Annotated in this window: 106 protein-coding genes, 2 tRNA genes and 2 pseudogenes (1 of these 110 running past the window's edge); 43 read left to right on the forward strand and 67 right to left on the reverse strand. The window is 40.1% G+C overall.

The genetic code is table 11. From position 1 onward, the window contains the following. The 4 genes from BBP83_RS12425 to BBP83_RS12440 all read right to left on the reverse strand — a co-directional run. Positions 1 to 1,239 (reverse strand): DEAD/DEAH box helicase (locus BBP83_RS12425; RefSeq protein WP_068889038.1); only part of this gene is annotated, 1,239 nt, incomplete at its 3' end. A 543-nt stretch (positions 1,240 to 1,782) separates the two neighbouring features. Further along, entirely contained in the window at positions 1,783 to 2,613 is an 831-nt protein-coding gene (locus BBP83_RS12430; protein ID WP_068889040.1) for an inositol monophosphatase family protein, read from the reverse strand. Between the two features lie 115 nt (positions 2,614 to 2,728). Then, positions 2,729 to 4,636 carry a 1-deoxy-D-xylulose-5-phosphate synthase gene (dxs, locus tag BBP83_RS12435; RefSeq protein ID WP_068889042.1) on the reverse strand — a complete coding sequence of 636 codons (1,908 nt, stop codon included), beginning with the start codon at positions 4,634 to 4,636 and terminating at the stop codon, positions 2,729 to 2,731. 264 nt (positions 4,637 to 4,900) lie between these two features. After that, positions 4,901 to 5,536, reverse strand: coding sequence for a helix-turn-helix transcriptional regulator (locus BBP83_RS12440; RefSeq protein ID WP_068889044.1), 636 nt, complete (start codon positions 5,534 to 5,536; stop codon positions 4,901 to 4,903). Between the two features lie 193 nt (positions 5,537 to 5,729). Between BBP83_RS12440 and BBP83_RS12445 the strand changes: the two genes are divergently transcribed. Beyond that, the gene (locus BBP83_RS12445) at positions 5,730 to 6,242 is read left to right on the forward strand and encodes a hypothetical protein (RefSeq protein ID WP_068889046.1); all 513 of its coding nucleotides are present in this window, start codon (positions 5,730 to 5,732) and stop codon (positions 6,240 to 6,242) included. 144 nt (positions 6,243 to 6,386) lie between these two features. Beyond that, positions 6,387 to 6,989, forward strand: coding sequence for a GTP cyclohydrolase II (ribA, locus tag BBP83_RS12450; RefSeq protein WP_068889048.1), 603 nt, complete (start codon positions 6,387 to 6,389; stop codon positions 6,987 to 6,989). Between the two features lie 102 nt (positions 6,990 to 7,091). Here the strand turns inward: ribA and hemN are convergent, their stop codons facing one another. Beyond that, a complete protein-coding gene (hemN, locus tag BBP83_RS12455) occupies positions 7,092 to 8,462 on the reverse strand; it encodes an oxygen-independent coproporphyrinogen III oxidase (RefSeq protein WP_068889050.1) in 1,371 nt (456 codons plus the stop codon). 207 nt (positions 8,463 to 8,669) lie between these two features. Here hemN and hemF point away from each other — a divergent pair, with 207 nt between their 5' ends. The 3 genes from hemF (at position 8,670) to aroE (ending at position 10,980) form a co-directional block, all read left to right on the forward strand. After that, positions 8,670 to 9,617 carry an oxygen-dependent coproporphyrinogen oxidase gene (gene hemF, locus BBP83_RS12460; protein ID WP_068889052.1) on the forward strand — a complete coding sequence of 316 codons (948 nt, stop codon included), beginning with the start codon at positions 8,670 to 8,672 and terminating at the stop codon, positions 9,615 to 9,617. Between the two features lie 269 nt (positions 9,618 to 9,886). Then, positions 9,887 to 10,093 (forward strand): hypothetical protein, encoded by a 207-nt coding sequence (locus tag BBP83_RS12465; RefSeq protein ID WP_068889053.1) that lies wholly within the window; start codon positions 9,887 to 9,889, stop codon positions 10,091 to 10,093. Between the two features lie 98 nt (positions 10,094 to 10,191). Then, positions 10,192 to 10,980, forward strand: coding sequence for a shikimate dehydrogenase (gene aroE / locus BBP83_RS12470; protein ID WP_068889394.1), 789 nt, complete (start codon positions 10,192 to 10,194; stop codon positions 10,978 to 10,980). Between the two features lie 73 nt (positions 10,981 to 11,053). On the opposite strand, the gene BBP83_RS12475 is transcribed toward aroE, so the two are convergent. Continuing rightward, positions 11,054 to 13,492 carry a hypothetical protein gene (locus tag BBP83_RS12475; protein ID WP_068889055.1) on the reverse strand — a complete coding sequence of 813 codons (2,439 nt, stop codon included), beginning with the start codon at positions 13,490 to 13,492 and terminating at the stop codon, positions 11,054 to 11,056. Positions 13,493 to 13,721: 229 nt separating this feature from the next. On the opposite strand from BBP83_RS12475, the gene BBP83_RS12480 reads away from it, so the two are divergent. Continuing rightward, complete coding sequence (locus BBP83_RS12480; RefSeq protein ID WP_068889057.1) at positions 13,722 to 15,545, forward strand: acyl-CoA dehydrogenase C-terminal domain-containing protein; 1,824 nt, start codon at positions 13,722 to 13,724, stop codon at positions 15,543 to 15,545. A gap of 82 nt (positions 15,546 to 15,627) precedes the next feature. Here BBP83_RS12480 and BBP83_RS12485 read toward each other — a convergent pair whose 3' ends face one another. Together BBP83_RS12485 and hemW are read right to left on the reverse strand one after the other, a co-directional pair. Then, positions 15,628 to 15,846 (reverse strand): DUF6500 family protein, encoded by a 219-nt coding sequence (locus BBP83_RS12485; protein ID WP_068889060.1) that lies wholly within the window; start codon positions 15,844 to 15,846, stop codon positions 15,628 to 15,630. A gap of 176 nt (positions 15,847 to 16,022) precedes the next feature. Next, positions 16,023 to 17,177, reverse strand: a complete 1,155-nt coding sequence (hemW, locus tag BBP83_RS12490) for a radical SAM family heme chaperone HemW (RefSeq protein WP_068889062.1) — start codon at positions 17,175 to 17,177, stop codon at positions 16,023 to 16,025. A gap of 119 nt (positions 17,178 to 17,296) precedes the next feature. Here hemW and BBP83_RS12495 point away from each other — a divergent pair, with 119 nt between their 5' ends. Then, positions 17,297 to 17,758, forward strand: coding sequence for a DMT family transporter (locus BBP83_RS12495; protein ID WP_068889396.1), 462 nt, complete (start codon positions 17,297 to 17,299; stop codon positions 17,756 to 17,758). A 34-nt stretch (positions 17,759 to 17,792) separates the two neighbouring features. Further along, entirely contained in the window at positions 17,793 to 19,157 is a 1,365-nt protein-coding gene (locus BBP83_RS12500; RefSeq protein ID WP_078055448.1) for an MATE family efflux transporter, read from the forward strand. A 131-nt stretch (positions 19,158 to 19,288) separates the two neighbouring features. On the opposite strand, the gene BBP83_RS12505 is transcribed toward BBP83_RS12500, so the two are convergent. Next, positions 19,289 to 19,507, reverse strand: a complete 219-nt coding sequence (locus BBP83_RS12505) for a DUF1737 domain-containing protein (RefSeq protein WP_068889067.1) — start codon at positions 19,505 to 19,507, stop codon at positions 19,289 to 19,291. Between the two features lie 197 nt (positions 19,508 to 19,704). On the opposite strand from BBP83_RS12505, the gene BBP83_RS12510 reads away from it, so the two are divergent. Continuing rightward, positions 19,705 to 21,003, forward strand: a complete 1,299-nt coding sequence (locus tag BBP83_RS12510) for an ABC1 kinase family protein (RefSeq protein ID WP_068889069.1) — start codon at positions 19,705 to 19,707, stop codon at positions 21,001 to 21,003. A 505-nt stretch (positions 21,004 to 21,508) separates the two neighbouring features. Here the strand turns inward: BBP83_RS12510 and crcB are convergent. After that, the gene (gene crcB / locus BBP83_RS12515) at positions 21,509 to 21,886 is read right to left on the reverse strand and encodes a fluoride efflux transporter CrcB (protein ID WP_068889071.1); all 378 of its coding nucleotides are present in this window, start codon (positions 21,884 to 21,886) and stop codon (positions 21,509 to 21,511) included. Between the two features lie 138 nt (positions 21,887 to 22,024). Here crcB and BBP83_RS12520 point away from each other — a divergent pair, with 138 nt between their 5' ends. Together BBP83_RS12520 and BBP83_RS12525 are read left to right on the forward strand one after the other, a co-directional pair. Next, positions 22,025 to 22,768 carry an NYN domain-containing protein gene (locus BBP83_RS12520; RefSeq protein ID WP_068889073.1) on the forward strand — a complete coding sequence of 248 codons (744 nt, stop codon included), beginning with the start codon at positions 22,025 to 22,027 and terminating at the stop codon, positions 22,766 to 22,768. A 20-nt stretch (positions 22,769 to 22,788) separates the two neighbouring features. After that, entirely contained in the window at positions 22,789 to 23,121 is a 333-nt protein-coding gene (locus BBP83_RS12525) for a HopJ type III effector protein (RefSeq protein WP_068889075.1), read from the forward strand. Positions 23,122 to 23,325: 204 nt separating this feature from the next. On the opposite strand, the gene BBP83_RS12530 is transcribed toward BBP83_RS12525, so the two are convergent. Both BBP83_RS12530 and BBP83_RS12535 read right to left on the reverse strand, forming a co-directional pair. Next, the gene (locus tag BBP83_RS12530; RefSeq protein ID WP_068889077.1) at positions 23,326 to 23,733 is read right to left on the reverse strand and encodes a protease inhibitor I42 family protein; all 408 of its coding nucleotides are present in this window, start codon (positions 23,731 to 23,733) and stop codon (positions 23,326 to 23,328) included. A 31-nt stretch (positions 23,734 to 23,764) separates the two neighbouring features. Continuing rightward, complete coding sequence (locus BBP83_RS12535; RefSeq protein ID WP_415502417.1) at positions 23,765 to 24,286, reverse strand: hypothetical protein; 522 nt, start codon at positions 24,284 to 24,286, stop codon at positions 23,765 to 23,767. A gap of 308 nt (positions 24,287 to 24,594) precedes the next feature. Between BBP83_RS12535 and BBP83_RS12540 the strand changes: the two genes are divergently transcribed. Further along, positions 24,595 to 25,218, forward strand: a complete 624-nt coding sequence (locus BBP83_RS12540) for a class I SAM-dependent methyltransferase (RefSeq protein ID WP_068889082.1) — start codon at positions 24,595 to 24,597, stop codon at positions 25,216 to 25,218. Positions 25,219 to 25,228: 10 nt separating this feature from the next. Here BBP83_RS12540 and BBP83_RS12545 read toward each other — a convergent pair whose 3' ends face one another. Then, a complete protein-coding gene (locus tag BBP83_RS12545; RefSeq protein ID WP_068889084.1) occupies positions 25,229 to 25,825 on the reverse strand; it encodes a hypothetical protein in 597 nt (198 codons plus the stop codon). Positions 25,826 to 25,850: 25 nt separating this feature from the next. Further along, positions 25,851 to 26,318 carry a Holliday junction resolvase-like protein gene (locus BBP83_RS12550; RefSeq protein ID WP_068889086.1) on the reverse strand — a complete coding sequence of 156 codons (468 nt, stop codon included), beginning with the start codon at positions 26,316 to 26,318 and terminating at the stop codon, positions 25,851 to 25,853. 125 nt (positions 26,319 to 26,443) lie between these two features. On the opposite strand from BBP83_RS12550, the gene BBP83_RS12555 reads away from it, so the two are divergent. From BBP83_RS12555 to BBP83_RS12570, 4 genes are all read left to right on the forward strand, one after another. Next, the gene (locus BBP83_RS12555; RefSeq protein WP_068889088.1) at positions 26,444 to 27,088 is read left to right on the forward strand and encodes a ParA family protein; all 645 of its coding nucleotides are present in this window, start codon (positions 26,444 to 26,446) and stop codon (positions 27,086 to 27,088) included. A 115-nt stretch (positions 27,089 to 27,203) separates the two neighbouring features. After that, the gene (locus BBP83_RS12560; RefSeq protein ID WP_068889090.1) at positions 27,204 to 28,331 is read left to right on the forward strand and encodes an AI-2E family transporter; all 1,128 of its coding nucleotides are present in this window, start codon (positions 27,204 to 27,206) and stop codon (positions 28,329 to 28,331) included. Between the two features lie 123 nt (positions 28,332 to 28,454). Further along, positions 28,455 to 29,006, forward strand: coding sequence for a superoxide dismutase family protein (gene sodC / locus BBP83_RS12565; RefSeq protein ID WP_068889092.1), 552 nt, complete (start codon positions 28,455 to 28,457; stop codon positions 29,004 to 29,006). A gap of 423 nt (positions 29,007 to 29,429) precedes the next feature. Beyond that, complete coding sequence (locus BBP83_RS12570) at positions 29,430 to 29,729, forward strand: DUF3817 domain-containing protein (protein WP_068889398.1); 300 nt, start codon at positions 29,430 to 29,432, stop codon at positions 29,727 to 29,729. Positions 29,730 to 29,781: 52 nt separating this feature from the next. On the opposite strand, the gene craA is transcribed toward BBP83_RS12570, so the two are convergent. The 4 genes and pseudogenes from craA to BBP83_RS12585 form a co-directional block, all read right to left on the reverse strand. Beyond that, complete coding sequence (gene craA, locus BBP83_RS12575) at positions 29,782 to 31,011, reverse strand: chloramphenicol efflux MFS transporter CraA (RefSeq protein ID WP_068889094.1); 1,230 nt, start codon at positions 31,009 to 31,011, stop codon at positions 29,782 to 29,784. Between the two features lie 386 nt (positions 31,012 to 31,397). Continuing rightward, positions 31,398 to 31,469 (reverse strand): annotated as a pseudogene (locus tag BBP83_RS15065) (AbiH family protein); the annotation flags it as partial. Between the two features lie 92 nt (positions 31,470 to 31,561). Beyond that, on the reverse strand, positions 31,562 to 31,933 hold the full coding sequence (locus BBP83_RS12580) for a hypothetical protein (RefSeq protein ID WP_068889096.1): 372 nt from the start codon (positions 31,931 to 31,933) through the stop codon (positions 31,562 to 31,564). 137 nt (positions 31,934 to 32,070) lie between these two features. Further along, positions 32,071 to 33,480, reverse strand: a complete 1,410-nt coding sequence (locus BBP83_RS12585) for an FAD-binding oxidoreductase (RefSeq protein WP_068889400.1) — start codon at positions 33,478 to 33,480, stop codon at positions 32,071 to 32,073. Positions 33,481 to 33,831: 351 nt separating this feature from the next. Between BBP83_RS12585 and serA the strand changes: the two genes are divergently transcribed. Together serA and BBP83_RS12595 are read left to right on the forward strand one after the other, a co-directional pair. Beyond that, positions 33,832 to 35,064, forward strand: a complete 1,233-nt coding sequence (gene serA, locus BBP83_RS12590) for a phosphoglycerate dehydrogenase (RefSeq protein WP_068889098.1) — start codon at positions 33,832 to 33,834, stop codon at positions 35,062 to 35,064. A gap of 114 nt (positions 35,065 to 35,178) precedes the next feature. Further along, positions 35,179 to 36,045: an EamA family transporter gene (locus BBP83_RS12595; RefSeq protein WP_068889100.1), complete on the forward strand. Its 867-nt coding sequence runs from the start codon at positions 35,179 to 35,181 to the stop codon at positions 36,043 to 36,045. 284 nt (positions 36,046 to 36,329) lie between these two features. Here the strand turns inward: BBP83_RS12595 and BBP83_RS12600 are convergent, their stop codons facing one another. Further along, on the reverse strand, positions 36,330 to 36,908 hold the full coding sequence (locus BBP83_RS12600; protein ID WP_171258103.1) for a hypothetical protein: 579 nt from the start codon (positions 36,906 to 36,908) through the stop codon (positions 36,330 to 36,332). Positions 36,909 to 37,093: 185 nt separating this feature from the next. Here BBP83_RS12600 and BBP83_RS12605 point away from each other — a divergent pair, with 185 nt between their 5' ends. Then, positions 37,094 to 37,969 carry an EamA family transporter gene (locus tag BBP83_RS12605; protein WP_068889104.1) on the forward strand — a complete coding sequence of 292 codons (876 nt, stop codon included), beginning with the start codon at positions 37,094 to 37,096 and terminating at the stop codon, positions 37,967 to 37,969. Positions 37,970 to 38,255: 286 nt separating this feature from the next. Here BBP83_RS12605 and BBP83_RS12610 read toward each other — a convergent pair whose 3' ends face one another. Together BBP83_RS12610 and truB are read right to left on the reverse strand one after the other, a co-directional pair. Further along, a complete protein-coding gene (locus tag BBP83_RS12610; protein WP_068889106.1) occupies positions 38,256 to 39,026 on the reverse strand; it encodes a sulfite exporter TauE/SafE family protein in 771 nt (256 codons plus the stop codon). 34 nt (positions 39,027 to 39,060) lie between these two features. Further along, the gene (gene truB, locus BBP83_RS12615; RefSeq protein WP_068889108.1) at positions 39,061 to 39,966 is read right to left on the reverse strand and encodes a tRNA pseudouridine(55) synthase TruB; all 906 of its coding nucleotides are present in this window, start codon (positions 39,964 to 39,966) and stop codon (positions 39,061 to 39,063) included. Positions 39,967 to 40,107: 141 nt separating this feature from the next. Here truB and BBP83_RS12620 point away from each other — a divergent pair, with 141 nt between their 5' ends. Beyond that, a complete protein-coding gene (locus BBP83_RS12620; RefSeq protein WP_068889110.1) occupies positions 40,108 to 41,136 on the forward strand; it encodes a lipase secretion chaperone in 1,029 nt (342 codons plus the stop codon). A gap of 550 nt (positions 41,137 to 41,686) precedes the next feature. Continuing rightward, positions 41,687 to 42,655 (forward strand): esterase/lipase family protein, encoded by a 969-nt coding sequence (locus tag BBP83_RS12625; protein ID WP_068889112.1) that lies wholly within the window; start codon positions 41,687 to 41,689, stop codon positions 42,653 to 42,655. Between the two features lie 87 nt (positions 42,656 to 42,742). On the opposite strand, the gene rplS is transcribed toward BBP83_RS12625, so the two are convergent. The 12 genes from rplS to ispH all read right to left on the reverse strand — a co-directional run bounded on the left by rplS (position 42,743) and on the right by ispH (position 53,585). Next, positions 42,743 to 43,117: a 50S ribosomal protein L19 gene (gene rplS / locus BBP83_RS12630; RefSeq protein ID WP_068889114.1), complete on the reverse strand. Its 375-nt coding sequence runs from the start codon at positions 43,115 to 43,117 to the stop codon at positions 42,743 to 42,745. Between the two features lie 143 nt (positions 43,118 to 43,260). Next, the gene (gene trmD / locus BBP83_RS12635; RefSeq protein ID WP_068889116.1) at positions 43,261 to 44,001 is read right to left on the reverse strand and encodes a tRNA (guanosine(37)-N1)-methyltransferase TrmD; all 741 of its coding nucleotides are present in this window, start codon (positions 43,999 to 44,001) and stop codon (positions 43,261 to 43,263) included. A gap of 42 nt (positions 44,002 to 44,043) precedes the next feature. Beyond that, positions 44,044 to 44,592 (reverse strand): ribosome maturation factor RimM, encoded by a 549-nt coding sequence (rimM, locus tag BBP83_RS12640; RefSeq protein ID WP_068889118.1) that lies wholly within the window; start codon positions 44,590 to 44,592, stop codon positions 44,044 to 44,046. Between the two features lie 29 nt (positions 44,593 to 44,621). Beyond that, a complete protein-coding gene (gene rpsP / locus BBP83_RS12645) occupies positions 44,622 to 44,879 on the reverse strand; it encodes a 30S ribosomal protein S16 (protein ID WP_068889120.1) in 258 nt (85 codons plus the stop codon). Between the two features lie 145 nt (positions 44,880 to 45,024). Next, on the reverse strand, positions 45,025 to 45,483 hold the full coding sequence (locus BBP83_RS12650; RefSeq protein WP_068889128.1) for a type IV pilin protein: 459 nt from the start codon (positions 45,481 to 45,483) through the stop codon (positions 45,025 to 45,027). Further along, positions 45,484 to 45,957: a type IV pilin protein gene (locus BBP83_RS12655; RefSeq protein ID WP_068889129.1), complete on the reverse strand. Its 474-nt coding sequence runs from the start codon at positions 45,955 to 45,957 to the stop codon at positions 45,484 to 45,486. It abuts the gene before it with no gap. 12 nt (positions 45,958 to 45,969) lie between these two features. Beyond that, positions 45,970 to 49,872: a pilus assembly protein gene (locus BBP83_RS12660; RefSeq protein ID WP_068889131.1), complete on the reverse strand. Its 3,903-nt coding sequence runs from the start codon at positions 49,870 to 49,872 to the stop codon at positions 45,970 to 45,972. Positions 49,873 to 49,883: 11 nt separating this feature from the next. Continuing rightward, positions 49,884 to 50,606: a pilus assembly protein PilX gene (locus BBP83_RS12665; RefSeq protein ID WP_171258104.1), complete on the reverse strand. Its 723-nt coding sequence runs from the start codon at positions 50,604 to 50,606 to the stop codon at positions 49,884 to 49,886. Continuing rightward, positions 50,606 to 51,511, reverse strand: a complete 906-nt coding sequence (locus BBP83_RS12670; protein WP_068889133.1) for a prepilin-type N-terminal cleavage/methylation domain-containing protein — start codon at positions 51,509 to 51,511, stop codon at positions 50,606 to 50,608. Before BBP83_RS12670 ends, BBP83_RS12665 begins: the two co-directional genes overlap by 1 nt. Then, the gene (gene pilV, locus BBP83_RS12675; RefSeq protein WP_068889135.1) at positions 51,511 to 52,011 is read right to left on the reverse strand and encodes a type IV pilus modification protein PilV; all 501 of its coding nucleotides are present in this window, start codon (positions 52,009 to 52,011) and stop codon (positions 51,511 to 51,513) included. Before pilV ends, BBP83_RS12670 begins: the two co-directional genes overlap by 1 nt. Continuing rightward, the gene (locus BBP83_RS12680; RefSeq protein ID WP_068889137.1) at positions 52,008 to 52,469 is read right to left on the reverse strand and encodes a prepilin-type N-terminal cleavage/methylation domain-containing protein; all 462 of its coding nucleotides are present in this window, start codon (positions 52,467 to 52,469) and stop codon (positions 52,008 to 52,010) included. Before BBP83_RS12680 ends, pilV begins: the two co-directional genes overlap by 4 nt. 165 nt (positions 52,470 to 52,634) lie before the next feature. After that, entirely contained in the window at positions 52,635 to 53,585 is a 951-nt protein-coding gene (gene ispH / locus BBP83_RS12685) for a 4-hydroxy-3-methylbut-2-enyl diphosphate reductase (protein WP_068889139.1), read from the reverse strand. Between the two features lie 134 nt (positions 53,586 to 53,719). Between ispH and gmk the strand changes: the two genes are divergently transcribed. From gmk to bfr, 6 genes are all read left to right on the forward strand, one after another. Continuing rightward, positions 53,720 to 54,346 (forward strand): guanylate kinase, encoded by a 627-nt coding sequence (gmk, locus tag BBP83_RS12690; RefSeq protein WP_068889141.1) that lies wholly within the window; start codon positions 53,720 to 53,722, stop codon positions 54,344 to 54,346. A gap of 76 nt (positions 54,347 to 54,422) precedes the next feature. Then, complete coding sequence (gene rpoZ / locus BBP83_RS12695; RefSeq protein WP_005013174.1) at positions 54,423 to 54,704, forward strand: DNA-directed RNA polymerase subunit omega; 282 nt, start codon at positions 54,423 to 54,425, stop codon at positions 54,702 to 54,704. A gap of 216 nt (positions 54,705 to 54,920) precedes the next feature. Next, positions 54,921 to 57,026, forward strand: coding sequence for a RelA/SpoT family protein (locus BBP83_RS12700; protein WP_068889143.1), 2,106 nt, complete (start codon positions 54,921 to 54,923; stop codon positions 57,024 to 57,026). Positions 57,027 to 57,096: 70 nt separating this feature from the next. Next, positions 57,097 to 57,480: a RidA family protein gene (locus BBP83_RS12705; RefSeq protein WP_068889145.1), complete on the forward strand. Its 384-nt coding sequence runs from the start codon at positions 57,097 to 57,099 to the stop codon at positions 57,478 to 57,480. A gap of 221 nt (positions 57,481 to 57,701) precedes the next feature. Next, positions 57,702 to 57,896 carry a bacterioferritin-associated ferredoxin gene (locus BBP83_RS12710; RefSeq protein WP_068889147.1) on the forward strand — a complete coding sequence of 65 codons (195 nt, stop codon included), beginning with the start codon at positions 57,702 to 57,704 and terminating at the stop codon, positions 57,894 to 57,896. 234 nt (positions 57,897 to 58,130) lie between these two features. Then, complete coding sequence (gene bfr / locus BBP83_RS12715; RefSeq protein WP_068889149.1) at positions 58,131 to 58,595, forward strand: heteropolymeric bacterioferritin subunit Bfr; 465 nt, start codon at positions 58,131 to 58,133, stop codon at positions 58,593 to 58,595. A gap of 53 nt (positions 58,596 to 58,648) precedes the next feature. On the opposite strand, the gene BBP83_RS12720 is transcribed toward bfr, so the two are convergent. Together BBP83_RS12720 and BBP83_RS12725 are read right to left on the reverse strand one after the other, a co-directional pair. Then, a complete protein-coding gene (locus BBP83_RS12720; RefSeq protein ID WP_068889151.1) occupies positions 58,649 to 59,068 on the reverse strand; it encodes a pilin in 420 nt (139 codons plus the stop codon). Positions 59,069 to 59,267: 199 nt separating this feature from the next. Next, the gene (locus tag BBP83_RS12725; protein WP_228730804.1) at positions 59,268 to 59,414 is read right to left on the reverse strand and encodes a hypothetical protein; all 147 of its coding nucleotides are present in this window, start codon (positions 59,412 to 59,414) and stop codon (positions 59,268 to 59,270) included. Positions 59,415 to 59,851: 437 nt separating this feature from the next. On the opposite strand from BBP83_RS12725, the gene BBP83_RS12730 reads away from it, so the two are divergent. From BBP83_RS12730 to BBP83_RS12745, 4 genes are all read left to right on the forward strand, one after another. Beyond that, complete coding sequence (locus tag BBP83_RS12730; RefSeq protein ID WP_068889152.1) at positions 59,852 to 60,265, forward strand: pilin; 414 nt, start codon at positions 59,852 to 59,854, stop codon at positions 60,263 to 60,265. A 74-nt stretch (positions 60,266 to 60,339) separates the two neighbouring features. Further along, positions 60,340 to 62,226 carry a hypothetical protein gene (locus tag BBP83_RS12735; RefSeq protein ID WP_068889154.1) on the forward strand — a complete coding sequence of 629 codons (1,887 nt, stop codon included), beginning with the start codon at positions 60,340 to 60,342 and terminating at the stop codon, positions 62,224 to 62,226. 37 nt (positions 62,227 to 62,263) lie between these two features. Further along, positions 62,264 to 63,115, forward strand: a complete 852-nt coding sequence (locus BBP83_RS12740; RefSeq protein ID WP_068889156.1) for a glycosyltransferase family 2 protein — start codon at positions 62,264 to 62,266, stop codon at positions 63,113 to 63,115. Positions 63,116 to 63,153: 38 nt separating this feature from the next. Then, on the forward strand, positions 63,154 to 64,062 hold the full coding sequence (locus tag BBP83_RS12745; protein ID WP_068889157.1) for a glycosyltransferase family 2 protein: 909 nt from the start codon (positions 63,154 to 63,156) through the stop codon (positions 64,060 to 64,062). A 117-nt stretch (positions 64,063 to 64,179) separates the two neighbouring features. On the opposite strand, the gene BBP83_RS12750 is transcribed toward BBP83_RS12745, so the two are convergent. The 21 genes from BBP83_RS12750 to BBP83_RS12850 form a co-directional block, all read right to left on the reverse strand. After that, on the reverse strand, positions 64,180 to 64,809 hold the full coding sequence (locus BBP83_RS12750) for a class I SAM-dependent methyltransferase (RefSeq protein WP_068889159.1): 630 nt from the start codon (positions 64,807 to 64,809) through the stop codon (positions 64,180 to 64,182). Further along, on the reverse strand, positions 64,793 to 66,115 hold the full coding sequence (locus BBP83_RS12755) for a lipopolysaccharide biosynthesis protein (protein WP_068889161.1): 1,323 nt from the start codon (positions 66,113 to 66,115) through the stop codon (positions 64,793 to 64,795). The genes BBP83_RS12750 and BBP83_RS12755 overlap by 17 nt, the downstream gene beginning before the upstream one ends. Further along, on the reverse strand, positions 66,105 to 67,274 hold the full coding sequence (locus BBP83_RS12760; RefSeq protein WP_068889163.1) for a nucleotide sugar dehydrogenase: 1,170 nt from the start codon (positions 67,272 to 67,274) through the stop codon (positions 66,105 to 66,107). Before BBP83_RS12760 ends, BBP83_RS12755 begins: the two co-directional genes overlap by 11 nt. Before the next feature lie 74 nt (positions 67,275 to 67,348). Continuing rightward, complete coding sequence (locus tag BBP83_RS12765; protein WP_068889165.1) at positions 67,349 to 68,335, reverse strand: glycosyltransferase family 2 protein; 987 nt, start codon at positions 68,333 to 68,335, stop codon at positions 67,349 to 67,351. Then, on the reverse strand, positions 68,325 to 69,464 hold the full coding sequence (locus BBP83_RS12770; RefSeq protein WP_068889167.1) for a glycosyltransferase family 4 protein: 1,140 nt from the start codon (positions 69,462 to 69,464) through the stop codon (positions 68,325 to 68,327). The genes BBP83_RS12765 and BBP83_RS12770 overlap by 11 nt, the downstream gene beginning before the upstream one ends. Positions 69,465 to 69,657: 193 nt before the next feature. Beyond that, positions 69,658 to 70,128 (reverse strand): DUF7151 family protein, encoded by a 471-nt coding sequence (locus BBP83_RS12775; RefSeq protein WP_068889168.1) that lies wholly within the window; start codon positions 70,126 to 70,128, stop codon positions 69,658 to 69,660. A gap of 117 nt (positions 70,129 to 70,245) precedes the next feature. Beyond that, complete coding sequence (locus BBP83_RS12780; protein ID WP_068889170.1) at positions 70,246 to 70,758, reverse strand: hypothetical protein; 513 nt, start codon at positions 70,756 to 70,758, stop codon at positions 70,246 to 70,248. A 312-nt stretch (positions 70,759 to 71,070) separates the two neighbouring features. Then, positions 71,071 to 71,631: a TPM domain-containing protein gene (locus BBP83_RS12785; RefSeq protein ID WP_068889172.1), complete on the reverse strand. Its 561-nt coding sequence runs from the start codon at positions 71,629 to 71,631 to the stop codon at positions 71,071 to 71,073. Continuing rightward, a complete protein-coding gene (locus BBP83_RS12790; RefSeq protein ID WP_078055450.1) occupies positions 71,625 to 72,710 on the reverse strand; it encodes a TPM domain-containing protein in 1,086 nt (361 codons plus the stop codon). The genes BBP83_RS12785 and BBP83_RS12790 overlap by 7 nt, the downstream gene beginning before the upstream one ends. Positions 72,711 to 72,735: 25 nt before the next feature. Beyond that, positions 72,736 to 73,326 (reverse strand): LemA family protein, encoded by a 591-nt coding sequence (locus BBP83_RS12795; protein ID WP_068889174.1) that lies wholly within the window; start codon positions 73,324 to 73,326, stop codon positions 72,736 to 72,738. Positions 73,327 to 73,476: 150 nt separating this feature from the next. After that, entirely contained in the window at positions 73,477 to 74,361 is an 885-nt protein-coding gene (locus BBP83_RS12800) for a metal-dependent hydrolase (protein ID WP_068889176.1), read from the reverse strand. Between the two features lie 231 nt (positions 74,362 to 74,592). Further along, positions 74,593 to 76,014, reverse strand: coding sequence for an FAD-dependent oxidoreductase (locus BBP83_RS12805; RefSeq protein ID WP_068889178.1), 1,422 nt, complete (start codon positions 76,012 to 76,014; stop codon positions 74,593 to 74,595). 73 nt (positions 76,015 to 76,087) lie between these two features. Continuing rightward, the gene (gltB, locus tag BBP83_RS12810; protein ID WP_171258105.1) at positions 76,088 to 80,563 is read right to left on the reverse strand and encodes a glutamate synthase large subunit; all 4,476 of its coding nucleotides are present in this window, start codon (positions 80,561 to 80,563) and stop codon (positions 76,088 to 76,090) included. A gap of 449 nt (positions 80,564 to 81,012) precedes the next feature. After that, a complete protein-coding gene (locus BBP83_RS12815; RefSeq protein ID WP_171258108.1) occupies positions 81,013 to 81,855 on the reverse strand; it encodes a hypothetical protein in 843 nt (280 codons plus the stop codon). A gap of 12 nt (positions 81,856 to 81,867) precedes the next feature. Continuing rightward, a complete protein-coding gene (gene aroB / locus BBP83_RS12820; RefSeq protein WP_068889184.1) occupies positions 81,868 to 82,947 on the reverse strand; it encodes a 3-dehydroquinate synthase in 1,080 nt (359 codons plus the stop codon). Positions 82,948 to 82,962: 15 nt separating this feature from the next. Continuing rightward, on the reverse strand, positions 82,963 to 83,508 hold the full coding sequence (gene aroK / locus BBP83_RS15540; RefSeq protein ID WP_068889186.1) for a shikimate kinase AroK: 546 nt from the start codon (positions 83,506 to 83,508) through the stop codon (positions 82,963 to 82,965). 36 nt (positions 83,509 to 83,544) lie between these two features. Continuing rightward, positions 83,545 to 85,644 (reverse strand): type IV pilus secretin PilQ, encoded by a 2,100-nt coding sequence (locus tag BBP83_RS12830; protein WP_068889187.1) that lies wholly within the window; start codon positions 85,642 to 85,644, stop codon positions 83,545 to 83,547. Positions 85,645 to 85,660: 16 nt separating this feature from the next. Next, the gene (locus BBP83_RS12835; RefSeq protein ID WP_068889189.1) at positions 85,661 to 86,188 is read right to left on the reverse strand and encodes a pilus assembly protein PilP; all 528 of its coding nucleotides are present in this window, start codon (positions 86,186 to 86,188) and stop codon (positions 85,661 to 85,663) included. Then, positions 86,188 to 86,892 carry a type IV pilus inner membrane component PilO gene (locus BBP83_RS12840; protein ID WP_068889191.1) on the reverse strand — a complete coding sequence of 235 codons (705 nt, stop codon included), beginning with the start codon at positions 86,890 to 86,892 and terminating at the stop codon, positions 86,188 to 86,190. Before BBP83_RS12840 ends, BBP83_RS12835 begins: the two co-directional genes overlap by 1 nt. Continuing rightward, positions 86,889 to 87,545, reverse strand: a complete 657-nt coding sequence (locus BBP83_RS12845) for a PilN domain-containing protein (protein WP_068889193.1) — start codon at positions 87,543 to 87,545, stop codon at positions 86,889 to 86,891. Before BBP83_RS12845 ends, BBP83_RS12840 begins: the two co-directional genes overlap by 4 nt. After that, positions 87,545 to 88,603, reverse strand: a complete 1,059-nt coding sequence (locus BBP83_RS12850) for a pilus assembly protein PilM (RefSeq protein WP_068889195.1) — start codon at positions 88,601 to 88,603, stop codon at positions 87,545 to 87,547. The genes BBP83_RS12845 and BBP83_RS12850 overlap by 1 nt, the downstream gene beginning before the upstream one ends. A 165-nt stretch (positions 88,604 to 88,768) precedes the next feature. Between BBP83_RS12850 and ponA the strand changes: the two genes are divergently transcribed. Further along, a complete protein-coding gene (ponA, locus tag BBP83_RS12855) occupies positions 88,769 to 91,303 on the forward strand; it encodes a penicillin-binding protein PBP1a (protein ID WP_068889197.1) in 2,535 nt (844 codons plus the stop codon). Positions 91,304 to 91,312: 9 nt separating this feature from the next. Here the strand turns inward: ponA and BBP83_RS12860 are convergent. From BBP83_RS12860 to BBP83_RS12900, 9 genes and pseudogenes are all read right to left on the reverse strand, one after another. Next, a pseudogene (locus tag BBP83_RS12860) lies at positions 91,313 to 92,380 on the reverse strand (RNA-guided endonuclease InsQ/TnpB family protein). A gap of 176 nt (positions 92,381 to 92,556) precedes the next feature. After that, positions 92,557 to 93,360, reverse strand: a complete 804-nt coding sequence (locus BBP83_RS12865) for a putative RNA methyltransferase (protein ID WP_068889199.1) — start codon at positions 93,358 to 93,360, stop codon at positions 92,557 to 92,559. A 67-nt stretch (positions 93,361 to 93,427) separates the two neighbouring features. Further along, complete coding sequence (gene mraY / locus BBP83_RS12870) at positions 93,428 to 94,546, reverse strand: phospho-N-acetylmuramoyl-pentapeptide-transferase (protein WP_068889201.1); 1,119 nt, start codon at positions 94,544 to 94,546, stop codon at positions 93,428 to 93,430. Continuing rightward, positions 94,547 to 95,956 carry a UDP-N-acetylmuramoyl-tripeptide--D-alanyl-D-alanine ligase gene (locus BBP83_RS12875; protein WP_068889203.1) on the reverse strand — a complete coding sequence of 470 codons (1,410 nt, stop codon included), beginning with the start codon at positions 95,954 to 95,956 and terminating at the stop codon, positions 94,547 to 94,549. It lies immediately after the preceding gene. An 8-nt stretch (positions 95,957 to 95,964) separates the two neighbouring features. After that, positions 95,965 to 97,461 (reverse strand): UDP-N-acetylmuramoyl-L-alanyl-D-glutamate--2,6-diaminopimelate ligase, encoded by a 1,497-nt coding sequence (locus BBP83_RS12880; protein ID WP_068889205.1) that lies wholly within the window; start codon positions 97,459 to 97,461, stop codon positions 95,965 to 95,967. Positions 97,462 to 97,468: 7 nt separating this feature from the next. Then, the gene (gene ftsI / locus BBP83_RS12885) at positions 97,469 to 99,298 is read right to left on the reverse strand and encodes a penicillin-binding protein PBP3 (protein ID WP_068889207.1); all 1,830 of its coding nucleotides are present in this window, start codon (positions 99,296 to 99,298) and stop codon (positions 97,469 to 97,471) included. Positions 99,299 to 99,311: 13 nt separating this feature from the next. Continuing rightward, positions 99,312 to 99,644 carry a cell division protein FtsL gene (gene ftsL / locus BBP83_RS12890; RefSeq protein WP_068889209.1) on the reverse strand — a complete coding sequence of 111 codons (333 nt, stop codon included), beginning with the start codon at positions 99,642 to 99,644 and terminating at the stop codon, positions 99,312 to 99,314. Positions 99,645 to 99,654: 10 nt separating this feature from the next. Beyond that, complete coding sequence (gene rsmH / locus BBP83_RS12895; RefSeq protein ID WP_068889211.1) at positions 99,655 to 100,566, reverse strand: 16S rRNA (cytosine(1402)-N(4))-methyltransferase RsmH; 912 nt, start codon at positions 100,564 to 100,566, stop codon at positions 99,655 to 99,657. Between the two features lie 399 nt (positions 100,567 to 100,965). Further along, entirely contained in the window at positions 100,966 to 101,985 is a 1,020-nt protein-coding gene (locus tag BBP83_RS12900) for a sulfate ABC transporter substrate-binding protein (RefSeq protein WP_068889213.1), read from the reverse strand. Between the two features lie 813 nt (positions 101,986 to 102,798). Here BBP83_RS12900 and BBP83_RS12905 point away from each other — a divergent pair. From BBP83_RS12905 to BBP83_RS12925, 5 genes are all read left to right on the forward strand, one after another. Next, entirely contained in the window at positions 102,799 to 103,095 is a 297-nt protein-coding gene (locus tag BBP83_RS12905) for a hypothetical protein (protein WP_068889215.1), read from the forward strand. A gap of 130 nt (positions 103,096 to 103,225) precedes the next feature. Continuing rightward, a complete protein-coding gene (gene gltX, locus BBP83_RS12910; protein ID WP_068889217.1) occupies positions 103,226 to 104,734 on the forward strand; it encodes a glutamate--tRNA ligase in 1,509 nt (502 codons plus the stop codon). A gap of 57 nt (positions 104,735 to 104,791) precedes the next feature. Further along, a tRNA-Ala gene (locus tag BBP83_RS12915) sits at positions 104,792 to 104,867 on the forward strand. Between the two features lie 30 nt (positions 104,868 to 104,897). After that, positions 104,898 to 104,973, forward strand: a tRNA-Glu gene (locus tag BBP83_RS12920). Positions 104,974 to 105,125: 152 nt separating this feature from the next. Next, a complete protein-coding gene (locus tag BBP83_RS12925; RefSeq protein ID WP_068889219.1) occupies positions 105,126 to 105,467 on the forward strand; it encodes a zinc-ribbon domain-containing protein in 342 nt (113 codons plus the stop codon). A 35-nt stretch (positions 105,468 to 105,502) separates the two neighbouring features. Here BBP83_RS12925 and BBP83_RS12930 read toward each other — a convergent pair whose 3' ends face one another. Next, positions 105,503 to 106,468: a cation diffusion facilitator family transporter gene (locus tag BBP83_RS12930; RefSeq protein WP_068889220.1), complete on the reverse strand. Its 966-nt coding sequence runs from the start codon at positions 106,466 to 106,468 to the stop codon at positions 105,503 to 105,505. Between the two features lie 431 nt (positions 106,469 to 106,899). On the opposite strand from BBP83_RS12930, the gene BBP83_RS12935 reads away from it, so the two are divergent. After that, positions 106,900 to 107,313 (forward strand): tetratricopeptide repeat protein, encoded by a 414-nt coding sequence (locus BBP83_RS12935; protein ID WP_068889222.1) that lies wholly within the window; start codon positions 106,900 to 106,902, stop codon positions 107,311 to 107,313. A gap of 61 nt (positions 107,314 to 107,374) precedes the next feature. Here BBP83_RS12935 and ettA read toward each other — a convergent pair whose 3' ends face one another. Continuing rightward, the gene (gene ettA, locus BBP83_RS12940; protein WP_068889224.1) at positions 107,375 to 109,036 is read right to left on the reverse strand and encodes an energy-dependent translational throttle protein EttA; all 1,662 of its coding nucleotides are present in this window, start codon (positions 109,034 to 109,036) and stop codon (positions 107,375 to 107,377) included. A gap of 310 nt (positions 109,037 to 109,346) precedes the next feature. Between ettA and BBP83_RS12945 the strand changes: the two genes are divergently transcribed. The 5 genes from BBP83_RS12945 to BBP83_RS12965 all read left to right on the forward strand — a co-directional run. Then, positions 109,347 to 110,624, forward strand: a complete 1,278-nt coding sequence (locus BBP83_RS12945; protein ID WP_068889226.1) for an O-acetylhomoserine aminocarboxypropyltransferase/cysteine synthase family protein — start codon at positions 109,347 to 109,349, stop codon at positions 110,622 to 110,624. A 304-nt stretch (positions 110,625 to 110,928) separates the two neighbouring features. Beyond that, positions 110,929 to 111,816: an SDR family NAD(P)-dependent oxidoreductase gene (locus BBP83_RS12950; protein WP_068889228.1), complete on the forward strand. Its 888-nt coding sequence runs from the start codon at positions 110,929 to 110,931 to the stop codon at positions 111,814 to 111,816. Between the two features lie 188 nt (positions 111,817 to 112,004). After that, positions 112,005 to 112,787, forward strand: coding sequence for a bifunctional phosphoribosyl-AMP cyclohydrolase/phosphoribosyl-ATP diphosphatase HisIE (gene hisIE, locus BBP83_RS12955; RefSeq protein WP_068889230.1), 783 nt, complete (start codon positions 112,005 to 112,007; stop codon positions 112,785 to 112,787). 20 nt (positions 112,788 to 112,807) lie between these two features. Next, positions 112,808 to 114,310 carry a UvrD-helicase domain-containing protein gene (locus BBP83_RS12960; protein WP_068889232.1) on the forward strand — a complete coding sequence of 501 codons (1,503 nt, stop codon included), beginning with the start codon at positions 112,808 to 112,810 and terminating at the stop codon, positions 114,308 to 114,310. A gap of 31 nt (positions 114,311 to 114,341) precedes the next feature. Further along, positions 114,342 to 115,343, forward strand: partial view of an ATP-binding protein gene (locus tag BBP83_RS12965; protein ID WP_068889234.1) — the 5' portion only. 399 nt of this gene lie beyond the right edge of the window; only the first 1,002 of its 1,401 coding nucleotides appear in the window; the start codon lies at positions 114,342 to 114,344; the stop codon falls past the right edge of the window.

Genomic DNA, 115,343 nt, shown 5'->3' on the forward strand with positions numbered 1-115,343 from the left:
CCCGCCACGACCACGACCACCGCCATCACGACCACGACCGCCGCCATCACGACTACCGCGTGCAGGAGGTGGAGATGGCTCAAGTCCTTCAATTTCAGATACTTCTAAACGAGCTTCTAAGTAATCTTCTAGCGCACGAATTTTACCGCGTTCACGGTAAGTCGCTAAAGTGATTGCTTTACCAGTACGACCTGCACGACCTGTACGGCCAATACGGTGTACATAGTCTTCGTTCTTCATAGGAAGACCGAAGTTAATTACGTGAGAAATAGTTGGTACGTCTAGACCACGTGCCGCAACGTCAGTTGCAACTAAGATTTTTGCACGACCTTCACGAATACTGCGTAAACGACGGTTACGTACAGTTTGTGGCATAGCACCATGAAGTGCGACAACAGAAAGACCCGCTTCAGCTAGCTCTTCAGCCAACATGTCCGTATCTTCTTGAGTTGAAGCAAATACAACTGCTTGATCTACATCTTCACCACTTAACCAATGTGTAAGCAATTTTTTCTTATGCTCAAAACCATCAGTCCAATGAAGCGTTTGCGCAACATCTGTATTTGTAGAATGTCCTGTTTCAATTGCAATACGCACAGGATCATTCATCATGCGTGAAGCAAGACTAATAATACGTGGAGCAAATGTTGCAGAGAACATTAATGTTTGTTTACGATTTGCAGCCAATTCACTAATTGCTTCTAGGTCATCAGAGAAACCTAGATCAAGCATACGGTCAGCTTCATCGACAATTAAAGCATCAACTAAATCTAGTTTAATTTGACGACGGTTTACAAGATCAAGTAAACGACCTGGAGTCGCTACAACAACTTGTGCACCTTTTAATTGTTGAATTTGCTTACCAAAAGGCATACCGCCCATAATCGCAGCAACACGTACACCTTTCATGTGACGTACTAATGCAATTGCATCTTGGCAAACTTGCTGTGCAAGTTCACGAGTCGGTGAAATAACCAAAATATTTGGTTGAGTCACAGCTTTCATACGGTCTTTAAAAGGAACTAAAGTATCGTCTTGACCCGCTAAAGCATTTAATGTTGGGAGTAAAAATGCAGCAGTTTTACCAGAACCAGTTTGGCTTGATACAAGAAGGTCTTTACCTTCCATAGCCGCAGGAATAGATTGTTCTTGCACAGGAGTCGGCGTAGTAAAACCAAGAGTCTCAAGTGCTTGTTGTAGAGAATCGTCTAAAGAAAAATCAGCAAAAGTTTTGCTCATAGAGTATGTCACCCTAATGTGGGTGCTCCATTAAAATAAAGTCAGATGGACATCGGCAAAAAGCGGCACAGCAATAAACGCTGAAAAATATTGAATCAGCGGCGATCCGAGAACGACGATGCGTATAACGCACACATGATTACAGCCGCAACCTGAAGGAATCGCTTAAGCGATTGGGTGGGGCGCGAAATAGTGTCCTCTCTTTGGACCGGACGCGCATACACAATATAGAAGAGAAATGTTCAGGTAATGAACGAAATTTAGTGCGTGGGCGGATTATAGCAGGATTTTTAACAATGTCACGTGGTTTTATTGTTTTTTCCTATTTTTGTGGTTTATTTTTTATAACCTATGAATTTCATGGTGTTTTTTATACAAAAATATTTATGTGTTTATGGTTCGTATAAAAATACTTGTTCTATTTCGGACATTTTTATCACTCAACAGCAGTTCCCTCTTTTTTGTTCTTAGATTCCCACCTATAACAGTAATAAAAAAACCCTCAAAATTTGAGGGTTTTCATTTCATCTACAAGCAAATCAATTATTTTGCTGCATCGCCCCAAGCAGGAACGACAGTTTTCATCAGTGGTTTAAGCATTTTCATAGAACATGCAATCACTTGACCATTGTCCATAGAGTTTGATCCACCACGTGCATCAACCACTGTACCACCCGCTTCTTTCACAAGTAGTTCACCCGCTGCGATATCCCATGGTTTTAAACCCAGTTCAAAATATGCATCATAACGACCTGCAGCCACATAAGCCAAGTCTAATGCTGCAGAACCTGAACGACGGAATTGTGCACCAGCTTCTGTTACGTTTAACAATGAGTCAAAATGGTTTTTTGCATAAGAAACCACTTCGCCATTACGTATTTTACGAAAAGCATGGCCCACACCCATAAAGGTATTTTCTAAGCTATCTTTTACATTTACACGAATACGACGTTGATTCATCATTGCACCGCGACCACGGCTTGCAGAGAATAATTCGTCTTTTACAGGATCGTAAATCACACCATGCTGCGTAACACCTTTGTGTTGCACTGCAAGTGAAATACAGAAATGTGGAACACCATGAATAAAGTTTAATGTGCCATCAAGTGGATCGATAATCCAACACCAGTCAGCATCGTGACCATTGCCTTCTTGTAGGCCAAACTCTTCACCAAGGAAGCTGTGATTCTTATAGCTTTTTTTAAGCGTTGCAATCGTTAATTCTTCTAAATAACGATCTACACGTGTCACAGGACCATCAATACCTTTTTCTTCAACTTGCAGATCGAGTTTATGACGATTTTGATGCGCTTTTAAAAGTTCTTGACCAACTAACTGAGCCGCACGCGCAGCCATAACCACCATAGGTTCCATTGAACACCCACTACAAATTTAAAGAAACTGATAAAGAATAATGCATAAAAGCCCGCACATTTTAGCAAATATGCAGGCTTTTAGGGAAAAAATGTTTCTAAATTTTATAAACAGCTTATGGTGCAATATTTATTACTTTCAACCATGCATGTTCAATTGAATTTTCAATACCTTGCGCATCTAAACCTGCTTGTTGCAACATTTGACCATGTGTCGCTTGGTGAAGGAAGTTATCTTCCAGACCCAAATTACAAATAGGTTTGACAATATGTGCTTTGGCTAAGTATTCATTTACTGCACTGCCCGCGCCCCCCATGATGGCGTGTTCTTCCACCGTCACAAACAAGGCGGTATTGTCCGCGATGGTATCAATGAGTTGCTCATCAAGCGGTTTAACATAACGCATATTGATAACACGCACTGCAACATCATGCTGTTTTGCAAATGATTGCGCTGCTTGTAATGAAGCATGTACCCGACTACCAAAAGCTAAAACAGAAATATAGTCATCGTATTGTTCATTATAAACGGCTAAAACTTCTGCTTGGCCAATGTGCATTTCAGTCAATTGACTGTGTACTTGTACACCTAAACCATTGCCACGCGGATAGCGCACAGCCGCTGGCCCATTATATAAATAAGCCGTATGTAACATTTGTCGGCATTCATTTTCGTCTTTAGGTGCCATAATGACCATGTTTGGAATAGTACGCATATAGGCATAATCATAAGCACCCGCATGCGTTGGGCCATCTTCACCCACAAGACCTGCACGATCTATGGCAAAAGTGACATCCAAATTTTGTAACGCAACATCATGCACCAATTGGTCATAACCACGTTGCAAAAATGTTGAGTAAATAGCAACCACTGGTTTTAAACCTTCGCAGGCCATACCTGCAGCCAAAGTCACTGCATGTTGTTCTGCAATAGCAACATCAAAAAAACGTTCAGGATACTGTTTGGCAAAAGTGACCATGCCCGAGCCTTCACACATTGCCGGTGTTACCGCCAACAAGCGTTCGTCTTGTGCCGCTTCATCACATAACCACTGCCCAAAAATATCTGAATATTTCGGTGCAATTTGCACAACAGCAGGTGCATTAATTTTAGTAATGGCGTGGTATTTAATTTGGTCGGCTTCTGCCGGCGCAAAGCCTTTGCCTTTTTTGGTATAAACATGAATAAGGCGTGGGCCAGAACGCTTTTTCAGCGCTTCAAATACATGTGCCAACTGATTGACATCATGACCATCAAATGGGCCAAAATAATCAAAACCAATGGCTTTAAAGACATTGTCAGCGGCATCAGTCGCAGATTGATGCAAGCGTGAGTTATACGTCCACTTTGGATGTGGCTGCACAAACGCTTCGCCATTTTTAGAAATACTAATGGATTCGCCACGTTCCCAAATAGCAGCCAAGTGTTTGGCAAAACCACCTGTGCTACATGAAATGGACATATCATTGTCATTTAGCACCACAATTAAGTCAGCATTGTGTGCCACAGCATCATTCATAGCTTCAAAAGCCATACCCGCTGTCATGGCGCCATCACCGACAATAGCCACGACTTCACAGGGCTGTTTTTGATAACGGCGTGCCAAGGACATACCAAGACCCGCAGAAATTGCCGTAGATGAATGTCCAACCCCAAATGTATCGAATTCTGATTCGTCACGGGCTGGAAACGCAGCAAGACCATCTTTAGCACGAATCGTAACTAACTGTTCACGGCGTCCAGTCAAAGCTTTATGTGGATAAGCCTGATGACCCACATCCCAAATTAAGCGGTCATGTGGTGTATTAAAACAATAATGTAATGCAACGGTCAGCTCAATCACACCTAAGTTTGCACCAAAGTGTCCACCACTTTGTCCCACCGCATATACAATGAATTGACGCAGTTCGTCCGCCACTTGCTCAAGCTGACTGTGTTGAAGCAAACGGAGTTGCTGTGGATGATCAATGGTATCCAGCAACGGTGTGTTCGGGCGGTGAGACGGTATTTCTGTATACAGCATAATGTGGCAAAGCCTTCTAAAGCCTGGCAAATCCTAAGCTAGGTCAAATGGAGATCCGATCATATCGTCGGATTGTATCACCTGCAATCGACCATATCTCTAGCGTTGCAATTTTAAACAGCACTCAAAATTAGGGATCTGTTGAATGGTGGAGATTATCCTGAATAATCTTACTATTTATCAACTATTATCGTTCGCTTTATACAAAAAAGAAAACTTCTTGATAAAAAACCCAAAATTCTTATCTTTTTTGCCGATTTCGCTTCATTTCTTCTTAAAACAAAATCGACAGACATTATCTCCTTTTTGGATACATTTTTCATGTAAAACCTCGCTCTCGGTTAAACTGGCGAGTAAGGCCAAGTCAAATTGACAAACTTGTGGATAATGTGCTGCTAAATCATGGTAAACACAATTCATCGCTTCAATTGCATCCGGCGTTTGTGACGGCAATGCTTCAACAATTTTTGCATCATAAGCCAAAGTATTCATAATATTCACCGTATGAATTAAACGCCGATGCATATTTTCATTGGTTGTTGTCGGTTTAAAATTCTGTGCAACTTGGGTTCCCAGTTGATATAACCAGTTGGATAAACCCTCCTCACCTTTTTCAGACACAATCGCCTTTAATAAAAACTCAGAAAATAACGAATATTGTTTGGGAAATAAATCGAAGCCTTTACTGCTCAGTCGATAAAACTGGCTTGGACGCCCACCAGATGACAAGCGCTGTCCTTTTTCAATAAAGCCTTGCTGTTTCAAAGTAGTCAGATGCTGACGCACAGCAGTTCTCGTAATAGTTAAAGTTTCAGCGAGTGCATCCATGGTTAAACCAAGCTTATGTGCTTGTAACGCATATAAAAGATTTTGCTGTGTCTTACCAAATGTTTCAATCACTTCAATTTTCTCCGCACCTGCAACACATCTTTTTTCACTATTTCAATAGATTGACCAAACGACAATTAAACACAATTCAGACATCCCGTTTCTGAATAATTTTAGCACAAAATTTAAACACACAACTTTTGACATATATATATTACTAAAGTAGCATTATTAGTACATACAAAATAATTCAGGAGTATAAAAAATGTCTTTTTCTCATACTTCAAGCTGGGCACAGCAGTCCAAAAAAAACTTCATTGCAGCACTGGTTACCAGTCAACTCGCTGGATTAATTATGGCTGTTGTTATCATGATCGTGTTTACTTTATTTTTGGGTAAAGGGCCGATTTATCCTGTACAAGTCATTGGTTCAACCGTCTTTGGTGAAAGCGCTTTACATGGGTTTCATCTTGGTGCATTTATTACTGGACTGGTTTTACATCAATCTGTTGCACTTGCATGGGGATTTGTCTTTGCAATATGCGCCAAAATTTTTAATCTTGAAACAGTAAAAGCGTCTATTGGGCTTGGACTTATCGTGGCTCTTGTTATTATGCTTGATACTTATTTATTTGTACCTGCTGTGATGAATGCATTACATGGTGTAGATATTTGGAATCGAGAAGTTCCTATTCTTTGGAATTGGGTTGCGCATGTCGTTTTTGGATTATCTTATGGTCTATTCCCTAAAGTCAGAGACTTACTCGCTATAAAATGATTTTCACCACATTAACTTATTCAGATTCAGGCCAAGCGTGTGTAGAATCATGCTTGACTCGACTGAATAGTTTTAGATTTAGAAAGCTAATTTCAAACTCACTACTTATCTCACTGATTTATTTTTTTCTTGGAGCAAATCATCGTGCCTATCCAATTTGTCGCAACTTCAAGATTACCCACTGCTTTTGGTGACTTTAAAATCACTGTATTTCAGGATCCCAAAACGGGTGAAGAGCATGTGGCTCTTTCTAAAGGTCTTGATACCCCACCGACGAAACCTGTATTGGTACGGATTCATTCTGAATGTTTAACAGGTGATGCCTTTGCTTCTTTGAAATGTGACTGTGGCCCACAATTGCAAGCCACACAAAAACTGATCAATGACGCTGGACAAGGGGTCATCCTCTATTTGCGCCAAGAAGGTCGTGGCATTGGCTTAACCAATAAAATTCGCGCCTACGCACTGCAAGACCAAGGCCATGACACCGTTGATGCCAACTTAATGTTGAATTTGCCCGCAGATGCACGTCGTTACGATATGTGCAATATCATGCTTGAGCATTTAAAAATTCAACATGTTCAATTAATTACCAATAATCCGACAAAAATTAAAGCATTAAAAGAACTTGGTATTGATGTGGTTGACCGCATTCCTCTTACGGTCGGTTTAAATCCCTTTAATGAGGAGTATTTAAAGACCAAACATGAACGTATGGCTCATTTGTACGAAAAAGATGATTTTTAACAATCCCTTCCAACCCTCCTTTAAAAAAGGGAGGTTTTTACCCTCTAATTAAATAACGAGATGCTCTTCCCCTTCTTTTTTCAAAGAGAGGGGGGGAGATTATTAAATGGTCATTGAAAAAATACGGTTTTCTGGTTTTTTCCGCTTTAAATGCAAATCGAAAGCCATACAAATATTGCGAACAAAAGGTTGACCCTGTTCTGTCACATGAATGCTCTGCTCAGTCATGTGCAATAAACCATCCTGTTGCATTTCTACAAGTTGCGCTAACACTTCAGGCAATTCAGCAAAATATTGTTCTGGTTCGTCCCAAGTGGTCTGAAACGTACACATTAAATTTAAAATATGCTGACGAATAGTTAAATCCTCGACTGACAACACATGACCACGATACACAGGAATTTCATTCTGCTCTAAACGTGCATAATAATCGTCTAGATTCTTTTCATTTTGCGCAAAGCTGTACCAACTGTCACTAATAGACGATACACCCAAACCAATCATTAGTTGGGTTTTAGACGCGGTATAGCCCATAAAGTTCCGATGTAACTGACCTTGCTGAAACGCCTGATGCATAGGGTCTGACGACAGCGCAAAATGATCCATGCCAATTTCGTGATAGCCCTGCGCCAAGAGTTTCTTTTTGCCTTCTTCATAACATTGGCGTTTCATAGCATCTTTCGGTACATTTGCATCTTTAAACCCACGCTGACCATTGCCTTTAATCCAAGGCACATGCGCATAACTATAAAAAGCCAAACGGTCAGGTAGCAACTGATTGGTCTGATCGATGGTATGCAGTACATCGTCTAGGCTTTGGAACGGTAAGCCAAACACCAAATCATGTGAAATAGAGCTATAACCAATGTCACGTGCCCACTGCGTTACACGTTGCACATTCTCATAAGGCTGAATGCGGTGAATGGCCTTTTGCACGGTTTCATTATAATCCTGTACACCATAACTCACACGGCGAAAACCCAAGTCATACAACGCTTGTAAGTGTGCTTTGCTTGTATTGTTCGGATGCCCCTCAAAACTAAATTCATGTTGCGGCGCAATTTCAGCTTTGGCCAAAATGCCTTGGAGCAGTTGGGTTAAATGTTCAGGCGAGAAAAACGTAGGTGTACCGCCCCCCAAATGAATTTCTTTAATGACAGGCGTGTCTTGCAACAGCGCGCAATATAGCTCCCACTCTTTTAAAACCGCCTGAATATACGGCTGTTCGACTTCATGGCGTTTGGTGACTTTTTTATGACAGCCACAGAAAGTGCATAAACTTTCACAAAAGGGCAAATGGATATACAGGCTAATGCCTTCGCTACGGTTCGACTCATCAAATGAGCGTTTTAACGTTTGCTTCCATGCGTCTAAGGAAAACGAAAGCTCGTCCCAATAAGGTACAGTCGGATAACTGGTATAGCGTGGCCCAGGCACGTTGTATTTTTGAATAAATGAATTTGCCTGTTGCATAAAGACAGCCCTAATCTAAATTAATCATTTCATCTACAGCCTATTCTGCTGAGCTTAAGGTTGAAATTCAACCTAGGCTTTTGGTCGGGATAATCTGGTTTGCATCGACCTCATGTCCCAATCTTGAGCATTGCTAAATATCCCTTAATCTTTTGAACATTTTATGTTTTGATGTAAGCAGTTTCTATTTCCCTCATGAAGGCCCAGATGCAGAATCCAACTTCAGCTGATATCCAGCGTGTCCGCGATTTTCTTGTCGATTTACAAACCCGCATTTGTACAGCGCTAGAACAACAAGAGCGTGCAGGTGGCGGTCAGGCAGAATTTATTATTGATGACTGGAAACGCCCTGAAGGTGGTGGTGGTCGATCTCGTGTGTTGCAAAACGGCACGGTGATTGAAAAAGGCGGTGTGATGTTCTCGCACATTAATATTTCCAAATTGCCGGCCTCTGCAACAGAACGACATCCGAATATTGCAGGTGCAAAAGCGCAGGCCATGGGCGTTTCACTGGTGATTCATCCGACCAATCCTAATGTGCCTACCTCACATGCCAATGTACGTTTATTCGTGGCTAAAAAAGAAGGCCAAGAGCCAATTTGGTGGTTTGGTGGTGGTTTTGACCTCACCCCTTTTTATCCCAATGATGAAGATGTTTTAACCTGGCACCAAACGGCACAAAATTTGTGTGCACCTTTTGGTGATGAAATCTATGCAGAACACAAAAAATGGTGTGATGATTATTTCTACCTCAAACACCGCGATGAACAACGTGGCGTGGGCGGTTTATTTTTTGATGATTTAAATCAATGGGACTTTGAAACCTGTTTTAAATACATACAAGCCGTTGGAAATGGTTATTTAGACGCGATTTTGCCAATTTTTCAACGCAATCAAAATAAGCCTTATAGCGAAGCACAACGTGAATTTCAGCTGTACCGTCGCGGACGCTATGTCGAATACAATTTAGTCTATGACCGTGGTACTTTATTTGGCTTACAAACGGGTGGCCGAATTGAATCAATTTTAGTCAGTATGCCACCATTGGCAGGCTGGTCTTATCGCCCTGAATGGGATGCAGACTCGGCAGAAAAAAAACTCACTGATTACTATTTAAAACCACAAAATTGGTTACAAAAACTAAATCAAGCTTAAATTTTATTCGTCGCAAAAAAGCCTTCAACCCCGAGGGCTTTTCTCTCTTTAATTCTTAAAAATTATATGCTTAAAAACTTTACTCTATATCAAACAACTGTAACTCATATGACAAAATGCAAAGTACTGTCACCCGTTTTATACAGCCAGATACCTTTATCTGCAAAACGACCTCAATAAAAAATCTAAAGTTCATGTAAGATGGCTCTCACCTTCTAATGACATTTTATATTCAGTACATTAGATTCTATATTGCTGAGCTAAAGTCTATGAATATTCTAAAAAACCGCTTTACCACCCTGCTCTTTTGGGGCTTTATCATTGCATTGCTTAGCGCCATTAGCACCAGTGTTTTTTCCGAAAGCTCATTTAACGACAACTTTGCCTTCAGCATTATGGCCTGTGCCTTTGTGGGTATTGTAGTGAGCGTTGCTCTCTTAATGGTCGATGCGATTTTAGAAATTTGCAATCCTTAAAGCGCCACGTTCTGTACCGTTAAAATTTCAGTTAAGGCTTTAGAGCACTCAAAATTTGCCGTATATTGATGCACATTTCTCCACATGGATTTTGTGCAATGAGCAAACAATTCGCTGTCATTGGTCATCCCATTGAACAATCTCGTTCACCTGAATTACATCATGCTTTTGCGACCAAAACGGGTATCGATTTAACTTACGTTAAACGTTTAGCCCCTCTTGATGGTTTTGTAGCCAGCATGGAAGAATTCTTTGCACAAGGTGGCACTGGCATGAATGTGACCGTACCATTTAAAGAGCAAGCTTTTGCACAATGCGCTGTTTTAACCGCACGTGCCCAAATTGCCAAAGCCGTGAATACGCTGTGGATGGAAAACGGACAATTACACGGCGACAATACCGATGGTCAAGGTCTGGTGAATGCTATTCAAGCACTGGATTGGAATTTAAAAAACACTCAACTGCTAATTATTGGCGCAGGTGGTGCTACCCGTGGCGTTGTCTATCCATTGGTACAAGCAGGCGCGAAAAAAATTGTCATTGCTAACCGCACTTTAGCGCGTGCCGAACAACTGATTAACGATTTAAAAGAAGCTGTACCGACGGCTGAATTATCTGCAATGAGCTTAGAACAATTGGCTGGAAATTTTGACATTGTAATTAATGCCACGTCTGCCAGCTTAAGTGGTGACGCTTTGGTGTTGCCTGAAGCATTACAATTTCAACATGCTTATGAAATGGCCTATGGCAAACCATCGAGCTTCCTCGATCAAGCCAAAACACGTGGTGTACCAACCTCTGAGGGTTTTGGCATGCTAGTCGGTCAAGCGATTGAATCTTTCCGTATTTGGAATACTGTTGAACCCAATTTAAAAGATTTTTTATAATTTTTTGAATGAATTAGAATTACTTATCGAAAAAAAGAACCTCAAAATTGAGGTTCTTTTTTTACTCTAAACTTTATTTTGCTAGATGTTGCACAATATCCACATAGACCGCGCGATAAATCTCATCATCAAACAAATCCATGTCTTCTACTTGCATATTTTTGATTGATTTTTCAGACAACTTGTTTTTTACATCATCGGCAAAAGCTTGTGCAAAAACCTGTGATGCCTGAGTTAATTGGCGCTTTTCTTCCGCACTCAGCTCATACTCTTGTTCAAAACGTTCGGCATAATCATGTGCAAAAACTGCTTGCTGAGTTTTGTACTGCTTGATCCGTTTTTGCCATTCTTGCTGTGCAAAATGTGCTTTGGTTGCCTCATTGACAATCTTATTCACTGAATAGCCAATCTCATCAAAACTATCAGGATTTTTAAGCTGATGTTTCTCTGCCAATTGATTCAAACGCGTTAGTGCTACGCCTTTGGGTTTTGGCCAGTCAGGGTTAAAATGATAAGCAGAAAGTTCAGCAATTTCATTCAACTCAGTTTTAGAGTAATGTTTGCTTAAATCGGACTGCTTAATGGTGGCATATAAACCAAAAACTGTTTGATACGTTATAAGCCCAGAGTTTGTACGTTTAAACGTATTCAGTGCAATCTGGTTTAAATACTCATCTGTGGTTTTTAAATCTGCTGTATTTTCTGATTTTTTATCTGAGGTCGTTGCCTGATCTGTGGCTAAAGAACCTAAGAAACCTTTCGATGCACGTTCTAACAATGACCCTTTCGATATTTCTTCTATCGACTTGGCATTTTTCAGTAGTTTACGGTCAATGGCTTTGGCGTGGCCATAATTTGAAATTTGATTGTGACTGATAAATTGGAACTGCCCCATTTTTTTATCTTTGATCTGCACATCATAATCAAAGGACTGCAAACGCCCACTCTGATCTAAGCCCACATCCATAGTAAATGCCGTTGCATCTGCCCGATCTTGTTTCAGCGCTTGCTGAATTTCAGCCTCATGCTTTTGCCAAAGTTGCTTAAAGCCTTGCACATTCATTAATTTTTCAGATTGGTAGACCACAAAAATAGGTTTTAATTGTTCTAAAGCGGTTAATTTTGATTGTTCAGATTCTACTGGCTTTTCTGCTTCCTGCGCCAAAGCTGGCTTAAAGACATTAACCCCATACCATTCACGACATAGTGTCACATAACCCGCTGGTACTTTTTTGGCATGACTTAAAGCTTCACAGGCTTGTTCAGACAAAGCAGAAGTATCATCTTGTGTCGTACTTTGTACAGATGAATGACTAGACGTCGCGCAAGCATCCTCAGATGTACAAGCAGCATCGACAACTGTAGCAGACTCATCGCTCTCCCCTGATGCCTCTTCATCAGCTTCTACGACTTCAATCGTATCTGCATCATCATGAGACTGTAGAGTATCGACTTTGGCTTGTAACAATTCAGCCACACGCGTCGCAGACGAATAAGCGGTCATTTCCAGCGAATTTTCTGCGGTCGCATCTTCAGCTTTAGTGGCTTTTATACTGTCTGTTGTTGCAACGGGAGCACCTTCATCTTGTTCAATCGCTTGCTCATGAGAACGCTTGTTTTGCCCTTTTACTTGTGCATTGTAATATGGCGTATTTACCCATTCGAATAAACTCATTTGCAATGCAATATTTTCCAACGTGCCTTGATAGCGAATTTTACTGCTAAGCCCTTGTTGTTTTTCTTGTGCGGTCAAATCTAGTCCCGTGACTTGATTCGGTGTGGACAAGGCATATGGCAATGCATTTAATTGCTTTAAATACAGTGCTAAATTTTTAATATTAATTTGATTAATATCATCTTTATATTTTGAAAAATCGATATAGGCATAAGACGCCTGACTGTCACGATTAACCATAAAAGGCATAAAAGCGAAGTAATTGGTATAAAGCTTGAAATCATTCAAATCGACAATAAGTGGCAATTGCGCCTGAATGGACAACGTCGGTTTTTGATATTTCAAGTTTAAATTCAAATTGGCCATTTTCTGGCGATAGTGCACCGAACCATCATAACTAAACTGTAAGTCATTTAATATATTCAGCAAACTATCTGCAACGCCTTGCTTAATGCCATCGCGCCCACCAGTCAGAAACCCATAAGGGTCTTGTTCTTTGGCAATCGCTTCGTATAACTGATTTTTTTGCTGTGCATTCAACTGAATGTTTTGCGCTTTAATAGCCAGATCTAATTGTTTTTTAAACTCAGGATCTAACCCAGATGGCTGCTGATGCGTTGATGCTGAGTCTTTAGATGTTGTTTTTTCCTTCAGTTGGCTTTGAATGGAAAATTGACCACTCACATCATAACTGCTGGTATCAAAAATAGCATTTATGCCGTTGCTTGCACGCTCACCCAACAATTGAGGCGTCGATGCAGTGGACTTAATGACATGTTGCGTACAGGCGCTTAAGCTCAGGCCTAACAAGCAAAGAGTTAAATATTTCAAACGCATAAAATTCTTCTAATAGCCCATTTATTTATACTTTAATCATCAAAATAGATCCAGAGATCCATCTATACTGTATCAGAAGCCTTTAAAAATGCAGATCGCTTTTTATATCAAATTAGCATTTCTGACATTTTGCTCAGTCTATGGCATCAATGTAATTTTATTATTATTGTGAATAATCAAATCATCGATCCAGATAATCCAAAACTATTTCTAAATTAGGATTAACACTATGCCTGCTTATAAAGCGCCTTTACACGACATTCGCTTTTTAATGAATGAAGTGCTTGACTATCCCGCACATTATCAAACTTTGTCTAACGGTGACATTGCGGATGCTGACACCATTGATATGATTCTTGAAGGTGCAGCTGATTTTTGCGAAAACATTTTATCTCCACTGAACCAAACTGGTGATGCTGAAGGTTGCCACTTTGAAAATGGTGAAGTGAAAACGCCAAAGGGTTTTAAAGAAGCGTATGACCAGTTTGTACAAGGTGGCTGGCAAGGTCTGTCTTTTCCAGAAGAATTTGGCGGTCAAAACCTGCCTCAGTCGCTCAACCTAATCAAATCAGAAATGATGGGAACAGCGAACTGGTCATTCCAAATGTATCCAGGTTTAAGCGTGGGTTGTATTAACACCATTCTTCAATACGGTACAGCTGAACAAAAAAATACTTATTTACCTAAACTTGTTGAAGGTACTTGGTCAGGCACCATGTGCTTAACTGAACCGCAGTGCGGGACAGATTTAGGCCAAGTTAAATCGAAAGCAGAGCCTTTGGCAGATGGTTCTTATGCTATTTCTGGAACTAAAATTTTCATCTCTGCGGGTGAACACGACTTAACTGAAAATATTGTCCATATTGTGCTTGCACGCCTTCCAGATGCACCCGCAGGCACCAAAGGAATTTCACTTTTTATTGTTCCTAAATTCAATGTTAATGCCGATGGTTCTATCGGTGAACGTAACCCTGTAACTTGTGGTTCAATTGAACACAAAATGGGAATTCGTGCATCCGCAACAGCCGTTTTAAACTTTGACAATGCTGTGGGCTATTTAATTGGTGAGCCAAATAAAGGCCTACAAGCCATGTTCACATTTATGAACACAGCACGTATTGGTACAGCTATTCAAGGTATTGCGCATGCCGAATTGGCATTCCAAGGTTCTTTACCGTATGCCAAAGACCGTATGTCTATGCGTGCCCTTTCAGGTAAAAAAGACCCAGATAAGGTTGCAGATGCGATTATTCATCATGCAGATGTGCGCCGTATGTTGTTGACGCAAAAAGCCATTGCTGAAGGCGGTCGCTCAATGATTTATTATGCCGCGCAGTTGGCAGATAAAATGTCAGATGCGTTAACCCGCGGCGACACAGCAGCCTTTGAAGCACATGACGACCATTTAGGTTTCTATACTCCAATTTTAAAAGGCTTCTTGACTGAATTGGGCTATGAAGCAGCCAACCACGGTATGCAAGTATACGGCGGTCATGGCTATATTAAAGAATGGGGCATGGAACAAATTGTTCGTGACTCACGTATTTCGACATTGTATGAAGGTACTACGGGTGTTCAAGCTTTAGACTTGATTGGCCGTAAAGTCTTGTTAAGCTCTAAAGGTAAGGTCATTCGTGACTATACCGCTGAAATTTTGAAGTTCTGTGGTCAACAAGCGCGGAACAAGTACATGCGTCGTTTTGCTTGGGACTTGACTAAGCTTTGTGCACAATGGAATGCATTAACCGTTCGTATTATGTTAGCGGCACGTAAAGACCGCAATATCGTGTCAAGTGCTTCAACAGATTTCTTGATGTTCTCTGGTTATGTAATGATGGCTTATTTCTGGGCGCAACAAGCTGCGGTTGCTTCTGCAAAGTTAGCATCTGGCGAAGGTCAAGAAACACCTGAATTTTATAAAGCGAAAATTAAAGTTGCTGACTTCTACTTCGAACGTATGTTGCCACGCACACAAGGTCATGCAGAGTCGATGGTCAATCCGTCAAAAACTATGACGTCTTTGCCTGTTGAACACTTTAGTTTTGATTACTAAGTTTTAAGGTTTTTAGAGCAAAAAAGAGCACTTCGGCGCTCTTTTTTTAATTTGTAATAAGTAATTTAAAATTAAATGGAGATTAGGATTCACTTAAAACAAGTCGTTTAATTTTAACTGCTTTTTCAAAATGATCTAGCTTATGTTGAATAATCCACCAATGCGCAGCTTCCATTAATAGTTCAGGATTATCATTTTTATTTTTGAAAAAAGCATAAAAAGATAGACCGACATTATCGCCTTTTTTCTCAATTTTCTGATTACATCCAGAAATAAAAATTTCTCTGAGTTCATCTCTCATATTTTGGCTAATCTAAACGATTCATAAAATTTTCAATTCACATCATACAAAAAATTCTTTTATTTTTAAAATCAAAATTTCACCCTAAAAAAGCCCCAAACATTACCGATTGGGGTTTTTCATGATGTTTTACGTTCCGCACTGATTATTTAGATTTTATCGCTTGAGTAACCATGCTAAAGAAACTCTTCCAACACTGAATTTAAAAACACATGTCCTTGCTCGGTACATGAAATTCGAGTTTGATCGTCAACCATCAGCTTTCGTGCACGTAAAGAACTTAAAAGTTCATTCAAATCATCTAAACTTAGACCTGTGCGCTCTGCATACAGTTTGGTATCTACACCTTGGTTTAAACGCAGTGCATTCATCATAAATTCAAACGGCATCTCTTCATCTTCAATGCGCTTAAACTGTAAATTTTCCGCAGGAACTTTGGCCAAATAATCTTTCGGTAAACGGGTCTTTTGAAAACGATACACACCATCGGGTTGGGTCACTTTGCCATGTGCCCCTGCCCCAATCGCTAAATAATCACCAAACTGCCAATAATTTAAATTATGTGTAGACGGCTTTTCTTTACGCCATGCCGACACTTCATAATTCACAAAACCATGGGCTGTTAAATACGCCTCACCCTGTGCTTGAATCTCTTCCAAAACATCATCCACAGGTAAAACAGGCTGAGTTCTAAAGAACACCGTATTAGGTTCAATAGTCAGTTGATACCACGACACATGCGTTGCACCATTTTCCACAGCCAGTTTTAAATCATACAACGCTTGCTCTAAAGTCTGTTCAGGCAAGCCATGCATCAAATCAACATTAATTCGCGTAAAACCTGCTTCCTTAGCCAAATGAATGGCATTAACAGCATCATCATTGCTATGAATACGCCCTAATTTTTTAAGATGGTCGGTATTAAAACTTTGCACCCCAATCGATAGACGATTAATCCCTGCATTCAAATAACCTGCAAAAGGATCATGTTCTACCGTACCCGGATTGGCCTCTAAAGTAATTTCGCAACCGGCTTCAAAAGGAATAATCTGTTTCAGTTGTGCAAACAACCACACATAACCTTTGGCAGAAATTAAAGACGGGGTGCCACCACCAATAAATACGCTATGAATGTGGCGACCTTGAGCAAAATCAATCTGTGTTTTAAAGTCTTCAACCAAAGCCTGTAAATATTCTTGCTCTAAATCTAAAGACAATTCCCCATCGGGCACAGCATGCGAATTAAAATCACAATAAGGACACTTACGCACGCACCACGGCATGTGAATATATAAAGACAAAGGAATATTTTGGGGATTTAAATCAACCAAGGAACAAGCTCAGAACAAAGGAATGGCTTATTTTAACATGAGTTAAAGCGTACAATTCACTCATCTCATGCAATAGCATGAGACTATTGTTAGTTAAAAAAGGTAAAGCTGAATTTCACATGATCAAAATATCCAGTCAATTACTGCTCTTTCTCGCCCTAGCCATGGGGATTGGCATTGTGATGACTTTTCAAACGGCGCTCAATTCACAATTACGTGAATATTTGCACTCCCCAATGCAAGCAGCCCTCATCTCCTTTTTTGTTGGTACAATAACGCTAGCCTTCGTGGTGTTCTTTCATTCTGCACCCAAACCAAGTCTGCATAGTCTCAGTCTAATTCCATGGTATCTCTGGATTGGCGGATGTTTAGGTGTGTATGCCATCAGTGTCAGTATTTTTACTGCGCCTAAACTGGGTTTTCTAACATTCTCTGGATTGGTCATTTTTGGACAAATTATGATGTCGATGATTTTAGATCAGTTCGGATGGCTTGGCGTTGAAAAAACCGCAATTTCATGGCAACGCCTTTTAGGTGCGATGGTTATTTTTTCAGGGGTTCTGTTAACCCTGCAACGCTAAATTTATATTGATAATTTCCCAAACGAGTACTTTTGTGTCAAATGTTCCGACGGTTACCACCACCCGCTTTGAGTTAAAACAGCTCTTCCATCTGATGATTCCAATTTTGATCACGCAATTTGCCCAAGCAGGTTTTGGTCTGATTGATACCATTATGGCGGGACATTTATCTGCACAAGACCTTGCTGCTATTGCGGTCGGTGTGGGTTTATGGATTCCAATCATGTTGCTATTTAGTGGCATCATGATTGCAACCACACCCTTAGTTGCCGCAGCCAATGGCGCACGCACCCCCGAAAAAATTGCCACCATTGCCCGTCAGTCTTTATGGGTTGCTTTTATTTTAGGGGTTATTGCGGGGCTGATTTTACAGCTCACGCCTTTACTACTGCCAGTTTTAGGTGTTCCTGAAAACTTATTGCCTAAAGCCAGTTTGTTTTTACATGCGATTGGTTTTGGTATGCCCGCGGTGACCATGTATGCGGCATTAAGAGGCTATTCTGAAGCTTTGGGTTATCCACGCCCAGTCACAGCAATCAGCTTAATTGCCCTTGTAGTATTAATACCGCTAAACTTTATTTTTATGTATGGCATTGGCCCTATTCCACATTTAGGCAGTGCAGGTTCTGGTTTTGCCACTGCAATTTTACAATGGTTGATGTTCATCACCCTTGCCCTCTATATTCTAAAAGCCAAGCGTTATCAAAAAACCCAGCCTTTTGCGCTATGGGAAAAATTAGATGCCTATTGGGTCAAACGTATTTTAACTCTCGGTTTACCGATTGGCTTGGCTATTTTCTTTGAAGTCAGTATTTTTAGCACCGCTGCCATTGTTTTAAGCCCTTTGGGTGACACGATTATTGCAGCTCATCAGATTGCCATTTCAGTGACTTCGCAACTGTTTATGATTCCGATGTCACTGGCGATTGCACTAACTATTCGAGTTGGAACTTATTATGGTGAACAGAACTGGCTTTCAATGCGTAAAGTACAGCATCTGGGTCTGGCGACTGGAACTATTTTTGCCTTCATCACCATGGCATTGATGTGGTTGTTCCGTGCGGAAATTGTGGCTATTTACACTTCAGATTATGACGTGGCTAAAGTGGCCATGTATCTCATTTTGTTTGCCATTGCCTATCAGTTGATGGATGCATGGCAAGTCAGTGCTGCAGGCTGTTTACGCGGTATGCAGGACACCAAAGGCCCAATGTGGATTACCATGTTCGCCTATTGGGTCATTGCCTTCCCCGTTGGCATTTATCTGGCGCGTTTTACCGAAATGGGTGCAGCAGGAGTATGGATTGGACTGATTGTCGGTTTAAGTATTGCTTGTGTGTTGTTGCTGACGCGTTTGTATATGAATAATCAGCACCTACAAAACAAACAGACCCCTTAAGCACAGCAGATTTATTTTCATAGAAATAAGATGAACCGTTGAAGATACCTCATTTCAAAAAAGTCTTTTAAGCTATTCATTGAAAGACTTTTTTGAAAAAATCATTTTGAAGCGTAGGTGGATCATCGGCATTACTTTGATGACAACTGTGCCATCGCCTGTTTTAACCCATCTGGAATTTCCGACTCATCGGCCACTTCTTTGGTCACAGATTGCCCGACAATCACATCAACCCCATTAAAAGTCATGGTCGGTGAACCATAAAGCGCATAGCCTTCATTCAGCGCTTGGGTAATACGGGCGCAAAAATTCACGTCATCTTTACCTGTTAAATATTTATAAATTTTCATCACACATCTACTTTACTGAATCTCTTCATCTTATTTTAAGGGAGCTTCAGCAAAATGTGTGCAGTTGATCCTCCAATTGAGAGTTTTATCTTAAAGAATCAAATAGAAACAAACGCTTAACATTTTAAAGTAGGCAGTTTCGTAATAAACGCCTATGATCGGAAGCATATTTAAAGAATAAACTTGAGGCATATCACATGGCAAAAACGGCAAGCACGCCTGGTCGCCGCTTTATGAAACTTGCCAGTATGACTGCAAGTATTGCAAGCAAAACCGTTTCAAATTCCATTCGAAATTTAACTGCCGATGAAGAGCAGAAAAATGCCTCGCGCAGTAAATTATTTCAAGACATTGGCCTGCAAATTGCGGACACCTTGGGAGAAATGAAGGGGGCTGTGATGAAAGTGGGGCAAATTGCCTCACAATACAAAGACATTTTCCCTCCTGAAGTTGCAAAAGCCATTGGCAAGTTACAACGTCAAGCACCGCCCATGCCCTTTGCAGAAATTAAAGCACAGGTCGAAAAAGAACTAGGAAAACCCCTGCTCAACATTTTTAAAAGTTTTGATGAAATTCCTTTTGCGGCAGCCTCGATTGGCCAAGTACATAAAGCGGTGTTACCCAATGGACAACAGGTCGTGGTCAAAGTGCAGTACCCTGGGGTAGATGAAGCTTGTGAAAGTGACTTAAAACAAGTCCGTTTGGCTTTACGTTTAATGGGCGTTTTAAAAGTTGACCGTAAACTACAAGACCGTTTATTTAAAGAAATACAAGAAAGTTTAGACAATGAATTGAACTATGAAGTTGAAGCACAAAATTTAGATGTTGCGCGCACCTTTCATGAAGCCTTAGATAATAAAATTATTATTCCCAAAGTCTTCCCTGAGTTTTCTTCACGTCATGTGCTTACCTTAAGTTTTGAGCACGGTGAAAGTATTGAAACTGCCAGCACATGGTCACAAGAAACACGTAACGAACTGGGTCGCAGACTTTTTCGTGCTATGGGACAGGAAATCTTTTTTCTTAAACGTTTTCATTGTGACCCGCATCCCGGCAACTTTGCTTTCCGTGAAGATGGTACGGTGATTATTTATGATTTTGGTGGAGTAAAAATTTTATCTAGTGAGATTGTGCATCATTTTAAACTGCTGATTCATACTGCACGCGAAGGCAATATTGCTGAAATGGAAGAGCAGTTAGATACACTGCATTCACTGGCTGAAAAGGGTAAATTCCCAGAAGCCCTATATCAACAATGGCTTGAAGTTTTAATGCGTCCCCTAACCACACATTATAATTTTGCTGAAAATTCGGCTCATCATGACGGCGTAGAATTGGTGAAAGCATCACTCAAATATTGGGATGTGTTTAAACCCTCTCCAGATACGTTAATGGTGAATCGTACCGTTTCAGGCCATTACTGGAACATGATTCATTTAAAAGTCCATGATGATCTAACAGATATTTTTGAAGAGTTAGTTCCACCGCGCAACTAACCTCTTTTTAAACCCAGTTACAGATTGCAACTGGGTCATATTTACATTGTATTGTGGCATCCTAATATTTCTTTATTAAAAGTCTGATAGAGCAATAAAATACCTTCCGCTATCTATTTTGCATATAAAGAAGTGCGCTCTCATAACGCCAATATTTTTTATCATTGCTCACACTTTAAATACTACGCAAATATTTGAATATAAAGGACAAAACCATTCCGATATTCCTTTGGATATTTCTAGCGCTTCACATCTGTTTTTATATGGATGAACAACGTAAATCTGCAATAATGAACGTCATATTGCCAACGTCAATAAACGCTTTGCACGTTTCAAATGCTCACAATAAGTTCAGCTTCACTTAAGGTTGCTCTTTTAAAGTAAAACCATGAAGAAGCCTAAGACCCCTCCTCCAGCTTAGGCTTCTTTTTTATGCTTTTTTAAATTTCTAGCATATGAAAAAACCACGCAGAATAGCTGTATTCAGAGAATAACTTCTTTTACTTTAGTTTTTTAATACCAGTTGCAACAAATAAAAACCGAGTGCTAAAACAATCACGCCAAGCATTAAACTAGAAAGTGCATAACTTAAGGCCAAACCATTTTGACCATGCCGAAGAAGCTGAAAGGTTTCTAAACCAAAGCTGGAAAATGTAGTGAACCCACCTAAAATACCCACCATTAAAAAAAGACGTGCTTCTTGTTGTAGCACTGGATATTTTTGTGTAAATGCAAAAAATACGCCTGCCAAAAAACAGCCGAACATGTTGACCCACCACGTGGTCCATGGGAAAAATCCGCTGGGCTTAACCAACCATACACTTGCGCTGTAGCGCAAACTTGCCCCAATTGCACCACCTAATGCGACCAACAGCCAATTCATGCCTTAAACCTATTTAATATCTAAGAGTAATACTAAAAATTAGTTTAACTCGATTTAATACTAAGAACGTATAGCCATATCATCACAATTATTTTAAATTAAATAAATACATTAAAAATAATGCATTAGGATTAAAAATTGGCTGATCATATTGAGAAAAAGAAAATCGTTGTACTGATTGATGCTGATAATGCCCAATTATCCAAACTTGAAGCCATATTGGAAGAAACTGCGGCACGCGGTCAAATCATTACAAAAAGGGCTTATGGTGATTGGTCAAAAGACACATTAAAAAATTGGAAAAATAGTTTAAATACTCTTGCAATACAGCCTATTCAGCAGTTCGCTTATACTTCTGGAAAAAATGCGACAGATTCTTCTATTATTATTGATGCAATGGACTTACTTTACGGACAAAGACATGACACTTTTGTCATTGTATCAAGCGATAGTGACTTTACCCGATTGGCATCTCGACTACGTGAATCAGAAATTTTTGTAATTGGTTTTGGCCAAAATAAAACACCATTGGCCTTTAGAAATGCTTGTGATGATTTTATATTTACTGAAAACCTGAACAATGACAGCGGTGATGAAAAAACCAATCAACCTCTGCAAATAGCAAAACCAAAGAAAGTGACCGAATTAGTTCCCTTATTGACTAAAGCATGGAGCCAATTCCGCGAAGAAGATGGATGGGCGAATTTATCATTTGTTGGTACATATATTAAACGTAGCCGACCCGATTTTGATCCGAGAACATATGGCTGTACTAAGCTTTCAGATATTATTCGTAAACTCGAAAAATACTTTAATCATAAAATGATTTCCGTTAATGGAAGTAAAGCCTCTATTATGGTTTATCAACTAAAAGCCTCTTAACTTTTCACAGGATACTGGATATGGCTCAAGAATTATTGGCGCAGTTACAAGCTGGTGAAGCAAAATTTGCAGATGTGATTGCATTTATTGAAGCGCGTTATACCCACACCCCAACAGCCTTTCAAAATGGTCAACAAGCCAATACGGCCAATGAAAACCAAGGCAGTGCAAAAGTATTTTCCTTTGCACAACTCAATCACTTGAATCAGGCACAAACCTTAAGCTTATTTGCAGAACATTATGCCTCTGTGTTGGCAACACCAGACGCGACAGATCATCAAAATATTCGTCAATTTATGCAAAAAGGTTGGGATGGTATTCAATTTGAAGGTCAGGCTTTAAGCGCAAAATAATCTATTTATTCGACCAGATGCTTTGACGCTCTTCATAAAATAGAGGCGTACAAGTCAGATGGATACCAATTTTTCTGATGATCCATTTTGGTATCATCAGAAAAACAACAGGCTTTTATTCTTTCGGACTTAAAAAATAATTCAATATTAATCAAAATAATAGAGCATCAAGTATTCTACCCTCGATTTAAGCCATTTAATCCATTAAGAAACTCTTACTCGACATTTCCATTCATCTATCGATGTTTTTTCCCAAGCTCGCGCATGTCTTAAATGAAGCACTTCGTCACCCGCTTGCATTGCGGTAAAACGATAGGTTTTTTTACCACCAACACCCACCATGGGTATATCAGACTTCTGTGGTGTGGTTTGATAAATTTCTTCTGCTTTAAACAACTTCGGATTTTCGGTTAAAGCCCAAACATAGCCTGTACTTGGGTTTTCATCCAAAATAACTTCTAGCGTTTGACCTCTGTCCATTTCCAATAAGGCAGGACAAGACTGCTGACTGGTAAAGACATGCGTCTTGCCATCAACTGTCGAGCTCATACTGGCGCACCCACTCAAACCTAAAGCTAAAATCAAAGCCAATCCAAGCGTTTTTACCTTCATCATTCAAACCTTTTATACTTCATTGCTGGTATTAACTTTTAACGCGTTCAATCCATTGAATTGAACTCACACGGAATACTTCGCATGCGCCATCCCCTGTATCGGTTGGGGTTAACGATGATGTCCAAACCAAATCTTTATCTTTAATTTCAACCAATTCGCCTTTTAAACGCACCAAATCACCCCGTTTTACAGTTTTAATCTGTTTGGCAATTTCAGGGTTCGACGGGATGATGTGCATATTGGATACCATCATCATGGCCTGCTTGGTCGGAACAGGGACTTTATCCATTTTCCAATTTAAATAGCGGTCATATTGGTTAACACTAATATGTCGGGCAATCTCAGGTTCAGCAAACATGCCCCAACTCACAGCATAGTCAATAGGAGAGAATTTTGCCTGTTCGTCATCGGTATATATTTTTGAGCCTAAAATACGAAAATCGCCATTAAACGGCTGTAATACCGAAATGGATTGTTCTTTAGATGCAGGCGCTAAACCTTTGGCAATATTATAGTCTGCCGATGCATGGACACCTGCATTTAACAGCATCACCGCGGTGACTGCGCTGAATAAAATACGTTTGATCATCGGCTTACCTCTTTCATGGTTCTGTTACATTCATCTTGACTGACACGACTGAACCTAAAAATTTAAAACTTTTAGTGAGTCTGCTTTTACAAGATTAAATCCATCTTAAATTGAGTATTTCATGCTTCGTTATAAGTCTATATTACGCAAGAAATCTGAAGTAACCTTAGTAACTTGGTAACAAAACGCTTTCATCTATCTAGCCCATGCTTAAATTTTGAAGCAACTTCAGCTAAGCTTGAAATAACAGCAAGAAGAATATTAATCTCATGATTTATAAATTTTATCAGCAACATATTTTCCCGCATGTACTAAATCAGGTTATGCAAACCCCAAGCCTGATGGATAAGCGCAGAGAATTACTCTTGCCTATTTCTGGTGATGTTTTAGAGATTGGTTTTGGAACAGGTTTAAATTTGCCGTTCTATCAACAGGTCAATACATTGTATGCGCTAGAGCCAAATCCTGATATTTATCATTTGGCAGTGCAACGTGTGCATGAAGCCCCTTTTGAAGTACAGCATATTCAAGCTCATGCAGAAAAACTGCCTTTTGCAGACCACAGCCTAGACCATATTGTCAGTACATGGACGCTGTGTAGCGTTGCAAATTTAGAAACAGCTTTAGATGAAATTTATCGGGTATTAAAAGTGGGTGGGACTTTTCACCTAGTTGAACATGTACTACATGATCAAAACCTCTATATTCAACGTCTGCAAAACCTACTTACGCCAATTCAAAAACGTCTGGCCGATGGCTGTCATTTAAATCGAAATATTCAACGTGCCTTAACCGATGCAACACTCGAACTTCGTGAATGCACTTATTTTAATGCTGTAGGTATACCGAAAATTGGCCAACGGATGTTATTGGCGCGGGCGCAAAAAACGTAGCAGTAAAAAATTAGGACATGTTCTGAAGTTGATCGACACGAAAAAGCCCGCAGACTTTGCCCTGTTTCACTGCATCGAAATTGCGATGATAAAGGTTTACGCCTTTAGAAGGAGTTTGTGCATTAACCCACTCGCCTTTTAAATAAATTTTCTGTCCAACTTTGACTTGTCTTAACTGATTTGCCACCTGTTCAGTCGAGGCAATGACCGACAGGTTTTTTAATTCAGGAATAAATGCTTCCTGTGTTTGCCCAGTATTATTGTTAGCCTTAAGTTGATAACAACGTTGCTCCTGCTGTATTTTAAATTCTGACTCTAATTGCTTTAAATTCAGCTGCTCAGTTGCAAGCAATAAATCGATATTACTCAGATAGGCTAAATCTGAAAAACTACCGACAATTGGGGATGCAGGATGAAGCACATGACGACGCGGGCTATAATAGTCTTTAGCAAGCACTGTAAATGTACCTGACATCGGGGTAATACTTTCAACTTGAAAGTTTTTCAAAACCCCTTTTTGCGCTAAATTTGGAATAGCGCGAAAGTATTCGGCCCAAATCCAAATGAGTAACAACAACGCTACACCTGCAATGGTCAGCTGTTTCATCCTGTTATCCTATGCTTTAAATGACTTAATCATCAAAATTAATTCGAATGGTTTCAAAGCGAATACGTCCTGCTGCAATGGCTTGAGCAATGGCTTGTTGCCCTTTGGTTAGACGTGCGCCCCCACTTTTAATATCAATCAACACCACTTCAATATCGTCAGGGTGACCATTGCCATCACGCAAGTCGGTATATCCATTAAAAACAATATAATCGACAGGATCACCTAAAAATTTGGCATCACTGGGTAAATACTGAAACTCGGGCAAAATAGGCGCCAGTTGCTCTGCCATCTTGCCTTTGAGCACCGCACGGCTAGTATTCACACTGCGTTTTTGCGCTTGAACCAACGCCTGTTGGTGTTCTAATTCTAACTCTGCAATGTATTGTTCATACTCTGCTTTCACTCGCCCATTACGGGTATTGCTTAAAATTAGTGTGGTTAATACCACGCCAATGCAAGCACCAATTAACATGGCCATCCAAATGGACATTCGTTCTTCCTAATTTTAAAAATGGCTTAAATTCAATTCATAGTGCGACTTTTGTCATGTGTCCTATTCATCGCATAAAAGAATGATATGCTAGGGCCGAGCAGAATAAAATCATTAATCGGGTTATGAAAACAATCTTAGTTGCGAATCAAAAAGGCGGTTGCGGAAAAACCATTACAGCCATCAATTTAGCTTCTGCTTTAGCGCAAAAGGGTTATAAAGTTGCTCTTGCCGATGCAGACAATCAAAAATCAGCACTACAATGGCTGAAACAGCGTCCTAGTACGGTAGCGCCTATTCAAAGTCTAGATTGGCGTCATGAAAAATCAATTGGTGATGCCCCTAAAAATGTAGAATATCTGATTATTGATGCGCCTGGTGCATTGTCAGGTGAACATGCTGAACAGCTCGTGAGTGAAGCACACGCCATTGTTACGCCCCTCCAGCCCTCATTTTTCGATATTGATTCTACCCGCCGTTTTCTTAAACATTTACAAGATATTAAACGTATTCGTAAAGGTAAAGTTCAAATTTTACTGTTGGCCAATCGGATGAAAGCCAATTCTGCCAGTTCAAAAAATATTCAAGATTTTTTCAATAAAATTGAACAACAGCCAACCACATGGATTTCAGAACGTAGTGCCTATGGTCAGTTGGCCATGCAAGGGCTGAGTGTTTTTGATAAAACCCAGAAAAATTATTTAAGCATACAAATGCAATGGCAACCGCTTTTAAATGCTATTATCGATGATCCAAGCAATTGGTTTTAATTTAAAATCAGTCGTTTGGAATATCACTAAGTAGAATTATTGAATACTTACCAAGCTCTCGTTTTCGAGTGCTTTTTTTTCAGTTAAGATGGGTTAACGCCCCTAGTCAGCGATCATGAATTCAGTGCCACAATACGCGCCTACATTACAAAAAATCTTATTGTTTGGGCTATTTTTCGCCCTGATCTTTCTGAGCTTTAGTGTTCTTAAATATTTTATTGTCCCTGTGGTTTGGGCAACTATTATTGCCTATATGACTTGGCCTCTTTATCAAAAAGTCCTTCGTCTTTGTAATAATCGCTCAACACTCAGTGCCACCTTAATGATTCTGCTGGTGGTTTTAGTGGTCGGTTTACCAGTCATTTTTGCTATTTTCCTGCTTCAGCATGAAGGCCGAAATTTATATTATGAACTGCAAAAACAGGTGTTCTCGGGTCATGTCAATGTCCCTGATTTCATCCGCCAATTACCGTTTATTGGCAAAGAAGTATCGCGTACTTTACGTGAATTAAATAACGATCCGAACAGTATTATTCAGTCTGTACAATTCTGGATTCAAGGGCATTTAAACTACGGTAAAATTTTGCTGAATGAAGTCAGTAAAAATATTTTTAAACTGTGTTTTGCCGTCATGTCTCTGTTTTTTTTCTACCGTGATGGCCCCACAATTTTAAGCCAAGTCAGTAAAGCACTCGAAAAAGTCATTGGCCCACGAATCCATCATTATCTTGCGACTATTTCAGACACCACCCGTGCAGTGGTCTATGGCGTTGGCCTAACCGCCATTGCACAAGCATTTTTGGCAGGAGTTAGTTATTTTGTAGCAGGTGTACCCAATCCCATGCTACTGACTATTATTACCTTTATTTTTGCCTTAATTCCGTTTGGCCCGCCGATCGCCTATACCGCAGTTTCTCTTTGGTTATTTTCACAAGGTCAAACCATTGAAGCCATTGGTGTGATGGTCTGGGGCGTGTGTATTGTCAGCACCGCAGACAATGTAATTCGCCCCTTGGTCATTTCTGGCGCGACACAAATTCCATTCTTACTGATTATGTTTGGGGTATTGGGTGGACTGGCAAGTTTTGGCATGGTTGGGCTATTTGTCGGCCCGGTGATTTTAGCGGTGCTGTTGGCTATTTGGCGTGAATGGCTTCATGAAACCCAAATTGAAGCCATCATGATGCCCGAGGCTTCAATGGTCCACGATTTAGATGATGAAGATCTGAAATCTAAAAAATAGTCTTGTTCACGGTCAACCTAAAACATTGACCGTTACAATCCCCACACTGAAATATCATGGCATTGCAATTTTGTGTCTGTTTCAATGGTTCAAACCCATAAAAACCAGATCGGATGCCATTTTATGCCTTCTTTATTAAAACTGAGCGCTGTTTGCGCCTTGACTTCAATTTTTGCTGTCGGATGCGCGACAACAACTCAACTGCCAACAATAAGCAATGAACAAGTCGTCAATATTCATGCCGTGAATGCTCAGGGTATAGGTGAAAAAATAGGAACGGTTTCATTGCGTGACAGCACAGCTGGACTTGTTATAACCACGAATTTAACCGCCTTGCCTGCTGGCCCACACGGTTTTCATATTCATGAAAAAGGTTCCTGTGACCCTGCCGAAAAAGAGGGAAAAATGGGCGCTGCTTTAGCCGCAGGTAGTCATTTCAATCCAAATCAAGCACCACATCACGGCAATCCACTCACAGGTCATTTGGGTGATTTACCTTTATTGAATGTGGCTACAGATGGTACAGCCAAAGTGACCTTACTCGCACCTCGCCTTCAATCTGCCGATATTCAAAACTTAGCCATAATGGTGCATGCAGGCAGTGATAATTACGCCGACTCCCCTAAACCTTTGGGCGGTGGCGGTGAGCGTATTGCTTGCGGTGTCATTAACTAAGCTCTTCAACCCTAATTTTTAGATGCTCTGTGGATAAGTTTTGAGTTATGCACAATTAAAAACAGCGGACTCATAATCCGCTGTTTTTAACTCACTGCACCAAATACCGAAGTGCTGAAATTTCAGGTTTTTTCTACTGTGCTAAATTGACAGTCCCCTTAAAACGTTCAGGCTATAGACCCACACTGGCAATTGGTATTAAAAAATCAGTCTATTGTTAGAAATTTTGCCTGAATTATTGACACGACCAACAGAATTATTACGACAAAAAATTAAATAAAAAACGCATTTATTGGGGAAATAACCAAGTAAGAAACTAGGTTATTTTTCATTGATTATTATGAATTTATAACAACATTTTCCAATCATTTCGCGACAAAGTTCGGTACACTCAAACCTCATTCTCATTGCATATCCATGACCATGAATATTCAAACCTTGCGCGCTGTTGGTTTCTTAGAAGGCATGTCCTTCTTACTTTTACTCTTTATTGCTATGCCTATGAAATACCTCATGGATAATCCCATTTTAGTTAAATATGTCGGGATGGGACACGGTGTACTCTTCATTGTATTTTTAGTGGTGCTTTTTGTCGTTTGCGAAAAACAAAAATGGGCTTTAAAAGTTTTTATATTGGGACTAATGGCTGCTGTTTTGCCCTTTGGCCCGTTCGTTTTTGACCGCAAGCTGAAACATTTAGAACAAGCTCCAACTGAAGCCTAAATACGCATTAAAAAATCCCCTTTGAAGGGGATTTTTTAATATAAGCGATGAATTAAAACTCACCTGCCTCTTTACGTTCTTGCAATACTTCTTTCAGCATCATTCTTGGGAAACTGTACCACAGTACAATTAATGCAAAGCACGACAAGCCATACGCCCAAAGATGGAAAGACTCATACAGCACCCGCACCAGTTCAATAACGAAGAAGAAACTAAACATCATCAGCACAGAAACGGCGGCAGCCACTGTACCTTTAGACACATTCGATGACATTAAAGCAAAGCGATACAACACAGAAAAACTGATGCCCTCACCAAAGCTAACCAAGGTCATACCCAAAATAGTACAGTGCAGAAAATACTGCGGGATGAATAGACCAATCACCACAATGACCGTACCTAACAGCATCAGGGGCAGACCCATCAATACCGTTTTACCCAAAGGCAATTTATCAATCATTTTGATCAGTACAATATTGCCTAAAATCAGCCCGCCTAGCACAGGAAACTGCGCCAAACCATATTGCATACTGCTTAAACCCAGCTCTTCTACCAACATCACTGGCGATAACGCAATCCACAGCATCAGTGGCATCGCAATCATAGGTAAACCAATGGTCAGACCTAAAAAGCGCTTATTTTTAAAGACCTGTTTAAAATCATCAACCATATGGCTAAATGGTTGTTTGGGAATACTCACTTTCTGTTCGGGCATTTTGGCTTTTAAACCAAACCAGCTGAAAAAGGAGAGCAACGCAATCGCAATAAAGCCCCAATGCCAAGACACATGATCAATTAAAAAAGCCCCCAACACAGGGCCAAGCAAGGGTGCAAGCAAAGAGACATTTGCCATTAAGGCCATGACTTTAATCGCATCACGCTCTTCAAAAGTCTCTTGAATAGCTGCATAGCCCACAGCTGAAATGACTGATAAGCCAAAACCTTGTAAAAAACGCAAGGTTAAAAAGCTTTCAATATTATCGGTAAATAAAATCAGTAAGCAGCAGACGGTAAAGAATGTCACGCCACCCAGTAATACTTTTTTGCGACCTAAACGGTCTGAAAGTGGCCCAAGTAACCACGCTACACAGGCACCGCCCAATAAATAAAAAGACATAGAAGATGGTGCCCACGAGCTACTTACCCCAAAGTCTTTGGTAATGGCAAGCATAGCAGGCTGGACTAAATCGTTGCCGATATAGACGGAAAATTCAAATAGCACCAAGGCCAGTGGGAACATTAAAGTCGCACGGCTAAGTGTGGTCGTTTGTACGTTTTGCATTGTTATCTACATTTATGATGCGTACAGGATTGGGGGGAAGGTCTATTTTCGGGGAGAGACACGTCAGCCCAATGACAAGCACTGTAAAAATAATTAAAAGTATAAGATTGCGAGATATTCGCTAGTGCTCACGCCGTATTCACAAGGCGTTTTAATAATATATATTGGGTGAAGTAAATGGACTTAAGACTGTACACCCACAGAATTAAGTCCTTCTATTTTAGCAGTGTTTATAAAAATTGTATTGTTGATTTTTTGATGTCAATTTCTTTAATAAATCCAATTAAAATTGGCTAAAAAATTCTATCTCATTAAAATTAGATCTCGTCTACATGCCAAATTTAATTTCAGGGTTTGGTTTAAAAACAAGCCATTGATTCTTCATCCATAAAATGGTCATACTTGGTCGGTAAATAATGCGACAAATCAAAACCATTCCCAACAATTAAAATATTCATTTTTATAAAGCCCCAAACGCAAAAAAGCGCATCCACCGATACGCTTTTTATGAGGCATTACAGCCTAAATTTCAACCACCAATCAAACCATACTATGGGCAATTCGCTGTTTGGAAAGTCTTGGTATTTTTCCCGCGTGCACACTGAAATTCTTTCTGTGTACTGGTACGCTCCCAATCGCCTTCTACATTTTTAAAACGGTAAACCGTACGAATTGACTTCACAGAATCGTCCATTAAGCCCGTTTCAGTCACTTTCACTTCTGCAGCCGTTGGTGACTCTACACGATTAAAATACTGACGAATTTCAACCGTCGATAATTCTTTACGTAAATCTGAACGCTCTTTTAATACTTGTGCAAGTGGCGTTTCTGAATTTCCAACTTTATGCACAATTTTTTGTGTGGTCGCACAACCCGAAAGAATCCCGACACACAAAACACATGTAGCCAATACTCGAAACATAACTCTGACCCCAACTTAAATTTTCCACGCTTATCATGCCGTTTTTATTTTAAAAATACTATTTTACAAATGTAAGCCATTTTATAGTCACAAAAAAAGCGCATCTTCCGATACGCTCTTTCGCTCAATCTTTTAAATTAAAGATCAAATAATTTACCTGGGTTCATAATCCCGTTTGGATCGAACACCAGTTTTAATGCTTTCATGTATTCAATTTCTTCAGCTGAACGTGTGTAATCAAGGTATGGCTTTTTGGTCATCCCCACACCGTGCTCGGCAGAAATTGAACCATCATATTTTTTCACGGTTTCAAAGACATATTTATTCACCACCTGACATTTAGCAAAAAAATCATCTTTGCTTAAATCCGCAGGTTTTAAAATATTTAAATGCAAGTTACCGTCACCAATATGGCCAAACCAGCAGATTTCAAAGTCAGGGTAATTGTCCGCTACAATGGCATCAATTTCTTTAATAAATACAGGTACATGCGTAATTAATACTGAAATATCATTTTTGTACGGCGTAAATGGCGCAATAGACTCTGAAATATCTTCACGTAAACGCCATAAGTTATGAACTTGTTCTAAGCTTTGGCTTAATACGCCATCCAATACCCAGCCTTGTTCCATGCAATGCTCAAAAATTTCCATCGCCGCATCCATAATGGGTTCATACGGTGCTTCAAATTCTAGCAAAACATAAAATGGGCATTCTGTTTCAAACGGACGCTGTACATGACCATGATCTAAAACTTTTTGCATAGCAAGTTCACCAAAGAACTCAAATGCCGTCAGGTCAATTTTTGCTTGGAATGCATGTAATACAGGCATAATCGCATCAAAGTCAGGTACACCCAGTACCATCACTTGCAGATCATGTGGTTGACGCTCTAGTTTAATTTCAGCTTCAGTCACTAAGCCTAAAGTGCCTTCACCACCAATAAACAAATGTTGCAGCGCATAGCCTGTCGCGTTCTTAATCATGCCTTTATTTAAACGTAGCACATCACCTTTACCTGTCACTACGGTTAAACCGAGCACCCAGTTGCGGGTCATGCCGTATTTAATGACCTTAATACCGCCTGCATTGGTGCCAATGTTGCCACCAATTTGCGATGAACCCGCAGAGGCAAAATCAACGGGGTAATACATGCCCTGCTGTTCTGCATAATTTTGTAATTGTTCAGTCACCACACCTGCTTGTACACGAACCATACGATCGGCTGGGAAAAATTCCAACACTTGGTTCATTTTATCCATGCTCACCACAATTTCGCCGTTGGCTGCCACCGCACCCGCGGATAAGCCTGTACGACCACCTGAAGGCGTAATCGCCACATTAAATTGATTGGCAAGTTTCACAATGGCTTGAACTTGTTCTGTTGACGATGGAAATACGATGACCGATGGGTTTGGGTCGAAGTGCTTGGTATGGTCACGTCCCCAATTTTCAAGACTGTCCGCATCAGTTTTAATGCGGTTTTCACCGACAATAGCGGTCAATTGGGTTAATAACTCTGGGGTTAAAGCGACTGGAGCATTCATCGTTTTCAGACCTTGCAAGAAGTAAAACAAGTTATAAATAGCCTGTAAATCATTCGTTTGTACTGTATGACAGTTGAACAAGTTGAGGCAGGCGTGAAGATAAAAGGCAGGAAAAATCATCGACCTTTTTCACGAAGGCATATTATAAGGCATTTTTTCGAAAAACCCGCAGAAAATCCTATTTTTGCAATGTCGCCTTTGAAATGACAGGCTTAGTTAGACCAACAGCGACAAGTTTTGACACAATATTCGCCCCAATACCGAATATTGCAGTCATAAAGGAAATGTATATCCCGCATTGTCCTATGCTATTATACCGCCACTAAATTTGGCCTTTGTAGCGGAGCCGTAATGAGCCAACATCTTTCTCTACCTAAAGATAAAATTCGTTTCTTGTTGTTAGAAGGCGTTCATCAAAACGCAATTGACGCATTAAATGCTGCCGGATACACCAACATCGATTATCGTAAAACAGCGCTTGAAGGTGAAGCACTGAAAGAAGCGGTAAAAGATGCTCACTTCATTGGGATTCGTTCACGTACTCAACTGACTGAAGAAGTTTTTGAAGTAGCGAATAAACTCATTGCTGTGGGTTGTTTCTGTATTGGTACTAACCAAGTGAACTTAAATGCTGCCATGATTCGTGGTATTCCAGTATTTAACGCACCATATTCAAATACACGTTCTGTGGCTGAATTGGTGCTTGCAGAAGCGATTCTCCTTCTTCGCCGTGTTCCTGAAAAATCAGCAGACACACACACAGGCGGTTGGAACAAATCTGCAGTCGGTTCATTTGAAACTCGTGGTAAAACGTTAGGTATCATTGGTTACGGCTCTATTGGCTCGCAACTTTCAGTGTTAGCTGAAGGTTTAGGCATGCACGTTATTTACTATGATGCTGTAACTAAATTACCTTTAGGTAATGCACGTCAAGTTGGCTCTATGAACGAACTTCTTGCCAATGCAGATGTAGTTTCTATTCACGTGCCAGATGTTCCATCTACACGCAACTTCATGGGCAAAGAACAATTTGCGCAAATGAAAGCGGGTTCAATCTTCATTAATGCCGCACGTGGTACTTGCGTTCTTATTGATGAACTTGCAGATGCGATCAAATCGGGTCACATTGCGGGCGCTGCGGTTGATGTGTTCCCGAAAGAACCAAAAGCCAATGGTGAAGAATTCGTTTCTGCCCTTCGCAACTTGCCTAACGTGATTTTAACGCCTCACGTTGGTGGTTCAACCATGGAAGCACAAGCGAATATTGGCCTTGAAGTGGCTGATAAATTTGTCGCTTACTCAGACAAAGGTATGACTTTATCTGCTGTGAACTTCCCTGAAATTGCGCTTCCATTGACTGAAGGTAAACACCGTTTACTACACATTCATAGAAACGTACCGGGTGTTTTATCTAAAATTAATAACTTGTTTGCTGAACATGGCATCAACATTTCTGGTCAGTCATTAATGACGAAAGGTGATGTCGGTTATCTTGTGATGGATGTAGACGCTACTGCATCTCAAGAAGCACTGGATACACTCCATGAAGTTGAAGGCACAATTCGCGTTCGCGTATTGTTCTAATTTAACGTTATTGAAAAACCACAGGCCTCGGTCTGTGGTTTTTTTATTGTTTAAAATTTTGTAATAAATCTCCTGCTCTTCGATGCATCAAACCAAATTTAGTAGATTGAATGCATGATTAATTTAAAAAACACTCCCCATATTCAAGCCCTGCTTTTGCTCCTGATTGCCATGATCAGCATACAAAGCAGTGGTTCTCTTGCCAAAATTCTGTTTCAGCAGTTCCCTATTTTAACGGTGTCGAGCCTACGCCTTTTGTTAGGCTCGATTATTTTGGCCGTTATATTTAAAATATGGAAAATCAATTTCAAACAGGTGCGCTGGAAAGCCATCGTGAGCTACGGCATTGCCTTAGCGGGTATGAACGCGCTGTTTTATTTATCCATCGACCGCTTACCGCTTGGTATTGCTGTTTCTTTTGAGTTTATTGGCCCCTTAAGTGTGGCGCTGTACTATGCACGACAGAAGTTTGATTTTGTGTGGGTCGGATTGGCTATCGTGGGTCTTGTACTGCTTTTCCCTTTTGATCAGGCCTCACAAAGTTTAGACCCTTTAGGGATTGCCTTTGCTTTAGGTGCAGGTGTCTTCTGGGCAATATATATTGTCGCAGGTCAAAAACCGTCTGGGGTCTCAGGCAATCATACGGTGTGTTTAGGCATGTTTGTCGGCATGCTCTGTCTATTGCCCATTGCACTCTTTACGGGTATGCCTGCGTCGGTATTTGAGCCCTCAAATCTCATCTATTTTATTGCCCTTGCAGTCTTGGCGAGTGCCTTGCCTTTTTCTTTAGAGATGATTGCACTACGGAATTTATCTGCTCTTAGCTTTGGCACACTGATGAGTGTCGAACCCGCAATTGCTGCACTGTCAGGCTTTGTGTTTTTGGGTGAACAATTGTTATGGACGCAATGGCTAGCGCTTACTGTCATTATTGTTGCCTCAATTGGTTGTACTGTCACCACGCAAAAAGCAAAAAAATAGAGCGAAGGTTAAAGCAATAAAAAAACCACACCGAAGTGTGGTTTTATCTATTAGCGAGGTATTTCGCAAAACTCTTCAGAATCCGATACAGAGGCCTGATACATAAAAATACTGAGCAATGGATTTTCGTCTGGCTTAGACCAGAACCATCTTTTAATTTAACTTTGGCCGCAATGCAACTGAAGCCGATATACACTGTACAAAGACCAAACCTGCATTTTCAAATTTAAAATCCCAGTTCCAAGTTGAAAAATGTGACTCTGTGGCATGTACAGCTAGCCCTGTTATAGATGAAAGTAAAGCAACCACTTGCCGTTGGCTGGCATAGCATTCAAATCACTACTTTGAATATCCCAAGGTGAAAATTCAACTGTCACGGCACCTGTTGCAGGTTGGCCATTTGGCAAGACAAAGGCATTTGCAGGAATCGTAATTTTTGCCTGACTATAAATAGACTCAATAACCTGTGCATCTTCAATTTTTGCAACATTTACAGTCTGCTTAACCATAAGTAAGTTTGCAGTAATGTGATCTAAATCTTTTACAGCAACCACAACAGATTGATGAATAAAGCCTGCTCGGGTTAAGCGTACAACAACAGAAGTCGCTGACTTTGGAAGATTCACTTTAAATTTTGCTAAGCCGTTACTGTCCGTTTTCACCACCTGACCAGCAACACTCATTTCTACATCGGCTAATGCCACACCTTGCGCAGACTGGATTAAAGCAGAAATAGACCTTTCTACCATAACTTCACTCGGTTCTACTGAGGAGCTCGAGTCACGACTTGAACCACACCCCGTCAATGTCATTCCCAACATACAAGCAAGCGCGATATGCTTTAATTTTATTGTATATATCATTATTATATTTTCTATTAAAAAAAACAGCCCATTATTATTCTTTTGATTTTTAAGTACAATTTCTCTCTATTTTTCACATGAAGATATTTTTAATTTATATCTACCGTTGGTCAAATGCTACACGGAAATTGCTATAATCGGAACACTTTAAAATCAGCACACCTCACACCTGTGAGCAAATACACATGCCAAACGCCCAATATATTGCTGTGCTGTACATGGTTCTGTCCATGATTTCCTATCAAATTAGTGCTTCTTTTGCCAAGCAACTTTTTACCGTATTAGACCCACTTTCAGTCACTATTTTAAGACTATGTTTTGCGGCTATTATTGTCTGCGTCATGTTTCGTTCATGGCAAATTTTTAAGCGACTGCCTTATTTAAAATGGCGAGATTTACTCTGCTACAGCACAGCCCTTTGTTGTATGAATGTGCTGTTTTATATGTCCTTAGGCAAGCTCCCACAGGGCATTGCAGTCGGTTTAGAATTTATTGGCCCACTGGGTTTAGCACTGTTATCTATTCAACGGCGTAGCGATTATATTTGGGTGCTGTTGGCCATTATTGGCATTGCTTTAATGGTGCCTTGGGGACAAACCACGAGCGCTAACTTTTCGCTTGTTGGTGCAGCCTGTGCCTTGGGTGCAGGACTGTGTTGGGCATTTTATATTTATTTTGGCCAAAAAGTCGTCCATCAAAATATGGGTATGCATGCCTTGACCATCGCCATTAGTCTCTCCGCCTTGGTTTTATTGCCCATTGGTTTATATAACAATGCCCCTGCTTTATTAGAAACGCAATATTGGGGTAAGGCCTTAGCCATAGCAGTCTTGGCCACAGCCATTCCCTATGCGCTCGATTTAAAAGCGTTAAAACAACTCAACAAACTCAGTTACGGTACACTTTCAAGCCTTTCACCCGCTTTGGCTGCACTGGCAGGATTAGTCCTTTTAGGTGAAAAAATAGGGACATTGCAATGGCTTGCCTTATTCTGTGTGATGCTTGCATCTGTTGGCGTTACCCTGCGTTCGGCACACAGTCACGCAACCGAATCCAAATAAAAGAGATACTCTTGTTGGTTTAAATGCCGATGTACTTTATCCAATCATTTTTTAGTCATGGCAAGCCAGCCATCTATGTCAGGCTATTTTTATTAACTTTTCAGAAAGCGCTCTTTGTCTGTCATGGCTCTGGCGTAAAACTTCAATCTATGCATTGTTCTATTGACCTCTGGCTATGTGCTCTATGATCGCTAAAAATATTTTGATCAAGATGAGCGACATCCCTGTGGATTCTTATTTTTATGCAAAGACGTACAAGCATACGGTTCAATTTTGTGACTTTGAATTAACCTGTGAAAAATATTTGATAGCTTAAACGAAGAATAAGAATGACCACCAAAATAAGAAAGAGAATTCGAATAAACCCACTGCCATATTTTAATGCCATTTTTACACCCACCACCGAACCAATGACATTCGCCACAGCCATCATTAAACCGAGACTGAACAACACATGTCCTGTGGGAATGAAAAAACTTAAGGCTGCAAAATTGGTCATAAAATTACCAATTTTAGACAAAGCAGAGGCATGTAAAAAATCCACTTTTAAAAAGCGAATAAAATAAAAAATAAAGAAACTGCCCGTCCCTGGCCCAAAAATTCCATCATAAAAACCAATGACCAAACCACCAATACCCGCCAATACCAAAGTTTTTGTGGTCAGGCTTTGTTGAAAATGAACTTGGCCAAATTGCTTCTTCATAAAGGTATACGTTGCAATAATAATCAACATGACCAATACAAAAGGTTTTAGAATCGATTGCGGAATTAGGGTGACACAAGCCGCACCCGCAAACGAACTAATAAAAGCCGCAATCCCAATCACCACCAATAACTTCCACGCCAATTTAACCCGACGCAAATAGGAAAAAGCTGCCGAAGCTGTTCCACAAATGGAAGCCATTTTATTGGTGCCAAATAAAGTGGCGGTCGCCATATTTGGAAAGGCATTCATTAATGCAGGAATTTGAATTAGCCCCCCGCCTCCCACTGCGGCATCAATCGCCCCAGCAAAAAAGGCAAAAAACAACAGGCTTAAGATGATTTCAATTTCCACAGTTTTGGCCTTAAATTTAAATAAAGTACAGGGCTTACAAGTTCAATACGCGCTTTGGCACCAAACGTTTTCGATCGGTAATTTCTGCTAAACCTAAGCACTTTTCACCATCAAAGACCAAAGCTTCGGCAACGGCTTCATGTTCAATATTACTCTCCATACCACGACAGAAATATTCGGCACGACCTTCAGGCACTTGAACTTTCGGGAAATGATCGACAGGCGAATATACTGAAAGCAACAACGCATCGCGCTCCACCTCAGTTAAGCTTTCTAGGTACTCAATGGTATAACTTGGAATTAAATCGAAATGGCCGGTTTTAATACGGTGCAAGTAAATTAAATGCCCATAAGTACCCAAGGCTTCGGCAATATCTTCACCTAAAACCCGAATATAAGTTCCTTTTGAACAAGTAATATCTAGGCTAATGGTGTTTTCTGTAAAAGATAAAAGTTCAATGGCTTCAATGGTGATGGGTCTGGCTTCACGTTCAATTTCAATACCTTTACGTGCCAACTCATACAGCGGACGGCCGTCTTTTTTCAGTGCCGAATACATCGGTGGTACTTGCTGAATATCGCCAGTAAACTGGGTTAAAACCTGCTGGATAATTTCTTCCGTCAGTAGCGGTACTGCTTTTTCAAGAAGGCGCTCACCCTCAACATCACCCGTAGTGGTGCTATGACCCAAAAATACGGTAGTTTGATAGCGCTTCACCGAATCAAGTAAATAATGAGAAAACTTGGTTGCCTCACCTAAGCAAATTGGCAGTAAACCCGAAGCCAGCGGATCTAGTGCGCCTGTATGACCTGCCTTTTGCGCACGGTACAACCAACGGACTTTTTGCAAAGCCGCATTCGAGCTAATGCCTAAAGGTTTATTTAATAAAAAAACACCACTAAGGTGACGACGCTGAATTTTAGGAGAGGATGATTTCATGATAAAAATAAGCGAAAGAAAACGTCACAATGTTAACCGAATATTTACAACATTTCTGTGATTTTGTGCAGAACTTATGGCATATTCAGTCCCACCGCATAATATCTAAAACAAATAAAATGGAAAAAGGTGCATGAGGATATGCAAAAACATAAATTATGGCTGATTGTGGTCATTATTCTATTGGCAATAGGTGGATTGATCTATTGGTTAGCACCAAAGAATACGCAAACTATGGCTTCGCAACATTCAGAACAAAGCTCGAATCCTTCAACCAATGCTTCAACCTTACCCCAAACAACCAGTCCCAACGGCTTGCCTTATTTCAGCCCAAGTCAGCAAGACACGCAAATTAACTGTCAGATGAAGCTAGATGGCTCGCAACATTTAATCGTGAATGAGCAAACCCGTAACTGTTTTGAATATTTTATTACCCAATATGGTGAAAAATCGCTTGATCAAATTCAACAAGATTTCAATGCCTATATTCATCAAAACTATAAAGAACCTGCCCTTTCGCAAATTTTAGATTTGTGGAAACGTTATATGAATTATCGCGAGCGCTTAGGATCACTCCAAACGCCAAATATCAGCCAAGATGATCCGCAATATTATCGAGCTATTTTTAACAGTACGCAAAATTTGCGCAAACAGTTTTTCTCTGACTATGAAATTGAAGGGCTTTTTGGCCCTGAAAATACCTATCATGAATACACTTTAAAGCGTCTGGATATCATTCATCATAAAAAACTCAATGAAACCGAAAAAGCCCAAAAACTCAAAGCATTATTTGATGAGCTACCAGAAGATTGGAAAGAAAATTTAGAGCAACTCAATAAGCTTGAAGACTTACGCAAATTGACAGCAGATATCAAAGCGCGTGGTGGCTCTGCAGAAGAAATTCATCAAATGCGAACACAATTGGTCGGCCCAGAAGCAACACAGCGACTAGAGGTTTTAGATAGCCAACGTTCAAACTGGAAAAGTTCGGTTGATGGTTATTTGATTGAACGTGATAACATTATTAAAAGTGGCATGAGTGATGGCGCTAAGCAAAAAGCTGTACAACAACTGCGTGCGCAACATTTTCAAAATAAAGAGGATCAATTACGTGTAAATACCTTTGAGTCTATTCATGATCAAGGCGGAAAGCTCCCTTATAGCGAATAAAAGCAATCAGTCCCTTATAAGCTAAAGATGTCTAAGCCCATGTTTCGGTGGTGATACCAGAAACATGGGCTCAATCATGAATAAAAATATTGATGACCATGTATGAAGTGGCTTAGTACAAACCACCCAGTTGCTTGTATTGATCTTCTTCTTATGTAAATTGGCCTACTGTCTTATGACAATAAAAGATCATGGTCATCGAGTTTTACCTTGTGGTGGTCATATTGTCCACATCATGTGTGCTGACTACAAACTAAATCATCCAAATTTAGCCCATATATTATTTGCTCTCAAAACTTCTTCACAGCACCGCCAGCATCCTATTTCATGAACATGAAATCACTTAAAACTGTAAATATTTATCGGTCTATAAGAACCTGCGAGAATCATTGCGCAGACTTTTCTCTTCGAAATTATCTCACTCAAAATTTGTTACAACTCTAACTGCATCCTATCCCGCAATGATTGCAAAAATATAGCCGTACTGTTCTTATATCTTTGACAATAAAAATTGTCAGTGTCTGAAAATAAAAACAATTGAGAATTTATTATGAAATATAAACTGTTATTCGCTAGCCTACTCACGGTCAGCACCATCCACATGGCCGTTGCCTCTGAAGCCACCCAAGTGACGACCACAAAAGTTAGCTCTAGCTATGCGAAAACGAAATACCCGATTGTCTTTAACCACGGTATGGCAGGCTTTATTACGCTTGGCACAAACCAATTTGGCTTAGATTATTTTTATCAAATTTTGCCTGATTTAGCACGCAACGGTGCGAATGTTTGGGCAACCCGTGTTTCACCACTTAATTCCACCGAAGTCCGCGGTGAGCAACTTCTGCAACAAGTATTGGAAATTCGCGCCATTACAGGTGCACCCAAAGTGAATTTAGTCGGACATTCACATGGTGGCCCGACCATCCGTTATGTGGCGGGTGTGCGCCCCGATGTTGTGGCCTCTTTAACCAGTGTTGCAGGCCCAAATAAAGGCTCACCTGTCGCAGACTTAATTATAAAAGCAGAAAGTACAGCGGTTGAAGCCCCTCTTGTTGGTGCAGTCAACTTCTTGTCTAAAGCTATTGTTTGGGCCCAAGGCTTAGATCCTAAAAGCTACCCACATGATGCTTTGGCAGGTGGTAACAGCTTGACACTTGCTGGGTCTGCTCTCTTTAATTCCAAATTTCCCTTAGGTATGCCAACCACCGCCTGTGGCGAGGGCAAAGCACTCGATCAGGGAATTTATAATTACTCCTTTACTGGTGTAGGCACTATTACCAATCTTCTAGATCCTGACTCTGCCTTAAAAGTCACTAGCCTCTTAATTGATGGTGGTAAAAATAATGATGGTTTAGTCTCTAAATGTAGCGCTAAATTTGGTAAAACCATTCGCGATGATTACAACTGGAATCATTTAGATGAAGTTAATCAATTCCTTGGATTAAAAGCATTGTTTGCTCCAGACCCTGTCGATGTTTACCGTCAACATGCTAATCGTTTAAAACTTCAGGGACTCTAATTTGGCCTTTCAAAGCGAGGTTAAAATATTTCAGACATAAAAAATGCGCCAAAAGGCGCATTTTTTAACTCAAGTAAAAACTTAAAATTAAGCTTTAACTTTACGAGCTGGTAATTTTTCACGAATACGTGCAGCTTTACCAGACAATTCGCGTAGGTAGTAAAGTTTAGCGCGACGAACAGCACCACGACGTTTCACTTCAACTTTAGCTACGATTGGAGAATGTGTTTGGAAAACACGTTCAACACCAACACCGCTAGAAATTTTGCGTACTGTAAATGCAGAGTTTAAACCACGGTTTTTAATCGCAATTACAACGCCTTCAAAAGCCTGAAGACGTTCACGATCGCCCTCTTTAACTTTTACAGAAACAATAACTGTATCACCTGGTGCAAATGCAGGTAGATCAGTTCTTAATTGTGCGTTTTCAATAATTTGTACTAAAGGATGCTTACCGCTCATGGGGTATCTCCAAAGTGCGAGTCAGAAGAGGTCTAATCATCGCTGGGTATAGAGGCTAAAGCGCATAGACCCGATTATCTTTCTCTTTATTGTTGACCATCTCAATCAATAAAGAGCCTATTAAAGAATACTTAAAATTGAATTTAAGTATTGGTATCTTTTAGCCATTTTTTTTGCTGTTTAGTCAGTTCCACCTGTTCCACCAACTCTGGGCGACGCTCAAGTGTACGCTGATAACGTTGCAAAAACCGCCATTTTTCAATGTTTGCATGATGACCTGACTTTAAAACATCAGGCACATCCAAACCTTCAAAATGATCTGGCTTGGTATATTGTGGACAATCTAACAGACCATCCACAAATGAGTCTTGCACGTGTGATTGTTCATCAGACATTGCACCCGGAAGTCTCCGAATAATACTGTCCAATAAAACCATCGCAGGTAATTCACCGCCAGATAAAACGTAATCTCCAATTGACCATTCCTGATCAATATATTTCTGGATCAAACGCTCATCGACCCCCTCATAACGCCCACACAATACAATCAATCCATCATATTCGACAAACTGCTGTACCGCAGGTTCATTTAAGGTTTTTCCTTGTGGGGACATATACACCACAGGAACATGAACTGCGCCTGCTTGCGTTGCAAGCTCTTTGGCATGTTGGATTGCTTTCGCCAAAGGCTCGGCCATCATCACCATGCCGGGACCACCACCGAATGGACGTTCATCCACTCGTTTGTAGTTCCCATCAGCAAAGTCACGTGGATTAATACAAGTAATTTGCATCAAATCACGTTTCACTGCACGCCCGCTAATACCGTAGGCTGTAATCGCTTCAAACATTTCAGGAAAAAGCGTAATGACTGCAAAAAACACCGCAGACTCCTCTATTTTCCTGCTGCGATAATCCTAAAAGGATTAATAATCTACGCCCCAATTGACGTAGATACGACCAGCTTCAAGATCAACGCGCTGTACCACATCTTTATGCCATGGAATCATACGCTCTTCAGCATCAACGCTATCTGGTGTTGCGTGAACCACCATGACATCATTGGCACCTGTCTCGAACAGTTCATGGATTTTTCCGAGATTTACTTCTTGTTCAGCATCATCCAAACCTAACACTGTTAAGCCTTTCAAATCTGTCCAGTAAAACTCATCCATTCCTGCTTTCGGAAGTTGCGATTGAGAAATCCATACATTAGTACCCACTAAGCTATCTGCTGCAGTGCGGTCAAGGACCCCCTTCAACGAAACAACCAAGCCTTTACCATGCGGTTTCCAGCGTTTTACATCTACTGTTTGCCAACCTGCTTTGGTCTCAATGTACCAAGGCAGATAGTCAAAGATGTTGCTCATAGGTTCTGTATTGGAATAGACCCAGAGCCACCCATTTAAGCCATATGCTGAACGCAGCTGTCCAATCTGAATACGATCTTCTGGCACATTCTGTGTTGGTGTCATGGGTTACCTGCTACGTTAATTTTCAAAAATTATGCAGCAACTGTAGCTTTTTTAGCTTGAGCAGCTAAAGAAGCAACACGTTCTGAAGGTTGAGCACCTTGAGAAACCCAGTGTGCAAAGCGGTCAGCATCTAAACGAAGTTTTTCTGCTTTACCTTGTGCTGTTGGGTTGAAGAAACCAATACGTTCGATGAAACGACCGTCACGTGCATTACGGCTATCAGTCACAATGATTTGATAGAACGGACGTTTTTTAGCACCACCGCGAGCAAGACGAATAACAACCATGATAGAACCTTATAGTTTTTACGGATTATCCCAGTACCGACCATCGACACTTTTCAAACCCCTTTCATAGAGGGCAATATTTTACGTTATCTTTCCGCTGAAAGAAAGGTCAAAATTTATTTATCCACAATTTTAAATTTGGAACTTATTTACTGTCCCAGTTTGAAGTTCCACTTAAGGCACAAGTCGATGCACCTCTAGTCCAACACTTTTCACCACGATGATTTAATATATTCACACCATCATTTTCCTGTGAGGACGCAGTTATAGGAGTAGCAGTTAGGGTCCATGTATTTGCCGCAACATTCGTCAATGCCACCGTATATAAAGGATCACTCCCCTGAGGAGTTGCAAGACTACCATTTGCATTAAGTGTATAGCCGAATGTTGCCAATGTAATAGGGTCACCATTCGCCAACAAAAATCTAAAATTTGACACTTTATAACGTTGAATTTGACTCGCTAAAGCGATCAGTTCTGCCTGAACTTCTACACGTTTCGTTTTTCGTACATGCTCCTGATAAGATGGATACGCAATAGCAGACAAGATACCAATTATTGCAACCACAATCATAAGCTCTATGAGAGTAAATCCTTTATTCATTTACCACTCCTCACTGCCATTCGCTGTACTACCACAACTTTCAAAATCGACATTAGCTGTTGTTTTATTCTTACAACGCATCCCTGTACTCGTAAGTAACATCGTAAAATTTTTATCGTCTGAACTCACAGCTTGAATTGCCCAATTCCGACCTGTTGCATCATCATCTGTTAAATCTAAATCTGGATCATTTCCATCTCTGATCGTCAATGTATATTTAATCGCAGAGCCGATTGCTCCCACAGGTAATGTTGCACTTGTCGTCATAAATCTTCGATAACTAAAATTACGCGCTTTATGCCGATCTAACAAAGTAGCCAATCTCTGTATCTCTTGCTGTGCCTGACTGGCTACCGCGCGTCGTGCATACTCTTGGTATGACGGTATAGCAATTGCTACGAAAATCGCAACAATTGCTACAACAACCATTAGTTCGATCAATGTAAATCCAGAGGACTTTATTATTTTTTTCATAATCCCTCCTGATTAGCGACGATCATACCAACGCTGAGGAATCAGTTTGTTCCCAGTATTGTAACGTTTATCTAAAATAGCATTGCCTGTGATCCCTGATGTATCTACGTTTGCAACAATAAGTCGCTGCATCCCACTACCATCACCTGCACCAACAGCACCACCGACAATACCAGCCCCCATACTTAACCTATAAGAAGTAGATGTTCCACCATTACATTGACCATATGGCATACAGAATAAAGTCATAAAGCTTTCTCCCTTCACACCGGCACCACAGTCTCCTGACATTCCATTTCGACTTCCATCAAAAGTAGTTACAAACATGTCATTATTAATAACCAATGGTGTCGACATCACCTTCTCACTCTGTACTAAAGAGGATTTAAATAAGTAATACCAACCTTGAGTTAGAGCATAAGAGGCTCTATAAGAAGTAATAGCAAATCTATTGGTATTATCAAGCGCAACGAGTTGATTAATTGCAGTGGTTCCAACATTACTTTCCTCTGCCAATAAGTTCACACCTTTGGTATGTAAATCATCAGACGTGACACTATATGCATTTGTACTCGTTAAATTAAATAAATCACTTCTCGCTACATCTTTATCATATAAATTATAAACACCATCATGTTTGTAACTGGTACTTGTACTATATTCTGCGAGAGGCTGGCTTCGATTTCCGCTACCAATCGATACAACACCAAAAATTGTTCCACCTTCTGAATATGTGGAAAAACCAGGCATTTCAAAGAAACGTGGGCTATGAGCGCCATTGTTTAAATTCAACACTTTCGTAGGCTGTTTAGCAAATAATGCCGTATTCGTACCCACCTTATTATTTAAATCGATACGCCAAACCTGACCACCCAAGTCACCAAAGTATAAATGATCAGTTAAACCATCAGAATCGCGGTCCACAGCTTTAATCTGACTCACCACACTATATTTCATGTCTACATCATAAGAACTGGCTGTACCCGCTGTTGGGGCATAAGTCGGACCTGGATTTGCTGTTGTTGGTGATGTGTGTACTGTTGCATTCGCACTTGCCCACCACAACAAACTACCATCGAGCGCATCAAACATATATACACCTGAACCAATCTTATTGGTTTGAGCATAGTCATTATATTCATAACCACGGTAATATTTGATTTTTGCTTGTTTCGTTGCGCGTTCTGCCACTGTAGTCTCAGGCATGCTACTAATGGATGTTGGTAGCCCCTCAGCATCATAACCACCACCTACTAACATGACGAGTTTTTTGGTCCCTTTCCAATTGATCCAAGTCAAAGTAGGCTTAGACCAGCTTTGCCCCATACACGCAAGCGGATTTGTACTCGAACACTGACTTAATGCAGGCGGGGTTATAGTAAATTTGAGTGTTGGATTATTAATATCAGCTAAGTCCAGCGCATAATAATTGCGCCCACCCATACGTAAACCACCATAAACAATCTGTTTCCCTGATCGACTATTTAAACCTGCACCAACGGTTAACATATCATCTGCAGCATTCACATATTCAGTATAAGAAGTCCAAGGCCCATCAACCCCATAATACAATTTATCCATTCCCCCGATAGTCGTATCAAAGTTTAATAACGCATCCTTTTGGTTTTCAACCATGCTATTCGGTAAAAATGCAAACTTTTCTTCCCCACTATCAGCATCAACTATATGTAAAACACCTTGCGTGGTTCCAAATAAAATATAGTCATCTCGCCCTTCAGAACCGAGAGCACCATTTTCATATGTCACTTTCCCTTGGTTTGTGAGAAGTAATGGCGAAGAATGCATTACAGCACCCACCTGACGTAACTCCTCCGCTTGAGCAATCGACGTATTTGTAATAGTTTGAGGTTGTTTGGCATTTACACGATAACCAAGCAATGATAATAAATATCCTCTAGCTGGATCAGTGCTGTTGACCAAACTTAAATCCAACGCTCTTAATGTAGTTGCATCCAAATATTCATTATTTGTTGCTGTTGCAGGTCTGTCTGTTAATATTTTGCGCTGCATTGCGCCATTAGTATTTGAACGTAGTTTTAACCGTGATTTTACACCACCAACCAATCTATTTTTACTGCTACCAAGAATTGATTCATCATCCTGATTTACACTCGTAACCGCATCGGCAGACCATAAATCGTAGTTATCACCAATTTTACCTTGACTATTGACAAAAACATCATCGTTTTTATCGACCAACGTACCTGTACTCGTAACTTTATACTTTTTCAGGTTACCCGCCCATAATTGATAGCTCTTATCAGGGGTCGGTTGGAACTGTGGATAATATGCATAGTTTTGCAATGCAGCAGGATTTAATTGATCATTTGGGATCGTTGATGTTCCCGTTGTTACAGCTGGAATTTCTGTTGACAAGTTATTAATAAAGTCGTTTACGCTATCAATAACGTCTTGAGAACTTGTACCTGCATACCAACCACCTTGACCCCGAATACCCCAACGTGCTGCACGTTTTTCGTCATCATCCACTGTGCCTAGTAATGCGATATTTTCTTCTTCAGATAAATTTTTATTATAAGATGGGATTGAGTTATAAGCTGAACCGAACCCAACAACAGCTGTTTTGAGTTTTAAATCACGTGGGCTAGCATTGGTTGTTTGATTTAAAAGGCGAGTATTAAAATTCTCTACGCAATCCCACCCTCCGCCTGAATCAGAGCATGTGAAACTACTACTACCTGCTAGCGCACCCTGCATTAAACTCTGTGCCGAATTATTACCATTTGGCACACCATCGGTTAGTACATAAATACCTTGACCACTACACTGCTTGGTATCTGCATCTGGCTCTAACTGTGCAGACAAGGAAGTCGGCATTTTATATTTTAGTTTATCATCTGTTAAAGCGCCACTAGCAGCAGCGTATTGCCCAGATGCTGAATTATGAGCAGCGTAATAACATGTAGCACTATAATTACTATTACCAGACCTATATGTACAACTATGACTGCCAAAAGCTCGAGCTAGAGTACCATAAGAATAGCCATCACTTTGGCAATTATTTGTTGTACTCGAAGCTAAACAGCCATACCAAGTATTATTAATTTTAGCAAACTTATAACTCCCTCCAGCAGTCGAAGTGCCTAACATATAAGCAGCAGCTTCTGCATAGGCATTCGCTGTTGGTGTTCCTCCATTTGCTTCCAAGTTCGCAACTTCGGTCATTAGGCTTTTACGATGTGTTTCAGAGGCTAGTGTGGTTTCCGTATCCAGACCTAAACGCTCAACAGGAATACGAACCTGCCCCCGAGTACCATCACCATTAATAGAATAGGTTGTCAATCCAAAAAATTTATCTTTACCAATTGCATTTGCGCCATATAAAAGTTGGTACATTGCATCTTTAACTAAAGTGATACGATCATAATAAGCAGTAGATGCTCCATTCTTATAATAATATTGCGGGTTACCACCATCATCATCATCAAGTCCAGAAAGACTTGGTTCACTAGTTAGCGCATAAGTACAATCCGTTTTATTTACTGATGTACTCCCTGATGCTGCTCCTCCACAACGATACCATTTACGGTTATTTCTCCCACCAGAGCGCATGTAATAGTATTCAGGACTACTAATTGCACAATAACGTCGATTATAAGAAATTCCATTCCCACTAAATGCAGTCTCTCTAGCACCGCCGCTACAACTCGTCAGCTCCTGATTATTTGCATCGAAATATCTCATACTTCCTGAAATATCCAATACAAACATCAAAGAGATATTTCCTGAGCGTGCTTGTTGATAAATCTCAATATCACTCGCATATGAAGCAGTTGCACTAAACACAAATCCTGTCATAAGCGCTGATAGGTTCACAGCCAATGCTTTCTTTAAAGGATGAGCTATAAGTTGTTCTTTCTTTTTAATTTTCATTTCATTCACCCTTAAAGAAATGCCTGACCTAACGTATATTCAGTGACATGTGTTGTAAAAGGCACATTTAAATCCGATAGACAATTTGCTACACCATTCGTTGAACTATTACTAATATGACTATCTAAACAATCATCAATATCATCCGTATCTGCTGAAGTAAGTGCAGGCATCAGTGAAGTCGTATTCACAATCACTCGATCTGTTTTTTGAATTTTAGATAGTTCTTCATCCGTGCCACGAACTGAGTCTTGAAATGGCGTAGATGACGCCGAATTTGTAAAACTCACAGATACTTGGGTCATGACAGCTCTACGTTCGCTGGTAAAAAAGTTTGCATTATTCGCTCCTGTTCGACAGAAGCCACTTACTCCTTGATCCGTATTCACGATATTCCCACTGTCATTCACGTAGACCATGCTCGCTTGTGACAAAGTAAAGAATTGAGCTCTGTTCCCTCTATAACAAAAAACTAACTCCTTACCCTTGTTTTTAGGACCTTTAATAAACCCAAACATGCCATCAGCAGCTAAACTACGTAATAAATTATTTGTATCTTCAACATTAAACGTTGCAGCATCAGAGTTTTGAATCATGAGTTGTTGAGCTTGACTGTTAGTCGCAATATTTAATGACACCATACTTTGACGAATGGCTAATGTACCAATAATAGTAATCGCCAATAAAAGAATTAATACGACTATGAGTGTCGAGCCATGCTGTTGTCTAATCATCACTTTCTCTCCCCCAACGCGTTACGTATTGCAACCTCTTGCGTCACGACCTGACGAATAAAACCTTGTGGATTACCATTCGTCCCGATCTCTACGTTTTGATCTAATACTACAAAAATATTGTTTTGTGCAGTTGAAGCCTCTCGACCTATTGACTGTCCTGAACGTGCTAGCACACCTAGGCTCACCCCCAAAATACGAGGCTTAACACCTGTCAAGGCCATATATTCGTGAATACCTATATATCGGCGACTCCCAGCTACATCACTCACATTTAGCAATACACGAAAATGATCAACACGTTTCATAATGATTTCACCAGCATCACCATAACGAGCGAGATTGGTGTCACTATAATTACCAGCATCACATGCCAAAGCTAAAGGGTTGCTCTCTCCAGCTCCAGCATTTTCATCTACTCGCAAAAAATAACGCTGAATAACCATACGATCCACTGTCGTAATTGCTCTTCCTTCGCAATCAAAACCACCTGTTTGTGCAGGTTTATACTGAATTACGAGTTGATCACTGTTTTGAGTCACATTCGATGCACCAGTCCACTCATTATTACTACCAACTGCATCACCATTACTTTGGCTTAATAAAACTTCGCCTACATCAGCTTGAATTCCTGCAGGAAAATTAGACTGACTCAAAACAACACCGCCATGAAGCAAAGTGTCATTCATCGCAGCTTCTACAGTATCTAAATTGGCTAACCTGAGATCTTGAGTTATATAGTTAAGACCAAAATTTGCATTGTCTTGTAAGTCTGCCATTCCTTGTTGTACTTGACTACTTTTCATTCCCGTCAAAAACAACATTACTGCTGCTGCAACCACAATAAGTCCAAGAGCCAAAGCAATCATAAGCTCAATAAGTGTAAAGCCTTTTTGTATTTTCATTAGTAGGCCTCCATCACTAAACAAGTCGATTCATTACGGTAAGCACCAGCTGTAGTACAGTTATTCAAACCATCTGCATTGGTTGCACTAGTATCCCCCCATGCCACATAAATACATCTGCGCTCATTACTTATCCTTGGACAAGCAAACATATTGACTGTCATCCCTAGCCGTTGGGCATACAGATTCGTAAGTGCAGCATCAAAACGTGCCATTTGTGCTGTTGTACAAAATGTCGTGTAACAATTCGGATTAGTAATGTTGGTTGCATTTCCCGCAACAGCCGTAGCATAAACAGCCAACTGATCACGATTAACACGAACTTTCTCAGCCAAGTCGCGTGCCAAATTAATTGCTTGCACACGATTAGCACCTTCACTAGATGCCTCAATTGCTCGATATTGCAACGCCACAAAACCAAGCACACCAACAGCAAGGATCAGCAAGGCAACCAATACCTCTATTAACCCAACACCTGCTTGCTTTTTTATAGTTATCATGAACAATCCCCCTCAACGATCTGCTGGATCGCCCCCATCTTAGATATTGTGACCATTCTGGAATATTTAGGATCAGATGATGCATCACAAATTTCAAAACTCGTATCTGTAGCAATGATTTGATTTGCCAAAGGGTCTTTCACCAAGCCTGTCGGCATAAAAACTATTTCAGCCGTCCGTCCACTCTTTAAACTTGACTTACCGGCTGGCATCCAATTCAACTTATCCTCTGTATCTGTATCCGCAGACAATAATTCAACTGTAATTTCTCTGCGCTCTAGAGCCGCTTTTGCTCTTGCCTGACTCAAGATAGCAACTAATTCTTTTGTACTTTTATTTAAATTTTGGCGCTGTAACATATCCCCAAAAGAAGGTGCAGCCATCATGGCGATAATCGCTAACACAGCAATGGTCACCATTAACTCTATTAAGGTGAATCCTTTTTGTTTATTCTGCATACTCCCTCCCCAAGGCAATAAGACCTTTACCTATTAAAAATCATATCTACTTATTTTACAAAACCAGCACAAATAAAGATAAAAGGTATAAAAAAACAGATCATTGCCAAAAAGCCACGATCTGTCAATTTATTAAAAATATCAGAATGTTAAATGTGCAACACTTTAAGCTTGAGTTACAGGTATACGCAACTCTTTTGGCAAACTAAAGGTGATATTTTCTTCGCAACCAGAGAGCTCTTGCGGTGTTGCTGCGCCCCAATCTTGTAAACGTTGAATCACTTGCTTAATTAAAATTTCAGGCGCCGATGCACCCGCAGTAACCCCAATTTTCGAGTTTTCTGAGAACCATCCCTGTTCCAACTGATCTGCATTGTCAACCAAATATGCCTGCTTACCCATACGCTCTGCCAACTCACGCAAACGATTCGAATTAGACGAGTTAGGAGAGCCAACCACCAAAACAACATCACATTGAGCCGCTAAATCACGCACAGCATCTTGGCGGTTTTGTGTGGCGTAGCAAATATCATCTTTGCGTGGCCCTTGAATTAAAGGAAATTTGGCACGTAATGCATCAATCACCTTCGCGGTATCATCTATCGATAAGGTCGTTTGTGTCACAAATGCAACTTTGGCAGGATTGCGAACACTTAATTCAGCCACATCTGCTTCGTCTTCCACCAAATAAATTGAACCACCTTTTTTAATGTCGTACTGCCCCATGGTGCCTTCTACTTCTGGATGACCTTCATGTCCAATTAAAATGGCTTCTATGCCTTCACGCGCATACTTTGTCACCTCAATATGTACTTTGGTCACTAAAGGACACGTTGCATCAAATACTTTCAAACCACGACGCTCGGCTTCTTGTTGAACCGCTTTAGACACACCATGCGCACTAAAAATCACAATATTGTCATCTGGCACTTCGTCTAATTCTTCAACAAAAATTGCGCCACGCTGACGTAAATCATCAACCACAAACTTGTTATGAACCACTTCATGACGTACATAAATAGGTGGATTAAAGCACTCAAGGGCACGATTCACAATTGCAATTGCTCGGTCTACACCTGCACAAAAACCACGTGGATTAGCCAATACAATTTCCATAGAACCCTCAAATGTTCAACTGAATGAGCAAACAATCTTAAAATAAATGCCAATAAAAAGACGCTTGGCTATTTTGTTTAGAGATCGTCTGCTCTAAAATAGAGAAGATATTTTATCATATCAGGAAAAATATCATGTCGGGTCTCTTGTTTGTCGTTTCTGCAGCATCAGGAACAGGCAAAACATCTCTTGTTAAAGCCCTACTTGAACGTGTTAACAATTTGCATGTTTCTGTTTCTCACACGACTCGTGACCAGCGTCCTGGCGAACTCGACGGCGTTCATTACCACTTTTCGACCAAAGAAGACTTTTTGGCATCTGTTCAAGATGGTGGATTTATTGAATATGCTGAAGTTTTTGGCAACTATTACGGTACTGCCCAGCGCACAGTAAAAGAACAATTGGCCAAAGGCCATGATGTCTTGCTGGAAATTGACTGGCAAGGTGCCGAACAAGTTCGCAAGCTTTTTCCTGAATCGAAACAAATTTTTATTTTGCCTCCAAGTCAGTTCGATTTACGTCAACGTTTATCCAACCGTGGCACAGATTCTGTCGAAGTCATTGAGCATCGTTTAAGCTGTGCTGTAGAAGACATGCAACAGTATGTTAACTTTGACTTTGTGATTATTAATGACGACTTCAATAAAGCCTTACATGACCTAGAAGCGGTGATCATTGCCAACCGTTTGGCCTTAAAACAACAAGCCGAACGCCATCAAGATTTGATTCAAAAGCTGATTACACCCACCAGTGTTTTGTGATTAAAACTTGAGTCTGTAGGCAAAGCCTTTTATACTGTGCAGTCTGTTAAAATTTACTACTTAAACGAGAATTCTTATGGCACGCGTAACCGTTGAAGATTGTTTAGACCATGTAGACAACCGCTTTGAGCTTGTACTAGTGGCAAGCAAGCGCGCGCGTCAATTGGCACGTCAAGGCATTGAGCCAACTGTAGAATGGGATAACGACAAGCCTACAGTGGTTGCACTTCGTGAAATTGCTGAAGGTCACGTTTCTAAAGATATTCTGAAACAGCGTGATCAGGACTATCAAGCTTCTAGCTTAGATCTTGCACTTTCTGCAAATAATTTGAATTTAGATGGTTTTTCTTTCCAATAAGAACAACCACTAAGAGAAAGCCTAGTTTTAAACTAGGCTTTTTTTATGGCTATCACTTTTATCTTGGGCTCAGAACAGTTATAAAGTAAGGTCAAAAAAGTTTTCTCTCTAATTATTTTTTTCATTTTTTGCATGAAAAAATTGACAAGCGATGCAATATGCATTTCATTAGAGGATTATCCGTTTCATTTGTAATTCAGCAGTAAAAGGTGTTCTATGCCAGGCTCAGTGGTCAGTCAAGCCAAGCAACAGCTCAAGATGATTATCGACGCTTATCTTTTAGAAAGTGAAGTCGTTCGTGTGCTCGAAGCTTGCGACTACGCAGATGCTGCGCATGACGGAGTAACCCGTAAAAGTGGCGAACCGTATATTTTACATCCTATTGCTGTCAGCTGTATTTTGGCACATATGCGCTTAGACCCAGAAACTTTAATGGCTGCGCTTCTGCATGACGTGATTGAAGACACCGAATTCAACAAAGATGATATTAGTCTTAAATTTGGCAAAACGGTCGCTGAACTGGTTGATGGTGTGACTAAATTAAGCCAATCCAGTGACAAAGAGTTTAATAAAGCTGCCTCTTTTCGAAAAATATTACAGGCCACCTTACAAGACCCGCGCGTCATTATTATTAAACTGGCCGACCGTTACCACAACATGACCACGCTGGACGCCTTACGAACTGACAAACGCGCGCGTATTGCCAAAGAAACTTTTGAAATTTTCGTCCCAATGGCACGTTTAGTTGGCATGAACGAAATGGCCGACAATTTAGAACATCTGTGTTATCAAAATCTTGATTTAGATATGTATAACAATATTCAAGATGCTTTATTACAAACCAAACCCAAACGCTGTGAATATCAAACCAAGTGGGAAAACAACCTAACCGACCTACTCCAAAACAATAAAATTACAGGTCGAATTAAAAAGAAAAATAATAATATTGAATTGCTACGACACTTTGTGAAAAATGATATTGATCTGCAAGAGCTAACGCATAGCCATGCTTTTGAAATTATTTTACAAAGCATTGCCGATTGTGACCGTCTGGCCGACATTTTACGCAATAGTTTTCAAGTCTTACATTATGAAGATCATATTCGTCGCCCTTTGCCGGGTGGCAATCAATCGTTGATGATGCGATTAAAAGGTGAAGAGACCACACTCTCTTTGACCATTCAAACTGAGTTAATGCGTAAAGCTGCGCGTTTTGGCGTGGTTTTGGGGGAAAATGCACCTCAAGCCTGTCGTTCTGCAATTCAAGCCTCTATGCAAAACTTGAACGTATTGGTCGATGGTGAATGCGCCAAAACCACCTTCAATGAATTACTCGATTATTTGCATCAAGAAAAAATTTGGGTTTATACCCCACATGGTCATCTACATGAGTTACCTCAGGGTGCCACAGCTGTCGATTTTGCCTATTCCGCCAGTTTATTCTTAGGTAACCATGCGGTAGGTGCAAAAATTAATGGTGAAACCAAGCCATTATCTACACCACTACAAAGTGGCCAAGTCATCGAAATTATTACCGATGTGCTTGCAACACCAAACCCAGATTGGCTAAGTTTTATCAACACACAAAAAGCCCGTCGTGCCTTGCAAAACATCTTACGTGAGCAAGATATTGACGAACAGCGCCTTGTCGGTGAACAAGCGCTTAATCGTGCATTAAAGCTGTTTAATCGCTCCATTAAAGACATTACTCAAGCTGATTGGAACAATGTTCTCGAATGGCGCCATTTAAGTAGCCTTGATCATCTGTATGAACAAATTGCCGTGGGTGACTTATTACCTCAGTTAGTTGCAAACCACCTATTTGCACAAGATGCCCCACAGGATTCTGCCAGTTCGGACCGTCTCATTCAAGGGACTGATGGCATTGATATTAAATATGCGCATTGTTGCAATCCAGTGTTGGATGACCCAATTCAAGGGCATTTGTCGCGCCGTGGTTTAATTGTGCACCGCTCGCGTTGCCACAATCTTTTGCACGAACAGCATTTGCACCCTGAAAATATTATGCCCCTACAATGGAATACTGAAAATATTGAGGATGTTAGTTTTACAGCTTTCCTCAGTATTAATATTCCAATGAATGATGAACAAATTTCAGAACTGATCTATCAGTGCCGTAAAGAAAAAGTTGGGGTTGAGTCTGTGCATACCCATGACAATAAAACCTATGTCAATATTGTGGTTCACAACCGCAAACAAATTGCTGAAGTCATTCGCAACCTGCGCATGCATTTTGGCTTTCCTCGTATTGCTCGCCTTGCACAGCCCGTCAATACAGTAGAAACCTCTATAGCCAGTTAATTATTTTGATTAAGTCGCTGATTTGTTGCTTAATCGAGTATGATGTCTAAAGAAGATAAAGGAGAAATCAATGTCCCGCCAAGTAATTCATACCGAAAATGCACCTGCCGCAATTGGCACATATTCCCAAGCAATTCTGGTTGGCAATACCTTGTATCTTTCGGGTCAAATTGGCTTAGATCCATACAGCATGGAATTGGTCGAAGGCATTGAAGCTCAAATTCGTCGTGTTTTTGATAACCTAAAAGCTGTATGTGAAGCAGCTGGTGGCTCTTTGGCAGACATTGCCAAACTGAATATTTTCCTTACCGATCTTTCCAACTTTCAACTGGTCAACCAAATTATGGGTGAATATTTTGCACAACCCTACCCTGCTCGCGCAGCACTTGGTGTTGCAAGCCTGCCTAAAAATGCACTGGTAGAAATGGATGGAATTGTTATTATTAATCAATAAATTATAAAAACCATCAAATACCAATCCTTATATATTTCGCTCTAAACTATTAATCACTCTTGCGCGGAAATTCGAGTAACACTCGGATTTCCGCACAGGTGATGTTTTTTTATTCAAAACTCCAATCATCTTAAGACGATTTTTAAATGATTTTAATTGACAAACGATAACAATTATCAATAATATTACTTATCTTATTTATTCACTGTGGTTGTAGCCAAATGTATGTTTGTTTGTGCCGTGGTATTACAGATCAAGACATTAAAGATGCCGTTGCCAATGGAGCCGAAAGCTATCGCGAAGTACGTGACCTGCTTGACCTAGGCACATGCTGTGGTCGCTGTGCACCTGAAGCACGCGCAATCATCAGCGATGAAGTTTCACAGCTTGTTGCTCGTTTGGCCATCGCAGCTTAATTCCAATTTTTTTTATAATCATAACGATAAATTAATGGTCTGCGGATCATTCCTCCTCCCCGCTTATGACTCTAAGCGGTTTTTTATTTCTGCAGTGTTGATTCGTCTTGATTGCGATTTTCATTTGCTGTTCAATAAATTACTCGCTAACTCACACAATCTTGTTTAAGATATTTCTAATAAAGTTTTATTGCCTGCATCACTCAAGGCAACATATTTGATGGAGTAAGTGCAATGAAAGGCAATCGTGATGTAATTAATCAGTTAAATCAGGTGCTTTATCATCATTTAACTGCAATCAATCAATATTTTTTGCATTCGCGTATGTTTAATGACTGGGGCATTGAAAAATTAGGTTCTGCTGAATATAAAGAATCGATCCGTCAAATGAAGCATGCAGATAAGATTATTGAACGAGTTTTATTTTTAGAAGGTTTACCCAATTTACAGCATTTAGGGAAGTTGTATATTGGTCAGCATACCGTTGAAGTGCTCAACTGTGATGTACGTAAGGTCAAAGAAAATATAGAAGCCATACAACAGGCTGTGGCTTTAGCTGAAAAAGAAATGGATTACGTTACGCGTGATTTAGTGCAAGAAATTTTAGAGAAAGAAGAAGAATGGCTAGATTGGACGACCACACAACTTGATTTGGTTGAGACAGTGGGTGTTGAGAATTATATTCAGAGTCAGATTTAATTTTTAGAATTTGAAGACATAAAAAATGCCAGATAATCTGGCGTTTTTTATGTCTAGATTCCCTTACAGGCAGAAGGTAAGTAAAGCTGTCTAATTTCGGTTGAGACACACTCCCAACGTGCAGAGCCATTACCTACATAATCCATCATGGCAAAGATGAGCTTCTTTCCTGCAACACCATCATTCATTCCGACTGTATTAAATTTAAATTCAAAAGCACATACAGCTAATGGATAAGTCGCATTTAAAGCAATACTACGTACATATTTTGAGTTAATTAACCCTGTAGATATTGCCCCCATATCGGATAATGATGTGGGGCAAGCACCTGTATCACTATAAACAGCGATTAGCTCTCCTTTATAAGCGCTAGCCATACCCAAAGCCTCAGAAACCTGAGCACGGGTTGTATAGTTTTGATAGGCTGGAATTGCGATTGCAGCCAAAACACCAATGATTGCGACAACAATCATGAGTTCAATTTATTCCATAAGTCACTTTATATGGACATGCATCAAATAGTTGAATTATCTTGGTTTACTTCATCTTTCATATTGTCCATATGGACATAGTTTTCAATAGACAAATTTTTCCAATTTGTCCATATCAGAAAATGGCTTTTACTCAGGGCGATAGCATGAATTTTATGAAGCAAACTAATCGTGAGATATTTTAAAATTTTGACAAGCTAAAAATAGAGTAAAAATTCCAGCCTAATTTATAAGCCAATTTCTGTATTTCTTCTTTATGCTGAAGAATCAAACGTTTTGCATGATGGATAGCAATACGATGAGTCGCTTCATCATCACCAAATTGCATGAACACAACTTTTACAGCTGGACAAAGTATTCATTCGGTTATTTTAAAGTCTTTAAGTCGTTTCACTCTATTACTCCCCCCCATGTATGAAATATTCCACATAGAACAGCACTTTCAATTTTAGATTGCTTTCATCCGCACACAAGCAATCAGTAATAAACCAATATAGTTGTCTGCTTGGTTAACTGTTAATAATTTAGCATTTACAGCGATAAACCACTTGCAATACGACTTCTCACAAAACCAACAAAACTGACATTTTTTGTCACTTAATTACATAAATTTACTTTTGTAATTTTTAAGATTTTTAATCTATTAAACAAAGTATTGATTTCATGTGGAATAATTAGATAATATGTTCTGGCATACTTTATGCTAACTATAACTTAGCTTACAAAGCTTATAATTAAATTAACAAAACATTTGTGGAGAATGTTATGAATGCTCAAAAAGGCTTTACGCTGATCGAGTTGATGATTGTTGTTGCTATTATCGGTATTTTGGCTGCAATTGCTATTCCTGCCTATAGTAATTACCAAGCAAAATCTAAACTGACTGCTGGTTTATCTGAAATTTCTGCCGGTAAAACAGCCATTGAAGATCGTATCAACAATGGGGACGATATCGCTACTGTCGCGGATATTGGTGTAAATGGCTCAACTTCAAACTGTACTATTGAGGCAGAGTTTACTGATGGTGCTGGTACAATTGAATGTGCAGTTAAAAATGCTCCATCACAAGTTCGTGATGCAACAATAACCTGGACACGTACAGCCTCGGGCGATTGGACTTGCGTAACAGCAGATTCTGCTGATGCATCTCTTGCACCTAAATCTTGCCCACAAGCATAATCAAAAGTTGTAAAGTCATAAAAAGAGAGCTTCCTGCTCTCTTTTTTATATATCTATTGAAAGTGTAAGTTACCATGATAAAAAAACAATTACCCTATCTTCTTTTGATATTCTCATTACTATTCGTATATGTTATTTACTCTTGGGGATTCTCTGGGGCACTGTATTATGATGACTTCCGTCCTTTAAGTGGTTTAGCAAATATTCATGATCTAAACTCGGCACTTTTCTATATTTTTAATGAAAGTTCAGGTCCACTTGGTCGTCCCATATCTATGCTTAGCTTTTTGCTTAATACTAACGATTGGGATCAAAACTTAAGTGGTTTTTTCCAAATAAATACACTGATCCATTTATTTAATGGAATACTCGTTTTTTTTATTAGCTGTAAAATTTTTAATTTAATTTACTCACAATCAGAAAAAAATAAATGGCTCGCTTTAGCAGTGAGCTCACTTTGGCTTATTTCTCCTCTATTAGTATCGACACAACTCATTGCCGTACAAAGAATGGCATCTTTATCTGCTTTATTTGTGTTTTCGGGTGTTCTAGGCTACTTAAAAGGCTTAGATGTACAAAAACAGAGACCAACTTTAGGGTTATGTATTCAGTTAGGTAGCATATTTATTTTTACACTACTTGCCATGTTCTCTAAAGAAAATGGAATTTTACTACCTCTTTTTACTCTAGCCCTCGAATACACCATTGTTCAACAGTACTACCAACATCAAAATTTTAAAAAATTAAGATTTATACTTTTTTTCTCATGCTTAATTGTCATTTTAGGCTATCTTTTAAGCACCATTCCGCATGCAGAACATAGTTACTCTGTACGTAACTACACCTTGTACGAACGTATCATCACACAACCACAAATTTTAATAGATTATGTACGCTTAGCTTTTGTTCCAGATATTTTTTCTTACAACCCTTTTCATGATAATTATCCTAAAAATACTCAGCTATCAGGAAACCTCCTAGCAATTTTCAGTAACATCATCTGGTTAGTGTTGTTGATAGCTGCTCTCATTTTAAGAAAAAGATATACAGTTTTTTCTTTTGCAATATTATGGTTTTTTGCTGGACATATACTCGAGTCGACTGTGATTGGTTTAGAGCTTTATTATGAGCATCGCAACTATATTGCAATTCTAGGCCTATATTTATTAATTATTTATGCATTAAATCAACTCACAGTACATCATGGAAAATTTACGAATTTAATTTGGGGGAGCTTCGTTGTTTATTTAGTATTTTTATCATTTATCACCTTTCAAGTTACTTCACTTTGGGGTAAACCTGAACAAGCTGCACAAGCATGGTTCATTAATCAAGAAGGCTCATCTCGTGCTACTGAACACCTGGCTCTCATGTGGTTACAACAAGGGAAAGTTGAACCTGCTTATGAAATATTAAAAAGACAAAAAGACAATTGTCCCACGTGTTTAAATTCCCAAATTCAATATTTGATGCTCAGTTGTGTTCTCAAAAAGCAAGATAAAACCCAAAGACAATTGATCTACATAAAAGATCTTAGTAAAACACAAAAGTTTATTTCAGGTGCTCCATCTGCTCTTCAGGCTCTATTTAGTCAAATCGAAACAAAGCAATGTGAATATATATCATCACAGGACCTTAAAGAGATTAATCAGAGCCTAATTAAAAATACACCTGTTGTGAGCCTTGGGAAAGGAAACCATTTAGCGATGTATGTAAATTTGTATCAAATTGCTCAATATGAACATAATCAGAACTTAGAGTGGACATCACTACTTAAAATTTGGGATTTAAGTCGTAATACTGGAACAGGATCAATTATTTTGAAAAAATATATTCATGATCAAAAATTTAATGAAGCAAAAGATTTTTATACGAAACAATTATGTAATACAAGCAAGAAGATATTTGATAATGGTCATGGCAAAATTTGTTTAGACTTAAAAAATCAATACAAATTTTAAGAGTATTAAGTATGATGCGAAATTTTTGGGGAAGTTCGTGAAAGTTAGTATAGTTATACCCGCAAAAAATGAGTCTGCTGCAATTGGGAAAACCATTGAGCAGATTCAACAATTGCAATTGGCGCATGAAATTATAGTCGTCAATGATGGCTCTACAGACCAAACCCAACAAGTTGCAGAAAGTGCGGGTGCTAAAGTGCTCACTCATCCCTATTCTAAAGGTAATGGTGCGGCCATTAAAACAGGCGCACGTACTGCAGCGGGTGACATCATTATATTTATGGATGCCGATGGACAGCATGATCCACAAGACATTCCGCACTTACTGAAAAAAATTGAACAAGGTTATGATTTAGTTGTAGGTGCAAGACAAAAAGGCTCACAAGCCAGTATTGGTCGTGGGATTGCAAATAGTTTATATAATAATCTAGCAACCTATATGACAGAGCATCCAGTTGAAGACTTAACCTCTGGTTTTCGTGCAGTTCGAGCAGAAAAGTTCCGTGAATTTTTATATTTACTGCCAAATGGATTTTCCTACCCAACCACCAGCACCATGGCATTTTTCCGTGCAGGTTACTCAGTGACTTATGTACCAATACATGCAGCAAAACGCATTGGTAAAAGTCATATTCAACCACTGAAAGATGGTGTACGCTTCTTTTTAATTATTTTTAAAATTGCTACGCTATTTTCACCATTAAAAATGTTCCTTCCAATCGCAGTTTTTTTATTTATGATGGCAACGGGTTGGTATGGCTATACTCTATGGGATGCGGGTCGTTTTACTAATATGAGTGCACTACTCTATACAGGCAGTATTATGATTTTCTTAATGGGGCTTATTTCAGAGCAAGTCACAACTTTGATGTATAAAGATAGAAATTGAACCTTAACATTGAGTTATGAAAACAGGAATTCTATACTATGGCTGAAAAAAATTATAAAGATAGCTCTGATACTTTTTTATCAGTCACTATTATTATTCCTGTATTCAATGATCAAGAAGGTTTAAACAGATGCTTACAAGCAATATCACTACAGACGTATCCTTTTAATAACCTTGAAGTTATTATAGTTGATAATGGGTCTAAACAACCAATTATTTTGGAAAGTCTAACTACTTATGAAGTTAAGCTTATTGAGTGTAAAACTCCTGGCTCTTATGCTGCAAGAAATGCAGGCGTAAAAGTAGCTAAGAATGACATATTTTGTTTTATTGATGCAGACTGTTGGCCTGATAAAGATTGGCTAAAGTCTAGTATAGCAACATTAAAAATCTATGACGGAAAAAGTATTGTAGGAGGAGAAGTAAAAGTTATAAAACCCCAAAAGCCAACGTCCGTTGCTCTCTATCAATATATAACTGGGTTTGATCAAAAAAATAATATTAAAAATAAAGGTTTTTCAGTGACAGCAAACCTTACTTGTTTTCGTAGACAATTCAAACAAGTAGGTTTTTTCTCTGAAACACTGTTTTCTGGTGGTGATTTAGAATGGTCTTTACGTGCTAGCAAGAATAGTTTATCAATAGTTTATGACTCCAAATCTATTGTTTATACTGAACCGCGCACTACATTACGCTCTGCAATTATACAAGCAAGACGAGTAACTGCTGGTAGAAAAGTATTACGTGAGCTGAATGTGGTACATGTAAGTGCCTATAGCCTAGCTAAAAAAAGAACGCCATGGCAAGCTATAATATTCATATTTTCTAAAAATGAGTTTTCAGTTTTTGATAGAATTCGTGTTATTTGTGTAGCAAGTATAATTCGTGCAGCTGAGTTATTAGAGACTATTAAATTAGCACTCGGCTCAAAAGCCGAGCGACGCTAGTGTAGCGAATAACCAAAATTCTAAACTCGCCTAAATAATATTTAAGTATTCTCTAAGTTCAACGTTTAAGTATCTTCGATACAATAATAGTAACAAAATTAGGTAACCGACAATAATTTAAATATTTTTTGAGAAAATAAAAAAACGGTGGTAAGGATTTTCAGGTACACGAAATGTTCTATTTAGAATAACAGGGGCACTCTTACAGAACTCATTTTCTATTTCTTTTAATAAGTAACCAGCTTTATTTACTTCCCAATAATGTTCTCCATCAAATATATGATTTAATGCACGTAATCTAGGGCGAGGGAGTAAGAAATTTACAATACCAAACATAGGAATATCAATAGAAATAGGCCAACGTTTTGCAGCGTCTGGCAACGAAATAATTACAGCTTTGCGTGCAACTCGAGCCATCTCTGAAAAAGCTAAAAGACTATCAACAAACGGTAAATGTTCAAGCATTTGAAAAGCGCAAACTACATCGAAAGAATTATCATCAAAAGGTAGTGCAAGTACCGATGCAACATGATCAGGCTTGAGCTCTGTGTCTATATCTAAAGTTTCTACGTCAATGCAAAAAGCACCTGCTGCTGCCTTAAAAAGTCCAGGACCAGGGCCTATTTCAAGCACATTTTGAGGATTAAGTTTTATTACTTCATCCAATTGATGCCAGATACTTATCCAACGTTGTTTGTGTACATAGCTAGAGAACTTGTAATGTGAATGTTCAACTTGTTTTTGCATTCTTATTCCATCTTATTGAGCACAAAAAAACCCAAAATATTAGGGCACTGTAGGCGAAAACGCCTATAATTGAAAATAACGCAACAGCCCAGAGAGCACTGTTGAACCAGTAAAATCCAGCAAAGAGTCCTAGAGCTTTTGCTCCTGTACTAAAAACTTCGTAAAATAGTAAACCTCTCTGAATACCAAGTACAGGCACCGCTGCAACACTAGGTTTGTTAATAAAGTTGAAAAAAAACAATAACGATAGCCATCTAGCGTACTCTCCTGCAATTACCCATTCTGATCCAAAAATAAAAGAAAACAACCAAGGACCAGAGATAATAACTATTATAAAGGGTATAAAGCCAAGTGCGCCTAAAGCTAAAGTAGTTTTAAGTATTAAGACAAATAGATTTTCTTTATTATATGCTGCTTCGGTAATACGTGGATAGAACACATCACTCACTGACTTTCCTATAAGAGTAGATGGAACTCCCATAGCTGTTTTTCCTAAAGTGTAAAACCCTGCAGCAGTCGGGCCAAAAAGACTGGCAAGCATTAAAATTGGAAGACTTTGAGAAAAAGCATTAATAGCATCTTGAGGGGCTCGATATATTGGAAAGTCTCGATAACGAATAGCTAAAGCTTTTATATTACAAGACCCCTTCTCTCCTCGCTTATTATTCAATATATGCTGTTTATTTAAATAAAGTTTTGGTCGATTATTTATACCTAGAAAAAGTAAATACATATACAAAGCATTGCTTAGGGTGGCTAATACAATCAATACTCCCCCTAATGGATGAAATAAGCCAACTCCAGCACTGACTGTATTTAATACTAAGGCCTGTATCATAGCTGCTTTAGCAGTAATTCCAAATTTATTTTTACGAATAAGCCATTGCTGTAGTACCTGTTGAAAGGCTGAAAATACCATAGCCAAGGGAATTAATAGTAAAAAACTAGAAATTTTCTCTAGCATCAATAACTCTACAAGACCATCCCCTATAAGTAATAATACCGCAGTTACTAGACAAGCTATTCCTATTGCTAGCCCTGCACTAAGTTTTGCTAATCCCTTGGCGTCAGCATCAGACTTAGGAAGCACTATAGCAACAGGATAAGTTAATGCAGCTATGGGAGTAACGAGAGCCAAAATAGCCAAAAATACGCCTAGCAGTCCAAAGGATTCTGCCCCATATAAGCGTGTAATAATTGGAGCAAAAGCCATAGTTATAACTTGAGCACTAGCAGTGCCTGTTATTACAATTGCAACGTTGCGAATGAACTTGCTTTGAGTGGGAAACTTTAGTTTATTGATCACTACCAAATAAGTCCCGAGTGTAAACTTTACTTTCTACATCAATAAGTTTATCTGAGTGCCGGTTAGCAACGATAATATCAGAGACGCGCTTGAACTCTTCTAAATCATTTATAACACGAGAGTTATAAAAGCTGTCTTCTAATAAAGTTGGTTCATATACTACCACCTCCACCCCCTTGGCCTTAATTCGCTTCATAACTCCCTGTATAGCAGATACACGAAAATTATCAGAGCTAGACTTCATTACTAGGCGGTAGATACCTACAACCTTTGGGTTCAGACTAAGAATAGAATCAGCAATAAAATCTTTACGAGTATGGTTTGCATCTACGATAGCCTTAATCAAATTGTTTGGAACTTTTCCATAATTAGCAAGTAACTGCTTTGTATCTTTCGGCAAACAATAGCCGCCATAGCCAAATGATGGATTATTATAATAGGAACCAATACGTGGATCTAAGCAGACACCCTCAATAATATGTTTTGCATCCAACCCATATGCGAGTGAATAGCTATCTAGCTCATTAAAGTAGGCTACACGCATCGCTAAATAGGTATTAGAAAACAGCTTAATAGCTTCAGCTTCAGATGGGCTCGAAAAAAGGACAGGTATATCCTGTTTGATAGCTCCTTGTCGTAATAACTCAGCGAAAACTCTCGCTCTCTCACTTTGCTCACCAACAATAATGCGCGACGGATGTAGATTATCGTATAGAGCTTTACCTTCACGTAAAAATTCTGGTGAGAAGATAATGTTTTCAGCACCAAATTTCGCCTTGATAGCCTCTGTGTAACCAACGGGCACCGTAGATTTAATAACTATCATCGCGTGAGGATTAAAGTTCAATACATCAGTGATAACCGCTTCTACGCTACTAGTATCAAAGTAATTTGTTTTTGGATCGTAGTCAGTTGGCGTTGCAATAATCACAAAGTCTGCATCATTTAGTGCAAACTGCTTATCTAATGTCGCTGTAAAGTTTAATAATTTACTCTTCAAAAAGTCAGAGATATCAGCATCTTCTATAGGTGAAATACGAGAGTTTAGCAAATCAACTCTTTCACTAATGATATCCAAAGCAACAACTTCGTTGTATTGGCTCAGCAAAATGGCATTAGAAAGCCCTACATAACCTGTACCTACTACAGCAATTTTCATAGCTCATCCAGAAAATTAATATTTAGAACTTATTAAAAATGCTAGCAAAATTATAAATAACTTTACTACGTGCATTATATATTTATAAATGTTTGATCAGAAATAGGTTCACTACTACCAATCGAAAAGTACAGTCCTGAACAACACTTAACTATCACTGCTTTAAAGCTGTAAGGTAGCGGAAAGTCTAGAAGTTTATCTGATAGCAATAAAATAGGGGTCTTTGCTTTTTTTAAAAGAAATATTACAAACTTAGTTAATTTTTTTTTATTTCTTACATCAGCTTTATAAAATGCCATTTTTTTGTATGAGTCAGGGTGGTCTTTTTGAAAAATAGTGGAAGAGTATTTACCAGCAATATACATTTTCCTACAAACTGCTTTAAGTGAAAGTACATCATTATGTATTACTTGTGCATTTTTAACGAAATATACATCATCATCTAACTTAAGTAACCTCAGAATTAAGTCTTTGTCTTCAAAACCATATTTAGTATAGCGCTCATCAAATTTACCAGCCTTATAAAAAATCTCTCTACTAAATACGCAGTTTGCCGTAGTGAAAGCGGCTTTATCTCCTTTTATAAACTGTTTTTCTCTTCTGTCAGCTACATCTTGGAAGTACTTACCCCAAAAGTCATTATTAACCGCCTTTAGTGAACCAAACATAATTTTACTATCATGTTTTTCGATAGTATGGATAAAGGTTTTTATTGTATCTAATGAATATGGACAACAGTCAGCATCGAAAAATGCTATAAACTCGCTTTGGCCTGCATCGGCTCCTTGATTCCTGGCCTTAGCACGTCCTTTGGAATTATGGTTACGGATAACCTTAATCTTCTTATTATTGCTATATATTTTCTTTATTTTTAATGATATTTCGTCAGTAGAGCCATCATCTACGAGGTAAATATAAAGCTGCCAATTTAAAGGTATGCTCTGATTTTCCCATTTATCAATGTTATATATCAGCTCTTCTCCGCCATTTTTGACAGGGATTATAATGTCGATGCTTCTTTGAGATGCAAAAGTTGTTTGTATCTGTATATTACTTATCATTTTTGATAACCAAGTTAGTCACTTTACTAAAATTTCCCCACGCAAAGCCTTTCGCAAAAACTTGTATAGAGGCAACTTTCAATGGTTCTTGTAAGCTATTGATTATTTGCTGACTTAGCTCTGGGTAGTTATCGTTCTCTATTAGATAACCAGAAACTCCTTCACCTATAGCATCTACAATACCCCCTGTTGCAAAAGCTACAGTCGGTAGACCATGTGCTGCCGCTTCAATCGCAACCATACCAAACCCTTCAGGGTCATCTGGAATATGACGTACAGGGAATACATGTACATCTGCAGCTTCATAAATAGTCGCAAGCTGCTCATTATCGGTAATTACACCTAAAAACAGAATATGATTTTCAATCTGATTTTTTCTTGCTACTTCTAAAATTTCCTCACGAGTTTGTAGCCCCGCACCTAAAGAGTTCTTAGGTGACTCTCCAACTACAACCAAAACCACATCTGGTTCTTGTTGAACAATATAAGCTAAGGAATTTTCAACAAACTCCTTTAAGCCTTTACGTGTAGTCAATCGACCGACTGATAACAATATTTTTTTATGTTCTAAATTATATTTCTTCTTAAAAGACTGAATCGCATTTGAGGATTGGGCCGATACAGGCAAAGTCACACCAGGATGTACAATACTTATGTCTTTTTCTAATACACCTGCATTCAGTGCCAATATCTTCGTGGGTGTACTATTTACAATTACACAATCCATGCGTCTAAAAAAGGGAACCCAAATTTTTTGATACACCCAATGGGCAGCAGTAATATCAAAACCATGCAGGTAAACAACTGATTTAGCACCAGTAAGCTTGCTGATCAACCAAACTAAAGGAGCAGTTAAACCGCTTCCAGCAATAATCACATTTGGCTTAAAGCACACAGCAGTCCAAAAAGCTTTGCACAATGCAATCAACATAAATAACACGAGAGGCTTTAAAGGTGACTCTAAAACCTGAACATTTTCAGGTTTAACTGCAGCAGCACCTGTAGGACCAACAACTTTAACCTCTGCATATTTACTCAGCTCGTCTGCCATATGCCAGTTTAGACGCTCCATCCCCCCAACCAAAGGTGGTAAATTACGTGTTATAAGAAGAATACGTTGCTTCTTCATTTTTTAATTTTTCCCCAATTCAAAATCTACCTTTGAAATATCTAAACCAAAAGTGTCGTAAATATTTTCTAAGATAAAAGAATGAACAAATATAGCATTTTACGCTGTAACAGGAAAAAGAAATAAAGACTAAAAAGCCACTAAATTGCAAAATTTAGTGGCTATCTCAATTATGGAGCTCGAGCACTTTGCCTCAACTCGGCATTGGAAAAATCTTACCAGCACCATTCACGCCATCATTATAGTCAGCATTTGGGCCACGATCTGTGATTGCGTAAAATTGTTTATTGTTCGTAGGATGGGCAGCAACATCAGATCCAAAACCACCCTGTCGAAGTGTAAATGCACTCGCAATAGTTGTTCCATTCGCCTTAAAGCTTGTTAAATTTTGGTAAGGCAATGCAACCCCTTGGGTAAATAAGTTTGGACCACACTGGATGGAGCTTTGCTGGATTTCATTCGCATCCAACTCACCATTTTGATTTTTATCCAAACCGCTTTCAATACGTGTTCCAGCACTCCAGCAATCATCATTTCCAAGTACTAAAGGCGTCTGTTGAATCAAACTATTCAATCCATTTTGACCATTGTCCCCATCATCAGTACATGCCGTTAAGAAAATTGTCGAAGCCAATAAAGCTAAAGTTAGTGGTGTTTTTTTCATTGTTCATAAGCATCATTGTAGATATAGATTTCATGGTAAAAATCAAAAATGACATTAATGTGAATAAAATATAAATAATTCATGATATTAAAATCTTAGATTAGCATTTAAGCTCAGCTATCTTTCTAATTTTTTAAAATAGGTTTCACATTTTGAAGCGGGGCCAAAATTATATTTTAAAGCGGTATTGGCTCTAGCTGTTGCATATTCAATACCTTGAATTTCACGCTGCTGAGCAAAAACTTGAATCGCAGGATGTAACTGTTCTGAGCAACTGGCATCGTTGCTAAAGTATTTTAAAGTCTTGGTATTGGAAAAATATATTGCAGCAAACAATCGCCCATCTTTAAACACAATCGCGGATGAAGCATCTAAACTGCTTCCAGACCGACCTTCATAATACAGCGCCTCATCTGTTTTCAGTAAATATGGCGCTGAGTAATTGTCAAAATTAGATTGAAATTTTAGATAATCATGCTTTAACAATGTTTGAAGTTCTGTTTGGATTTTTGGATTCAAAACAATTTGAGGAATTGATGAAATATCTGAATATTGAATGAAGTCTAGTTCTTGAGCATGAGTAAAAACGGAGATTGAAAAAAGTAGAAAAAGATAATAGTGATTCTTCATATCAAATTTATTATTTTTATGTCCATATTGACTTACTTATGGATTGTTCATTTTATATGGACACTTATGGAGTATCGATAAGAGTAAAACCCTTTTGAACTGATTTCATAACATTCTCCACAAATGTTTTTTAATTTAATTATTAAGCTTTAACGCTTATTATGGTTTAGCATTATTCATGCCAAAAATTATTATAATGAAAATGACAGAAAAAACAGCAATTTAAAAAAATATTTTGTATCTTTGTAATTTTCATATCCATTCCTGTGTTTTAAAGTGACAATTTATGTCACAAAAGATCCTAATTTAACACTATCCTAAAATGATTGGCGCGTTGCTTAATTCATTTTTCATATCTAATGACCCATGCTGATAGAAATCAGTCAAAACTTTACCAATTTCAAATACCCCTAAAAGCAAAGCTTGGCGGTATTGTTGCTGTTTCATCTGCTCAATCACCCCTGAACAAACCCCATCCCAAACCTCTTGCTCGGTGGCTTGTTTAATTCCACGGTCTATGACAATTTCGACTTGTCGTTCGCACAAATTAATATATAACAGCACCCCACTATTCAATTCGGTATCCCAAACACCTAGCTCTGCAAATAACTGATGTGCCCGACCACGCGTATTTAATACATAAGCCTGATGAGCGGGGATATGGCTTTCTATTACCACCTGAATTTCACCAATATGACCTTGCTCGGCTTGTTCTACGGCATGTGCAATGGCCTGCTGATCCTGCTTATTAAAAAATCGTTTAGTTGTCGGCAGATAAAAAAAATGTTTCAACCAGCGCTTTAAACTGGGTTGGTTCATTTCTGCTATTTTAGGTTGCGTTAAAATTTCTGTTGTTTCAGATTTAGTTACCATGAGCCCGATGCACCTCCCCCGCCAAAACCGCCACCCCCACCGCTGTATCCTCCGCCACCACCAAAACCGCCCCCTGAACCACGACCACCACGTCCAGCACCTGCAAGCACCATTTGAAAAATTAGTTGCGCCAATGCTGTAATCAGTAAAAAGAAAATGCCTCCACCAATCAACAAACTGGTTAGTAATCCTGCGCCATTGACTAAGCCTGCCACGGTTCCAGCAACTGCGGCTGTGGCAGCACTTAAACGATTACCCACAATATAAGAGCCAATAATGCCTGCAATTAAAATAAATAATGCAGTACTAATAGTTTTTTGCTTGGCTTGTTGTTCATGTAAAGCTTGTTCTTGACGTTCTTTTAATTCCTGAGCCGCTTTGGCTGCCACCTCGGGGTCCATATTTAAGACATTTTCAATTTCATTTAGCCCTGACTGAATACCCTGTGCAAATTGATTTTGCTTAAAATACGGCGTGATTTGGTTACGAATAATTCGACTGAGTACAATATCGGGTAAAACGCCTTCTAAACCATAGCCTGATAAAATTTGTATACGATGATCATTCACTGCAATGGCCATCAACACGCCATTGTCTTGCTTGGCTGAACCTAGTTTCCATTGTTCCGCCACTCGCATCGCAAAACCAAAAATATCTTCTTGACCTGTGGTCGGCACAATAATTACGCCAACTTGTGCTTTTCCTGAGTTGTGTAATTTTAAAATTTGCTGACGAATGGCCTGTTTTTCAGCAGAGGTTAATAAATCTGCTTGATCAACAACAGGTTCATTCAGCGTGGGTAAGCCACGAATAGACTCCCCATCGGCCATATCATTGGCAACGTCAACTTGCCGTGCTTTTGATGTTTCATCCTGCGCCACAGCTTGGGTAGCACTATTTTTTTGCTGATCTTGAATGATTTTTCCAGCCACTACAGCATCTGTCGCATGATCTTCTGCAACATGATTTTGAGCAACAACGGTTTCCCCCCAAGCAGATAAACTCATGCTTAGAACGCAAGTCGCAAAAATAATTTGCAACCCAACGGCTATGTTTCGCGGCTTCAACCATTCAAACATCAGCTTTCCTTATACATTGACGGCATTAGTCAAATGAAACTTTGGGTGCATTTTGCGCACCTTGTTCTGCACTAAAGTTCGGCTTGGTATCCATGCCAATGACTTTTGCTGTCATGACTTGTGGGAACTGGCGTGAATAGCTATTAAAGTCCTGTACCGTTGTAATATAGCGGTTTCGTGCAACCGCAATACGGTTTTCAGTGCCTTCTAGTTGAACTTGTAGATCTCTAAATTGTTCGTTGGCTTTTAAGTCTGGATAATTTTCAGAAACAGCAATCAGTCGTGACAATGCACCCGTCATTTGGCTCTGTGCTTCTTGATATTTTTGGAATAAAGCAGGATCTTCTAAAACTTCTTTATCGACTTTTAAACCCGCCACATTGGCACGTGCTTGAGTCACTTCAGTCAGTACTTGTTCTTCGTGTTTGGCATAGCCTTTCACCACATTCACCAAGTTGGGTACAAGGTCTGCACGGCGTTGGTACTGGTTTTGCACCTCTGACCATGCTGCAATCACAGCCTCATCTTTAACCTGCAAGGTATTATAGCCACAGCCTGTGAGTGTCAGTGTACTTGCCAAAGCGATAGCCAATGCACTATTTTTTATCCAGCTCATCTGCCTATTCCTCTAGTATTTATTTGTATTTGTTTAAGTATTTTTCTATTCTAGCGGGATTTTTCAAAGATAATGTTTCTTTTTTTTAATGAGTTTTAATTGATCACAAAAATATCCAGTCAAACTGGGCAATCATCCATACAGCCTGATTTAACTATATAAAATAGATTGAAGTTCACTTTTGAAACTCTCAACTTGATAGTCTTCCGCCAACCGCTCTTTCCAATACAACACAATTTTACTGTAATCAATATCAGCAGGATGGAAGTCTTTTTGATAATAGGACAAATACTCAGGGAGCATCTGAATCAACATTTTCGCCAACAGATAAAGACCAAAAATATTCCCTCCAATTTTTGGCAGACTTTTCTTTCTATCCTGCATAAAGAGTTTGGTCGCAGAATACAAAGTTAAACTGGCAAAACCCGTGGTGACGCTACGCATTATCATCCGTCTAATTTTATCATCGCCATATACGGCTTGATAAACATCAAAAGCCACCGCACGATGCTCAATTTCTTCAATCGCATGCCAGACCCAAAGCTTGACTGCATCATCATCCAAGGTACTTAAAACTTCTGGATGGCGCAAAATATAACCACCCAATAGTGCGGTAAAATGTTCAAAAGCACAGGTAATAGCTAATTGAATTTTCGGGTGGAGGTTTTTAACATACTGATCTTTGCGTGCCAACCATGCTTGAAAACGGTCTAGGTTATAATCATCACTACGCCACGCATCGTTAAATTCAGCATGTGCCTTCGAATGCATTGCTTCCTGCCCAATAAAAGCCGCAATCTGCGCTTGCAGTTTTTCATCTTTCACCTCGTCACGTACATTGCGCACGCTATGCACAAAAAATTGCTCTCCAATCGGAAAGGTCGAAGACAGTGCCGTTAGTAAATGCGACATTATGGGAGAGTTGGCAAAATAGTGTCTACGGATCTCTTTCGGATTAAACTGCGCTTTACGCACGGTAATACCCAAGGCTTTTGGACGATTTTGATATGATTTTTCTGTCGTCATTTGCGTCATGTCAGTTTCCTAGCGTTTAAAAATCAATGCCCAGTATGTAGAGTCACTCATCATTCAAATATGGCAAAAATGCTTAGCGCATTTGCAAAATTATTCATTTTTAATTTTTGTCGAATAAAATGGCACTTCATTTATCGTTAAAAACTCAATTCATATCATTTCAGGCAACGCACCTCGCAAAAGAAAAAACCCGCCGAAGCGAGTTTTTATTCACAAACCTTTAAAAATAGATTAGATCTCTAAATAATCTAAAATACCTTCAGCGGCTTGTCGACCTTCCCAAATGGCGGTCACCACCAAGTCAGAACCACGTACCATATCACCACCCGCAAATATTTTCGGGTTAGAGGTTTGGAACTTAAATTCTTGCCTCTCAGCCGCAACAACACGGCCAGAACCATCTAAACCAATATTGACATCGGCAAACCAATCGGCTGGAGATGTGCGGAAACCAAATGCAAGTAAAACGGCATCTGCAGGTAGAATTTCTTCTGAACCTGGAATTGGCTCTGGGCTACGACGGCCACGACTATCTGGCTCACTCAGTTGCGTGGTCACAAATTTAACACCCGTGACTTTGCCTTTTTCACCGACAATTTCAATCGGCTGGCGGTTAAACTGGAATTCCACCCCTTCTTCACGTGCATTTTTTACTTCGCGACGTGAACCCGGCATGTTTTCTTCATCACGACGGTATGCGCACGTGACCGCTTCTGCACCTTGACGAATTGAAGTTCGGTTACAGTCCATCGCTGTATCACCACCACCCAATACAATCACTTTTTTGCCTTCAACACTGATGTATTCTGCTGGGTCTTTTTCCCAACCTTGGGTACGGTTCACATTGGCAATCAAGAAATCTAGTGCATCAACCACACCATCTAAATCCTCACCTGCAAAACCGCCTTTCATATAGGTATATGTTCCCATCCCCATAAATACAGCATCATAATCTGCAAGTAACTGATCAATGGTCACATCTGTACCAATTTCAGTATTTAAACGGAACTCTACGCCCATGCCCGCGAAAATTTCACGGCGACGCTTCATCACGTCTTTTTCCATTTTAAATTCTGGAATACCAAAAGTCAGCAAACCACCAATTTCTGGACGTTTATCAAAGACAACGGGTCTTACGCCTGCACGCACTAAAATATCGGCACAACCGAGACCTGCAGGACCTGCACCAATAATCGCGACTTTTTTATTGGTCCATTTCACATTCGACATATCTGGACGCCAGCCCAAAGCAAAGGCGGTATCGTTAATATATTTTTCTGCATTGCCAATAGTTACAGCGCCAAAACCGTCGTTTAAGGTACATGCACCTTCACACAAACGGTCTTGTGGACAGACACGACCACAGACTTCAGGCAAAGTATTGGTTTGATGGCACAGTTCTGCAGCTTGGAAAATACGGCCTTCTGCAATTAACTTTAACCAGTTTGGAATATAGTTATGAACCGGACACTTCCACTCACAGTAAGGATTACCACAGCCCAAACAACGGTGTGTTTGATTAGCAGCAATTTCCGCTGTAAATGGTTTATAAATTTCCACAAACTCAGCTTTGCGGACAACTAGATCTTTTTTCTCTGGATCTTGGCGTGCTACATCCAGGAATTGAAAGTCATTGTTTAGGCGTTCTGCCATGTCTCTCTCCGTGGGTAGGCACAGGGTTTTTTCTGCTTTACCTGTACCTGCCTATATTTCTGCGGTAGTGGAATTATTGTGGATCAGCTTGAGTTGTTTTCAACAAAGTTTGCAAGTTTGCAGCCTTTGGTTTCACTAGCCAGAACTTACGGCCGTAGAAATCGAACTCATTGCGGATCTTATACGCCCAAGCACTACCCGTTTCTTTAATATGCTCATCTAAAATGCGGCAAAGGAACGCTTTATGCTCTTCCATCGCTTCAGTCGAAATACGGTTTAATTCAATCAATTCATGATTGTAATGATCTACAAAGTCATTATCTAAATCAAGAACATATGCAAAACCGCCAGTCATACCTGCACCGAAGTTGTGACCTACTTTACCAAGAACCGTCACAATACCGCCAGTCATATATTCACAGCAATGGTCGCCTGCACCTTCAATGACTGCAAATGCGCCTGAGTTACGCACTGCAAAGCGCTCACCTGCTGTACCTGCAGCAAAAAGTTTACCGCCCGTTGCACCATACAAACAGGTGTTACCAATAATAGCCGTATTTTGCGTTTGGAATGGCGAACCTTTGGGTGGGAAAATAGAGATACGACCACCGGCCATCCCTTTACCTACATAGTCATTCGCATCGCCTTCAAGACTAATATGCAAACCACCAGCGTTCCACACGCCCAGTGACTGACCTGCAGTACCATTCAAATTCACTTTAACAGGGTGCGCTTCCATGCTGAGGTTGCCATAGCGTTTCGCAATTTCACCTGAAATACGCGCGCCAATGGAACGGTCACAATTACCAATGTTAAAGCTAAATTCACCCACTGTACCTGCTTCAATAGATGGAAGCATTTCTGCCACCATTTTTTCTGCAAGTAAGCCTTTATCAAATGGTGCATTGCCTTGAACTTGGCAATATTGCGCCTTGCCTTCAGCAGATGGATGCGATTCAAGTAATGGACTTAAATCAAGATGTCCATGCTTTTCAGTTTCACCTGGTAAGACTTCCAATAAATCCGTACGACCAATCAAGTCTTTTAAGCGAGAGACACCTAAAGCAGCCAACCATTCACGTGTTTCTTCCGCAATAAAGTGGAAGAAGTTAATCAGCATTTCTGGCTCGCCAATATAATGCTCTTGACGTAAATGATCTTGCTGAGTTGCTACACCGGTTGCACAATTATTTAAATGGCAAATACGTAGGTATTTACAGCCCAACGCGATCATTGGCGTTGAACCAAAACCAAAGCTTTCAGCACCTAAAATCGCTGCTTTTACAACATCTAAGCCCGTTTTCAAACCACCATCGGTCTGTACACGAACTTTACCACGCAAGTCATTCACACGAAGCGCTTGATGAGCCTCTGAAAGACCCAATTCCCATGGCGAACCTGCATGATGAATTGAAGACAGTGGAGAAGCCGCTGTACCGCCGTCATACCCTGAAATGGTAATAAAGTCGGCATACGCTTTCGCCACACCCGCAGCAATCGTACCCACGCCTGGCTCTGAAACAAGCTTAACTGAAACCATTGCCTGTGGGTTAACTTGTTTTAAATCAAATATTAACTGCGATAAATCTTCGATTGAGTAGATATCATGATGTGGCGGAGGCGAAATCAGCGTTACACCCGGTACAGAGTAACGTAAACGTGCAATTAAGCCGTTCACTTTACCACCCGGTAACTGTCCTCCCTCACCGGGTTTTGCACCTTGCGCGACTTTAATTTGCAGTACTTCTGCAGACATTAAATAGGCAGGTGTTACACCAAAACGGCCTGATGCAATTTGTTTGATTTTCGAGTTACGGATAGTGCCATAACGCGCTGGATCTTCACCACCTTCACCAGAGTTAGAACGGCCACCAATGGTATTCATTGCAATGGCAATAGCTTCATGTGCTTCAGGTGATAAAGCACCCAAAGACATCCCTGCAGAGTCAAAACGCGGTAGAATTTCCGCCACAGCTTCAACTTGCTCCAAGGCAATTGAATTGTCTGTTTTCAGTTTAAATAAATCACGAATGGTCGCGATTGGGCGGTGATTGACCAACTCGGCATATTCTTTGAAATCTGCATAGTTACCAGAACGAACCGCTTTATGTAATGAGTTAATTATATCAGGGTTAAATGCATGGTATTCCTTATCGAATACAAATTTCAGCATACCGCCCTGATCAATCGGCTTACGTGCTTTCCACGCATTTCCTGCCAATTGTTTCAGATCGTTCTCAAGATCTGCAAACGTTGCACCTTTAATACGGCTTGGCACACCTGTAAAGCATTTACCCACAACTTCTTCAGATAAACCCACCGCTTCGAACAACTGCCCACCACGGTAAGAGGCAACTGTTGAAATACCCATCTTCGATAGGACTTTCAACAAGCCTTTATCAATCCCTTTGCGGAAGTTTGCTTGTGCATGAATTGGGTCACCTAAAAGCTCACCTTTCGCAATCAAATCATTGATCACGTCATACGCCAAGTACGGATAAATCGCAGTTGCACCAAAACCAAGAATCACCGCAAACTGATGTGCATCACGTGCTAAACCAGTTTCAACAATGATATTGGCATCTGTACGCAAACCCGCTTGAATTAAATGATGATGGATTGCACCCGTCGCCATTAAGGCATTGGCTGGCAAGTAACCTTCGCGAATTTTACGGTCTGAAAGCACCAGTAATGTTTTACCATCACGAATCGCTTGTGCAGCTTCTTCACAAATACGCGCAATTGCAACTTCTAAACCTTCAGTTTCAACATAGTTCAAATCAATATCTGCAATTTCATACCCCTTACGACCAATGGTCCGGATTTGATGCATTTTAGAATTAGATAAAACTGGGCTAGAAACAATTAAACGGTCTGCGTGTTCAGGGCTTTGCTCAAAGACATTTTGCTCCCGACCAAAACATGTCTCTAAAGACATCACAATCGATTCACGCAATGGGTCGATGGGAGGATTGGTGACTTGTGCAAACTGCTGGCGGAAATAATCCGACACGTGACGGACTTGGCGTGATAACACCGCCATTGGCGTATCATCACCCATAGAACCCACTGCTTCTTGACCGCTTTCAGCGATTGGGCGAAGCAATTGATCACGCTCTTCAAAAGTCACCATAAACATTTTTTGTGCCGCTTTCAGGTCATCGCCTTTTAAGCCTTGATCACATAAATATTCTTCTAACTCTGGACTGCCTTGTACACGAACTGAATTTTCACGCAGCCATTGACGGTAAGGACGCATGTTTTTCAAGTGATTGCTGACATCTTTGGTATCAAGCATTTTACCCGTTAAAGTATCAATCACCAGTATTTGACCTGGGCCGACACGACCTTTAGAGATCACATCTTCTGGCTGATAACCCCATACACCAATTTCAGAGGCTAAAGTGATATAGCCATTTTTAGTAATCACCCAACGTGCTGGACGTAAACCATTACGGTCTAGCATACAAATTGCATGGCGACCATCTTGAATCACCAGACCTGCAGGGCCATCCCAAGCTTCCATATGCTTCGAGTTAAACTCATAGAATGCGCGTAAATCGGCATCTAAAGTTTCCACGTTCTGCCAAGCAGGTGGCACAAGCATACGTAGTGCACGGAACAAGTCCATACCACCGCCCACCAGTAACTCAAGCATGTTGTCCATACTGGATGAATCCGAACCTGTACGGTTTACAATCGGATTCAGCTTGGTAATACCTGGAAGTAATGGGTTTTCAAATTTTGGAGCACGTGCCATCGCCCAGTTACGGTTGGCAGTAATGGTATTAATTTCACCATTATGTGCAAGGTAACGAAATGGCTGTGCCAATGGCCAACGTGGTAAGGTATTGGTCGAGAAACGCTGATGGAACACCACAATATGTGACGTCAAACGCTCATCAGCCAAGTCCGTATAGAATTCTGCAATATATGCAGGCATCATCAAACCTTTATAACTGATCACAGTTGAACACAAGGTTGTTACATAAAAATAAGGGTCAGCCGTTAATTGCTCTTCTGCACGACGACGCGCCATAACCAATTTACGGTTGAATTCAACCTCGGTTACGCCCATTGGACAATTCACAATAATTTGTTCAAATGCAGGCAAAGACTGCATCGCAATTGAACCCAATGCATCGTTATTGGTTGGCACAACACGCCAGCCTAAAACCTTACAGCCTTCAGATTCAATTTCTTTGGTTAAAACTTGTTTTGAGTGCGCTGCAAGTGCTGGATCTAAATTCAGAAAAATAGTCCCGACAGCGAAAACCTCACTTAGCGTAATGTCGCTAATCTTTTTGGCTTCTTCACGGAAGAATTGCTTTGGCATTGCCAACAGCAAACCACATCCATCGCCTGTCATGCCATCCGCAGCAATACCGCCACGGTGAGTCATACAGCTTAGGCTATGAATAGCGGTCTTCAACAGATCATGGCTTGCATCACCCTGCATATGGGCAATTAAACCGAAACCACAGTTATCTTTAAACTCATCCGGTTGGTATAAACCTTGAGCGGGAGCTACAGTATTAGGCGATGGCATGTGCATAGCGTACCCTTCTTTTTTACACTGCTCTTTCGAGCCACTAACAATCTAATTTTTCATTGCGATTTAGCCCGAACCAACTCACATGAATTGTTCTACTAAGCCAAATTATTTCTTATTCATACCATCAAGATAAACTGAATTTATCTTTTATGCATGACCCTAAAGACATAATTTGCTTATTTTTCAGTTCAGGTCAGTATTACAGCTTGACTGCTTCGCACACTCATCGAATTATTTTTCGCTCCAAAATGGGAAGCTTAATTCAATTCATGCACCAATAAAGCAAACTTCATGCCAGCTTATTGCAACAAAAGTGAAAATGGTTAATTTCAAAGGGAATTAATGTAAAAAATAACTAAGGGGCCTTTATTTTTCAGCGCTAACGCACCAGAAAAGAGCATTTTAAAATCACCTCTTAATCCAATGCGCTATTTTAGATCCATTTAATTAAATGGATCTGTCACTTCTTGTTGCACAGGTGCTGTTTTTGGACGTACTGGTTGCTCTACAGAGCTTTGTGACTTTTGCACACCTACAACATTTCCATCGGCATCACGACGTGTCACTGTCGTAGAGGTTGTGCTTTCTTTCGGCACGACAGCTTGCTGCGCTTGAACTTTAATAGTGGCTATTTGCGCTTCATCCACTTGTGGCAATGGGGCCGTTTTTAATTTCACTGCATAGAGTTTTGCTTGCGTACTTAATTCATCTGAGCCTAGATCATTCACCAAAGGCTGATATTTCTCAATGCCAACCACAATGGGCTTAATTGAAGTGGGCAAAACGACATTTAAATCTGCCAAAGCATTTTTAGCTTCACCTGCATTTTTATACACGCCATAAAGCAAGACATACTGTTCTGGATGATCACCACCCGATAAACGTAAATATAGAAAACCTTTACGATCTGGCTGTTTTTTCAGAAAGCTTTTTAAAATCGCTTCATCTGTTACCCGAAATAATTCAATAGCATAGGATTTTTTCTGCTCATTAACAAACTTCGTACCTCGAAACTCAGCCTCATGTTGTGCAGTCATCACCACTCGTGTCGCCATATCCAAAGGCTTTACCTCATCTGATAATGCACCAAGATGGTTCATCGATGAGACTATTTCAGGCTGAATGTGTAATTCAACTTCAGTTTCGGCCTTTTTTTCGACTTCAACCACATCTTTAGAATCTGTGATTGCCCAAAACACCAAAGCAAAAAACAAACAGGCACCACCGAGCACAAGCCAAATATAATTTTGAATCTGTTGCCAATGTGTACGCAATGCCACGGTGATATTCCTTCTAAACTATTGCTGGTTTGCAAGAATTGCCTGATTCATCAATTCTGTATCAAATTCTTTGGTAATCACCGCTTGGCCCAGTTGTTTCATCAACACCAAACGAAGTTGGCCATTCAGCACTTTTTTATCGTGCGACATATAAGCCAAGAACTCATTGAGGGGAATTTTAGGACATACTATCGGTAAATTAGCGCGTAAAATGATTTTTTTTGTACGCTCCAAATCTGCTATAGACATCCATCCCATCCGCTGAGATAAATCGGCCGCCATGACCATCCCTGTAGCCACTGCCTCACCATGAAGCCAAACCCCGTAACCAAGATAAGATTCAATGGCGTGGCCAAAAGTGTGCCCCAAGTTCAAAAGCGCCCGTTCACCCTGTTCTTTTTCATCATTGGCGACAATTCTTGCTTTATGCGCACATGAACGGTAAACGGCCTCTGCCAACAATTCAGGATCACGCGCAACCAAACTATCCATATGCTCTTCAAGCCAAGCCAAGAACTCAATATCCCCTAAAAGAGCATATTTAATCACTTCAGCTAAACCTGCAGATAGCTCACGCTCAGGCAGCGTTTTTAATTGAGCCATATCTGCCAAGACCACTTGGGGCTGTTGAAATGCACCAATCATGTTCTTGCCTAAAGGATGATTGATTCCTGTTTTCCCACCGACACTCGAATCGACCTGAGAAAGCAAAGTTGTTGGCACTTGAATAAAATTGACACCACGCTGAAAACAGGCAGAGGCAAAACCTGCCATATCCCCAATCACACCACCACCCAATGCAAGAACAGTACAATCGCGATTAAAACTTGCTTCAAGCAATGCATCAAAAATTAAATTCAAATGCTCACTATTTTTAAATTTCTCACCATCAGGTAACACACAAACTGAAACACTTTTCCCCAATGTGCAGATGGCATCTTTATAATATGACAAATATAAGGGTGCAACTGTCGTATTGGTCACAATCATCACTTGCTGACCATGAATATAAGGTTTTAAAAGGGTTTGTGGATCCAAATCACTACCAATAAAAATGGGATAGCGGCGTTCACCGAGTTCAACGTGTAGGGTTTGCATGACTTTCCAGCTTATTCACTTAGAGACATTTTCAGAAACAATCAAATTTAAAATTTTTTGCGCCAAATCCCGAGCTGCCCCTTGATTTGTCTCAATAATATAATGCGCAACTTCCCGATAAAATGGATCACGTGCTTCCAATAAATCTTTTAATTTTTTTTCTGGATTTTCAACTTGTAATAAAGGACGGTTTTTGTCGCGGTAAGTTCGTTGGAGCTGAATTTCAACTGGCGTATAAAGATAAATAACAATACCTCGTTGTTTCAGAAATTCTCGATTCGGGGCTTGGGTGACGACACCACCACCTGTGGCTAAAACTAAGTTTTGGCGTGCTGTTAATTCATCAATAACAATCGTTTCACGACCACGAAACCCTTGTTCACCTTCTTTTTCAAAAATCCAAGGAATCGTTGCACCTGTTTTTCGCTCAATTTCATGATCGCTATCAAGAAACTCTCGCCCTAACAATTCGGCCAAATGTCGCCCAACGGTTGTTTTTCCTGCCCCCATCGGCCCTACCAAATAAATATTTGGTAGGGTTTCAAACTCTTTGCTTGGCAAGGAGTCACCTATTTGTTTTGCTAAATTCAAAATATATTAATGATTTCTAACAACACTGTCATTAACAATTCGTGGTGTAACAAAAATTAGCAACTCTGTTTGTGAACTTCTCTTAGAATTATTTTTAAATAAATTACCAACGACAGGTAAGTCACCTAAAAATGGTACTTTCTGATAATTATTTGTTTTTAAATCATCAAAAATCCCGCCCAAGACAATTGTTTCCCCGTCATTCACCAAAACATTGGTTTGTAATTCATTGGTATTAATTGAAGGACCATTATTGGTGTACTCGCCAATTGCATCTTTTTCAATTTTTAATGCCATCTGAACCTTACCATCAGGCGTAATACTAGGTGTAACCTCTAATCTAAGATTAGCTTCTTTAAATTCAGTCTTAATACCTTCATTTGCACTATAAGTTTGGTATGGAATTTCAACACCACGCAAAATATAGGCTTTTTGCTTATCACCCGTTAAAATTTTTGGTGCTGATAAAACCTCACCATGACCATCCGATTGCAAAGCAGTTAATTGTAAATCTAACATAAAGTCAGAAATTTTCAGTAAGCCAAAATTAAAAGTACCTGCTGTTGCAGTACCCAAATCTACACCTAAATCAAATTTCGGAGAAAAATCACCGCCCCACACATTTGAACCATTCGCCCCAGCTGAAAGACTTGGGTTATTACGTGTCAAACCCCAGTTAATACCAAGATCCCGAGAAAAATCTGTTTGTGCTGTAACAATACGTGCTTCAACCATCACTTGCTTAATGGCCACATCCAGCAAGTCAATCATTCGCCTAACTTTATCGATATTTTGTGCCGTATCATTAATAATGAGTGTATTTGTTCTTCCATCTGATACTGCACTGCCACGGGAACTAAGTAAACTTTCAAGTGCAAGTGAACTTGATCCTGCAGTTCTATTCGCTTCCGACCCTTTAGAGTCACGTGAATCTTCCAATAGTTTCAAAATATCGGCTGATTTTGCATAACTTAATTTTATATAATCTGTTTGTATCGGTGCCAATTTAATGCTTTGTGCAATTGCTTTAGCCTCATCATCTTCGGCTTTAATTAACTCAGCAACAGGTGCAATCCAAATCACATTACCACTGCGACGTTTGTCCAGATTTTTGGTTTTGAGCACAATATCTAAAGCTTGATCCCACGGTACATCTTTTAATCGAAGCGTAATATTACCCTGAACAGAATCAGCTGCTACCATATTAATTTCAGTAAAGTCAGCTAACAACTGTAAAACACGGCGGACTTCGATATCTTGAAAATCTAAAGAAATCTTTTTACCCGTATAACTATTGGATGCTTTCGGACGTGAAGGATTTTTATCTTCAGGACGTTTCAAACTGACCGTTAATTTATTGTCTGTTTGGTATGCCATATACTCGAAGTTGCCTGCTGACTGAATGGTAATAACACCATTACCACCATCGTTCTGTGCATCAACTGTAGAAACAGGGGTCGCAAAATCATTTACATTCAGACGACGAGCTAAATGTGTTGGCACTTTATTACCTAAGGTGCGGATCACAATTTTACTGCCTTGTTGTTGTACATCAACTGGGGTGTTAGAGCCCATTAGATCTACAACAATTTGACCTTCTCCATTCGAACCACGGTGGAAACCAATATTAGAAATACCCTGCACTTGTTTTTGAACAACAGGTTGCGTCACTTCATTAGAGGCTGCATTAATTTTTAAAATGAAGGTATTCCCTTCAACACGCGTCGTAAATGCCCCTGCATCTGTCAAATTCACTGTTAAGCGTGAGCGCTGTGCATCTGATGTAACATCAACTGAGCTTGCTTCATTCGTCGCAACAGGAATTGAACTTTGTTTTAACTTTTGATCAGCTTTATCAAAATCTAAAATTAAACGCGATGGCTGTTCAAGCTGATAGGCTTGAGGCTGAGGAGGCAAACCATTAAACATGACACGAATTTCAGTGCCCTGACCGGGGATCTGCATCGGTACAATATTAGTCATACTTACCTGAGCACTTGCAACTTGCATAACAGCCATTGCTACTGCGCCCATTGAAAATTGACGAAACACTTGATTCATTGAATTGCCATCCCCAAAAACAAAATCTTTAATACTATTTTTCATTTTTATTCCTTTCAGCTTAAGGTGTCGGTCCAATTAATATGAGACTTCTAGGACGCTCAACGTAACCTTCTCGCCCATCTGGAATAATCTCTATTACATCAATTTGTGTCGGTGTGATCTTCACAATACGACCGTGGTTTGACCCCATATAGTTACCCACCTGAACCCGTTCAATCTGACCATCAGGCGTTTGAATGAGCGCAACAATACCACCCGATTGGTTACGCATGCTGCCTTTAAAACTCAAGGTTTCAAGTGCGTAAGTTTCTAATGGTTGTTGCTGGCGAGTCAAATTCGGATAAACCCTCTTACCCGCCATAATTTTTAATTCTGAAGCCAAAGAGCTTGGTAAAAATGGGCTCTTTAACTGCTGTGCCGCATAAGTAAAGGATTCAACCGTTACAAAGTCAGGTGCAGGCTCAATAGGAATTGGCGCAGTATTTCGAATATTCGCCATTTCCTGATTCACATAATCAATTCGTGATTCACAACCCGCTAAAACTAAAGCTAACGCAACAAACATTGAAATTTTCTGAATTTTCATTAGTTTGTTCCTCCAGCTGGCGCACTCATCTCAGCATCTGTGGTGCCAATATATCGATAAGTTTTCGCTTTAAGACTATAGTTTACAGTTGGGACATCTGACTTTTTCTCACTACCACCTGCAGAAATATCAAAATCATGCAAAGTCACAATACGTGATAAACCAGCAATCCCACTCGCAAATGCACCAAAAGAATGATAATCACCTGTAGCATCAATTGCGATCGGTTGTTCGATGAAAAATTCTTGTTTCACTTCTGGTTCTAAACGAATATTTTTAAACTTCAGACCCGAATTAACCCCAGTTAAGTTCATATCTTCAACTAAACCAGGAATTTCTGTTTCTTTCGGCAATTGTTCCAATTGCTGATTAAAACGTGCTTGCATTTCCTGAAGTTGTACTTGATATTGCTGTAAATTACGGAGTTTTGAATCTTTTTCTCTAAATTCGTTCAGTAAATTTTGTTCCTGTGCATTGGCATTCGCAATAGCCTCTATTTTCCCTCGGATAACTCCAAAGTAGCCTGCAGCAATCACAAAAATGATAATAAATATCCAGCAAGTGATTTTGACCGACAATGGCCAACCACCATAATTATTGGTATCTAAGGTATTAAATTGTTGCAAGAACTTGTCAAAAGTCATTTTTTTCTTAGGGGTAACAACAGCTTCTTGATTTAATTCATCAAATTCGTCGCGACTCATTTTTTATCCCCCGCTGTATTTGCCCCTACTGCTACTTCAGAAGCAGCACCGACCTGATCTGCCAATGCAGGTTCTGGTATTGCATCTAAATCAGCTGTCACCGTAAATGTACCGTAGCTAGATTCTATACGTGGGACAACAGAACTCGGGCTTTGATCTTTTTTCTCTTCACCCGCCAAGAATGAGCTCATAAATGCATTACGATACCAAGCCGAGGCTTCAAGATTTCGCAGTAATTCTGCAACTGTATTTGGGCTCTCAGCTTTGCCTTCTAAAGTGAATTTATCACCTGAACGGCTAAACTTAGTGATGTACATCGTACTTGGTGTGACGCGAACCAGCTCATCAATTAAATGCACAGCAATCGGACGTTGACCTTGTAAACCCTGAATCAGCTTCATTCGTTCAATAATTGCATTACGCTGTTCTTGTAAACCTTCAAGTGATTTTAACTGAACATCTAAGCTTTGATTGGTACTCACAATAAGTTGATTGGCTTGTTCCTGATCTTGTAATTTATTATCAAAAAACAACCAAGTTAAACCTGTACCTAAAACCCCAACAAAGAATGCGCCAATGCAAATTGCAATAAATTCTTTTTTTCGTTTCTCTCTTAGCCCATCGCGCCAAGGGAGTAAATTAATCTTTGCCATTAATCAAAACTCCTCAATGCTAAACCACATGCTACTAGGAGCGATGAAGCGTCATTTTCAATTTTTTTAATATCAATTTGAGGTGAAAAACCCATTTGTAAAAATGGATTGGCAATTGTTACTCGGTATCCCAATTTCTGTTGCAATAGCTTCGCAAGGCCGGGAATATTCGCATTTCCACCAGCAAGCAAAATATGATCAATTTCGTTAAATTGCGAAGAAGAGAAAAAGAATTGTAGTGAACGAGCCGCCTGTTGTACAACAGCGTCTAAAAATGGCTCAAGCACTTCAATATCATAGTCATCTGGTAAAGCACGGGTTTTTTTAGCGCGTCCTGCTTCTTCAAAAGACAAACCATAACGGTTTTGAATTTCTTGAGTCAGCTGTTTACCGCCAAAAACCTGTTCACGGGTATAAATCACTTTATTGTTTTGCATGACAGATAATGTCGTCATACTGTGACCAATATCTAAAATACCGACCGTTTTAACACCCATTGGCAATGTGTCTGAAAATACTTTAAAAGCATTTTCTAAAGTAAAACTTTCTACATCTGCAACTTTAGGTGTCAAACCAGCAAGTTCTAGAACTTCAGAACGTGCTTCGACATTTTCGATCCGTGTTGCCACGAGCAACACATTGACACGATTAGGATTTGATAAGCGATCAGGAAGAACCTCAAAATCTAGGCTCGCCTCGTCTAACGGGAAAGGAATATATTGTTCCGCATCCATACGAATTTGAACTTCACGTTCTTCATTCGTCATATCAGCATCCATTTCAATAGTTTTTGAAATAACCAATGATGTTGGAATAGCCAGTGCAGCATTCGATGTTTGCGTATTCGCTAAATTAATCGCACGCTCTAATGAATCGCCCACTGCTTCAGGATTTAATATGTTTTTTTCAACAACGCTTCCTTCTGGCAAAGGGACTAAAGCATAGCTTTCCACCCAATACCGGCCACTTTTTACAGAAAGTTCCAAAACTTTAACAGAAGTCGAACTAATATCTACTCCCACTAACCCCTTACTTGGCTTACGATTGAACCTGAGCACAATATAATTCCTATTATTTTTTTATCCCCAATAAAAGTAACTCACTAATTAGTATTGGTCTATAATTTTGTGCAGATACAATATCTCATATAACATTCTGCACGGCTTAAGGATATACTGACCGCTAATTAGTTTGCCATTAGCTCTTATTAAAACTTACTTGTTATGAAAAAGCTATCTTGTTCAGGCCTTGTTCATCCATTTTTTTTGATCCTAATTATTATTTTAGTCTCAATTCCGATGGGTTTCTATGGCATGTATCTCTATATTGCCCCATCTTTGCCTGAAATGTCCACTTTAAAAAAGGCCCCGTTGTTAAAGCCTTTACAAGTGTACAGTTCAGATAATGAACTGATCGCAGAGTATGGTGGTAAGTTGTCCGTGCCGGTGGAATATAATCAAATTCCGCCTACCTTTATTCATGCCTTTTTAGCCGCTGAAGATTCATCTTTTTTTGAACATAGCGGTATTAGCTTTAAAGGCATTGGCCGTGCTGTCAGTGAAAGTATTACTGGCTCTGACGTGCAAACTGGTGGTTCCACCATTACCATGCAGGTGGCTAAAAACTACTATCTAAGCCCTGAGCGAACGTTAAAACGTAAACTCACTGAAATTTTTCTTGCGAGAAAAATAGAAGAAAATTTAACAAAAGAAGAAATCATGACGTTATACGTCAATAAAATCTTTTTAGGCAAAAATGCTTATGGCATTGCTGCTGCGGCTAAAATTTATTACAACAAAAATTTGGATGAATTAACCACAGCACAAATGGCGATGATTGCTGGCTTGCCAAAAGCACCATCTAAATACAACCCTGTTGCCAACCCGAAGCGCGCCTTAGAACGTCGCAACTGGATTGCAGGTCGGATGTTGCAATTGGGTTATATCAATCAAGCTGAATATGAAAAAGCTATTGCTGAACCAATTAGTTTAGATATGCCTGAACGCGGGGTGAGTAATCGTTTCCCCTATGTCGGTGAGATGGTGCGTTCAGAACTAGTAGAAACACTTGGTGAACAAGCCGTAGATTCAGGTTATAAGGTCTACACAACGATTGACAGTAAACGTCAGGCTTATGCCGAAGAAGCAGTACAAAATGGCTTAGAGGACTATGATCGTCGTCATGGTTGGCGTGGTGCCGAAGCGCATGATAAGCCATTGTCAGATTTCATGGCCTATGCCAACACATTCCCTGCACAAGTCATTAAAGTAGGCACATCTACTTTTGATGCTTTGATGCAAGATGGAACAACGGTCACAGTTCCTTGGTCAGGTATGTCATGGGCGCGTCCCTATCGCAATGCCAATAGTGTAGGAAATGCGCCGAGTACAGCCTCTCAAATTATTAAAGTTAAAGATATTATTCGACTACGTCCAAATGAGGGCAAAAGCTCTTGGTCTTTGGTACAAATTCCTAAAGCACAAGGTCAACTCATTGCGTTAAACCCGAACAACGGTGCGATTGAAGCCATTTCGGGTGGTTATAATTTCCATCAATCGAAATTTAACCGTGCATTACAAGGGTGGCGTCAGCCAGGGTCTACCATTAAACCGTTCGTTTATGCTTTAGCACTAGAACGCGGTATGACTCCTTTTAGCATGGTGAATGACAGCCCAATCACTATTGGAAAATGGTCACCACGCAATTCTGATGGTCGCTATTTGGGAATGATTCCATTACGTCGTGCGCTATATTTATCGCGAAATACTGTTTCTGTACGTTTATTACAAATGGTTGGTATTGAACGTACACGTCAATTGTTTATGGATTTTGGCTTACAAGAAAATCAGATTCCGCGTAACTACACCATTGCGCTCGGCACACCACAAGTCTTACCTGTACAAATGGCAACGGGTTATTCGACTTTTGCCAATGGCGGTTATCGAATTCAACCCCATTTTATTAACCGTATTGAAGATGCTTACGGCAAAGTCATTTATCAATCCAACCCGGACTATGCTTGTATTCCATGTATTAATGAGAAAGAGCAATTGGTCGATACGACAGAACCGACAACACCAGATGATGAGGCATTCCAAGTCAATAATGCACCTGAAGTCGATCAAGCAATCATTGATACAACAAATTACCGTCAAGCAACGCGTATTTTGAAATCAAGCTCAGCTTTTGATATGGCCAATATTCTTCGGGATGTTATTCAGCATGGTACAGGTCGTGCGGCCTTAAGAATTGGCCGTAATGATATTGGTGGTAAAACAGGGACCACGAATGATGCAAAAGATGCATGGTTTGCTGGCTTTAATGGCAAATTAGTAGCAATTGCATGGGTTGGTTTTGACCAACCCTCTACATTGGGGCGTCGTGAATACGGCGGTGTCGCGGCATTGCCAGTATGGACCAACTTTATGGGCAATGCCTTAAAAGGTACACCCGATGCTTGGGTTCAACTGGACACCAATGCCAAAGCACCAGTGAATCGCAATCAAGTCGTTGTTCAAGATCAAACCGATGATAAAGTCACTGATCATGCTTCTCCTCCTCTTGCGCAACCGCTGTATCGTCCAGCACCAACACCAGTAGTCAGCCGTCCAACACAAAATGATTTTGATGATTTGCCGGGTGAAGAAATTTTAGTACCAAATAGTACGACACCGCCTGCAATGAAAAATCGTCCAGCACCCGCCATGCCTAAACCACATTCGGATGCAATGGAAAACCTTATAGAACAAGTGCAATAATTGACATCCTCACCGCCCTGAAAGGACGGTGATTCCTACTGCTAGACGCTTATGCCCAAGCGCAAGTATGTTTTTAGAGGAAGTTAAATCTCGTTGATTTACACTTCCACACTCACATTTCCATACTCTTATTCGCAAACCTGCTCTACCTTTCGGACTGTTGTTTGACACTCTCAAACAACTCGAACAGGTTTGGGTTGTGAATCTTTCATTAACTTCCTCAAACATTACCCCTGCGTTCTCGCATTTATACTTGAGCATTGTTTTTAGTGCTGAAAATCCTGTATCTAAAACAGATTTTGCCATTTTAGTCTTTACAAGCTTCTGAGCACTCAGATCACCAACAACTATCAGTGCATTGTTCTTCACAAGCATAGTGCTTGCTTTATGCAAATGGTCTTTACGACAATTCGCAATTTTGGCGTGTAATGCACGTACACGATTTTTATTTTTTGCCCGTTGAGCAATACCTAATTTCTGTTCATATTTCCGATAGAATTTAGGATTTGAAATCACAGTACCATCTGAACAGGTGGCAATGTCTTTTAAACCCAGATCAATACCAATAGCTTGTATTGCAGTCGGCTTATCCTGTTGAGGGGAATCCACAACCAGACACACGTACCAACGACCGCGACTATCTTCTACGAATGAGCCTGTCTTAACGCTGTATTGAGTTAAGCCGTAGCTATCCCACAACTTGAATTGATGCTTGCCATACTAGACATATCCATTCGCATATTTGATTGCCACTTTCTTGAAGGGTATCCATCCAAGTGATTTTTTTGCTGACTTCTTGTTACTCACACGCCATCTGAGTTTTGCTTTTTTAAATTGCTTTCTACGTGTCACCAGTTCTTCTGTAACAGCTTGAATTGTTTGGCTGTGTAGATTGCATTCTTTTGATGTGCCTTTGGTGTACTTGGCAATATCATAAGCACTTAAAAACTCACCTTTTCTTTTAAGGTGCTTAAAACACAAATCATTGACATAATTCCAGACAAAGTTCACCTCAGATGCTAATTGATCTAGCACCTTGCAATGTTTGTCTTTTATACGTAATTTAAGTGTTTTCATGTGCTTATATTAACAAAATAAATTTAGCATGAATGGAAACTTCCGTCAGGAAGCGACGAAGCATGTCGCATGGCTTCCGCCAGTCGCTTACATCCTTGGGCTGAACCTAAAGGTTTTACACTCCAACTGATAAAAAATTCCTCACTTTGAGGGATTTTTTATTCCTGAGACTGAGCTTATTTTTTTTGAAAAATAAACAGTTGGAACTGTGCATTTAGTGCATATCGTTCTTTTGCTTCTAAATCGTTTCGGCGTTCAGCCTTGGCTTTATATGCATAAGGTGTCATCGCAATCAGATGCTTTAATTCCTGTTGCGACAGTAACATTGGTGCAGCAATGACGTGCTCTTCCAATAATTCAAAAGCATCTTCCAATTGATGTACAAATTTATGCGGATCATGCGCCTGAACCTCTTCAAATAAAGCTTCACGCATGGCATATAAATGTTGTGGTGCTGGCGTCACTACCATCAAGTAAGCCTTGGGCTTGAGTACACGCAAAATTTCTTCTTTTGGAATAGGACTAAACAAGCTGCTACATAAATCAATCGATTGATCCATAACGGGTAAGGTTGCACCCGTCCCCACCACCCAAGTCACCTCTTTGTTTAACTTCGCTGCCACTTGTACTGCATTTTTAGCAATGTCTACACCAATACACTGCATAACCTCACTTTGCATTGCATCGGTGTAATAGCCTTCGCCACACCCAATATCGAGCAGGTGTTCAATATGCAACGCTTTAATTTTTTCGACGACAGCCTGTTGCAAAGGCGCATAATGACCTGCGCTTAAAAATGCACGGCGTGCTTGTACAGATTCAGGTGTATCTCCTGGATTTTTACTGTGCTTATGCTGTACCACATGTAAATTGACGTAACCCTGCTTTGCCACATCATAACTATGATTATTTTCACAGCGCCATGTTTTATCCGTCAGCTCTAATTGCTTACGGCAAACTGGACACATCAGCAGATTCATCATTTTCTCCAAAGCCTTTCAGGCATAAAAAAAGCCGGCAAATGCCGACTTTTCACATTTCATTCGCTTAACGCAATTTTAAGGTCATTAGACCTAAAACTACCAGCATAATTGTAATAATCCAGAAACGGATCACGACTTGGGTTTCACGCCAGCCTTTTTTCTCATAATGATGATGCAATGGTGCCATCAAGAACACCCGCTTATTGCGCATGCGTAATGAACCAATTTGCAGAAAGACTGAAATTGCTTCTACGACAAAAACACCGCCCATAATCGCAAAAACAATTTCCTGACGAACCATGACTGCAATTGTACCCAACATTGCACCCAGTGATAATGCACCCACATCTCCCATAAATATTTGGGCGGGATGTGCGTTATACCAAAGGAAGGCCAAGCCAGCGCCAATCATGGCAGCACAAATCACCACCAATTCAGAGGCATATTTCACATACGGAATATGTAAATAATCCGCAAAGCGAGTATCACCGGCCAAGTAAGCAAATACACCCAGACCTGCCGCCACAAGTACAATTGGCATAATCGCCAAACCATCTAAACCATCGGTTAGGTTGACGGCATTGGATGCACCGTTAATAACTAAATAAGTAAAAATAATGAAGCCAATCCCCAAAGGAATAGCAGATAACGGAATACTGATTTCTTTAAAGAATGGAATCAGTACGTCTAACATATCCGCCGTTTGTGTCGGGCTGACTTGTTGCTTCGCAATGACATAGAGCGCAATACCTGCGCCCAATGAGCCCACAGAAGTCCAAAAGAATTTTTTCTTTGCAGGTAGACCCGCATTGTCTTTATAACGAACTTTAATCCAATCATCGGCCCAACCCACAGCACCAAAAATCACCATGACTGCCAAGACAATCCAAACATAAGGATTCGACAAATCTGCCCAAAGCAAAGTCGAAATACCAATGGAAAGTAGAATTAAAATCCCCCCCATTGTCGGAGTACCCATTTTTTTGGCATGGTTTTCTGGTGCAAATGAGCTGACTGCTTGGCCATATTTTAAGGCCTGTAGTTTACGAATCATGACCGGACCAAGTACCAAACCAATGGTCAGTGCGGTCAATACGCTTAACAGTGAGCGCAATGTTAAATAACGAACCACTTGGAACGAGCTGTGATAGCCCGCAAGCTGTTCAAATAACCATAACAACATTTAGAGTTTCTCCATCAAGTCAGCCATCAATGTTTCCATGTGGGTATAACGCGAACCTTTAAACAGAAAACTCATGGACTGAGGCTGATGTGTTTCGACAAGACTGAATAAAAAAGGCAGTGCTTGTTCTTGGGTTAAAAATGCCTGTAATTTTTTGCCATATTGCGTACTGCGTGCGCCTTCCTGCATGGCAGGAGCAAATTCACCAACAGCAACCACAAAATGAATACCATTAACAGAGACTAAGTCGCGACCCAACATATAATGTTGCTGTGCTGCTGTCGCGCCAAGCTCACCAATATCACCCACCACCATGACCTTAATACCCGTCTGCTGTGCCAAAACTTCAGCTGCCGCTCGCATAGATGTTGGGTTAGCGTTATAGGTATCATCAATAAACAAATGCTGCTTATCTGAAATAAAGTTTAAACGACCTTTGGCACCTGTGGCATTTTCCAGACCAATAACAATATCATCTAAGCCAATACCAATAGAAAGTGCAAAAGCCACAGCGGCCGTCGCATTTTCTACATTATGCGCGCCAGCAAATGGCAAATTGATATGACGCACGCCGTGTGGGGTATGTAGGTCAAAACTAGCCGACTGTGCCTGTAATTGGATCTCAGAAGCAAAAACATCGCCTCCTTGACCAAAACTCATAACTTTTTCAGTTTGCACAGCACCACGAATTACATCACTAAAATCATCGACTATAGGTACAATGGAAGTGCCTGATTTTGCAATATGTGCATAAATTTCAGATTTTGCACGGCAAATCCCATCACGACCACCGAACTCACCCAAATGTGCCGTACCAATATTTAAAATACCTGCAACCTGTGGTTGCACTAAATTTGAGGTGTAATCAATTTCACCTTGATGGCTTGCACCCAGCTCCATCACTGCATATTGATGCTCTGGACGTAATTCCAAAAGCATCATTGGCACACCTAAATCATTATTCAAATTACCACGGGTGATGAGAGTTGGTGCCAAACGTGACAAAATACTGCCCAACATTTCTTTAGTGGTGGTTTTCCCACTACTGCCCGTCAATGCCATCACTTTTAATTGTGGGTTCTGCGCACGGCGATAAGCGCCCAAATGCCCCAGAGCCAAACGTGTGTCTTCGACTACCAACTGGCAAATATCCACATCGACAGGATGACTCACAATAGCAACTTCACAGCCATTACTGGCCACTTGTACAATAAAGTCATGCGCATCAAAACGCTCACCCTTGAGCGCAAGAAAAGCATCACCTTGTTCTGCATGGCGCGAATCAGTCAAAATACGTTTGATTGGCCCTTCTGGCACTTTTGCATAATGCCAATGACCTTGTGTGGCCTGAGCCAATTGCAATGCTGTCCACGGCTCTAAAGTAACGGTACTGGTTGTTGAGGTATGCATATTTTTTCCTATTGCGCTGGATATGCTGCATTTGTTTGATAGTGCTGTGAATTAATTGCAGATTGCACTTCTACCACGTCATCAAACCAATGACGTACACCATCTATTTCTTGATAATTTTCATGGCCTTTACCTGCAATCACCACAATATCACCGTCCTTGGCATTGGCTACAGCAAATTTAATGGCTTCACGACGATCATGAATTTCATGCATTGTGTGCTGATCAAAATCAATACCGGCTTTCATATCGGCAAAAATTTGTTCAGGATTTTCCGTCCGCGGGTTATCCGACGTTATTAACGCAATATTGGCATAGTCTAAAGCCGCTTGTGTCATCAATGGACGCTTGCCACGATCACGGTCACCCCCGCAACCAAATACCGCCCATAAGTCATTCGTCACATGGCGTTTCAGGGTCTGAAGCACTTGAATTAAAGCATCTGGGGTATGTGCATAATCAACAATAAATAAGCGTTCATCATCACGTAATACCTGCATACGGCCCGGTGCACCCTGAAGTTTTGGCACGACCGCGATTAAATCTGCCAAAGCAAAACCTGCTTGCTCTACGGCAATTAAACTTGCCACAATATTTTCAATATTGAAGTGCCCCAACAACGGACTGTGCACTTCAAAACACCCCTTTGCCGTCAATAATTTAAAAGATGCGCCACTTAAACTATAGAGAATATCTTGAACCTGATAGTCAGCAACTTGCGTGGTGGAATACGTTAAAATTTGAGGTTGGGCAGGATTATGTTGCGCTGCATCAAGCATCACGTGAGCATGTGCATCATCTATATTAATAATCGCAACTTTGAGCGATTCAAACTTAAACAAACCAGATTTTGCTTCGGCATAAGCCTCTAAGGTTTTGTGATAGTCCAAATGATCACGACTTAAATTACTATAGGCCGCAATTTCAATTGCGCAGCCATTCAAACGACCTTGTTCTAAACCATGTGAACTGGCTTCAATTGAAGCAAATTCTGCACCTTGTAAGGCATAGTCGTGCAAGGCATTTTGCATATGCAACGCATCTAGCGTGGTATGTGACGATGCCTCTAAATTGGGCAAGATGCCATTTCCCGTGGTTCCCATGACGGCACATTTTTTGCCTTGTAGCATTAACAATTCGGCAATTAAGCGTGAAATCGTGGTCTTGCCATTGGTGCCTGTTACCGCAATCATTCGCGCAGGTGAAATAGGCTGTACTGCTTGTAAATATTGCTTTTGCCACTGTCCCATTAACTGGCGGGCATTTGCGACGGTAAAACTGTTTTCAAGAGCTAAGTCGGTTTCAGAAATGACCGCTAAAGCCCCTTGATCTAAAGCCATTTGGGCAAATTGTGCAGTTTTTTCAGGTTGTGAAAATGAAGTCAGGGCAATAAAAATTTGCCCTGTAGTCACTTTTCGACTATCCAGATTGAACCCACTAAAGGACTGTGTCATCCATATCGCAGGTTCATTGACGGTGTAGAGATCTTGAAATGTAATGGACATTCATCACCTATTTACTGGATTGAGGAGTATCTAAAGGTTTATCTAAAGGCACGTTCATTAGGCGCAAAGACTCTTGCATGACACGCGCAAAAACAGGTGCTGAAACAGTCCCACCAAAATAACTGCCTTTTGGGTTTTCGACCACAACCACCATAGCAATACGTGGATTACTGACTGGTGCAACACCAGCAAATAAAGCACGATATTCGGTGGTTGAATAGCCTTTGCGGTCTGGGCGTAATTTATGTGCTGTACCTGTTTTACCACCAACCCGATAACCTGAAATATTAGCACGAGTCGCAGTACCGCCAGGCATGGCAGCAGATTCCATCATTGCCAGCACTTGATCTGCAATGACTGGGCTAATCATCTGTTCGCCTTTCGGCTGTTCTTCTAGTTTGTACAGACTCAAAGGCATTTTCAGGCCTTTATTGGCCAGCATGGCGTAGGCATCTGACATTTGTAAAACCGTTGCATTCAAACCATAACCATAGGCCATAGTCGCAACTTCAGACACGTTCCATTTGCTTTTTGGCAAAATTAAACCAGCACTTTCACCCGGAAATTTCACCGCAGAACGCTGACCAAAACCTAAGCGCTGATAAAACGTTGGTAAAGTTGCATAAGGTAAAGATAAAGCAATTTTTGCCACACCCACGTTAGAGGATTTTTGAATAATTCCACCTAGCGTTAAAGCACCATAATTATGGGTGTCGCGAATAGTATGATTACCAACGCGCATAGAACCCGGCGAGGTATTCACCACACTATTGGGCATATATTTACCGCTTTCCAATGCCATCGCAACGGTCAGTGGTTTCATGGTTGACCCTGGCTCGAACGAGTCCACGGCGCCACGGTTACGCATCGCATCTTTATTATTCAAGCTACTTTTATCATTTGGATTGTATGACGGCCAGCTGTTCATCGCTAAAATTTCACCCGTCTTTACATCTACCGCAATGGCCGTCGCTGAACGCGCATTATTGGCCACACCTGCTGCAGTCAATTCACGGTACATAATGTACTGCAAACGCGAATCGATACTGAGTGTAATATTTTCACCCGGCTCAACTTCTTTCACCACTTCTGGGTCTTTAACACGATTGCCTTTTTTATCGCGAACAATCTGTTGTTCGCCATCAATACCTGCAAGACGCTGATTCAGTTGCATCTCCAAACCTTCAACCCCTACTCCTTCACTATTGGTCAAACCAATAATTTGTGAATTGGGCTGTGGCTGTGGATAGTAGCGTTTATAGTTCTTTTCCAGATAAACGCCCTGAAAATCACGCTTCATAATGAGTTCAGCTTGCTGTGGTGGCACTTCTTTTTGTAATATCAAATAACGAGAGCGTGGTCGCTCGCTCATTTTTTTACGCAGTTCTGCTCGGTCTATGCCGACAGCATCGGCAATTTCATCCAGATTCAAGTTTTTATCGGGTAACTGGCGCTTCAGTTTGCGGTTATTCGGGTCTTTCCTCAGTTCCGCAGTAATCTCTTCGTATAACTGTTTATTGTCAAAATAATCACGCGGATCAATTACCACTTTCATGACTGGCGTACTAATCGCCAATGGCACGCCATGACGATCATAAATAACGCCACGCATGGCTTTAATTTTTTCAGTTCTTAAAATTTTGGCATTGGCTTTATTTTGCAAAAAGTCTTTATTGATGACTTGCACATAAAACGCACGACCGACCAAGGCAAGAAAACACAGTAGCACTACACCCCACATGAGATAAAAACGCCACATCTCTACGCTAATGACATTTTTACCTGTCACTGCCTGCTGTTTTTTCCGCACTGTTTGCTTAATTCTTTTCTCAACCATGGTACAGCTAGCCTTATTTTTTCTCTTCTGAAGTCTGAGGTAAAGATATAACCACTGTTTGTGCAACTGGTGGTGAATACATCCGAAGCTGCGTCACAGCACGTGTACCAATTTGTGCTGTCGCGCCAAAGGTTTGTTGCTCAATCAGCAAACGCCCCCATTCAGCGTTCAAGTCATCTCGTTCACGTAAATAAGTACTGAGTTTGCGATAGTCTTGGCGATATTCAAAGACCTGAAAGACCACAACCACAGCACTTATAAACACCAATGCCAGTAAAATGGCATAAGTCACCGATTTCTTCAGCTTTAAATTGTCAGATACTTTTGCTATTGCTTCAGTTTTCATTATTCGCCTTTTAAGCTAAACGTTCAGCCACACGAAGCCATGCACTGCGTGAACGCGGATTGGCTTTAACTTCTTCTTCGCTGGCACGAATACGGGCTATTTTTTTCAAACGGCGGGTATCTTCCCGTTCTTGAGGCATGCCCCAACCTGTGTCTTCGGCCAAAGTTGATTCTTTTTGAATAAACTGTTTAATCAATCGGTCTTCCAATGAATGGAAACTAATCACCGCTAAGGTTGCTTCTGGCTTTAGTACAGCTACCGCTTGAGGTAGGAACGCTTCAATATCATCTAATTCTTTATTGATGGCAATACGAATCGCCTGAAAAGTCCGCGTTGCTGCGTGTTTATTTTTTTCCCACTTTGGATGTGCCACTTTCACAATTTCAGCCAATTGTGCAGTGGTATCAATATATCCTGCATTTTTAATGGCTTTGGCAATGCGGCGGCTATAACGCTCTTCACCATATTTAAAAATCACATTCGCCAAATCTTCTTCTTTAATATTCACCAACCATTCCGCTGCCGTTGGCCCTTGCGAGTTATCCATTCGCATATCCAAAGGGCCATCTTTCATAAAACTAAAACCACGCTCTGCCTGATCTAACTGAGGTGAAGACACCCCTAAGTCAGCCATGACACCATCAACCACCTCTATACCACGTGCCTGTAATTCCTGTTGCATGTCTGCAAAACTGGCATGAATAATAATAAAGCGAGGGTCTTCTTGCGCCAATGCAGCCGCTGTTTCTAGTGCTTGCGGGTCTTTATCAAAGGCATAAACACGTGAATTTGCATCTAATTTAGACAATAACAAACGGGTGTGTCCCCCGCGTCCAAAAGTGCCATCCACATAAATTCCTGTATTACGCCCAGCAAGCAAGGCATCAACGGTTTCGTGAAGTAATACAGAAATATGCGACATATATAATTTTCAAGACAGTCAAAAAGTAACTGCACATTATTACCTTGTTTTAACAAAGCTCCAAACGTCTTTTTGTAGGAAAATATTACTTTTCATGGGGAAAACCGTTTTTGAGATTTTCATATTGAAATTAATGCTGATTTTATTGTCATTCTAACTATTTTTTTAAATAAAAATGATTTTAATCGAATCCCAAGTTATGCATGGCATCCTGCCAAATGTCATACGTGCGATGCCACAACATCTGGTGAAATAATATTTTTCACTCAATCCAATGCAAAAAAAAACAAGCGCAATATCATTTTGAGTAATACAAAGCACTTATCCTGTAATCAAAACACCTAATCAAGCACTCATAAAAAAGCCAATCAAGGTGATTGGCTTTTGGGACAGCTAGAATTAACGTTTTGAATTATAAATTTGGTCGAAAGTTGCACCATTCACAAAATGGGCTTGTTGTGCTTTGGCCCAACCACCAAAGACTTCATCAATAGTAAACGTTTTCAATGGTGGAAATTGCGCTTTATATTTAGCTAGAACTTCAGCATTGCGCGGACGGTAGAAATGTTTCGCTGCCATTTCTTGGCCCAATGGAGAATATAGATAATTGATATAACCTGTCGCTAACCATTTATTGCCATTTTTCTCGACTGTTTTATCCACTATAGCCACAGAAGGCTCGGTCAAAATTGAAATAGATGGATAAACAATATCAAATTTGCCTTTACCCAAGGTTTTTTGAGTCACCAGTGCTTCATTTTCCCAAGTGAGTAAGACATCACCAATACCACGTTCTGCAAACGTAGTCATAGATGCGCGTGCCGCCGAGTCCATTACTTTCACGTTGTGATACATCTTGCCCACAAAATCTTTGGCTTTAGCATCATTACCACCGGGTTGTTTTAACGCATAGCCCCAAGCAGAGAGATAGACCCAACGTGGTAGTCCCCCCGTTTTTGGGTTTGGCGTAATAATTTGCACGCCGGGCTTGGTTAAATCTGACCAATCTTTAATATTTTTAGGATTGCCTTTACGCACCATAAAGACAATGGTTGAGGTATAAGGCGCAGAGTTATATGGAAACTCTTTTTGCCAACCCGGCTGAATCTGACCCGATTTAACAATCTCATCAATGTCATTGGCCAAAGCCAAAGTCACCACATCCCCTTTTAGCCCATCAACCACAGAACGGGCTTGTTTACCTGAGCCACCATGCGACTGTTTAAAATTGACCGTTTTACCTGTGCGATCTTTCCAATAACCACCAAAAGACTTGTTGAATTCATCGTAAAATTCACGTGTTGCATCATAAGACACATTTAAAAATTCACGGTCAGCTGCTTGAGCCGTGGTTGCGGTCATTGCAACACCAGTGCAAAGCAAAGCAACGCTAAGCCAAACTTTTAATTGATTTTTCATAGGAGTACTAAAAATTTATCTTTAATAGCGCTAAATATATGGAATAAAACCATTCACATCAATGCGCCAGAATCACCTCTCATCTTCTCAAATGGACGTATTTTGGGGCTTAATTCTTTGTTTTAATGAATAAAACTGACAATACACTTTATTTATCTTCTATATATACCTTTTTTATCTTTCTATATCTAAAAAAACGAATAATCCTAAATTATTTGCTTCATTGATTAGGTGGAAAATCGATTTACTGCTTCATTTTTCTCACTATAAATCTGATCAAAAATCCCTCTGTTAACCAAATATTTTTTGTACGCTGGCTAAAATTCGAATAGAGATCGTGTACCTCAATCCAATTCTTTGACATTTTAATCGCATTTTTTACCAGCTCTTTCACTTTAGCCTTGTTCGTCGCAGGCTCTTCCAGTGCAGATCATCAACAGAAATGAGAAGGTTTTACGCGCTGTTTAATAAAACATAAATAAATAGAATAATCAGCCAGTTATAATATTAAATTCTTAGGTTTTATTTCCCAACGATATCTAAAAAATTGCTATCCATTGCTCATTTTTTGCTAAATCAGTCACAGTAAGCCTCATCTCTTCACGGAATCTCCATACTTGTTTGTTACAAAGTATCTTAGCAAGTATAAACGTGCTGAATTTGGTGTATTGTTAATCATCTTTCTTTATCTTTTTGCAACAACCGTGACGCAGTTCCGTATTTTTATTGCAAAAGATGGTTAAATCGTAGTATTAATATTAAAAAATAACCAAGTTCAACTGGTTTAAGGATTTAAAAAGGGGAATCTTTAACATGAAATCATCTTTATTTTCTACACTATTTTTAGTTTTAGGCCTAACCATCGCACAAGCTGGACATACAGCGGCCATTAGTAAATCTACAAATAGTAAGACAGCATTGCCTGCTGAAAAAATATCCTTAATTGAAAAAGCGATTCATCAACAAAAAATTGAAGGTAAATTGCATTCAGATGACAATTTAAAAGTCTTAACTGCACTTAAAGTAGCACCGACACAGAATTTTTTTGCATCACAAAATCAAAGTTTTACCCGCTTTGTACAAGCTTTATTTACACCCAATAACTCTTAAATTTTCTTCAGCTTCATTCCCTTTTTGAAGCCTGATGCTCAGCCTAGTCACTGAATGTTGAATTTAGCATTAAGTGACTAGGCTTTTTCGTTATAATAGTCTCAATTTACATTCCGAATAATACTCAGTTATGACCGTCCGTACCCGTATTGCACCGTCTCCTACTGGCTTTCCTCATGTTGGTACAGCCTATATCGCTTTATTTAACCTGTGTTTTGCAAAACAACATGGTGGCGAATTTATTCTGCGTATTGAAGATACCGACCAACTACGCTCTACACCTGAATCTGAAAAAATGATTTTAGATTCATTGCGTTGGTTAGGTCTGAATTGGTCGGAAGGCCCAGATATTGGTGGCCCACACGCGCCTTACCGCCAGTCTGAACGTATGGGTATTTATAAACAATACGCACTTGAATTAGTTGAAAAAGGCCATGCTTTCTACTGTTTTGCAACAACAGAAGAGCTAGACCAAATGCGTGCAGAGCAACAGGCACGCGGTGAGTCTCCACGCTATGACGGTCGCGGTTTACTGCTTTCTAATGAAGAAGTACAACGTCGCTTGGCCGCTGGCGATGATCATGTGATTCGCATGAAAATACCGACTGAAGGTATTTGTAAATTTGACGATATGCTTCGTGGTGAAGTGGAAATCCCATGGGCACAAGTGGATATGCAAATTTTGCTTAAAACCGATGGTTTGCCAACCTATCATTTAGCAAACGTTGTCGATGATCATTTAATGGAAATCACTCACGTCATTCGTGGTGAAGAATGGATTCCATCAGCACCAAAACACCAGTTGTTGTACCAGTATTTTGGTTGGGATATGCCAGTGCTTTGCCACATGCCTTTACTACGTAATCCTGACAAATCAAAGTTATCTAAACGTAAAAACCCAACATCCATCAATTACTACAAAGATATTGGGGTTTTACCAGAAGCCTTGCTGAACTATTTGGGTCGTATGGGTTGGTCAATGCCAGATGAAAGTGAAAAATTTGCTTTGTCTGAAATGATTGAACACTTTGATATTAAGCGTGTATCACTGGGTGGCCCAATCTTTGATGTGGAAAAACTGAATTGGCTCAATGGTCAGTGGATTAAAGGTTTAACCCCTGCCGAATTACTCAATACTTTATTGGCATGGAAATCTGACCGTCAAACGTTGGAAGATATTGCCGCAGCCATTCAGCCACGTATTAATTTACTTTCTGAAGCAGTGAATTGGGCGGGTTTCTATTTCAACCAATTCCCAACACTGCATAAAGCACAGTTTGAAAGCAAAAAATTGACTGAAGAGCAAGTTCGCCAAAGTCTACAATTTGCCATTTGGCGTCTAGAAAGCTTATTCACGTGGAACAATGACACTGTGAGTCAAACGCTTATGGATTTAGCCAATCAGATGGAAGTGAAGCTACGTGATTTCATGCCTGCATTCTTTATTGCCATTGCAGGTTCAACATCTTCAACGCCAGTGATGCAATCTATGGTGACCATTGGCCCAGATTTAACCTTTGCGCGTTTACGTCATGCCCTTGAAATTGTGGGCGGGCCGAGTAAAAAAGAAGCAAAAGTCTGGGAAAAACTCAATGAAAGCTTAAAATTGCCGAAAAATGACGCAGTTGATGACGCTTAATTGATTTTTTAGTTGACGAGTGCGCGTTATATCCATAATATAGCGCTCACACAGACTGGGGTCATAGCTCAGTTGGTAGAGCGCTACAATGGCATTGTAGAGGTCAGGAGTTCGATCCTCCTTGACTCCACCAAATAACGTTTTACCTGTGTATGCCTCAATTGTCCCTATCGTCTAGAGGCCTAGGACATCGCCCTTTCACGGCGGTAACCGGGGTTCGAATCCCCGTAGGGACGCCATATTCAAGATGGCGACATCTTAGTAAAAAACCCAAGCATTATGACTTGGGTTTTTTATTGCCTGTTATTTATGAGCTGCGTTTTCTAAAGCTTTTTTGCTTTCTGCGCCATTCCGATTAAAATAAGCAATAGATTAAAATTATGGAGTTGTAATGCAATACCGTTGCCCTCAATGTCAAAGCCCGAAAATTATGCCACAAGCCCAAGCTGGAGCACCTGCTGCTCGACCAGTCGTGCCTAAAAGTTTGGTTTTTTTAATTCCAGCCATCTTTGTGCTCTTGCTTTTGGTACTCATCAGTATTGCAATGTGGATTTTTGGTAATGGTGCAGGTTCGACACTACAAGTCGCGACTGTAGTGGTCTTTATTGTATGTGTGATTGCAGGCTTTTTGTTTTACCGAGATTTACCCGATTTTAAAATTTCTATGCAGGCCTTTATGCAATCCCAAAAAAAATGGAAATGCCGTGAATGTAATCACGAGTGGGAAAGCTAATTTCAGCATCCTCACGTCTCAATTCACATCAGTGCTTAATGCTGATGTGAATTTGAGTGATCATGTAAATCATCTGCTTTTACAATAAGCTCAGACTGTTTTTCGTCGTGAATATGTGAGTGCGCAACACATTCATCATCTTCTATTTGTAGCGTCATTTCCGTAATACCATGCTCATGGCTCAGCACTTCCATCGCTTCACGATAGAGCATGTTCCAATTTGCATGAGGTGCAAATAAATGCACGGTCAAATGTATGTTTTTAGAGGTAATCGCCCAGACTTTTAACTGGTGGATACTTTCCACACCCTTTAAGCTCAATAAATCGTTCCGCAATTTTTCAATATCAATTTCTTCTGGCACACCTTCCAATAAAATATTAATACTTTGTTTCAGTAACACCCATGTCCGTGGTAACACCCAGAAACCAATCAATACCGCAATCAGCGTATCAACCCACACCCAACCCGTAAAATAAATCACTACAGCACCAAGAATCACCCCAACGGAACCCACAGCATCACTCAATACTTCGAGATACGCTCCTTTTACATTCAGACTATCTTGCGAACTGGAAAATAAAATTCGCATGGAAATTAAGTTAATGATCAAGCCAATAATCGCCACAATCATCATACCAGTGCTTTGAATTTCAGCTGGTGTAGAAAAGCGTTGATAAGCCTCATATAAAATATACATCGCCACAATAAATAGCATCGAGGCATTAAACAACGCGGCTAAAATCTCAAAACGTTGATAACCAAATGTACGCTTATTGTCTGCGGGGAGTTTACCAATCTTAATCGCAACCAAAGCAATGGCTAAGGCCGCCGCATCAGTAAACATGTGCGCCGCATCGGAAAGCAAGGCCAAACTTTGGGTGAGAAAACCAGCAATGACTTCTATAACTAAAAAAGTAGAGGTAAGAATCAACGCAAATGTTAACTTCTTCGCATTTCCTTCGGTGACGACTGCATGTGAATGTTCATGATCATGGCTCATTATTGTCAACTTTATTTGCAGATGAGTATATTTAAGACTAACAAGAGATCGGTAAGTAATAAAATTACACTAAGAGCATTATTTATATGATTTGTACCAACTTTATTTTAATCCGAACGATACATTAAAATTTCAATTACCAAATGAACACGGATAGAGTTTTTTAAATTTAGAGCGCTACAAATTAAAAAAACAGTTCACATTTTTATTAAATGAGTGCTTACGATCATTCAGTATAAGAATTCACATCACTTTAAATCTCAAAACACCACATAGTCACTGATTGAGCCTATTCAGCCCTTTATTCATATTAGTTTTTAAGTTGCTTCATTTAGAAAATAAACAACAAAAAGTAACGTGAAAATACTTTTACTTACGTTAAGTTAAACAATAGCGCACAAAAAAACGTAACGCTTATAAAGGAGTTCAGCATGATCAAACAATTTATAAAAATGATCAGTTCTACTTTGTTACACCCTTCAGTCCAAGAGGTGCAAGGAATGCAGACCACTTTACTGGAAGCCAATCACGACTATGCACAAGGTCAATATTTCGAACATCTCGCCTATCAACATCATCAAGATTTCTTATTGCACCATGCAGAGAATTCGACCGATTTATCTCAAGCCGATTACCGCAATGCCATGTGGAACTTTTTACGCGCTGCCTTAAGAGGTCATCAAGAAGCGCAATACAAATTAGGCATCGGTTATCTCCATGGAGAATTGGGGCTAGACAAAAATTTTAGTCATGCTGAATTTTGGCTAAAAAAGGCAACAGACCAAGGTCATCACACTGCAAAACATGAACTTCTTCAAACCTATGAAAAAATTGCCTTTTCTTAAATATCTTAAATAAAAAAACCAGCGCGAAGGCTGGTTTTTTTATTTAAAGCAAGATTAGGGATTAACCACCAATTTTGCGATATTTTTGACGCTTAGCTGTTAAATCATCACCATCACGTTTACGACGATATTCTTCAAACTCGTGATAGTTACCCGTGAAAAATTCAGGCGTTTCAGTTTCAAATGACAAGATATGCGTTGCAATACGGTCAAGGAACCAACGGTCATGCGATACCACCATTACTGTACCTGGGAAGACAAGAATTGCATCCTCAAGTGCACGTAAAGTTTCAATATCCAAGTCGTTCGACGGCTCATCCAGTAAGATTACGTTTGCGCCCATTTGCAGGATTTTCGCAAGTTGTAAACGGTTACGCTCACCACCTGACAATTCGCCTACGCGTTTTTGCTGATCTTGGCCTTTAAAGTTAAAGCGACCAATATAGGCACGAGATGCAATTTCGTAGTCACCAATTTTTAAGATATCCAAACCGCCAGAAACTTCTTCCCAAACCGTTTTGTTGTTATCTAAGGTATCACGAATTTGCCCCACGTAAGCCACTTTAACCGACTCGCCCAGTACCATCGTACCTGTGTCTGGTTGTTGCTCACCTGTCATCATACGGAATAGTGTAGTTTTACCCGCACCGTTCGGACCGACAATACCCACAATTGCTGTTGGTGGCACTGTAAAGGTTAAATCTTTATACAGTAAACGACCATCAAACGATTTGCTGATACCTTCAACTTCTACAACCTTGTTTCCTAAACGCGGACCAGGTGGAATGTAGATTTCTGAAGTTTCGTTACGTTGTTGGAATTCACGCGAGTTCAGCTCTTCAAAACGCTCCATACGCGCTTTGTTTTTCTTTTGCTGACCTTTAGCATTTGAACGAACCCATTCAAGTTCTTTTTTCAAGGCTTTAGCAAAAGACTCTTCTTGCTTATTCTCTTGCTCTAAACGCGCAGTTTTTTGCTCAAGCCAAGACGTATAGTTCCCTTGATAAGGAATACCCATACCGCGGTCAAGCTCAAGAATCCACTCTGCAACGTTATCTAAGAAATAACGGTCATGCGTAATGGCGACAATTGTACCTGCGAAGTCTTTCAAGAAACGTTCCAACCATGACACAGACTCTGCGTCCAAATGGTTCGTCGGTTCATCTAGAAGCAACATGTCAGGTTTAGAGAGAAGCAAACGACACAATGCAACACGGCGACGTTCACCACCTGAAAGCAGATTGACGTCCGCATCCCAAGCTGGCAGGTTCAAAGCTGCAGCTGCTTGATCCATTTGGTTGCCAAGGTTATGCGCATCCCAAGCATGGATAATAGCTTCTAGCTTCTCTTGTTCTTTTGCAAGTTTGTCAAAGTCAGCATCTTCCGCCGCATATTCAGCAAACACTTCATCAAGACGTGCCAAAGCATCTAATGGTTCACGTAAACCATCTTCAACGTTACCGCGAACATCTTTATTTGGATCTAATGGTGGCTCTTGCTCAAGGTAACCGATTTTAATACCCGGTTGCGCACGCGCCTCACCTGAGAAATCTTTATCTACGCCAGCCATAATACGAAGCAAGGTAGATTTACCTGCACCGTTTAAACCAAGCACACCAATTTTTGCGCCTGGGAAAAATGATAAAGAGATGTCTTTTAAGATTTCGCGTTTCGGCGGAACCATCTTCGACACACGGTTCATCGTGTAAATATATTGGGCCACGTAGGACTCCTCTATAAAAAAAGCAACATTCGCAAAATAACGATAACATTTTACGAACAAATATTTGGGACATTATACGATGAAAGCACCGAAAAAATAAGGCATAGCTCGCATCTTCAATAGAATGTTACAACTATTGAATAGTTTAAATTTTATACATGCAGTTGCATGCTTAAATCTGTTCAGCTAAATGCTGAAAAATCATCAGCATTATCAGTAAATAAGATATTCAATTCTATAAATATGCACTTTTATTCATATAGATACCTGATAAACTGTTTAAATAACCAACTCACGAAGATGATGAAAAATGACTTATAAAGATGAAACTTTAGCGATTCACGCAGGTTACTCACCCGAAGCGACCACTAAAGCTGTGGCTGTACCTATTTATCAAACCACATCTTATGCTTTTGATAATACTCAACATGGGGCCGATTTATTTGATTTAAAGGTGCAAGGCAATATCTACACTCGCATTATGAATCCAACCACAGCCGTTCTTGAACAGCGTGTTGCTTCATTAGAAGGTGGGATTGGCGCTTTAGCATTGGCCTCAGGTATGGCCGCCATCACCTACGCCATTCAAACCATTGCCGAAGCGGGCGATAATATTGCCTCTGTTTCTACCCTTTATGGTGGCACTTACAATCTTTTTGCGCACACTTTACCCAAGCAAGGCATTGAAGTGCGTTTCTTTGATTATCAAAACCCAGAAGCATTGCGCGGTTTAATTGATGAAAAAACCAAATTGGTCTTTGTCGAATCCATTGGTAACCCACTGGGTAATATCATTGACCTAGAAGCCATCGCTAAAATTGCCCATGAATATGGTGTACCTGTTGTCGTAGACAATACTGTAGCGACCCCTGTACTGCAAAAATCTTTCGATTTTGGCGCAGATATTGTGGTGCATTCATTGACCAAATACATTGGTGGTCACGGCAACTCTATTGGTGGCATTATCGTCGATAGCGGTAAATTTCCATGGGGCAAATACCCAGAACGCTTCAAAGTACTCAATACACCCGACCCAAGTTATCACGGGGTTAACTATGTCGAAGCTTTAGGTGAAGCAGCCTACATTGCCCGCGCCCGCGTGGTTCCTTTACGAAACACTGGCGCAGCCATTAGCCCACACAACGTCTTTTTAATTCTGCAAGGCTTAGAAACCCTCAGCTTACGTATGGAACGCCATACTGAAAATGCCCTGAAAGTAGCCGAATATCTACAAGCGCACCCTAAAGTAAAATGGGTCAACTATGCAGGCCTCAAAAATCACCCACAACATGCCTTGGCGCAAAAATATGTCAAAGGCAAACCATCGGCAATTTTATCTTTTGGCGTGCAAGATGGCTTAGATGGCGGCACACGCTTTATTGACTCACTGCAATTATTCACGCGATTAGTGAATATTGGTGATGCAAAAAGTTTGGCTTGCCACCCTGCCACCACCACGCATCGTCAGTTGAATGAAGCAGAACTTAAAGCGGCAGGCGTGAGTATAGACATGGTTCGCCTTTCAGTCGGTATTGAGCATATCGATGACTTAATTGCCGATTTAGAGCAAGCACTCGCCAGCGTTTAATTTTTCTGATTGCTAAGAGTCTTCTTCGTTCAATGAGGAAGGCTTTTTTTATCGTTAAATTTTTCTTAAGTATTCCCTTGCTTTATTTTTTATTCATGGTAAAAATTGACTATAGAGATGCTTTATTTTAGAGCAAATACTCTAAATTTATTTGTAAATTCAACAAGTTAAATTATAGATTTTCAAATCAAATCCGCTATCATAGCCTCACGGAACAATGCTGACTTTCGATAAGTAAAGACAGTATGTATGAGCAATAAAAACAAATGTACTGAATCCATTTATTCAGATCAGGGAACTAAACGTGAAACCAAGATTAGAAAAACGCTTTCAAGAAAAAGTGAATGGTAAAACCGTATTAATTACAGGTGCTTCAAGTGGTATTGGCTTAACAGCAGCCCATCGTTTAGCCGATGCAGGTGCCCATGTATTACTGGTTGCTCGTACTAAAGACACTTTAGATGAAGTCAAAGCAGAAATTGAAGCAAAAGGCGGTACTGCATCCGTTTTTCCTTGCGACTTAAATGACATGGATTCGATTGACGAGGTCTCAAAGCAAATTTTAGCTTCTGTCGATCATATTGATATTTTAATTAACAATGCAGGACGCTCAATCCGTCGTGCTGTACACGAATCGACTGACCGCTTTCATGACTTTGAACGCACCATGCAATTGAATTACTTTGGTGCAATTCGTTTAGTGATGAATATTTTGCCTCAAATGATGGTTCGTCGTGATGGTCATATCATCAATATTAGCTCAATTGGTGTCTTAGCCAATGCAACTCGCTTCTCTGCTTATGTGGCATCTAAAGCCGCGCTAGATGCCTTTAGCCGTTGCTTATCTGCTGAAGTGCATTCACATAAAATTGCCATTACTTCGGTCTATATGCCACTGGTGCGCACCCCAATGATTGCACCAACCAAAATTTATAAATACGTTCCGACGCTTTCCCCTGAACAAGCCGCCGACTTAATCGCTTATGCGATTGTGAAGCGTCCGAAAAAAGTAGCAACCAATTTAGGTCGTCTTGCATCGCTGACTTATTCTATTGCACCGGACATTAACAACAAACTGATGTCAATTGGTTACAATCTATTCCCAAGTTCGTCTGCGTCTGTGGGCAAACAAGAAAAATTAAATATTGTGCAAAAAGCATATGCCCGCTTGTTCCCAGGCGAGCACTGGTAAGTTCAAAGTTGTTTTAGCCATTTAAAATAAGCCCAATCATGGGCTTATTTTCATTTCAGTCCAAAATAAAAAACCCATCAAAAATTGATTAAGATTTAGTTCCTTAATGTCAGTACGATGCCGTACACTATGTGTTGCGATTTTTGTCGCATTTTATCTATTTGAACAAAATTTTAGGTGTAATCCACATGAACAACATGCAATGGCTCGATGAAGTAAAATTTAACGAACAAGGCTTAGTGCCTGCTATTGCACAGCATCATCAAACAGGTCGTGTGTTGATGGTGGCGTGGATGAACCGTGAAGCACTGGCTTTAACGGCAGAAAAAAATCAAGCGGTTTACTTTTCCCGTTCACGCCAAAAACTCTGGCACAAAGGTGAAGAGTCTGGCCATTTTCAGACCGTGCATGAAATTCGTCTAGACTGCGATGCCGATGTCATTGTGCTACAAATTGAACAGCATGGTGGCATTGCCTGCCATACTGGTCGAGAGTCATGCTTTTACCGTAAACTCACCGCCAATGGTTGGGAAATTGTCGATGCACAGATAAAAGATCCGAACCAAATTTACGGCGCAAAAACGACAAATCCACATACGCTGGCAATGAACGCGTCAACGGCACAATCAGAACAAGTCGAAGTATTAAACTATTTAGGTAAAATGATGGCAGAGCGTAAAGCATCTGACCCTGAATCATCTTATGTGGCAAAGCTGTATCAAAAAGGTTTAAATAAAATCTTAGAAAAAATGGGTGAAGAAAGTATTGAAACCATTATTGCTGCTAAAGATTTTAAATCCGACAAATCAGAAGACAATAAAAATGATTTAATTTATGAAGTTGCCGATTTATGGTTCCACACGATTGTGATGTTGGGCTATTTCGACATTGAGCCACAAGTGGTTTTAAATGAGTTAGCACGTCGCCAAGGTCTTTCAGGCTTGGTTGAAAAAGCCAACCGTTCGCATTAATTGAATATTGGCACCTTAAATTGACTGAACAAACAAAACCGAGCGCCACCTATGAGCAAGCCATTGCCATCGACAACGCTCGTCTTGGTAAATCATTTAAAGTGATTGCCTATGCAGGTACTGGTAAAACCACCACTTTGCAAATGATTAGCGAGGCGATGCCACAACGTCGTGGTATGTATTTGGCTTTTAATAAAGTCATTGCGTCAGAAGCACAAACTAAGTTTCATGGTAACGTCGACTGTCGTACATTTCACTCACTGGCTTATCGCAGCGTTCCACGTGGAGTCACCGATAAGCTTCGCCTACCCCGTTTAAGCCCAAGTTTTATTGCCAAAGAATACCGCTTAACCCCCATTACACTCCGACGAATGATGGGTGGACGCTATGAACAATATGTCTTAATGCCATCGCGTTTGGCCAGTTTAGTGGCCAATGCCGTCAGTCATTTTTGCTCCACCAACTCTCAGTACCCTGCACCGCGACATTTGCAAGCGCCTAGCTGGCTTCATCCCGATGATATTGATGCCTTACAAAAACATTTATATCCTTCGGTCGAGCGTCGATGGTTGGAATCAATTGACCCACACCATCAGGCAGGTATTGGCCACGACATTTATCTCAAGTTATGGGCTTTGTCTGAACCCAACATCCCGACTGATTATGTGTTGTTTGATGAAGCACAAGATGCAGACCCACTCATGTTGGGTATTTTGCTCAAACAACGTAATACCCAAGTGATTTATGTCGGTGATGCACATCAACAAATTTATGCATGGCGCGGTGCAATCAACGCCATGCGACAATTGCCTTTACCAGAATCGCGTTTGACCACCTCGTTTCGTTTTGGCGAAGAAATTGCACTGAATGCCAATGCCATTTTAGGTGCCTTGCATGAAACCGTGCCCTTACTCGGCAATCCGCTAATGAATTCTAAAGTGGTCAATAAACCGCACATTAAACAACGTGATGCGATTTTATGTCGAACCAATGCACGAGCCATGGAATTACTATTAGCTGGTTTGGTACAGGGTGAAAAAGTCAGCTTACAAGCAGATCATGCCAAATTAAATCGTTTTGTTGATGCAGCCGCCATGCTCAAACAAGGCAAACGTGTGGTCGATGTACCCGAACTGGCGTGGTTTAATTCTTGGCATGATGTGCACGAATACTGCGAAACCAGCGACGGCAGTGATATTAAACCCTTGGTGAAATTGGTCGATGACCATGGGACTGATCCACTCAAACGCGCTTTGGCAAAAATCACCCCAATTGGTCAAGCCGACTACATTATTTCAACCGCACATAAAGCCAAAGGTTTAGAATGGAATCGTGTGCATATTGAAGATGACTATCAATTTAGGCTGAATGAAAAAGACTATAAAATTAGTGACGAAGAGTTACGGTTACTTTATGTGGCTTGTACACGTGCTAAAGTCAGCTTAAATATTCACCATATTTATGATTTGATGCAACAACTCAAGCGAGAAATGCCACAATCTTTGCGTAAGACGATGGGCTAACTTATCTTTTTAAAGTCATTGAAGGTGCCAAATGAAAATTGAATCCATCCAGCTGAAGCACACCTTACACTTCAATGACCTATTGGCCGAATTTCACTATCATGATCAACCGATTACCTTAATATTGGGTGATCAAAGTACGGGCAAAACTAGCATTTTACGTTTTACCTATCAAGCCCTCACTTGGTTTGCCGCCCGCTATAAAGACTTACGCACAGCAGGATTGGTCATGCTTGATCAAGACATTATGCTGAACCGCCTTCAGTCGAAAATTGATATTCGCATTCGCTATCCTGCAGAAATTCCAGCTCTCAGTATTAATCATGCAGAGGATGCAAATGAACGAAGTTGCACATGGCAATTATATAAGACTATAAACAGTCAGGGTTTCGGTATCAGCAAAGCCGAAACACAGCAACTTGAACACTTAGCAGCCTGCTATCAAAAAGCCTTGGTGGATGATCCATTATTGGGCTTGCCACTCATTGCTTACTATCCTGCTGAACGCTTTGTCAATGAAGTGAGTTTGTTGAATAAAAATAATCCCGCTATTTTTCAGGCTGCACATGCCTATGAAATATCAGCCATCCCATTCACTACTTTTCCACGCTTTTTTGAATGGTTGCGCGAAGTCTGCGATATTGAAAATGCACAAAGTGCGCAAATGGTTCAAGATATTTTAAATCAAAATAAATTACCATTGGCTAGCAATGCCACGCCATCAGATTATATTGCCAGTAGAATTGCACAGGCTCATGCCGAAATTCGAGCGCCAGCATTACAATCGTTACGACGCGCACTCGAAATTGTGTTACCCGAATTTAGCAATCTTTATTTGCAATACCACCCTAAGCTACAACTCATGGTGAGCTATCAAGGCAAAACCATGCAGTTTCAACAACTCTCAAATAGTATCCGTAATTTGGTCGCATTGATTGGTGATATTGTCCGACGCATGTGCCTGCTGAATCCGTCCAGTCTATACCCTTGTGAAGAAGGTGACGGCATTCTATTAATTGATGCCATTGATCAT

This window comes from Acinetobacter celticus (assembly GCF_001707755.1).
In the GTDB taxonomy this organism is placed as follows: Bacteria; Pseudomonadota; Gammaproteobacteria; order Pseudomonadales; family Moraxellaceae; genus Acinetobacter; species Acinetobacter celticus.

Excerpts from the sequence above, each read along its gene's own strand:
- BBP83_RS12530 (WP_068889077.1), bottom strand. The coding sequence starts at position 23,733 with ATGAAGGTAAAAACGCTTGGATTGGCTTTGATTTTAGCTTTAGGTTTG.
- BBP83_RS12900 (WP_068889213.1), bottom strand. The coding sequence starts at position 101,985 with ATGAAAAATCAATTAAAAGTTTGGCTTAGCGTTGCTTTGCTTTGCACT.
- aroB (WP_068889184.1), bottom strand. The coding sequence starts at position 82,947 with ATGCAAACCCTACACGTTGAACTCGGTGAACGCCGCTATCCCATTTTT.
- BBP83_RS12700 (WP_068889143.1), top strand. The coding sequence starts at position 54,921 with ATGCCAGGCTCAGTGGTCAGTCAAGCCAAGCAACAGCTCAAGATGATT.
- BBP83_RS12775 (WP_068889168.1), bottom strand. The coding sequence starts at position 70,128 with ATGAAAAAAACACCACTAACTTTAGCTTTATTGGCTTCGACAATTTTC.
- BBP83_RS12580 (WP_068889096.1), bottom strand. The coding sequence starts at position 31,933 with ATGTTTCGAGTATTGGCTACATGTGTTTTGTGTGTCGGGATTCTTTCG.
- rpoZ (WP_005013174.1), top strand. The coding sequence starts at position 54,423 with ATGGCACGCGTAACCGTTGAAGATTGTTTAGACCATGTAGACAACCGC.
- ispH (WP_068889139.1), bottom strand. The coding sequence starts at position 53,585 with ATGGAAATTGTATTGGCTAATCCACGTGGTTTTTGTGCAGGTGTAGAC.
- gmk (WP_068889141.1), top strand. The coding sequence starts at position 53,720 with ATGTCGGGTCTCTTGTTTGTCGTTTCTGCAGCATCAGGAACAGGCAAA.
- BBP83_RS12680 (WP_068889137.1), bottom strand. The coding sequence starts at position 52,469 with ATGCAGAATAAACAAAAAGGATTCACCTTAATAGAGTTAATGGTGACC.
- BBP83_RS12585 (WP_068889400.1), bottom strand. The coding sequence starts at position 33,480 with ATGAATGCTCCAGTCGCTTTAACCCCAGAGTTATTAACCCAATTGACC.
- BBP83_RS12785 (WP_068889172.1), bottom strand. The coding sequence starts at position 71,631 with ATGGTAACTAAATCTGAAACAACAGAAATTTTAACGCAACCTAAAATA.
- ponA (WP_068889197.1), top strand. The coding sequence starts at position 88,769 with ATGAAAAAGCTATCTTGTTCAGGCCTTGTTCATCCATTTTTTTTGATC.
- BBP83_RS12670 (WP_068889133.1), bottom strand. The coding sequence starts at position 51,511 with ATGAAAATACAAAAAGGCTTTACACTTATTGAGCTTATGATTGCTTTG.
- BBP83_RS12475 (WP_068889055.1), bottom strand. The coding sequence starts at position 13,492 with ATGCGTTTGAAATATTTAACTCTTTGCTTGTTAGGCCTGAGCTTAAGC.
- BBP83_RS12790 (WP_078055450.1), bottom strand. The coding sequence starts at position 72,710 with ATGTTTGAATGGTTGAAGCCGCGAAACATAGCCGTTGGGTTGCAAATT.
- BBP83_RS12535 (WP_415502417.1), bottom strand. The coding sequence starts at position 24,286 with ATGCTGTTAAATGCAGGTGTCCATGCATCGGCAGACTATAATATTGCC.
- BBP83_RS12805 (WP_068889178.1), bottom strand. The coding sequence starts at position 76,014 with ATGGCAGAACGCCTAAACAATGACTTTCAATTCCTGGATGTAGCACGC.
- BBP83_RS12935 (WP_068889222.1), top strand. The coding sequence starts at position 106,900 with ATGATCAAACAATTTATAAAAATGATCAGTTCTACTTTGTTACACCCT.
- dxs (WP_068889042.1), bottom strand. The coding sequence starts at position 4,636 with ATGCTGTATACAGAAATACCGTCTCACCGCCCGAACACACCGTTGCTG.
- bfr (WP_068889149.1), top strand. The coding sequence starts at position 58,131 with ATGAAAGGCAATCGTGATGTAATTAATCAGTTAAATCAGGTGCTTTAT.
- BBP83_RS12840 (WP_068889191.1), bottom strand. The coding sequence starts at position 86,892 with ATGAGTCGCGACGAATTTGATGAATTAAATCAAGAAGCTGTTGTTACC.
- BBP83_RS12600 (WP_171258103.1), bottom strand. The coding sequence starts at position 36,908 with ATGATATATACAATAAAATTAAAGCATATCGCGCTTGCTTGTATGTTG.
- rplS (WP_068889114.1), bottom strand. The coding sequence starts at position 43,117 with ATGAGCGGTAAGCATCCTTTAGTACAAATTATTGAAAACGCACAATTA.
- BBP83_RS12660 (WP_068889131.1), bottom strand. The coding sequence starts at position 49,872 with ATGAAAATTAAAAAGAAAGAACAACTTATAGCTCATCCTTTAAAGAAA.
- BBP83_RS12655 (WP_068889129.1), bottom strand. The coding sequence starts at position 45,957 with ATGAAAAAAATAATAAAGTCCTCTGGATTTACATTGATCGAACTAATG.
- BBP83_RS12945 (WP_068889226.1), top strand. The coding sequence starts at position 109,347 with ATGACTTATAAAGATGAAACTTTAGCGATTCACGCAGGTTACTCACCC.
- BBP83_RS12725 (WP_228730804.1), bottom strand. The coding sequence starts at position 59,414 with ATGCAATTTGGTGATGATGAAGCGACTCATCGTATTGCTATCCATCAT.
- BBP83_RS12750 (WP_068889159.1), bottom strand. The coding sequence starts at position 64,809 with ATGCAAAAACAAGTTGAACATTCACATTACAAGTTCTCTAGCTATGTA.
- BBP83_RS12760 (WP_068889163.1), bottom strand. The coding sequence starts at position 67,274 with ATGAAAATTGCTGTAGTAGGTACAGGTTATGTAGGGCTTTCTAATGCC.
- BBP83_RS12930 (WP_068889220.1), bottom strand. The coding sequence starts at position 106,468 with ATGAGCCATGATCATGAACATTCACATGCAGTCGTCACCGAAGGAAAT.
- BBP83_RS12830 (WP_068889187.1), bottom strand. The coding sequence starts at position 85,644 with ATGAAAAATAGTATTAAAGATTTTGTTTTTGGGGATGGCAATTCAATG.
- BBP83_RS12555 (WP_068889088.1), top strand. The coding sequence starts at position 26,444 with ATGAAAACAATCTTAGTTGCGAATCAAAAAGGCGGTTGCGGAAAAACC.
- BBP83_RS12925 (WP_068889219.1), top strand. The coding sequence starts at position 105,126 with ATGCAATACCGTTGCCCTCAATGTCAAAGCCCGAAAATTATGCCACAA.
- BBP83_RS12730 (WP_068889152.1), top strand. The coding sequence starts at position 59,852 with ATGAATGCTCAAAAAGGCTTTACGCTGATCGAGTTGATGATTGTTGTT.
- BBP83_RS12650 (WP_068889128.1), bottom strand. The coding sequence starts at position 45,483 with ATGAATAAAGGATTTACTCTCATAGAGCTTATGATTGTGGTTGCAATA.
- BBP83_RS12865 (WP_068889199.1), bottom strand. The coding sequence starts at position 93,360 with ATGAATCTGCTGATGTGTCCAGTTTGCCGTAAGCAATTAGAGCTGACG.
- BBP83_RS12745 (WP_068889157.1), top strand. The coding sequence starts at position 63,154 with ATGGCTGAAAAAAATTATAAAGATAGCTCTGATACTTTTTTATCAGTC.
- mraY (WP_068889201.1), bottom strand. The coding sequence starts at position 94,546 with ATGTTGTTATGGTTATTTGAACAGCTTGCGGGCTATCACAGCTCGTTC.
- hemF (WP_068889052.1), top strand. The coding sequence starts at position 8,670 with ATGCAGAATCCAACTTCAGCTGATATCCAGCGTGTCCGCGATTTTCTT.
- BBP83_RS12710 (WP_068889147.1), top strand. The coding sequence starts at position 57,702 with ATGTATGTTTGTTTGTGCCGTGGTATTACAGATCAAGACATTAAAGAT.
- BBP83_RS12780 (WP_068889170.1), bottom strand. The coding sequence starts at position 70,758 with ATGAAGAATCACTATTATCTTTTTCTACTTTTTTCAATCTCCGTTTTT.
- BBP83_RS12795 (WP_068889174.1), bottom strand. The coding sequence starts at position 73,326 with ATGAGCTGGATAAAAAATAGTGCATTGGCTATCGCTTTGGCAAGTACA.
- pilV (WP_068889135.1), bottom strand. The coding sequence starts at position 52,011 with ATGATAACTATAAAAAAGCAAGCAGGTGTTGGGTTAATAGAGGTATTG.
- BBP83_RS12495 (WP_068889396.1), top strand. The coding sequence starts at position 17,297 with ATGATCAAAATATCCAGTCAATTACTGCTCTTTCTCGCCCTAGCCATG.
- BBP83_RS12800 (WP_068889176.1), bottom strand. The coding sequence starts at position 74,361 with ATGACGCAAATGACGACAGAAAAATCATATCAAAATCGTCCAAAAGCC.
- sodC (WP_068889092.1), top strand. The coding sequence starts at position 28,455 with ATGCCTTCTTTATTAAAACTGAGCGCTGTTTGCGCCTTGACTTCAATT.
- BBP83_RS12770 (WP_068889167.1), bottom strand. The coding sequence starts at position 69,464 with ATGAAGAAGCAACGTATTCTTCTTATAACACGTAATTTACCACCTTTG.
- BBP83_RS12445 (WP_068889046.1), top strand. The coding sequence starts at position 5,730 with ATGTCTTTTTCTCATACTTCAAGCTGGGCACAGCAGTCCAAAAAAAAC.
- rsmH (WP_068889211.1), bottom strand. The coding sequence starts at position 100,566 with ATGTCGCATATTTCTGTATTACTTCACGAAACCGTTGATGCCTTGCTT.
- BBP83_RS12880 (WP_068889205.1), bottom strand. The coding sequence starts at position 97,461 with ATGTCCATTACATTTCAAGATCTCTACACCGTCAATGAACCTGCGATA.
- BBP83_RS12905 (WP_068889215.1), top strand. The coding sequence starts at position 102,799 with ATGAAATCATCTTTATTTTCTACACTATTTTTAGTTTTAGGCCTAACC.
- BBP83_RS12605 (WP_068889104.1), top strand. The coding sequence starts at position 37,094 with ATGCCAAACGCCCAATATATTGCTGTGCTGTACATGGTTCTGTCCATG.
- hisIE (WP_068889230.1), top strand. The coding sequence starts at position 112,005 with ATGAACAACATGCAATGGCTCGATGAAGTAAAATTTAACGAACAAGGC.
- truB (WP_068889108.1), bottom strand. The coding sequence starts at position 39,966 with ATGAAATCATCCTCTCCTAAAATTCAGCGTCGTCACCTTAGTGGTGTT.
- aroE (WP_068889394.1), top strand. The coding sequence starts at position 10,192 with ATGAGCAAACAATTCGCTGTCATTGGTCATCCCATTGAACAATCTCGT.
- BBP83_RS12875 (WP_068889203.1), bottom strand. The coding sequence starts at position 95,956 with ATGCATACCTCAACAACCAGTACCGTTACTTTAGAGCCGTGGACAGCA.
- BBP83_RS12560 (WP_068889090.1), top strand. The coding sequence starts at position 27,204 with ATGAATTCAGTGCCACAATACGCGCCTACATTACAAAAAATCTTATTG.
- BBP83_RS12465 (WP_068889053.1), top strand. The coding sequence starts at position 9,887 with ATGAATATTCTAAAAAACCGCTTTACCACCCTGCTCTTTTGGGGCTTT.
- BBP83_RS12510 (WP_068889069.1), top strand. The coding sequence starts at position 19,705 with ATGGCAAAAACGGCAAGCACGCCTGGTCGCCGCTTTATGAAACTTGCC.
- gltX (WP_068889217.1), top strand. The coding sequence starts at position 103,226 with ATGACCGTCCGTACCCGTATTGCACCGTCTCCTACTGGCTTTCCTCAT.
- BBP83_RS12595 (WP_068889100.1), top strand. The coding sequence starts at position 35,179 with ATGATTAATTTAAAAAACACTCCCCATATTCAAGCCCTGCTTTTGCTC.
- BBP83_RS12430 (WP_068889040.1), bottom strand. The coding sequence starts at position 2,613 with ATGGAACCTATGGTGGTTATGGCTGCGCGTGCGGCTCAGTTAGTTGGT.
- BBP83_RS12545 (WP_068889084.1), bottom strand. The coding sequence starts at position 25,825 with ATGAAACAGCTGACCATTGCAGGTGTAGCGTTGTTGTTACTCATTTGG.
- BBP83_RS12705 (WP_068889145.1), top strand. The coding sequence starts at position 57,097 with ATGTCCCGCCAAGTAATTCATACCGAAAATGCACCTGCCGCAATTGGC.
- rimM (WP_068889118.1), bottom strand. The coding sequence starts at position 44,592 with ATGACACCAACACAGAATGTGCCAGAAGATCGTATTCAGATTGGACAG.
- BBP83_RS12835 (WP_068889189.1), bottom strand. The coding sequence starts at position 86,188 with ATGAAAATTCAGAAAATTTCAATGTTTGTTGCGTTAGCTTTAGTTTTA.
- craA (WP_068889094.1), bottom strand. The coding sequence starts at position 31,011 with ATGCAAAACGTACAAACGACCACACTTAGCCGTGCGACTTTAATGTTC.
- gltB (WP_171258105.1), bottom strand. The coding sequence starts at position 80,563 with ATGCCATCGCCTAATACTGTAGCTCCCGCTCAAGGTTTATACCAACCG.
- BBP83_RS12720 (WP_068889151.1), bottom strand. The coding sequence starts at position 59,068 with ATGATTGTTGTCGCAATCATTGGTGTTTTGGCTGCAATCGCAATTCCA.
- BBP83_RS12735 (WP_068889154.1), top strand. The coding sequence starts at position 60,340 with ATGATAAAAAAACAATTACCCTATCTTCTTTTGATATTCTCATTACTA.
- BBP83_RS12570 (WP_068889398.1), top strand. The coding sequence starts at position 29,430 with ATGAATATTCAAACCTTGCGCGCTGTTGGTTTCTTAGAAGGCATGTCC.
- BBP83_RS12845 (WP_068889193.1), bottom strand. The coding sequence starts at position 87,545 with ATGGCAAAGATTAATTTACTCCCTTGGCGCGATGGGCTAAGAGAGAAA.
- BBP83_RS12540 (WP_068889082.1), top strand. The coding sequence starts at position 24,595 with ATGATTTATAAATTTTATCAGCAACATATTTTCCCGCATGTACTAAAT.
- hemN (WP_068889050.1), bottom strand. The coding sequence starts at position 8,462 with ATGCAACAGGCAAATTCATTTATTCAAAAATACAACGTGCCTGGGCCA.
- BBP83_RS12480 (WP_068889057.1), top strand. The coding sequence starts at position 13,722 with ATGCCTGCTTATAAAGCGCCTTTACACGACATTCGCTTTTTAATGAAT.
- BBP83_RS12765 (WP_068889165.1), bottom strand. The coding sequence starts at position 68,335 with ATGATAAGTAATATACAGATACAAACAACTTTTGCATCTCAAAGAAGC.
- ftsL (WP_068889209.1), bottom strand. The coding sequence starts at position 99,644 with ATGAAAACTGAAGCAATAGCAAAAGTATCTGACAATTTAAAGCTGAAG.
- BBP83_RS12505 (WP_068889067.1), bottom strand. The coding sequence starts at position 19,507 with ATGAAAATTTATAAATATTTAACAGGTAAAGATGACGTGAATTTTTGC.
- serA (WP_068889098.1), top strand. The coding sequence starts at position 33,832 with ATGAGCCAACATCTTTCTCTACCTAAAGATAAAATTCGTTTCTTGTTG.
- BBP83_RS12620 (WP_068889110.1), top strand. The coding sequence starts at position 40,108 with ATGCAAAAACATAAATTATGGCTGATTGTGGTCATTATTCTATTGGCA.
- crcB (WP_068889071.1), bottom strand. The coding sequence starts at position 21,886 with ATGAATTGGCTGTTGGTCGCATTAGGTGGTGCAATTGGGGCAAGTTTG.
- BBP83_RS12625 (WP_068889112.1), top strand. The coding sequence starts at position 41,687 with ATGAAATATAAACTGTTATTCGCTAGCCTACTCACGGTCAGCACCATC.
- BBP83_RS12485 (WP_068889060.1), bottom strand. The coding sequence starts at position 15,846 with ATGAGAGATGAACTCAGAGAAATTTTTATTTCTGGATGTAATCAGAAA.
- ftsI (WP_068889207.1), bottom strand. The coding sequence starts at position 99,298 with ATGGTTGAGAAAAGAATTAAGCAAACAGTGCGGAAAAAACAGCAGGCA.
- BBP83_RS12525 (WP_068889075.1), top strand. The coding sequence starts at position 22,789 with ATGGCTCAAGAATTATTGGCGCAGTTACAAGCTGGTGAAGCAAAATTT.
- BBP83_RS12550 (WP_068889086.1), bottom strand. The coding sequence starts at position 26,318 with ATGTCCATTTGGATGGCCATGTTAATTGGTGCTTGCATTGGCGTGGTA.
- BBP83_RS12665 (WP_171258104.1), bottom strand. The coding sequence starts at position 50,606 with ATGATTAGACAACAGCATGGCTCGACACTCATAGTCGTATTAATTCTT.
- rpsP (WP_068889120.1), bottom strand. The coding sequence starts at position 44,879 with ATGGTTGTTATTCGTCTTGCTCGCGGTGGTGCTAAAAAACGTCCGTTC.